Annotated in this window: 111 protein-coding genes (1 of these 111 running past the window's edge); 77 read left to right on the top strand and 34 right to left on the bottom strand. The window is 68.0% G+C overall.

Annotated features, from left to right (window positions below; all coding sequences use genetic code 11):
- Positions 1-154: the 5' portion of a LacI family DNA-binding transcriptional regulator gene (locus tag EV645_RS38895; protein WP_130449801.1), read on the bottom strand. It extends 866 nt beyond the left edge of the window; only the first 154 of its 1,020 coding nucleotides appear in the window; the start codon lies at positions 152-154; the stop codon falls past the left edge of the window.
- 121 nt (positions 155-275) lie between these two features.
- On the opposite strand from EV645_RS38895, the gene EV645_RS38890 reads away from it, so the two are divergent.
- Positions 276-968 (top strand): glycoside hydrolase family 12 protein, encoded by a 693-nt coding sequence (locus EV645_RS38890; RefSeq protein WP_130449799.1) that lies wholly within the window; start codon positions 276-278, stop codon positions 966-968.
- On the opposite strand, the gene EV645_RS38885 is transcribed toward EV645_RS38890, so the two are convergent.
- Positions 934-1,824: a DMT family transporter gene (locus EV645_RS38885; RefSeq protein WP_130449797.1), complete on the bottom strand. Its 891-nt coding sequence runs from the start codon at positions 1,822-1,824 to the stop codon at positions 934-936. The two genes, EV645_RS38890 and EV645_RS38885, sit on opposite strands and share 35 nt — an antisense overlap.
- Positions 1,825-1,864: 40 nt before the next feature.
- Here EV645_RS38885 and EV645_RS38880 point away from each other — a divergent pair, with 40 nt between their 5' ends.
- The 3 genes from EV645_RS38880 to EV645_RS38870 all read left to right on the top strand — a co-directional run bounded on the left by EV645_RS38880 (position 1,865) and on the right by EV645_RS38870 (position 6,054).
- A complete protein-coding gene (locus EV645_RS38880) occupies positions 1,865-2,359 on the top strand; it encodes a MarR family winged helix-turn-helix transcriptional regulator (protein WP_242000939.1) in 495 nt (164 codons plus the stop codon).
- A 215-nt stretch (positions 2,360-2,574) separates the two neighbouring features.
- Positions 2,575-4,503, top strand: a complete 1,929-nt coding sequence (locus tag EV645_RS38875; protein WP_130449793.1) for a glycosyltransferase family 4 protein — start codon at positions 2,575-2,577, stop codon at positions 4,501-4,503.
- Positions 4,504-4,596: 93 nt separating this feature from the next.
- Positions 4,597-6,054 carry a glycosyltransferase family 87 protein gene (locus EV645_RS38870; RefSeq protein ID WP_130450262.1) on the top strand — a complete coding sequence of 486 codons (1,458 nt, stop codon included), beginning with the start codon at positions 4,597-4,599 and terminating at the stop codon, positions 6,052-6,054.
- Here EV645_RS38870 and EV645_RS38865 read toward each other — a convergent pair.
- Positions 6,051-6,980: a threonine ammonia-lyase gene (locus EV645_RS38865; RefSeq protein ID WP_130449791.1), complete on the bottom strand. Its 930-nt coding sequence runs from the start codon at positions 6,978-6,980 to the stop codon at positions 6,051-6,053. The genes EV645_RS38870 and EV645_RS38865 overlap by 4 nt on opposite strands.
- A gap of 84 nt (positions 6,981-7,064) precedes the next feature.
- Between EV645_RS38865 and EV645_RS38860 the strand changes: the two genes are divergently transcribed.
- Positions 7,065-7,325 (top strand): WhiB family transcriptional regulator, encoded by a 261-nt coding sequence (locus EV645_RS38860; RefSeq protein WP_130449789.1) that lies wholly within the window; start codon positions 7,065-7,067, stop codon positions 7,323-7,325.
- Between the two features lie 8 nt (positions 7,326-7,333).
- Here the strand turns inward: EV645_RS38860 and EV645_RS38855 are convergent, their stop codons facing one another.
- The 4 genes from EV645_RS38855 to EV645_RS38840 are packed head-to-tail and all read right to left on the bottom strand — an operon-like array spanning position 7,334 to position 11,634.
- Positions 7,334-8,182 (bottom strand): ATP-grasp domain-containing protein, encoded by an 849-nt coding sequence (locus EV645_RS38855; protein WP_130449787.1) that lies wholly within the window; start codon positions 8,180-8,182, stop codon positions 7,334-7,336.
- A complete protein-coding gene (locus EV645_RS38850) occupies positions 8,139-9,683 on the bottom strand; it encodes an MptA/MptB family glycosyltransferase (RefSeq protein WP_479684506.1) in 1,545 nt (514 codons plus the stop codon). The genes EV645_RS38855 and EV645_RS38850 overlap by 44 nt, the downstream gene beginning before the upstream one ends.
- Positions 9,683-10,987 (bottom strand): DUF2064 domain-containing protein, encoded by a 1,305-nt coding sequence (locus EV645_RS42055; RefSeq protein ID WP_157997257.1) that lies wholly within the window; start codon positions 10,985-10,987, stop codon positions 9,683-9,685. Before EV645_RS42055 ends, EV645_RS38850 begins: the two co-directional genes overlap by 1 nt.
- Positions 10,984-11,634, bottom strand: a complete 651-nt coding sequence (locus EV645_RS38840; RefSeq protein WP_130449783.1) for a glycosyltransferase family 2 protein — start codon at positions 11,632-11,634, stop codon at positions 10,984-10,986. The genes EV645_RS42055 and EV645_RS38840 overlap by 4 nt, the downstream gene beginning before the upstream one ends.
- A 122-nt stretch (positions 11,635-11,756) precedes the next feature.
- On the opposite strand from EV645_RS38840, the gene EV645_RS38835 reads away from it, so the two are divergent.
- Both EV645_RS38835 and EV645_RS38830 read left to right on the top strand, forming a co-directional pair.
- Positions 11,757-12,455 (top strand): response regulator transcription factor, encoded by a 699-nt coding sequence (locus EV645_RS38835; protein WP_130449781.1) that lies wholly within the window; start codon positions 11,757-11,759, stop codon positions 12,453-12,455.
- Positions 12,452-13,612, top strand: a complete 1,161-nt coding sequence (locus EV645_RS38830) for a sensor histidine kinase (protein WP_130449779.1) — start codon at positions 12,452-12,454, stop codon at positions 13,610-13,612. Before EV645_RS38835 ends, EV645_RS38830 begins: the two co-directional genes overlap by 4 nt.
- Here EV645_RS38830 and EV645_RS38825 read toward each other — a convergent pair.
- Both EV645_RS38825 and EV645_RS38820 read right to left on the bottom strand, forming a co-directional pair.
- Positions 13,586-14,623, bottom strand: a complete 1,038-nt coding sequence (locus tag EV645_RS38825) for an NAD-dependent epimerase/dehydratase family protein (protein ID WP_130449777.1) — start codon at positions 14,621-14,623, stop codon at positions 13,586-13,588. The genes EV645_RS38830 and EV645_RS38825 overlap by 27 nt on opposite strands.
- A complete protein-coding gene (locus EV645_RS38820) occupies positions 14,620-15,396 on the bottom strand; it encodes an S-methyl-5'-thioadenosine phosphorylase (RefSeq protein WP_130449775.1) in 777 nt (258 codons plus the stop codon). The genes EV645_RS38825 and EV645_RS38820 overlap by 4 nt, the downstream gene beginning before the upstream one ends.
- Positions 15,397-15,476: 80 nt before the next feature.
- Here EV645_RS38820 and EV645_RS43030 point away from each other — a divergent pair, with 80 nt between their 5' ends.
- Both EV645_RS43030 and EV645_RS38815 read left to right on the top strand, forming a co-directional pair.
- Complete coding sequence (locus EV645_RS43030) at positions 15,477-15,977, top strand: hypothetical protein (RefSeq protein WP_242000938.1); 501 nt, start codon at positions 15,477-15,479, stop codon at positions 15,975-15,977.
- Complete coding sequence (locus EV645_RS38815; RefSeq protein WP_242000937.1) at positions 15,974-16,924, top strand: RNA polymerase subunit sigma-70; 951 nt, start codon at positions 15,974-15,976, stop codon at positions 16,922-16,924. Before EV645_RS43030 ends, EV645_RS38815 begins: the two co-directional genes overlap by 4 nt.
- Here the strand turns inward: EV645_RS38815 and EV645_RS38810 are convergent, their stop codons facing one another.
- Both EV645_RS38810 and EV645_RS38805 read right to left on the bottom strand, forming a co-directional pair.
- Entirely contained in the window at positions 16,925-17,116 is a 192-nt protein-coding gene (locus tag EV645_RS38810) for a hypothetical protein (protein WP_130449770.1), read from the bottom strand. It abuts the gene before it with no gap.
- An 82-nt stretch (positions 17,117-17,198) separates the two neighbouring features.
- Entirely contained in the window at positions 17,199-18,854 is a 1,656-nt protein-coding gene (locus EV645_RS38805; RefSeq protein ID WP_130449768.1) for a bifunctional 3'-5' exonuclease/DNA polymerase, read from the bottom strand.
- A 66-nt stretch (positions 18,855-18,920) separates the two neighbouring features.
- On the opposite strand from EV645_RS38805, the gene EV645_RS38800 reads away from it, so the two are divergent.
- The 9 genes from EV645_RS38800 to EV645_RS38760 all read left to right on the top strand — a co-directional run bounded on the left by EV645_RS38800 (position 18,921) and on the right by EV645_RS38760 (position 29,483).
- Complete coding sequence (locus EV645_RS38800) at positions 18,921-20,276, top strand: aminotransferase-like domain-containing protein (protein ID WP_130449766.1); 1,356 nt, start codon at positions 18,921-18,923, stop codon at positions 20,274-20,276.
- Positions 20,277-20,348: 72 nt separating this feature from the next.
- Complete coding sequence (gene pdxS, locus EV645_RS38795; protein WP_198682145.1) at positions 20,349-21,242, top strand: pyridoxal 5'-phosphate synthase lyase subunit PdxS; 894 nt, start codon at positions 20,349-20,351, stop codon at positions 21,240-21,242.
- Positions 21,243-21,286: 44 nt separating this feature from the next.
- Positions 21,287-23,812 (top strand): ATP-dependent helicase HrpB, encoded by a 2,526-nt coding sequence (hrpB, locus tag EV645_RS38790; protein ID WP_206751466.1) that lies wholly within the window; start codon positions 21,287-21,289, stop codon positions 23,810-23,812.
- Between the two features lie 403 nt (positions 23,813-24,215).
- Complete coding sequence (gene ngcE / locus EV645_RS38785; protein WP_130449762.1) at positions 24,216-25,628, top strand: N-acetylglucosamine/diacetylchitobiose ABC transporter substrate-binding protein; 1,413 nt, start codon at positions 24,216-24,218, stop codon at positions 25,626-25,628.
- Entirely contained in the window at positions 25,625-26,620 is a 996-nt protein-coding gene (locus tag EV645_RS38780; protein WP_242000936.1) for a carbohydrate ABC transporter permease, read from the top strand. Before ngcE ends, EV645_RS38780 begins: the two co-directional genes overlap by 4 nt.
- On the top strand, positions 26,617-27,510 hold the full coding sequence (locus EV645_RS38775) for a carbohydrate ABC transporter permease (protein WP_130449760.1): 894 nt from the start codon (positions 26,617-26,619) through the stop codon (positions 27,508-27,510). The genes EV645_RS38780 and EV645_RS38775 overlap by 4 nt, the downstream gene beginning before the upstream one ends.
- Positions 27,511-27,531: 21 nt before the next feature.
- Complete coding sequence (locus tag EV645_RS38770) at positions 27,532-28,098, top strand: DUF6891 domain-containing protein (RefSeq protein WP_242000935.1); 567 nt, start codon at positions 27,532-27,534, stop codon at positions 28,096-28,098.
- A complete protein-coding gene (gene pdxT / locus EV645_RS38765) occupies positions 28,095-28,688 on the top strand; it encodes a pyridoxal 5'-phosphate synthase glutaminase subunit PdxT (protein ID WP_130449758.1) in 594 nt (197 codons plus the stop codon). Before EV645_RS38770 ends, pdxT begins: the two co-directional genes overlap by 4 nt.
- Positions 28,689-28,721: 33 nt before the next feature.
- Positions 28,722-29,483, top strand: a complete 762-nt coding sequence (locus EV645_RS38760) for a YebC/PmpR family DNA-binding transcriptional regulator (protein ID WP_130449756.1) — start codon at positions 28,722-28,724, stop codon at positions 29,481-29,483.
- 16 nt (positions 29,484-29,499) lie between these two features.
- On the opposite strand, the gene EV645_RS38755 is transcribed toward EV645_RS38760, so the two are convergent.
- Positions 29,500-30,309 carry a hypothetical protein gene (locus tag EV645_RS38755; RefSeq protein WP_130449754.1) on the bottom strand — a complete coding sequence of 270 codons (810 nt, stop codon included), beginning with the start codon at positions 30,307-30,309 and terminating at the stop codon, positions 29,500-29,502.
- A gap of 65 nt (positions 30,310-30,374) precedes the next feature.
- The gene (locus tag EV645_RS38750) at positions 30,375-32,918 is read right to left on the bottom strand and encodes an exo-rhamnogalacturonan lyase family protein (protein WP_130449752.1); all 2,544 of its coding nucleotides are present in this window, start codon (positions 32,916-32,918) and stop codon (positions 30,375-30,377) included.
- Between the two features lie 101 nt (positions 32,919-33,019).
- On the opposite strand from EV645_RS38750, the gene EV645_RS38745 reads away from it, so the two are divergent.
- Positions 33,020-34,228 (top strand): RNA-guided endonuclease InsQ/TnpB family protein, encoded by a 1,209-nt coding sequence (locus EV645_RS38745; protein WP_130449750.1) that lies wholly within the window; start codon positions 33,020-33,022, stop codon positions 34,226-34,228.
- A gap of 33 nt (positions 34,229-34,261) precedes the next feature.
- Here EV645_RS38745 and EV645_RS38740 read toward each other — a convergent pair whose 3' ends face one another.
- The 6 genes from EV645_RS38740 to EV645_RS38715 all read right to left on the bottom strand — a co-directional run bounded on the left by EV645_RS38740 (position 34,262) and on the right by EV645_RS38715 (position 40,217).
- Positions 34,262-35,149 carry a carbohydrate ABC transporter permease gene (locus EV645_RS38740; protein WP_130449748.1) on the bottom strand — a complete coding sequence of 296 codons (888 nt, stop codon included), beginning with the start codon at positions 35,147-35,149 and terminating at the stop codon, positions 34,262-34,264.
- Positions 35,150-35,175: 26 nt separating this feature from the next.
- Positions 35,176-36,174, bottom strand: coding sequence for an ABC transporter permease (locus EV645_RS38735; protein WP_130449746.1), 999 nt, complete (start codon positions 36,172-36,174; stop codon positions 35,176-35,178).
- Between the two features lie 16 nt (positions 36,175-36,190).
- Entirely contained in the window at positions 36,191-37,747 is a 1,557-nt protein-coding gene (locus EV645_RS38730; RefSeq protein WP_130449744.1) for an extracellular solute-binding protein, read from the bottom strand.
- Positions 37,744-38,361 (bottom strand): YesL family protein, encoded by a 618-nt coding sequence (locus EV645_RS38725; RefSeq protein ID WP_130449742.1) that lies wholly within the window; start codon positions 38,359-38,361, stop codon positions 37,744-37,746. Before EV645_RS38725 ends, EV645_RS38730 begins: the two co-directional genes overlap by 4 nt.
- A gap of 201 nt (positions 38,362-38,562) precedes the next feature.
- Positions 38,563-39,198 carry a DUF1961 family protein gene (locus tag EV645_RS38720; RefSeq protein WP_130449740.1) on the bottom strand — a complete coding sequence of 212 codons (636 nt, stop codon included), beginning with the start codon at positions 39,196-39,198 and terminating at the stop codon, positions 38,563-38,565.
- Positions 39,198-40,217, bottom strand: coding sequence for a LacI family DNA-binding transcriptional regulator (locus EV645_RS38715; RefSeq protein WP_242000934.1), 1,020 nt, complete (start codon positions 40,215-40,217; stop codon positions 39,198-39,200). The genes EV645_RS38720 and EV645_RS38715 overlap by 1 nt, the downstream gene beginning before the upstream one ends.
- Before the next feature lie 232 nt (positions 40,218-40,449).
- Here EV645_RS38715 and EV645_RS38710 point away from each other — a divergent pair, with 232 nt between their 5' ends.
- From EV645_RS38710 to EV645_RS38655, 12 genes are all read left to right on the top strand, one after another.
- Positions 40,450-41,052 (top strand): mycothiol transferase, encoded by a 603-nt coding sequence (locus EV645_RS38710; protein ID WP_242000933.1) that lies wholly within the window; start codon positions 40,450-40,452, stop codon positions 41,050-41,052.
- A gap of 331 nt (positions 41,053-41,383) precedes the next feature.
- A complete protein-coding gene (locus tag EV645_RS38705) occupies positions 41,384-41,875 on the top strand; it encodes a hotdog fold domain-containing protein (protein ID WP_130449738.1) in 492 nt (163 codons plus the stop codon).
- A gap of 69 nt (positions 41,876-41,944) precedes the next feature.
- On the top strand, positions 41,945-43,102 hold the full coding sequence (locus EV645_RS38700) for a GNAT family N-acetyltransferase (RefSeq protein ID WP_130449736.1): 1,158 nt from the start codon (positions 41,945-41,947) through the stop codon (positions 43,100-43,102).
- 72 nt (positions 43,103-43,174) lie between these two features.
- A complete protein-coding gene (gene ruvC, locus EV645_RS38695) occupies positions 43,175-43,771 on the top strand; it encodes a crossover junction endodeoxyribonuclease RuvC (RefSeq protein WP_130449734.1) in 597 nt (198 codons plus the stop codon).
- 22 nt (positions 43,772-43,793) lie between these two features.
- Positions 43,794-44,396 (top strand): Holliday junction branch migration protein RuvA, encoded by a 603-nt coding sequence (gene ruvA, locus EV645_RS38690; protein ID WP_130449732.1) that lies wholly within the window; start codon positions 43,794-43,796, stop codon positions 44,394-44,396.
- Positions 44,397-44,399: 3 nt separating this feature from the next.
- The gene (ruvB, locus tag EV645_RS38685; RefSeq protein ID WP_130449730.1) at positions 44,400-45,452 is read left to right on the top strand and encodes a Holliday junction branch migration DNA helicase RuvB; all 1,053 of its coding nucleotides are present in this window, start codon (positions 44,400-44,402) and stop codon (positions 45,450-45,452) included.
- Positions 45,453-45,687: 235 nt separating this feature from the next.
- Positions 45,688-46,152, top strand: a complete 465-nt coding sequence (yajC, locus tag EV645_RS38680) for a preprotein translocase subunit YajC (protein ID WP_130449728.1) — start codon at positions 45,688-45,690, stop codon at positions 46,150-46,152.
- 84 nt (positions 46,153-46,236) lie between these two features.
- Positions 46,237-47,997 (top strand): protein translocase subunit SecD, encoded by a 1,761-nt coding sequence (secD, locus tag EV645_RS38675; protein ID WP_422386671.1) that lies wholly within the window; start codon positions 46,237-46,239, stop codon positions 47,995-47,997.
- Positions 47,997-49,181, top strand: coding sequence for a protein translocase subunit SecF (gene secF, locus EV645_RS38670; RefSeq protein WP_130449726.1), 1,185 nt, complete (start codon positions 47,997-47,999; stop codon positions 49,179-49,181). Before secD ends, secF begins: the two co-directional genes overlap by 1 nt.
- A complete protein-coding gene (locus tag EV645_RS38665) occupies positions 49,181-49,720 on the top strand; it encodes an adenine phosphoribosyltransferase (protein WP_130449724.1) in 540 nt (179 codons plus the stop codon). Before secF ends, EV645_RS38665 begins: the two co-directional genes overlap by 1 nt.
- A 333-nt stretch (positions 49,721-50,053) precedes the next feature.
- Positions 50,054-52,243 (top strand): RelA/SpoT family protein, encoded by a 2,190-nt coding sequence (locus EV645_RS38660; RefSeq protein ID WP_130450248.1) that lies wholly within the window; start codon positions 50,054-50,056, stop codon positions 52,241-52,243.
- Between the two features lie 45 nt (positions 52,244-52,288).
- Positions 52,289-53,203: a hypothetical protein gene (locus tag EV645_RS38655; protein ID WP_242000932.1), complete on the top strand. Its 915-nt coding sequence runs from the start codon at positions 52,289-52,291 to the stop codon at positions 53,201-53,203.
- Between the two features lie 23 nt (positions 53,204-53,226).
- On the opposite strand, the gene EV645_RS38650 is transcribed toward EV645_RS38655, so the two are convergent.
- Positions 53,227-54,132 carry a hypothetical protein gene (locus EV645_RS38650; RefSeq protein ID WP_130449722.1) on the bottom strand — a complete coding sequence of 302 codons (906 nt, stop codon included), beginning with the start codon at positions 54,130-54,132 and terminating at the stop codon, positions 53,227-53,229.
- Between the two features lie 180 nt (positions 54,133-54,312).
- On the opposite strand from EV645_RS38650, the gene EV645_RS38645 reads away from it, so the two are divergent.
- Both EV645_RS38645 and EV645_RS38640 read left to right on the top strand, forming a co-directional pair.
- The gene (locus EV645_RS38645; protein ID WP_130449720.1) at positions 54,313-54,894 is read left to right on the top strand and encodes a papain-like cysteine protease family protein; all 582 of its coding nucleotides are present in this window, start codon (positions 54,313-54,315) and stop codon (positions 54,892-54,894) included.
- A gap of 1 nt (position 54,895) precedes the next feature.
- Positions 54,896-55,642, top strand: a complete 747-nt coding sequence (locus tag EV645_RS38640) for a hypothetical protein (RefSeq protein WP_130449718.1) — start codon at positions 54,896-54,898, stop codon at positions 55,640-55,642.
- A 112-nt stretch (positions 55,643-55,754) separates the two neighbouring features.
- Here the strand turns inward: EV645_RS38640 and EV645_RS38635 are convergent, their stop codons facing one another.
- Together EV645_RS38635 and EV645_RS38630 are read right to left on the bottom strand one after the other, a co-directional pair.
- Positions 55,755-56,624, bottom strand: a complete 870-nt coding sequence (locus tag EV645_RS38635) for a hypothetical protein (RefSeq protein WP_130449716.1) — start codon at positions 56,622-56,624, stop codon at positions 55,755-55,757.
- Between the two features lie 235 nt (positions 56,625-56,859).
- Positions 56,860-58,086, bottom strand: a complete 1,227-nt coding sequence (locus EV645_RS38630) for a DUF349 domain-containing protein (RefSeq protein WP_130449714.1) — start codon at positions 58,084-58,086, stop codon at positions 56,860-56,862.
- 237 nt (positions 58,087-58,323) lie between these two features.
- Between EV645_RS38630 and EV645_RS38625 the strand changes: the two genes are divergently transcribed.
- From EV645_RS38625 to EV645_RS38610, 4 genes are all read left to right on the top strand, one after another.
- Positions 58,324-59,013: an MBL fold metallo-hydrolase gene (locus EV645_RS38625; protein WP_130449712.1), complete on the top strand. Its 690-nt coding sequence runs from the start codon at positions 58,324-58,326 to the stop codon at positions 59,011-59,013.
- Positions 59,010-60,356, top strand: coding sequence for a histidine--tRNA ligase (hisS, locus tag EV645_RS38620; protein ID WP_130449710.1), 1,347 nt, complete (start codon positions 59,010-59,012; stop codon positions 60,354-60,356). The genes EV645_RS38625 and hisS overlap by 4 nt, the downstream gene beginning before the upstream one ends.
- Positions 60,353-62,131 carry an aspartate--tRNA ligase gene (gene aspS / locus EV645_RS38615; protein WP_130449708.1) on the top strand — a complete coding sequence of 593 codons (1,779 nt, stop codon included), beginning with the start codon at positions 60,353-60,355 and terminating at the stop codon, positions 62,129-62,131. The genes hisS and aspS overlap by 4 nt, the downstream gene beginning before the upstream one ends.
- Before the next feature lie 426 nt (positions 62,132-62,557).
- A complete protein-coding gene (locus EV645_RS38610) occupies positions 62,558-63,505 on the top strand; it encodes a glycoside hydrolase family 19 protein (RefSeq protein ID WP_130449706.1) in 948 nt (315 codons plus the stop codon).
- Positions 63,506-63,544: 39 nt separating this feature from the next.
- Here EV645_RS38610 and EV645_RS38605 read toward each other — a convergent pair whose 3' ends face one another.
- The 3 genes from EV645_RS38605 to EV645_RS38595 are packed head-to-tail and all read right to left on the bottom strand — an operon-like array spanning position 63,545 to position 65,650.
- A complete protein-coding gene (locus EV645_RS38605; protein WP_130449704.1) occupies positions 63,545-64,348 on the bottom strand; it encodes a hypothetical protein in 804 nt (267 codons plus the stop codon).
- Positions 64,345-64,938 carry an RNA polymerase sigma factor gene (locus EV645_RS38600; protein WP_242000931.1) on the bottom strand — a complete coding sequence of 198 codons (594 nt, stop codon included), beginning with the start codon at positions 64,936-64,938 and terminating at the stop codon, positions 64,345-64,347. Before EV645_RS38600 ends, EV645_RS38605 begins: the two co-directional genes overlap by 4 nt.
- 40 nt (positions 64,939-64,978) lie before the next feature.
- Positions 64,979-65,650 (bottom strand): class I SAM-dependent methyltransferase, encoded by a 672-nt coding sequence (locus tag EV645_RS38595; protein ID WP_157997256.1) that lies wholly within the window; start codon positions 65,648-65,650, stop codon positions 64,979-64,981.
- A gap of 94 nt (positions 65,651-65,744) precedes the next feature.
- On the opposite strand from EV645_RS38595, the gene EV645_RS38590 reads away from it, so the two are divergent.
- From EV645_RS38590 to EV645_RS38520, 14 genes are all read left to right on the top strand, one after another.
- Entirely contained in the window at positions 65,745-66,437 is a 693-nt protein-coding gene (locus EV645_RS38590; RefSeq protein WP_198682144.1) for a GntR family transcriptional regulator, read from the top strand.
- 129 nt (positions 66,438-66,566) lie between these two features.
- Complete coding sequence (locus EV645_RS38585) at positions 66,567-68,213, top strand: ABC transporter substrate-binding protein (RefSeq protein WP_130449698.1); 1,647 nt, start codon at positions 66,567-66,569, stop codon at positions 68,211-68,213.
- The gene (locus EV645_RS38580) at positions 68,213-69,145 is read left to right on the top strand and encodes an ABC transporter permease (protein ID WP_130449696.1); all 933 of its coding nucleotides are present in this window, start codon (positions 68,213-68,215) and stop codon (positions 69,143-69,145) included. The genes EV645_RS38585 and EV645_RS38580 overlap by 1 nt, the downstream gene beginning before the upstream one ends.
- A complete protein-coding gene (locus tag EV645_RS38575; protein WP_130449694.1) occupies positions 69,142-70,020 on the top strand; it encodes an ABC transporter permease in 879 nt (292 codons plus the stop codon). Before EV645_RS38580 ends, EV645_RS38575 begins: the two co-directional genes overlap by 4 nt.
- Positions 70,007-72,028, top strand: coding sequence for a dipeptide ABC transporter ATP-binding protein (locus tag EV645_RS38570; RefSeq protein ID WP_130449692.1), 2,022 nt, complete (start codon positions 70,007-70,009; stop codon positions 72,026-72,028). Before EV645_RS38575 ends, EV645_RS38570 begins: the two co-directional genes overlap by 14 nt.
- A 3-nt stretch (positions 72,029-72,031) precedes the next feature.
- Positions 72,032-72,952 carry an acetamidase/formamidase family protein gene (locus EV645_RS38565; RefSeq protein ID WP_130449690.1) on the top strand — a complete coding sequence of 307 codons (921 nt, stop codon included), beginning with the start codon at positions 72,032-72,034 and terminating at the stop codon, positions 72,950-72,952.
- Positions 72,949-73,944 (top strand): alpha/beta fold hydrolase, encoded by a 996-nt coding sequence (locus EV645_RS38560; protein WP_130449688.1) that lies wholly within the window; start codon positions 72,949-72,951, stop codon positions 73,942-73,944. The genes EV645_RS38565 and EV645_RS38560 overlap by 4 nt, the downstream gene beginning before the upstream one ends.
- A gap of 12 nt (positions 73,945-73,956) precedes the next feature.
- A complete protein-coding gene (locus EV645_RS38555; protein ID WP_130449686.1) occupies positions 73,957-74,871 on the top strand; it encodes a proline iminopeptidase-family hydrolase in 915 nt (304 codons plus the stop codon).
- 9 nt (positions 74,872-74,880) lie between these two features.
- Positions 74,881-75,309, top strand: a complete 429-nt coding sequence (locus EV645_RS38550) for a helix-turn-helix transcriptional regulator (RefSeq protein WP_130449684.1) — start codon at positions 74,881-74,883, stop codon at positions 75,307-75,309.
- Between the two features lie 30 nt (positions 75,310-75,339).
- The gene (locus EV645_RS38545) at positions 75,340-75,768 is read left to right on the top strand and encodes a VOC family protein (protein ID WP_130449683.1); all 429 of its coding nucleotides are present in this window, start codon (positions 75,340-75,342) and stop codon (positions 75,766-75,768) included.
- Positions 75,769-75,838: 70 nt separating this feature from the next.
- Positions 75,839-76,717: a hypothetical protein gene (locus EV645_RS38540; protein WP_130449681.1), complete on the top strand. Its 879-nt coding sequence runs from the start codon at positions 75,839-75,841 to the stop codon at positions 76,715-76,717.
- Entirely contained in the window at positions 76,714-77,067 is a 354-nt protein-coding gene (locus tag EV645_RS38535) for a GntR family transcriptional regulator (protein WP_130449679.1), read from the top strand. The genes EV645_RS38540 and EV645_RS38535 overlap by 4 nt, the downstream gene beginning before the upstream one ends.
- Before the next feature lie 244 nt (positions 77,068-77,311).
- The gene (locus EV645_RS38530) at positions 77,312-78,160 is read left to right on the top strand and encodes a S8 family peptidase (protein ID WP_157997255.1); all 849 of its coding nucleotides are present in this window, start codon (positions 77,312-77,314) and stop codon (positions 78,158-78,160) included.
- Between the two features lie 230 nt (positions 78,161-78,390).
- On the top strand, positions 78,391-79,290 hold the full coding sequence (locus EV645_RS38520; RefSeq protein WP_157997254.1) for a cyanobactin maturation protease PatG family protein: 900 nt from the start codon (positions 78,391-78,393) through the stop codon (positions 79,288-79,290).
- A gap of 300 nt (positions 79,291-79,590) precedes the next feature.
- On the opposite strand, the gene EV645_RS38515 is transcribed toward EV645_RS38520, so the two are convergent.
- The 5 genes from EV645_RS38515 to EV645_RS38495 form a co-directional block, all read right to left on the bottom strand.
- On the bottom strand, positions 79,591-80,745 hold the full coding sequence (locus EV645_RS38515; RefSeq protein WP_130449673.1) for a PrsW family intramembrane metalloprotease: 1,155 nt from the start codon (positions 80,743-80,745) through the stop codon (positions 79,591-79,593).
- Positions 80,742-81,359: a hypothetical protein gene (locus tag EV645_RS38510; RefSeq protein ID WP_198682143.1), complete on the bottom strand. Its 618-nt coding sequence runs from the start codon at positions 81,357-81,359 to the stop codon at positions 80,742-80,744. The genes EV645_RS38515 and EV645_RS38510 overlap by 4 nt, the downstream gene beginning before the upstream one ends.
- A 56-nt stretch (positions 81,360-81,415) precedes the next feature.
- On the bottom strand, positions 81,416-81,568 hold the full coding sequence (locus tag EV645_RS43490; protein ID WP_422386673.1) for an ATP-binding protein: 153 nt from the start codon (positions 81,566-81,568) through the stop codon (positions 81,416-81,418).
- A gap of 17 nt (positions 81,569-81,585) precedes the next feature.
- Positions 81,586-81,807 carry an ATP-binding protein gene (locus EV645_RS42050; RefSeq protein WP_157997253.1) on the bottom strand — a complete coding sequence of 74 codons (222 nt, stop codon included), beginning with the start codon at positions 81,805-81,807 and terminating at the stop codon, positions 81,586-81,588.
- 97 nt (positions 81,808-81,904) lie between these two features.
- Positions 81,905-82,618 carry a class I SAM-dependent methyltransferase gene (locus tag EV645_RS38495; RefSeq protein WP_157997252.1) on the bottom strand — a complete coding sequence of 238 codons (714 nt, stop codon included), beginning with the start codon at positions 82,616-82,618 and terminating at the stop codon, positions 81,905-81,907.
- Between the two features lie 97 nt (positions 82,619-82,715).
- On the opposite strand from EV645_RS38495, the gene EV645_RS38490 reads away from it, so the two are divergent.
- From EV645_RS38490 to EV645_RS38480, 3 genes are all read left to right on the top strand, one after another.
- Positions 82,716-83,213, top strand: coding sequence for a hypothetical protein (locus tag EV645_RS38490; protein ID WP_157997251.1), 498 nt, complete (start codon positions 82,716-82,718; stop codon positions 83,211-83,213).
- A gap of 112 nt (positions 83,214-83,325) precedes the next feature.
- Entirely contained in the window at positions 83,326-84,273 is a 948-nt protein-coding gene (locus EV645_RS38485; RefSeq protein WP_157997250.1) for an NAD-dependent epimerase/dehydratase family protein, read from the top strand.
- A 464-nt stretch (positions 84,274-84,737) separates the two neighbouring features.
- Complete coding sequence (locus tag EV645_RS38480; protein WP_338419179.1) at positions 84,738-86,357, top strand: SIR2 family protein; 1,620 nt, start codon at positions 84,738-84,740, stop codon at positions 86,355-86,357.
- Between the two features lie 34 nt (positions 86,358-86,391).
- Here EV645_RS38480 and EV645_RS42045 read toward each other — a convergent pair whose 3' ends face one another.
- The gene (locus tag EV645_RS42045; protein ID WP_130449661.1) at positions 86,392-87,210 is read right to left on the bottom strand and encodes a prolyl oligopeptidase family serine peptidase; all 819 of its coding nucleotides are present in this window, start codon (positions 87,208-87,210) and stop codon (positions 86,392-86,394) included.
- Between the two features lie 180 nt (positions 87,211-87,390).
- On the opposite strand from EV645_RS42045, the gene EV645_RS38470 reads away from it, so the two are divergent.
- Complete coding sequence (locus EV645_RS38470; protein WP_130449659.1) at positions 87,391-89,409, top strand: GxGYxYP domain-containing protein; 2,019 nt, start codon at positions 87,391-87,393, stop codon at positions 89,407-89,409.
- Between the two features lie 52 nt (positions 89,410-89,461).
- Here the strand turns inward: EV645_RS38470 and EV645_RS38465 are convergent, their stop codons facing one another.
- A complete protein-coding gene (locus EV645_RS38465; RefSeq protein WP_130449657.1) occupies positions 89,462-90,064 on the bottom strand; it encodes an AMIN-like domain-containing (lipo)protein in 603 nt (200 codons plus the stop codon).
- Positions 90,065-90,170: 106 nt separating this feature from the next.
- Here EV645_RS38465 and EV645_RS38460 point away from each other — a divergent pair, with 106 nt between their 5' ends.
- The 16 genes from EV645_RS38460 to EV645_RS38385 all read left to right on the top strand — a co-directional run bounded on the left by EV645_RS38460 (position 90,171) and on the right by EV645_RS38385 (position 106,687).
- Complete coding sequence (locus EV645_RS38460; protein ID WP_130449655.1) at positions 90,171-90,962, top strand: GNAT family N-acetyltransferase; 792 nt, start codon at positions 90,171-90,173, stop codon at positions 90,960-90,962.
- A gap of 45 nt (positions 90,963-91,007) precedes the next feature.
- Complete coding sequence (locus EV645_RS38455; protein WP_130449653.1) at positions 91,008-93,644, top strand: preprotein translocase subunit SecA; 2,637 nt, start codon at positions 91,008-91,010, stop codon at positions 93,642-93,644.
- A gap of 70 nt (positions 93,645-93,714) precedes the next feature.
- On the top strand, positions 93,715-94,350 hold the full coding sequence (locus EV645_RS38450; protein WP_130449651.1) for a VC0807 family protein: 636 nt from the start codon (positions 93,715-93,717) through the stop codon (positions 94,348-94,350).
- Positions 94,347-94,598: a hypothetical protein gene (locus tag EV645_RS38445; protein ID WP_130449649.1), complete on the top strand. Its 252-nt coding sequence runs from the start codon at positions 94,347-94,349 to the stop codon at positions 94,596-94,598. The genes EV645_RS38450 and EV645_RS38445 overlap by 4 nt, the downstream gene beginning before the upstream one ends.
- Positions 94,595-95,530, top strand: coding sequence for a hypothetical protein (locus EV645_RS38440; protein ID WP_130449647.1), 936 nt, complete (start codon positions 94,595-94,597; stop codon positions 95,528-95,530). Before EV645_RS38445 ends, EV645_RS38440 begins: the two co-directional genes overlap by 4 nt.
- A gap of 190 nt (positions 95,531-95,720) precedes the next feature.
- Positions 95,721-97,145, top strand: a complete 1,425-nt coding sequence (locus EV645_RS38435; RefSeq protein WP_198682142.1) for a replication-associated recombination protein A — start codon at positions 95,721-95,723, stop codon at positions 97,143-97,145.
- A complete protein-coding gene (locus EV645_RS38430; RefSeq protein ID WP_130449645.1) occupies positions 97,142-97,450 on the top strand; it encodes a nuclear transport factor 2 family protein in 309 nt (102 codons plus the stop codon). Before EV645_RS38435 ends, EV645_RS38430 begins: the two co-directional genes overlap by 4 nt.
- A 340-nt stretch (positions 97,451-97,790) precedes the next feature.
- Positions 97,791-98,141 carry a hypothetical protein gene (locus EV645_RS38425; RefSeq protein WP_130449643.1) on the top strand — a complete coding sequence of 117 codons (351 nt, stop codon included), beginning with the start codon at positions 97,791-97,793 and terminating at the stop codon, positions 98,139-98,141.
- Between the two features lie 129 nt (positions 98,142-98,270).
- Complete coding sequence (locus EV645_RS38420) at positions 98,271-98,681, top strand: DUF948 domain-containing protein (RefSeq protein ID WP_130449641.1); 411 nt, start codon at positions 98,271-98,273, stop codon at positions 98,679-98,681.
- Positions 98,678-98,914, top strand: a complete 237-nt coding sequence (locus EV645_RS38415) for a DUF6167 family protein (RefSeq protein ID WP_130449639.1) — start codon at positions 98,678-98,680, stop codon at positions 98,912-98,914. The genes EV645_RS38420 and EV645_RS38415 overlap by 4 nt, the downstream gene beginning before the upstream one ends.
- A 5-nt stretch (positions 98,915-98,919) precedes the next feature.
- Positions 98,920-101,589, top strand: coding sequence for an alanine--tRNA ligase (gene alaS / locus EV645_RS38410; protein WP_130449637.1), 2,670 nt, complete (start codon positions 98,920-98,922; stop codon positions 101,587-101,589).
- A gap of 28 nt (positions 101,590-101,617) precedes the next feature.
- On the top strand, positions 101,618-102,055 hold the full coding sequence (gene ruvX / locus EV645_RS38405) for a Holliday junction resolvase RuvX (RefSeq protein WP_479684505.1): 438 nt from the start codon (positions 101,618-101,620) through the stop codon (positions 102,053-102,055).
- Positions 102,056-102,066: 11 nt separating this feature from the next.
- Positions 102,067-103,254, top strand: a complete 1,188-nt coding sequence (mltG, locus tag EV645_RS38400; RefSeq protein WP_242000929.1) for an endolytic transglycosylase MltG — start codon at positions 102,067-102,069, stop codon at positions 103,252-103,254.
- 1 nt (position 103,255) lies between these two features.
- Positions 103,256-104,080, top strand: coding sequence for a shikimate dehydrogenase (locus tag EV645_RS38395; RefSeq protein WP_130449633.1), 825 nt, complete (start codon positions 103,256-103,258; stop codon positions 104,078-104,080).
- A complete protein-coding gene (locus EV645_RS38390; RefSeq protein WP_242000928.1) occupies positions 104,067-105,635 on the top strand; it encodes an FAD-binding oxidoreductase in 1,569 nt (522 codons plus the stop codon). The genes EV645_RS38395 and EV645_RS38390 overlap by 14 nt, the downstream gene beginning before the upstream one ends.
- Before the next feature lie 14 nt (positions 105,636-105,649).
- Entirely contained in the window at positions 105,650-106,687 is a 1,038-nt protein-coding gene (locus tag EV645_RS38385; RefSeq protein ID WP_157997247.1) for a DUF2330 domain-containing protein, read from the top strand.
- Here EV645_RS38385 and EV645_RS43025 read toward each other — a convergent pair.
- Positions 106,680-107,132 (bottom strand): hypothetical protein, encoded by a 453-nt coding sequence (locus EV645_RS43025; RefSeq protein WP_242000927.1) that lies wholly within the window; start codon positions 107,130-107,132, stop codon positions 106,680-106,682. The two genes, EV645_RS38385 and EV645_RS43025, sit on opposite strands and share 8 nt — an antisense overlap.
- Before the next feature lie 109 nt (positions 107,133-107,241).
- Here EV645_RS43025 and EV645_RS38380 point away from each other — a divergent pair, with 109 nt between their 5' ends.
- Positions 107,242-107,949, top strand: a complete 708-nt coding sequence (locus tag EV645_RS38380) for a prepilin peptidase (RefSeq protein WP_242000926.1) — start codon at positions 107,242-107,244, stop codon at positions 107,947-107,949.
- Between the two features lie 88 nt (positions 107,950-108,037).
- Positions 108,038-109,615 (top strand): FAD-binding protein, encoded by a 1,578-nt coding sequence (locus tag EV645_RS38375; RefSeq protein WP_130449629.1) that lies wholly within the window; start codon positions 108,038-108,040, stop codon positions 109,613-109,615.
- Here the strand turns inward: EV645_RS38375 and EV645_RS38370 are convergent, their stop codons facing one another.
- Positions 109,616-110,731, bottom strand: a complete 1,116-nt coding sequence (locus EV645_RS38370) for an ADP-ribosylglycohydrolase family protein (protein WP_130449627.1) — start codon at positions 110,729-110,731, stop codon at positions 109,616-109,618.
- A 141-nt stretch (positions 110,732-110,872) separates the two neighbouring features.
- Here EV645_RS38370 and EV645_RS38365 point away from each other — a divergent pair, with 141 nt between their 5' ends.
- From EV645_RS38365 to aroB, 4 genes are read left to right on the top strand one after another with little or no spacing between them, the layout of a single operon-like run.
- Positions 110,873-111,073, top strand: coding sequence for a hypothetical protein (locus tag EV645_RS38365; RefSeq protein WP_130449625.1), 201 nt, complete (start codon positions 110,873-110,875; stop codon positions 111,071-111,073).
- 60 nt (positions 111,074-111,133) lie between these two features.
- Positions 111,134-112,333, top strand: coding sequence for a chorismate synthase (aroC, locus tag EV645_RS38360; protein WP_130449623.1), 1,200 nt, complete (start codon positions 111,134-111,136; stop codon positions 112,331-112,333).
- A complete protein-coding gene (locus EV645_RS38355; protein ID WP_130449621.1) occupies positions 112,330-112,830 on the top strand; it encodes a shikimate kinase in 501 nt (166 codons plus the stop codon). The genes aroC and EV645_RS38355 overlap by 4 nt, the downstream gene beginning before the upstream one ends.
- Entirely contained in the window at positions 112,827-113,927 is a 1,101-nt protein-coding gene (gene aroB, locus EV645_RS38350) for a 3-dehydroquinate synthase (protein ID WP_130449619.1), read from the top strand. The genes EV645_RS38355 and aroB overlap by 4 nt, the downstream gene beginning before the upstream one ends.
- Positions 113,928-114,405: the final 478 nt, after the last annotated feature.

Raw genomic sequence — 114,405 nt, 5'->3', positions numbered from 1 at the left:
GGGCGCTCGCGTTCGGCCGGTAGCCGAGCGCGTGGACGCTGCGCTGCACACGCTCCCGGGTGTCGGTCGAGATCGTCCGCTTCCCGCTGAGCACATAGGACACCGTGCTGGCCGCGACCCCGGCATGCCGGGCAACGTCCGCGATCGTGACCATCGCACTCCCTTTCGTCAACCTGCCCCAGTTCTACCCCAGTCGAAGCGCTTCGACACCCCTTTATACCCCTGCACTCGCCCACGGTTCTTCCCCTGCGTTCGCCCCAACGAGAGGAAACGAAATGCCGAGATGGTGGAAAGCAGCAACAGCAGTGCTGACAGTACTGGCCGCGGGCTTGGTGACCGCGGCACCGGCCGACGCGGCGGCGTGGTCGTCGTCGGACAAGTTCGGTACCTGGTCCAACGGCGGGTACACCATCCGCAATGACGTCTGGGGCAGTGGTGCCGGCGCTCAGACGATCTGGGCCAACTCCTACAGCAACTGGGGAGTCTGGGCCGACCACCCGAACACCGGCGGCGTGAAGGCATACCCCCACTCCGCCCGCAACGTCGGAAAGCGGGTCAGTGCCCTTGGTTCTCTGACCAGCAGTTTCAACGTGTCCCGGCCCGGCAGCGGCGCCTACGCGACGACGTACGACATCTGGGCCGACAACAACGCCTACGAGATCATGCTGTGGATGAACAAGCAGGGGGCGGTCGGTGCGATCGGGTCGAAGCAGACCACGGTCTCCGTCGGCGGTCACACCTGGGACGTCTACCGCGGCAGCAACGGCGCCAACGCGGTGTTCTCGTTCCTCCGCACGTCCAACACGAACTCGGGATCGGTCGACGTGAAGGCCGTCCTGAACTGGATCCGCGGTCAGGGCTGGATGGGTGACGCCACAGTCGGCGAGGTCCAGTTCGGCTTCGAGATCACGTCGTCGTCCGGCGGCCAGAACTTCACCAGCAACTCCTACTCCGTGTCGTCCACCTGACCCACCCGGAAGATCCGCGCCGACGGCTCAGTGTGATGCCGAAGAGGACGAGGGCTAGGCCGAGCACCTGGCGAAGCGTGAGTACGTCGCCCGAGACCAGGACGCCGAGCAGTACGCCGGTCACCGGGTTGAGGAGCCCGATCAGCCCGACGGTTGCCGCGCTGAGATGACGTAGGCCCGCGAACCAGGCTGTGAATGCCAGGGCGGTCGCGATCAGGCCGACGTACGCGAAACCGGCGATGGCGGGTAGGTCGAGGTGGGGTGGTGCGCCCTCGAAGATGAGTGCGAACGGGATCAGGACCAGGCCGCCCGCGATCAGTTGCCACGAGGTGGTTGCGATCGGGCCGTCGGCGCGGCCCCATTTCTTGGCGAGGATGTAGCCGAAGGACGACATGGTGAGGGCGGCGACCGAGGCGGCGACACCGTGCAGGTTCACGGCGGTCGTTCCGGTGCCGAGGAGCAGGCAGACGCCGGCGATCCCGGCCGCGGCGCCGGTGAGGACCGGAACGGTCGGTCGTTCGGCGAGTAGCGCCCAGGCGAAGAGCGCCATCGTGAGCGGCGAGGCGGACATGATCGTCGACGCGAGGCTGACCGGAAGCAGTTGGGACGCGAGGTAGATCAGCGCGAAGAACGCGCCCATATTGCAGACACCGAGAAGCAGCGATCGCCACCACCAGACGCCGCGGGGGAGACGCCGGGCCACGCAGAGCAGGAGGAGTCCGGCGGGCAGGGCGCGGAACACTGCGCCGTACAAGGGGTGTCCGGTCGGCAGGTACTCGTGCGTGACGAAGTAGTTCGTGCCCCAGGCGATGGGTGCGATCGCGGTGACCAGGGTCCAGCGGAAGGTATCTTCCATGGAAGACACTATATCTTCCCGGGAAGATATAGTGGAACGCGTGACCGATCACGTGGCCAGGATCCAGGCGGAGTGGCAGGCGGAGCGGCCGGATGTCGACACCGGCCCGCAGGGCGTGATCGGCCGACTGCACCGGATCGCGAATCAGCTCACCGGTGAGCTGACGCTGCTGTACGCGAAGTACGGGCTGTCGGAGGGGGAGTTCGACGTACTCGCGGCGCTCCGGCGCGCGGGTTCGCCGTACGAGCGGGCGCCGGGGGAGATCGCGCTGCACACGATGGTGACGACCGGCGCGGTGACCAAACGCGTCGATCGGCTCGAGGCGGCCGGCCTGGTCCGGCGCCGGCGCAGCGACGACGACGGGCGCGGTCGCGTGGTCCGCCTGACCCCGGCCGGACGCCGGCTGATCGACAAGGCCTTCGCCGCCCACATGGCGAACGAGAAGCGATTGCTCGAACCGCTCAGCGCAACCCAGCAGGCTCAACTCGAGACCATCCTCACAGCCTGGCTGGCGCATCTGGAGCCGCCGGATTGAATTGAACGCTTGACAGTGGCGAGGCGGAGGTCTGTACCGTTATTTTGCTGCCGTTGCAACTTCCTTGAAGCTTTTTGGCATCATGAAAGTCGCTAGGGACTGCGCGAAAGTCCCCGCGGTGCTAACGACTCGCCGTCCCCGTCGTTGAACCGTGCAATCACCGCTGTGAGCTCCCGCACCTCCCCGCCTGCGCTCACGAAGGCTCAGGAGAGTGTGTGCACGTCCCTCGCATCGTGATGATCGTCGCGAACGACATCACCAACGACACCCGGGTCCTCAAAGAGGCCGTCGCCCTGGGCAAGGCCGGCTACCAGGTCACGTTGCTCGGAGTCTCCGCATCCGGCCGGCTCGCTATCGACACCATCCCGTCCGGTCAGTCCGGCCAGTCCGATGTGGTGATGATCCGGGTGCCCGGCCACTTCGTCCTGCGGGACGAGCGCAACCGCCGGCACCGGCTCCGCCGCGGCCGCCGGTTGTTCGACATCCGGCCCGAGGGCACCGAGGAGGCCCGCGTCGCCGCCCGGCTCGCCGACCTGAAGGCGGAGCGCGGACGAGCCACCGCGAGGCGCGAGGCGGGGCAGGTCGGCGGTGCCGCCCATCTCGGCGGAGCAGTGAGCCGTTCGCTCAGGCACCGGCGACTGCGCCTGTCCCAGGCGGCCGTCTCGGTCCGCACCTGGTTCGGCGAGACCGAGGCCGGGATAGCCACGAGCTTCTGGCAGTGGTGGGACACCTGGCTGCCGGGCCGGAGTGCGCTGGTCCGGTGGCGCTCGACCATTCCCGAGGCTGACGACTACGAGGCGATCTTCGCCGACTTGATCGACCAGCTGCGCCCAGATGCTCTGCACGCCCATGACATGCACGTCATCGCGGTCGGCTCGCGCGCCGCGGGCCGGGCGGACCTCCGCGGCCGCAGCCTGAAGGTCGTGTACGACGCCCACGAGTACGTCCCCGGCCTGTCGCAGTACGGCGGCCGTACGCCGCGGATGATCGCGGCCTGGGCGCAGCACGAGGCCGAGTACATCCGGACCGTCGACCGCGTCGTCACGGTCAGCCCGGCGATCGCCCGGACGCTGCACAAGCGGCACAAGCTGGACCGCGAGCCGACCGTGGTGATCAACAGCCCGGAGCTGTGCGAGCGCGACAGCGGGATCACCGACATCCGCGCCACGATCGGGCTCGCTGCCGACGTGCCGCTGCTGGTCTACAGCGGTGGGGTCACCCGGGCGCGTGGCGTCGAGACCGCGATGGAGGCTTTGCCGCTGCTGCCCGGCGTACACCTGGCGGTCGTGTGCGTGCCGCACGCGCGGACGCGACCCGTGGACGAGCTGCGGGCGCTCGGCAAGTCCCTGCAGATCGAGGACCGCGTGCACTACCTCGACCCGGTCGCGCCGAACGACGTGATCCACTTCCTCCGGACCGCGGACGTCGGGCTGATCCCGATCCTGCGGTACCCGAGCCACGAGATGGCCCTGCCGAACAAGGTCTTCGAGTACACCTTCGCCGGCCTGCCGGTGGTGACCAGCGACATGCCGACGCTCGAGGAGTTCGTCGGCAAGACCGGTATCGGCGAGGTCTTCGAGGCCGAGAACCCGGACGCGCTGGCGGTCGCCGTGAAGACCGTCCTGAAGGACCCGGAGCTGTACCGCGAGCGCGCTGCGGACCCGGGGTTGCGGGCCGAGATGTCCTGGGAGGCCCAGGCCGGTCACCTGCGAGACCTGTACGCCGAGCTGGTCGGCGCACCGCCCGCCCACGAGGACGTCGTACCCCGACTGGTTCTGGGGCCGATCGGCTCGAAGGCCGCGAAGGCGTGGTTCCAGGACCTCGACGGTGCCGAGATCCCCCGGCGTCCGTTGACCTTGCCGGAGCTGGACAGCGTCACGCATGTCCTGATGGAGGACTGGCAGTCGGTTCTGGGCGGCGAGGACCTGATCGCCGACCTGCCGCTGCTCACCGCGGCCCGGATCAAGCACGCCGTCGTGGTCTACGGCCGGGTCGACCGCCAGGACGTACGGCGCCGGATGCGCGCGTACAACGGCACGGTCTTCGTCACCGACCGCGTGATCGCGGACGCCGTCGAGGGCACCATCTGGCTACCGCCGGCCGACGAAGGCGCGAAGGTCCTCCGCGACTTCATGACCGAGTAGCGCCCGCGGCAGACGGCACGCGGGGACCCTGCGCGCCCCGCTGGAGACGGGTGGGTAACCTCTGGTGGTCGCAAGGTGAGCCGATAGGAGATGATGCCCACCGTGACCGGACCACAACGCGAGCTCGCGCAGGCGCCGTCGGAGAATGATCCGGCCGTCGCCGGCCTGACCGTTGGGCTCGGTGGGCCGTCCGGACGGTTCGCCCGGCTCGGTTCCTCGTGGTGGACGCCGCTGCGGATCGCGCTCGCGGTGTGCACGATCACCTTCGGGCTCGGCGTACTGCAGAAGGCGCCGTGTATGGAGGCCGGCTGGGACCGGCAGAGCTGGCGGCCGTTCAAGGCGCTGTGCTACTCCGACATCGGCTTCCTGTACCAGGAGCGCGGTTTCGCCGAGGGCAACCGGCCGTTCCTGGATACCGGCAACTACCCGGTGCTCGAGTACCCGGTGCTGACCGGTGGGTTCATGGAGGTCGCGGCCCGGATCACCTGGCTGTTCACCGGCGACCCGAAGAAGGACATCACCGCCGAGCAGAAGCGCGACACGGCCGGCGTGTTCTTCGTGGTCAACCTGGTGATGCTGTTCCTCTGCGCGCTGGTCATGGTCGGCTGCACGGTCGCGACGGCCCGCGGGGTCGAAACCCGCCCCGGTGCGGCGCGAGGCCAGCCACTGGACGCCCTGTACGTCGCTGCGGCGCCCGTGCTCGCGTTGACGTCGACGATCAACTGGGACTTGTTCGCGGTCGCGCTGACAGCGGGCGCGATGCTCGCCTGGTCGCGCGGCAAACCGGTGTGGTTCGGGATCTTGCTCGGGCTCGGGACGGCGGCGAAGTTCTATCCGTTCCTGCTGCTCGGGCCGCTGCTGATCGTCTGCCTCCGCGGCCGCAAGCTGTGGCCGTGGTTCCAGGCGGCGATCGCGGCAGGTGTCGCGTGGGGTCTGGTGAACGCGCCGATCTACCTGCTCGCGAAGAACGAATGGCTGTCGTTCTGGCAGTTCAACGATCAGCGCGAGAGCGACTACGGCTCGATCTGGTACGTCCTCAAGCTCGCCAACCACGAGGTCGCGGACGTCAACCAGCTGAACATCGTGATCTTCGCCGGCCTGTGTCTGTCGATCGCGATCCTCGGATTGATGGCGCCGAGGCCGCCCCGGTTCGCGCAGTTGGCGTTCCTGGTCGTCGCGGCGTTCCTGCTGATCAACAAGGTCTACTCTCCGCAGTACGTCCTGTGGCTGCTGCCGCTGGTCGCGCTGGCCCGTCCGCGCCTGCGGGACTGGTTGATCTGGCAGGCCTGTGAGTGCTTCTACTGGATGCTGGTGTGGATGCACCTCGCCCAGTTCCTGGCGCCCGGGGATCCGCAGGTGCCGGACCGGATCTACTGGTTCTCCGTGATCCTGCGGATGGCTGGAACGCTGTGGCTGATGCTGGTGGTCGCCCGCGACATCCTGCTGCCGGAGAAGGACCCGGTACGCCGGGGCGACCTGGTCGACGATCCGAGCGACGGCGTACGGTCGCGTGCTCAAACCCGACTGGCTGCCGCGCTGGATCCGGCCTAGAGCATCAGTTTCGAGACGTCGAGGTTGCCGCCGCTGACGACAGTGGCGGTCACCTCGTCGAGCTGGATGCTGCCTTCCAGCAACGCCGCGAACGGTGCGGCCGCCGCCGGCTCGAGGGCGAGCTTGGTGCGTGACATCACCAGCCGGGTCGCCTCGAGAAGGGCGTCCTCGCTCACGCGGACGACCTGGTCGACGTACTGCTGGATGAGCGGGAAGTTGCGGGTGCCGCAGACGGGCGCGGCGAGGCCGTCGGCGATCGATCGGGCCGTGGCGAGCTTCTGCGGCTCGCCGGCCTCGAGGCTGCGGCTGACCACGTCGGCCTGCTGAGGCTCGATCCCGATCACGCGGATCTCCGGCTTCACCAGCTTGAGCGCCGTCGCGACGCCCGAGATCAGCCCGCCGCCACCCACCGGCACCAGGACGGTGCCGAGGTCGGGCCGGTCCGCCAGCAGCTCCAGCCCGAGGCTTCCGTGTCCGGTGATCACGTCCTCGTCGTCGAACGGATGGACGCCGGTCAGCTGCCGCTCGTCCTTGATCCGCTCGTACTGCGCCATCAGGTCACCCTCGACAAGCTCGACGGTCGCGCCGTACCCGCGGGCCGCGTCGATCTTCGCCTGTACGGCGGTCTTGGCCATGACGACTGTGGCCGGTACGCCGGCGTCCCGGGCGGCCCAGGCGAGCGCACCCGCGGCGTTCCCGGCCGAGACGGTGATCACGCCGCGCTCGCGCTCTGCGGCGCTGAGCCGGAGCAGCTTGGTCAGCAGGCCGCGGACCTTGAAGCTGCCGGTCTTCTGGAACAGCTCGGCCTTGAGTACCAGGTCGGCGCCGAAGCGCTCGTTCAGCGCCGAGGAGGTCAGCATCGGCGTGCGGTGGATCCGTCCCTCGAGCTCCTGGGCGGCCTGGCGGATGTCATCGAGTGTCGGCATACCTCAGACCTTAAAAGTCCAGTAACCCGATCATATTTCGAGACATAGGCTCACGGCGGTCGCGGGCGCTCTACGGTCGGAGTCATGAGGCCGACGCTGACCGTGATCGTGGATCCCGCCGACCGCTGGATGAGCCGGGCCGCGTGTATCGGGCAGGCGCCGGCGTACGACGAGAGCGCGTCCCGCTGGGAGCAGCGCAAGGCCCGTGAGCTGTGCCTGAAGTCGTGCCCGGTGCTGGAGGAGTGCCGCGACTGGGCCCGGCGGACGAAGTACACCGGAACTGCCGCGGGCGAGACCCTGCTGTACGGGCGTCGCCGCGGCCATCCGGAGTCGGCTGCGAGCTAGGGCATGCCCTAGAGCCGCCCGGCGACTGCTGCGGCGAGCTTCTCCGCGGTCTCCGGGTGCTGCGGGAAGAACAGCTCCGGCTCGATCAGCTCGAGTTCCATCAGCAGGAAGCGGCCGTTGACGACGACGCCGTCGACCCGGGCGTACGCCGGTGTGCGTCCGGCAGCCTCCAGGGCGGCCAGGGCGCCGTCGAGTACGACGGAAGTCGGCTCGGTCGGCGTCACGGTGCCGCCGAAGTCGTCCTGGACCCGGAAATCACCCGCGGCGGCGCGCTTGATCACCGCGTGGGTGAACTCGCCGTCGACGAAGATCAGCGACCACTCGCCGTCGGCGACGATCTCGGGCTGGAACGGCTGCACGAGGTACACGAGCTCAGGCAGCTCGGTCAGCACCTGGTCGAACTCGTCGGAGCCGGCGACACCGCGGACGGTGTGCAGGGCGGTCGCGCCGACGGTCGGCTTGACCACGATCTCCTGCCCGTCGAGCCCGCTCACGACCTCGCGCAGGCAGGCGCCGGCCGCGATCTGGGACGGCACGATCGCGACACCGCGCTCGCGGAGCTCGAGCAGGTAGCGCTTGTCGCCGTTCCAGCGGACCAGACCGGAGTCGTTGAGCAGCGGTACGCCGGCCTTGTCGAGCCGCGCGAGCCATTCGGTGAACTCGTCGTACCGCAGGTGGTAGTCCCAGACGGAGCGGAGCAGGACCCCGTCGTACGCCGACCAGTCCACGGACGGGTCGGTCCAGACCTCGGCCGCCGGATCGAGGCCCGCGGTGCGGAGGGCTTCGACGAGCGGGAGGTCGTTCGGGTGCAACTCAGCGTGCTCGGCCGAGGTCGCGAGGGCGATGCGTTTCGTCACGCTCGCCAGTGTTGGCAGGCGACAGGGCCGCAGTCAAACGTGATTCCGCAACGAATCGACGACGGATCGTGATCGCGCTGACAACGATGACAGCGGCCGCGAGGTAGATCAGGCCCTGCCGGGTGTCGTGCCCGAAGCTCGCGTAGGCGAGGTACGACGCGATCGGTACGGCGATCCACTCGGGGCGGCGGGCGAGGGCGGCGAGCGCGATCAGCGGCAGGCCGTACCACGGGTACGTCGGAGTGGCGATCAGCAGCGCTGCGCCGTAAAGCCAGCAGCAGGTGAGGGCCAGCGGATCTCGTTTGGTCCGGTAGAAGGCGAGTACGGCGAGGGCGAGCGCAAGGAGCGCGGCGACGAGCTGGCGGGCCTCAGGAGGCAGCAGGAGCGCGAGAATCGCCGATCTGGAGCTCCCGTCGTCGAACCCTTCCTGGTTGAGGTAACCGGGCAGGAAGCCGAGCACCAAGGTGCCGACGGCAAACAGGTGCGGGACGTACGAGGCCATAAAGGTGCCGAGGGCAACTATCGGTCGCCGGGTGCGGAAGGCCGGCAGCAGGAGAAGAGGGAGAAGCTTGACGCTTCCGGCCGCCCCGAGGAAGACCGCGGCCAGCTTCGGACGTTTGACGGCCGTGATGACCGCGGCGGTGATGAGCAGGGCCGCGAGTACGTCGACGTGTGCGGCATTGCTCGCCTCCAGGGCGACGATCGGTGACCAACCCCACAAGGCCGCCCAGCGTGGGTTCTGTACGGCGAGTAGCCAGGTGAGTGCAATCGCGAGTAATGCGGCCGCTATCTGCAGTCCGAGCGTGCCGGCCGACCATGGAGTGAACAGCGCGACCACCGTGAAGTAGGCCTGCGCCACGGGCGGATAGATCGTCGGCACCAGCGGCCGATTGATCCGCGTGCGCGGGTCGTCGACGGGATTCTGCGGGGTCTCTGATGTCACTCCTGATTTCTCGGTCGATGACAGCCCCGGAAACAGGATCGGATCCCGCAATTGCGCCAGCGAATCGTCCAACGGCACCCGCGCGTACGGCGAATGCCCCGACAACTGCACCCGCCCGTCCCACACGTACCGATAGGCATCCGTACTCGTGATCGGCGCGTGCAGCAGCCCCGGCACCTGGCACAACCCCGCCACGATGACGACGGCGGCAACACTCAACCCCCGCCCGAACCGCCACACCGCAGCAGCAACCACCACGGTCCCCACCGCCAGCACCACGTTCGGCCACCACCCAACCCGAGCCGCAGCGACCACCCCGACCACAACCCCCACCGCTCCCACCCTCACCACAACCCCGACAACCCCCACTGTTCCCGCCCCCGTCACCCAGCCACGCCACCATCCCGCGCGGTCCGTCCGGCTGCGTGACGTCTGAGGGGTCAACCCCTGGGGCTGCCGGTTCTCCCCTCGCACACAGGGGGTAGAACCGTCCGTTCGAGGGGTTGACCCCTCAGACGGACCTGGGTGCGCCCGAGCGTGCCCGGGCGGTGTGGGCATCAGGCTGTCCGGGCCGGCTGGGCCGGCTGGGTTGAGGGGGTGGGGTGGGGGACCGGGGTTCGGCGGAGGGCCAGGAAGGCTCGGTGGCCGGCGCGCCAGTCCTCCGTCGGGTGGAGGTCGGCGCGGCGGGCGTAGCGGAGTACTGCGCGGGTGCCGACTCTTGCCCAGGGCAACGGGGTGGAGCGGCGGCCGGTGGAGCTGCGGAGCACGATCGGGGCGGTGTCGTCGAGGTCGTCGTTCGGGTCGACCTCGACCAGGACGAGGCCGTCGGGGCGGACGAGTTCGGCGCAGCGGCGGAGCAGGTCGACGGGGTCGCCGCCGATCCCGATGTTCCCGTCCATCAGCAGCACGCTGCCCCAACGGCCCTCACCCGGCAGTCGGTCCTGCACCGGACGATGAAGCGCAGCCGCCCCGCGCGAAGTCGTGAGTGACACCGCCCGTGGCGAGACATCGACACCCAGCGCGGGGATCCCGCGTTCGGCGAGCGCCGTCACGATCCGTCCGGGTCCGCAGCCGATGTCGAGCACAGGACCTTCGCAGCGACTCAAAGCGAGCCGGTCGACCTCATCGGCGGGCGCAGTCCAGCGATCGAGCTCCGACAGCGCGGGCACGGTCCGTCCATCGATGCCAGTAGCAACAACACGCGCAGTACCGCCGAGGGCTTGCTCGAACAGCAATCCCGGATGCGCCGCATGTTGCAGCCGTCGATACAGCCGCGACACCCGCAACGACGGGAACTCGGCCGCGAGGTACGCCGCGTCGCGTGGCGTGTCCATGTCCCGCAAGGTCGGCAGCATCAGCACCCGCAGGCCGAGATCCTGCAACCGCTGCAGTTGATCGCGTCCGGTGTGATCGGTCGACATCGGTACACCGACCAGCGCGCGGCGGTCCGGCGTTCGTAGCCCGAGGCACCAATACCCGCCGTCCTCGGTCAGCCCGAGCACAGCGTCGTACCCGGACCATTGGAACCCGAGCAGCTCGGGCCGGAGCTGCGGCGTATCCATCCCGACGAGCAGCATCGGCGAGCCGTCGTACGCATCCTCGAAGGCCGCCGCGATCCGCTCGTCCAGCCCGTCGCCACGCTGCCCGGCAACCGTGAACCCGGCCGGCAACCACGGCCCCGGATCGCCCTCCAGCGCGAGAACCCGCCGCGACGCACGAGCTGCCAGTACTGCCCCGAGCGTGTCCACGAGCGATGCCCGAGCCAACGCCGCCGCCTCCTGCGCGGTGAACTCGCTCTGCAGCCGCGTCTTCACCCGTCCTGGCACCGGCTCCTTCGCGATGACGATCAGCGTCCCCTTCACCGGGCAAGGACCTTCGACATGTCGAGCACGGCGCGGGCCGCACCCAGCGGAGTCCCCGTCACCTTCGAACGGCCGGAGCGAGGCAGGTAGTCCACGTCCACCTCGGCGATCCGCCAGCCCGCATCGGCCGCCCGCACCACCGTCTCCAGCGGGTACCCGGACCGTCGATCCGTCAGCCCGAGCTCGAGCAGCGCCGTACGACGACCCGCCCGCATCGGACCGAGATCGTGCAGAGCGACGCCCGTACGGCGCCTGATCCGGCGGGAAAGCTCGAAGTTGGCCAGCCGGAGATGCCATGCCCAGGTGCCCCGTGTCACCGGGCGCCGGCGACCGATGACGAGGTCGACGCGATCGGCAAGGACGGGCGCAGTCACCCGGCTCAGCTGTTGTGGATCGAGCGACGCGTCGGCGTCCATCACGGCGACGACGTCGGACTCGGCCGCTTCCAGACCGGCGTGGCATGCAGCGCCGTACCCCTTGATCTCGCAGTGCACGACGGTGGCACCGAGCCGGGCGGCGATCTCGGGTGAACCGTCGGTGGAGCCGTTGTCGACGACGATGGCGCGGACGCCGGCCGGGAGACGTTCGAGGATCCATGGCAGGGCGGCCGCCTCGTTCAGGCACGGCAGGACGAGATCGACGGGCATTCTTCGACGGTAGGGACGAACACGTGCCTGCGGTGGCAGAACGCGGCTACGGATCGCTTACGTCGTACTGCGTTCCGGCACTGATGCGGCGTCGCGCCGACCGGACGATCTACGCTCTGAGCGTGGCTACTCGTGTTCTCGTGGTCGACGACGACCCGACCGTGTCCAACGTCGTCTCCGCTTACCTGACCAAGGCGGGGTACGACGCCCGCGTGGTCGCGGACGGCGTGTCGGCGGTCGAGGTCTGGCAGCAGTGGAAACCGTCCGTCGTCGTACTGGACGTGATGCTGCCCGGATTGTCCGGTCTCGAGGTGCTGCGCCGGATGCGCGCTGCCGACGACGGCGCCGCGGTGATCATGCTGTCGGCGCGCGGCGAGGAGGAGGACCGGCTGGTCGGGCTCGAGGTCGGCGCGGACGACTACGTGGTCAAGCCGTTCAGCCCGCGTGAGCTGACGCTGCGGGTGCAGGCGATGGTGCGGCGCGAGGAGCGGCTGGCCGGGCTCGACCTGACGCCGACCAAGCTGAGCGCCGGGCCGGTCATGGTCGACACCGCGGCACGACGTGCGTACCTGAACGACGAGGAGCTGTCGCTGACCCACCGCGAGTTCGACCTCCTCGCGTATCTCGTCTCGCATGCAGGCAAGGCGTACACGAAGGCCGAGCTGCTGCGGCGGGTGTGGGGCTGGGACTTCGGCGACTCGTCGACCGTCACCGTGCACGTACGGCGGTTGCGCGAGAAGATCGAGGCCGATCCGTCGGATCCGAAGCTCGTGCTGACCGTGCCGCGGACCGGGTACCTGTTTGCGGGCGACGCGGCATGAACAAGGACATGTTCACGATCCTCGCGCTCACCACGTTGTGGACGCTGGTGGTCGCGGCGGTCGGTGCAGCGATCCTGTGGCAGTTCCGCCGGCGGTCGTTGCGGGTGACGATGATCGTCGCGGGTCTCGCGCCGATGGCGGCCGCGCTGGCCGCAGTACTGCAGAGCGTGCGGGCCATGTTCATCTCCGAGCACGACTCGTGGGTGGTGCTGTGGACGTTGGCGTTCGCGGCGCTGCTCGGGCTGGCGATGACGGTCCTGCTCGGGCACTGGATCAGCACTGGGTCGCGGGACGTCGGGCGGCGGTTGCGGCAGCTGGGTACGTCGTACGAGCCGGCTGAGGATCTTGCCGGCGCAGTGCCTGCTGAGCTGGCCGACCTGACGAACGAGCTGGAGATGACGCGGAAGAAGCTGGCCGCGTCGCATGAGCGGGAGCGGGCGTTGGAGGCGAGCCGGCGGGAGCTGGTGGCGTTCATGTCGCACGACCTGCGGACCCCGCTGGCCGGGCTGCGGGCAGTGTCGGAGGGGCTCGAGGACGGCGTGATCGACGACGTACCGGGTGCTTTGCGGCAGATGCGGTCGACCGTCGATCGGATGACCGGACTCGTGGACGACCTGTTCGAGCTGTCGCGGTTGTCGGCGGCGCCGTTGCCGCGGCGGCGGTCGGCGGTCAGTTTGCGAGAGCTGGCCGAGGATGTCGCGGGGGAGAACAACGAGCATGCGCGGGCGGAGGGCGTTCGGCTGGCGTTGTCGACCCCTGACGGCGACGATCGCCTCGCCGTGCAAGGGGATCCGGACGAGCTGACGCGCGCGGTGACGAACCTGGTCGGCAACGCGATCCGGCACACGGCTCCCGGTGGCACTGTGACCGTTTCGGTGGACCGCGAGACGGACGGTCGCGTGCGGCTGGCCGTGACCGATGCGTGTGGCGGGATCCCGGCCGACGACCTGGAACGAGTCTTCGACATCGGCTGGCGTGGCGACGAGCAGCGGACGCCCGAGCCCGCCGACGACGCCACTCATGCCAGTGGCGGCGGGCTCGGTCTCGCGATCGCTCGCGGTGTCGTCGAATCGCATGACGGCAAGATTGGTGTGACCAACGTCGACGGCGGGTGCGCGTTCCAGATCGACCTACCGCCGGTTGCCGCTCACAACTAGATCCCTGAGACCCGCGGCCAGATCGTAGGCGGGCTTCCATCCGAGGTCGTGCTTCAGGCGGTCCGATGACGCGGTGATGTGGCGGACGTCGCCCAGGCGGTACTGGCCGGTGACGACCGGGCTCGGACCGTCGTAGAGGTGGGCGAGCTCCGTCGCCAGGTCGCCGATCGTGCGGATTGTGCCGCTGCCGACGTTGTACGCCGTGAACGCCGGCTGCTGGGGGAGTACGGCGGCTGACATGGTGACGGCAGTTGCGATGTCGCGGACCTGCACGAAGTCACGGCGCTGTCTGCCGTCCTCGAACACCCGCGGTGCTTCACCTCGCTCGAGCGCCGAACGGAAGATCGCGGCGACTCCGGCGTACGGCGTATTGCGAGGCATGCCGGGGCCGTAGACGTTGTGGAAGCGGAGCGCGGTGACGCGGCCATCCGTTTCGCGGGCCCAGGTGGCGGCGAGGTGTTCGCCGCTGAGCTTGCTCGTCGCGTAGGCATTGCGCGGATCGAGTACAGCGTCCTCGGTGACGAGACCGGGGTGGAGCTGCGCGCCGCAGTACGGGCAGGGCGGCTCGAAGCGGCCGGCCTCCAAGTCCTCGGTACGTCGTGGTCCGGGCGCGACCTGACCGTGCTCGGCGCAGTCGTAGCGGCCTTCGCCGTACACGACCATCGAGCTGGCGTAGACGAGATGGCGGACCTCGGCGTGGGCGAGGGCCTTGAGGAGGACCGCCGTACCGAGGCTGTTGGTGGAGACGTAGTCGTCGATGTCGTCGAGGTGGACGCCGAGGCCGACCTTGGCGGCGAGGTGGATGACGGTGTCGATGCCCTCGAGAGCCTGGGTGACGCAGCCGGCGTCGCGGATGTCGCCGACGACCAGGCCGGGGCGGGGCGTGGGTTTGTGGGCGTGGACGTCCGGGCGGAACGAGTCCAGCACCGTTACCTCGTGGCCCTCGGCAACGAGTTGGTGGTGGACGTGCTGACCGATGAAGCCGGCGCCGCCGGTGAGCAGGACTCTCATCGGGCCGCTGCCGTACCGTCGAGGGCGTGCCGGCAGCTGCAGTCCGCGTCGGGTTTCGGGAGCTGGCTGATCACGTCCTTGAGCAGGTCCTGCAGGCGTTCGATGCTGTGCTTGAACGCCTCGAAGACCTCGGCCTGCGTGACACCGCCACCGGTCGCAACGCCGGCATCGTGGTCGGTGACGACGGCGATCGACGTGTAGCAGAGGGCCAGCTCTCGCGCGATCGCGGCCTCCGGCGCGCCGGTCATGCCGACGACTGACCAGCCTTGCGCCGCATGCCATTGCGATTCGGCCCGGGTCGAGAACCGCGGGCCGTTGATCACGACCATCGTGCCGTCGGGTACGACGTTGCCAGCGGCAATCACCGTGGCGCGGCCGACCGGGCAGTACGGGTCGGCGGCGGCGGTGTGGACGACCGGCGCTTCGTCGTACACGGTGTGGTCCCGACCCCAGGTGCGGTCGACGTACTGGTCGGGGACGACGAAGGTGCCGGGGGTGAGCTCGGGCTTCAACGAGCCGACCGCGCAGGGTCCGAGGACCTGGCGGACGCCGAGTTCGCGCAGGGCCCAGAGGTTCGCGCGGTAGTTGACGCGATGCGGCGGGAACCGGTGATCGGCGCCGTGCCGGGGGATGAACGCGACCTGACGGCCGTCGAGGTCCCCGACCACCGGCGGCTCACTGGGCGCGCCGAACGGGGTGTCGAGCTCGATGGTTTCCGCGTCGGTCAGGAACGAGTAGAACCCGGACCCGCCGATCACGCCGATATCAGCCATGGCTCCGACGCTAATGGCGGCTACGGCGGCGACTACCGGATCCGGCCGGACCGTCAGCGCTCCGTAATCGATGATCGAATATGCGCGTGGAGATCTCCTGGGTGCTGCTCGCGGTCGGCGCGCTGCTGCTCCTGTTCGGCGCGTACGCGAGCTGGACGGCCGGACGGCTCGACCGGCTGCACCATCGCGTGGATCTCGCGCGGGCGTCGCTGGAGACCGAGCTCGCGCGCCGGTCCGCGCTGGTCGCGGAGCTGGCCGGCAGCGACATCCTCGATCCCGCTTCCGCGTTGTTGTTGCTCGACGCAGCGCATCGGGCTCGCGCCGCGTCACTCGATCTGTTGGAGGTGCGCGAGCAGGCCGAGTCCGCGCTGACCCGCGCGATCCATGCCACCGGCACCGATATCGAGCCGTGGGCGGGGGAGCTGACCCTCGCGATGCGCCGGGTGCAGTTGGCCCGCCGGTTCCACAACGACGTCGTAGTGTCGACGCGGGACCTGCGGCAGCGGCGGTTGGTGACGTGGTTCCGGCTGGCCGGTCGTGCGCCGATGCCGACCACGATCGAGCTCGAGGACGGGAAATGAGTAGCTTCGAGGAGGACGTCGAGCGCTATCGGCACGAGCTGCGCGTGCACTGCTACCGGATGCTCGGGTCGTACGACGAGGCCGAGGACCTGGTGCAGGAGACGTTCCTGCGAGCGTGGCGCGGGCTCGGTGATTTCGAGGGCCGGTCGTCGGTACGGGCGTGGCTGTACCGGATCGCGACCAACGCGTGCATCGACGTACGGCGGCCGCGCCGCGTTCTCCCGTACCAGCTCGAGCCGGCGTCGTTTCCGTCGACAGCCCTTCCGGCGCGGGAGGACGTGCCGTGGCTGCAGCCGTTTCCCGACGTACTGCTGGATCGTGCGGAGGAGCCGGACGCGGTCGCGATCCGGCGGGAGACGATCGAGTTGGCGTTCCTGATCGCGATCCAGCAGCTGCCTGCACGGCAGCGGGCCGTACTGATCTTCCGTGATGTGCTCGGGTGGCCCGCTCGTGAGACGGCCGAGGCAGTCGAGTTGTCGGTTGCCGCGGTCAACTCGGCGCTGCAACGGGCTCGGCCGGTTCTGCGCGAGCAGCTGCCGCCACACCGATCGGAGTGGTCGGCTCCGGAGGCGTCGGCGGAGGAGCGAGAACTGCTCCGGAAGTACCTGACAGCCTGGGAGGCTGCCGACCCCGACGCGCTCGCAGCTCTCATGCACGAAGACATCCGGATCACGATGCCGCCGTACCCGTTCTGGTTCGAAGGCCGCGAGGATGCGGTGCGTTCATTGATTCCGAACCTCACGCCGCAGTATCGCGGTCATTGGCGTTTCCTGCCGACCACGATCAACCGCCAACCCACCCTCGCGGCCTATCTCTTACCCCCGCGGATGACGTCCTATCAGCTGTTCGCACTCGACATCTTCCGCATCGAGGACCGCCGGATAGCCGAAATTACCGCCTTCGAAACCACGAACCACAAACTTTACGGTTTACCCGCGACGGTGTGATCAGCCGCCGTGCTGGTTGGGCTGCCTGCGGGTGCGGTTCGAGAAGTCGCCGACGACCTTGCCGCGGTGGTAGACCCGGTTGTCGTCGCCGAGATGCCCGGCCTGGGTCGCCTTCTTGGCCTGCTTGCCGCTGGTCTTGCCGCCGTTGGCGACGGCGTCGCGGGCCGCATCCTTCTTCTTGCTGAATGGCACGACGTTCTCCCTCTGTGAGTCGGACAACGAATTGCGCAGACGTTATCGGTCCGGGGGAGTAATAGGTCGTTTGAATTGGTTGCTATTTGGCAGCGGCGTAGATCTCGACCGTGGCGGTCGTGAACGCGAAGTTGGTCGGCGTCGGGCCGAACGTCAGAGTGCCGGCCAGGTTGCTCGCCTGCTGGATTGCGTCGGCGACCTGGTCGGCCTCGTCGGCGGGGCAATGGACGATGACCTCGTCGTGCTGGAAGAACACAAGCTCGGCCTTCAGCGGCGTCAGGGCCTGGCGGAGCGCGGCGAGGAGCAGGAGAGCCCAATCGGCCGCACTGCCTTGTACGACGAAGTTTCGGGTGAAGCGACCGCGCGCCCTGGCGTGGCGTGGATCGGTCGCGGGGACGTCGGCGGGCGGGCCTTCGAGGAGGGCGTCGTCGAGCGGGTGGCCGGTGGGCGGGCAGGTGCGGCCCAGGTACGTTCGGACCAGGCGGCCCTCTTCGCCGGCGCGGGCGGCGTCGTCGACGTACGCAACGGCTTGCGGGAATCGCTTGCGGAGCATGGCGAGGTTCTTCAGGCCGTCCCCCGAGGTCTGGCCGTAGATGGCGCCGAGCACGGCGAGCTTCGCCTGCCCCCGATCGCCCGAGAACGCCTGATCCGACACGGCTTTGTAGAGGTCGCCGGAATCGCTGGAGACCTCCATCAGCGCGCGATCGCGGGAGATGGCGGCGAGGACGCGCGGTTCGAGTTGGGAGGCGTCGGCAACGACGAGGCGCCAGCCCGGATCGGCGACAACCGCGCGGCGGATCACCTTCGGGATCTGCAGACCGCCGCCCCCGTTGGTGATCCAGCGACCGGAGACCGTGCCGCCGGGCACGAAGCCGGGACGGAAGCGGCCGTCGTGGACCCAGTCGTTCAACCAGGACCACCCGTTGGCGGTGTAGATCCGATAGAGCTTCTTGTACTCGACGAGTGGCGCCACGGCCGGATGGTCGATCGTCTCGAGCTCCCACCGCCGGGTCGACTTCAGCTGGTGCCCGGCCTGCTTGAACGCCTTCAGTACGTCGGCCGGCAGCTCGGGCCGGACCCGATGACCGAACGCGGCCGAGATGTCCTCCGCGAGCTCGGTCAGCCGGCGTGGCTCGCCCGTGCCGCCGAAGCGCTCGCCGAGCAGCTCGCTCAGGACGTCGCGATGTGCTTGCGCACTCCACGGAAGACCGGCGCGATCCATCTCGGCGGCGATCAGCATCGCGGACGATTCCGATGCCGTGAGCAACCGCATCCGGTCCGGGTGCTCCGCGAGGTCGTGCCGCCGGAGCTGGTCGGCGTACACCCTGAGTAGGGCGTGGAAGGCAAGCGGCTCGGTGGGGATCTCGAACAGCGACGACTGCTCACCCGGCACGACCGCGCGCATCGGCGGATCCGGTGGGACCGGCGCGCCGCTCAGTCGCGCCCAGGCCGCGGCCGCGGATCGTGGCTCGCCGAGGCGGCCCTCGTGGCCCAGCAGCAGGCCTTCGGTGTTCTCGACGTCGTAGCACCGCTCGACCCGAACCCCGGCGGCGAGCAGGCGTGGATAGATCTCGGCCGAGGATCGCCACACCCAGCGAGTGACCTGCGGCCGCGACGCAACGGCTGCGACGAGGTCGGGCTCGTGCTGGATCTCGCCGGCGGGCTGCCCGTCCGGATGCAGCGCGACAAGCGTCGCCCCGCCGCCGTCCTCAGGCGCGATCGCCCACCGTTCGTCCATAGGCAAATACAAGCACCTGGGACGGACAGTCCGAGCCCATCAGGCCAGTGGTGGGATAGTGGACTTATGTGGCGGACGGGGGATCTGGAAGCGGCCGACGGGACGAAGACCGAGCAGGTCGAGGGACTGGTACTGCGGCGGATCGAGCGCGGCGACCTGTCCATCGGCTCGCGACTGCCGTCGGAGCGGGTCCTCGCGGAGCGGCTCGGCGTGAGCCGGGTGACCGTCGTACGCGCATTGGAGAACCTGCGGCGGGACGGCGTACTGGAGACCAAGCGTGGGTCCGGGACCGTGGTGCGGCCACTGGATCGGCTGCTGGACCCGGTGGCGCCGGCGTCGACGGTGACGGCGGGGGACCAGCCCGTACTGGACCTGCGGTTCGCGACCACTGCCGCGCCCCACGATGTGGCGGAGGCAGCTGCCCAGATCGTCGAGGACGGGTTGCCGCAGGCGATGGGTGGCGATGGACCGCCGCCAGGTGGATCGATTGAGCTCAGAGCAGCGTTGGCGGAGCGGCTGACGATCGAGGGCGTGCCGACGGAGCCGGAGCAGTTGACGCTCACGGTGGGCGCAGCGGCCGGATTGAACGCCGCATTGGCCGGACTGGACCTGGGGCCGGGTGTGGCGATCACCGAGACTCCGACGTACCCGGCTGCGTTCGATCTGCTCCGCAAACACCGTCTGGACGTAGCTGGCTGGCCTGCTGGCGTCTGGGACACCGATCAGCTCGCCCACCTCTGCCGACGCCACCGCCCGAAGGTCATCTACCTGCAGGCCGACAACCACAACCCGACCGGGCTGAGCCTCCCGGCGGACCGGCGTCAGGCAGTCGTTGAGATAGCACGCCGGTACGGCGCTGCGCTGATCAGTGACGAGACCATGCGGCCGCTGTGGTTGGCCAATGGGCAACAGGCCGAGCCGCTGAGCCGCTATCCCCGGACTGTGAGTGTGGGGTCGCTCTCGAAGACCGTGTGGGGTGGACTGCGGGTCGGGTGGGTCCGGACCGGGAAGCAGTTGCGACGGCGCATCAACACAGCCGCACAGCTCAGCGTGGCCTCGCCGAGTGCGCTGGACGACCTCCTGGCCCGGGCGATCGTCCCGAAGCTCGACAAGGTGATCGGCCGCCGCCGTACCCGTCTCCGCGCCAACCTGGCCGCCCTGGAAACTGGACTGAAGACGCTGGACGGTGTGGCCTGGCCCACGCCGACCGGCGGTATGACGCTGTGGCTGGAGCTGACCGAGACCAGGGCACGCAGAGTGCTCGACGCGGCACGTGAACAGAACCTCCTGCTCGGATCAGGCGACCTGTTCACGCCGGAAGGCACCGACCGGCGCCACATCCGGATCCCGTTCACGGCTCCGCCGGCGACGCTGAGGCTGGTGGTCGCCCGGCTCGGCGATGCGCTGGCTCAGTCCACTTGATCTGAGGTGGACTGAGGATAGCTGCCCGACGCCTCCTAATCTGGAGTGGAGCCCCACGACCAGGAGGAAGCAGTGACCCAGGAGAACCAGACCGGTACCGCCAAGGTGAAGCGCGGTATGGCAGAGATGCTCAAGGGCGGCGTGATCATGGACGTCGTCACCGCCGAGCAGGCCAAGATCGCCGAGGACGCCGGTGCGGTCGCGGTGATGGCGCTCGAGCGGGTCCCGGCCGACATCCGCGCGCAGGGCGGCGTGTCCCGGATGAGCGACCCGGACATGATCGACTCGATCATCGGCGCGGTCTCGATCCCGGTGATGGCCAAGGCCCGGATCGGTCACTTCGTCGAGGCGCAGGTGCTGCAGAGCCTCGGTGTCGACTACATCGACGAGTCCGAGGTGCTCACCCCGGCCGACTACGCGAACCACATCGACAAGTGGAACTTCACCGTTCCCTTCGTCTGCGGTGCGACCAACCTGGGCGAGGCGCTGCGCCGGATCACCGAGGGCGCGGCGATGATCCGCTCCAAGGGCGAGGCCGGCACCGGTGACGTGTCCAACGCGACCACCCACATGCGCCAGATCCGCCAGGAGATCCGCAAGCTGCAGAACCTCCCCGAGGACGAGCTGTACGTCGCGGCGAAGGAACTGCAGGCGCCGTACGAGCTGGTCAAGGAGGTCGCCGCGCTCGGCAAGCTCCCCGTCGTGCTGTTCACCGCCGGCGGTATCGCCACCCCGGCCGACGCCGCGATGATGATGCAGCTCGGCGCCGAGGGCGTGTTCGTCGGCTCCGGCATCTTCAAGTCCGGCAACCCGGCCCAGCGCGCCGAGGCGATCGTCAAGGCCACCACGTTCCACGACGACCCCGACGTTATCGCCAAGGTCTCCCGCGGCCTGGGCGAGGCCATGGTCGGCATCAACGTCGACGAGATCCCCCAGCCCCACCGCCTCGCCGAGCGCGGTTGGTAGCAGGTCTGGCCCGGCGCCGGCCGCTGGTCGGCTAGCGTCGGGGTGTGTTGTTGCCTGAACCGTCCGTACCCGGAGCGGATCTGCCGGTGCGGGCGGTTCTGACTGCCGTGGTCGATGCGGCGCGTTCGCGCGGTACGGCGGTGCTGGTCGCGCCGCCGGGATCGGGGAAGACGTCGCTGTTACCGCTTGCGCTGGCCGATGCGCTCGAGGGCACGATCATCGTCGCCGAGCCGCGCCGGATGGCGACCCGCGCGGCCGCGGCCCGGCTGGCGATGCTGGTCGGCGAACCGCTCGGTCAGCGGATCGGCTACGCGATGCGTGGTGAACGCAGCGGCGGCAAGGGACTCCGCGTCGAGGTCGTGACGACAGGGCTCCTGGTACGGCGTCTGCAGCAGAACCCCGAGCTGCCCGGTGTGGCCGCGATCGTGATCGACGAGTGCCACGAGCGGCACCTCGATGCCGATCTGCTGCTGGCGTTCTGCGTCGACATCCGGGCGAATCTTCGGGAGGACCTGGCGATCGTCGCGACCTCGGCCACGCCTGACACGACCAGGCTTGGCCGGGCCTTGGGCACCGACGGTCCAGCTCCCGTGATCACCGCGTCCGCTGCTCTGTACGACGTGGCGGTCGAGTGGGTCCCGCCGCCGGTCGCCGTACCGCTGCTTCCCGGCGGCCGGGTCGACCCGCGATTGCTGGATCACGTCGCGGACGTCGTACGGCGTGCGCTGACCGAGAACGACGGCGACATCCTCGTGTTCGTGCCGGGGGAGGCCGAGATCAACGGTGTGACTCGCCGGTTGGTTGGCGAGAATGTCCTGCCGTTGTTCGGTCGCCAGTCGAGGGCTGAACAGGACCGTGCGTTGGCGGCGGCCGACATTCGGCGGATCGTGGTCACGACGTCGGTCGCGGAGAGTTCGCTGACGGTGCCCGGCGTCAGGGTCGTGGTCGACTCGGGTCTTGCCCGGGAGCCGCGGACCGATCAGTCCCGTGGCCTCGGCGCGTTGGTCACCTGCCGGGTTTCGAAATCGTCGGCCGACCAGCGAGCGGGTCGCGCCGGGCGGGAGGCGCCCGGCCGGGTCTATCGGTGCTGGTCTGCCACCGACCACTCGCATCTCGACGACCATCCGGCGCCGGAGATCGCGATCGCCGATCTGGCCTCCTTCGCCCTCGACCTCGCGGCCTGGGGTGCACCCGCCGGCGACGGGCTGACCTTGCTCGATGCGCCGCCCGCACCGGCGATGACTGCCGCGACCGAGTTGCTGCGCCGCCTCGATGCCGTTGACGACGGCGGCCGGATCACCGCGCGGGGACGGCGGATGGAGGCGATCGGGGCGCATCCCCGACTGGCTCGCGCGCTGCTGGACGGTACGCCGAGGGTCGGCGCCGACCGGGCACGTGAGGTCGTCGCGATGCTCTCCGACGACTCCGGCCGCGACTTCGGCGATGATCTGCCGGCCCGCTGGCGAGCCCTCCGCCGCGGCCAGGACCGCGGCGCCACGGCCCGCTGGCGAGAAGAGACGAAGCGCCTCGGGCGGGACGCGATGGCCGGCGCAGGGACGGGCGCCGGGACAGGCGCACGGACAGGCGCAGTACCGGATGATCTTGCGGTCGGGATCGTGGTGGGACTGGCTTATCCAGATCGGATTGCGCGGGTCCGGGGTGCCGACTCCGCGACGTACCAGATGTCCGGTGGTACGGGTGCTGCTCTGGATCCGCAATCGCCGTTGCGGACGACTCCCTGGCTGGCGATCGCGGTCGCCGACCGGGCACCCGGTCGCGCCGACGCCAGGATTCGCTCCGCGGCGCCGATCGACGAGCAGACCGCGCGAGACATCGCCGGCGACCTCGTCTCGACCACCGACCAGATCCGCTGGGACGACGGCCGGATCGTGACGCGACGCGTCGAGGCGTTCGGTGCGATCGTGCTCAACGACGTACCGCTGGCAAAACCCGACCCGCTGCTCGTCCAAGCGGCCGTCCGCGACGGCATCCGGCGCAGCGGTCTGTCCGTACTGCGCTGGTCGGAGCCCGCACTCGCCTTGCGGGAACGGCTCGCGTTCTGCCACGCCCACCTCGGCGCTCCGTGGCCCGCGGTCGACGATGCGGCACTGCTGGCCGATCTCGACGAATGGCTCGGTTCCGAGCTCGCCTCGGTGCGCGGTTCGCGCGATCTTGCCCACATCGACGTGGCCTCGGCGCTCCGGCGACTGCTGCCATGGCCCGCAGCAACCCGGTTCGGCGAACTCGCGCCGGAACGGCTCCAGGTCCCGTCAGGCTCCGAGGTGCGACTCACGTACGACGGGGCCGAGCCGCCGGTCCTCGCGGTGAAGCTGCAGGAGGTATTCGGCTGGACCGCCACGCCGGCCGTCGCGGACGGTCGGGTCCCGGTCGTCCTGCACCTCCTGTCGCCCGCACGACGTCCGGTCGCTATCACCAGCGATCTCGCGTCCTTCTGGAAACAGGGATATCCGCAGGTCCGAGCCGACTTGCGAGCCCGCTACCCCCGCCATCCGTGGCCGGAAGATCCCCTCACCGCCATCCCCACCAAGCGTGTGAAACCTCGCCGGTGAAGCGGATAACCGCGGTGTTCAGTTGCCCGCGGCCCACAATGTAAGGACAAGTTGTGAGGTCACGAAATGGGATCGGATCCGGCGCGTCGGTCGCGGTCCCGGTGAAGGACGGCAAGCGTGGGGACGTGTGCTGCACAAGGGGTTCTGGGGTGGCCGGCCGTCATTTGCCGGGTCTGGGACCCGCCGTCGTGAGGCTTGACGCCGAACGACTTTGGCAAAGACAATGCGTAATCACTTCGGGCGGTAGCACGTCGGAGTGCGCCCTGCCGCCATTATCGTGCGGCTGGACCGTGGGCAGTCAGCAGCGACGAGCGCTGACCGGCCACGGGCCGGGGGGATGTTCACCACAAGGGGCAGGTGTGATCAGCACCGTCGGGAATCTAGCGAGAAGAGGCAGGACCAAATGAGCGAGACCAGCAAGATCGGGCGACGGAGTCTCCTGCGGGGGAGCCTGGCGGCCGCCGCGGTGCTTCCCCTCAGTGGCGTGCTCGCCAGCTGCGCCGGTAGTGGCAGCGACAACAACAGCTCGCAGCAGGGCGGGGCCAAGAGCTCGGACAACCCGTTCGGTATGGCGGACAAGTCCAGTGTCGACGCGGTGATCTTCAACGGCGGGTACGGCTACGACTACGTGCAGTTCGCGGCCGACATCGCGCAGAAGAAGCAGGCGGGCTCGACGTTCAAGGTCTCCCCGTCCACCCAGATCGCCCAGCAGCTGCAGCCGCGCTTCGTCGGCGGCAACCCGCCGGACCTGATCGACAACTCCGGCGCGAACCAGATCGGCTTCAACACGATCCTGGACCAGCTGGCGACGCTCGACGATGTCTTCGAGGCCAACAACTACGAGGGCACGAAGATCGCCGACACCCTGTACCCGGGCGCCAAGAACCCCGGTACCTTCGACGGCAAGTTCGTCGCGATGAACTACGTGCTGACGTTGTACGGCATCTGGTACTCCGACAGCCTGTTCAAGGCGAACGGCTGGGAGCCGCCGAAGACGTACGACGGCCTGCTCGACCTCGGCGCCAAGGCCAAGGCCAAGGGCAAGTACCTGTTCGTCTGGGGCAAGGAAGCCGCCACCTACTACCACACGATGGCCGTCGACGGCGCCATCAAGGAGGGTGGCGACGAGGTCCGGCTGGCGCTGGAGAACCTCAAGGAGAACTGCTGGTCGATGCCGCAGTTCCAGGGCATCTTCAAGGCCATGGAGACCATGGTCAAGAACGGGTACTTCGTGCCCGGCGGCGCCGGTACGCAGTTCACCGCCGCGCAGGCGAAGTGGAGCAACGACCAGCAGGCCATCCTCTACCCCTCGGGCTCGTGGATCGAGAACGAGATGAAGAAGGCCACCAAGTCGGGCTTCGACATGAAGGGCGTCCCGGAGCCGACCCTGACCGAGAGCCCGAAGCTCCCGTACGAGTCGCTGCGCTCGGCGGCCGGTGAGCCGTTCATCGTCCCGGCCAAGGGCAAGAACGCCGCCGGCGGCAAGGAGTTGCTGCGGGCCATGCTGTCCAAGGACGCGGCGACCAACTTCGCCAAGACCCGGCTCGCGCCGACGATCGTCAAGGGCCTGGTGCCCGCCGACGGTTTCGGTTCGACCGCGCTGCAGTCGCAGACCGCGATGCTGGACGCCGCCGGCACGAACGTCTTCGACTACCAGGTGTTCGGCCTGTACGGCATGAACACCGACCAGCTGGTGGTCTGGAACTCGTTCCTGTCCGGCCAGCTGGACGCGGCGGGCCTGACCAAGGGCCTGCAGCAGATCACCGACAAGGTGCGCAACGACAGCTCCGTCAAGAAGATCCCGGTCACCAAGTGACCACGACGCAAGAGGCTGTGCCGGGAGGCGGACCCAAGCGGTCCGCCACCCGGCGCCGCCGGCCGCTGACTTTCGACCGCATCAGCTTCATGGTCGTGTTCCTCGGCCTGCCGCTGGCGGTGTTCGTGGTCTTCGTGGTCTCGCCGTTCGTGCAGGCGCTGTACTACTCGCTGACCGACTGGTCCGGTTTCAGCGCGGGGCAGAACTTCATCGGCTTCGACAACTACGTCAAGCTGTTCCACGACGACATCTTCCTGAAGGCCGTCCGCAACAACATCGAGCTCGCGATCGTCGTGCCGATCGTGACGATCGTGCTGGCGCTGACACTGGCCACGCTGGTGACGATCGGCGGTTCGGGCACCGGGACCGTTCGCGGGCTGCGCAATTCCGGCTACTACCGGATCGTCTCGTTCTTCCCGTACGTGATCCCCGCGATCGTGATCGGCCTGATCTGGGCCCAGGTGTTCACGCCGGGCTCGGGCATCCTGGACGCCGTACTGTCGAAGATCGGGCTGCACCAGTTCGAGAACTATGCCTGGCTCGGTGACGCGCGGACCGCGATGCCTGCCTCGATGTTCGTGATGATCTGGGGCTTCGTCGGCTTCTACATGGTGCTGTTCATCGCCGCCATCCGGGGGATCGACCCCGAGGTGTTCGAGGCGGCCCGCATCGACGGCGCCGGCCGGTTCCGTACGGCGCTGTCCATCACGGTGCCGCTGATCCGGGACAACGTGCAGACGGCCTACATCTACCTCGGTATCGCCGCTCTCGACGCCTTCGTCTACATGCAGGCGCTGAACCCCGGCGGCGGGCCGCAGAACTCGACCCTGGTCATGCCCCAGCAGTTGTTCACCACTGCCTTCACCAAGGGGCAGTTCGGTTACTCGACCGCGATGGGCGTGGTCCTGGCCGCGGTGACGATGCTGTTCGCGCTCCTGGTCTTCGTCGTGAACGCCCTGACCGGCGGACGTGAGCGGAAGGTACGACGATGACAACCACTACCGCCGACCGGGCCGACCTGGTCGCCGATTCCCGCGCACCCCACCCTGGGTCCCGTGAGGGCAGGGGCGTCGCCACGACCGCCCACATCGCGCTGATCCTGTGGTCGCTGCTGGTGATCGTGCCGTTGCTGTGGACGCTGCTGTCCTCGTTCAAGTCGACGCAGGAGGTCCTGGGCAACCCGCTGACGCTGCCGCACAAGCTGCGGTTCGAGAACTACGCCAACGCCTGGACGACGGCCGGCATCGGTCGCTACTTCGCGAACACCGTGATCGTCGTGGGCTGCGCTCTGGTGCTGGTGATGATCCTCGGCGCCATGTGTGCGTACGTGCTGGCCAGGTTCACGTTCCCCGGCAACCGGCTGATCTACTACTCGATGCTGGCCGGACTGACGTTCCCGGTCTTCCTGGCGATCGTGCCGCTGTTCTTCACGCTGAAGAACTTCGGCCTACTCAACACCCTGCCTGGGCTGATCGTCACCTACGTCGCGTTCGCGCTGCCGTTCACCGTCTTCTTCCTGCACTCCTTCTTCAAGGCGCTGCCGGGCGAGATCTACGAGGCGGCGCAGATCGACGGGGCCGGCGAGTGGCGCACGTTCTTCTCGGTGATGCTGCCGATGGCAAGGCCGGGGATGGCGTCGGTCGCCATCTTCAACTTCCTCGGGTTGTGGAACCAGTTCCTGCTCCCCGTCGCGCTGAACACCGACTCGAAGAACTACGTGCTCTCGCAGGGCATGGCGTCGTTCGCGTCGCAGGCCGGCTATGCGGTCGACTTCGGTGCACTGTTCGCGGCCGTGGTGATCACGGTGGCGCCGGTGCTGGTCGTTTACATCATCTTCCAGCGTCAGCTGCAGGTCTCGGTCACCGCCGGAGGCGTGAAGTAGCGCCTGAACTACCCTTGAGCAGTGACAAGCAACTTGCAGTCGGTGGACGAACGGACCGCCCGGGAGCTGCGTGGCCTCGCCCGCGTCCTGGTGCGGTCCGGGTACGCCGACCACGCCGCCATCACGGCTGCCCTGACGGAGGCGGTCCGCGAGGACGCACCGTCGATGGATCCGGCCGCCTTGGTCCCGCTGCTGATCGGTGAGGCGGTGATGGACCTCAACGCCGACGCCGCGACCTGGCCGGAGAGCACCGACACGGACAGGCTCGACGGCGTACTCGCGGAGCTCGAAGCGCTGGGCGTGGTGGTGGTCCGGTACACGTCGGACCACCACGAAGCCCGGGCGGTGCTGGAGGCCGCAGAAGGTCCGCAGGGCCTGGTGTTCTTCACCGACACCGACGTGTGGCACGCGGTCGACTTCGGCATGCTCGAGCTCAAGCTCTGGCACCCCGACACCGCCAACGTGGCTCCCGGGGAGCCGCTGCTGGAGGACGTGCTGGAGCTCCTGCACCGCAACGACCTCCCCGCCGTCTTCGACGAGGGCCGGATCGAGGTCACTCTCAACTGGCAACGGAGGGTGACGCTATGACAGTCATCGGCGTCTTCGCCCTCCAGGGCAATGTCCGTGAGCACCTGGCAATGCTGACCGAGGTCGGCGTCGAGGCGCGGCCAGTACGGCGTCCGTCCGAGCTGGAGCAGGTCGACGCGCTGGTGCTGCCCGGCGGCGAGTCGACCACCATGTACAAGCTGGCGCGGACGTTCGAGCTGTTCGAGCCGCTGCAGAAGCGGATCGCGGACGGGATGCCGGTGTTCGGCACCTGCGCCGGGATGATCATGCTGGCCGACCAGATCACCGGCGGGACCGCCGACCAGGAGACCCTCGGCGGACTCGACGTGACGGTACGCCGGAACGCGTTCGGCCGGCAGGTCGACTCGTTCGAGGCTGATCTCGAGTTCACCGCTTTTGACGCGCCGTACCACGCCGTGTTCATCCGGGCACCGTGGGTGGAGCGGGTCGGACCGGACGTAGAGGTACTCTCGACGGTGAGGTCGGGCCCTGCCACAGGTAGGATCGTCGCGGTCCGCCACGACCGGCTGCTCGCCACGTCGTTCCATCCGGAGATGACCGGGGACGCGCGGCTGCACGGCTACTTCGCCGAGCTGGTCCGGGCCCACTGAGTCGTTGTTGTAGGTAGAAGGGTTGGTTTCGCCATGTCAGGCCACTCCAAGTGGGCCACCACGAAGCACAAGAAGGCCGTCATCGACGCGAGGCGCGGCAAGCTCTTCGCGAAGCTGATCAAGAACATCGAGGTGGCCGCCCGGATGGGCGGCGGTGACCCCGGCGGGAACCCGACCCTGTACGACGCCATCCAGAAGGCGAAGAAGACCTCGGTCCCGAACGACAACATCGACCGCGCGGTCAAGCGCGGATCCGGTGCGGAAGCGGGCGGCGCGGAGTACCAGACGATCATGTACGAGGGCTACGGCCCGAACGGCGTGGCGATGCTGGTCGAGTGTCTGACCGATAACCGGAACCGGGCCGCCGCGGACGTCCGGACGGCGATGACGCGCAACGGCGGCTCGCTCGCCGACCCGAACTCGGTCGCGTACCTGTTCAACCGCAAGGGCGTCATCGTCGTCGCCAAGGAGCAGGACGGGAAGTCGCTGTCCGAGGACGACGTGATGGAGGCCGTGCTCGAGGCCGGCGCCGACGAGGTCAACGACCTCGGCGAGTCCTGGGAGGTCGTCACCGAGGCGACGGACCTGGTCGCGGCCCGGACGGCGCTGCAGGACGCGGGGATCGACTACGACTCCGCCGACGTCCAGTTCGTCCCGTCGATGACGGTCGAGCTCGACGCCGACGGCGCCGCCAAGATCTTCCGCCTGATCGACGCGCTCGAGGACAGCGACGACGTACAGAACGTCTACGCGAACTTCGACGTGTCCGACGAGATCATGGCCGAGGTCGGCTGACCCGCGCAGGCAGAGCTCACATTCCGAGGGCCTTTCCGTCGATCACCTGATTCGCCGGAGGGGCCTTCGGCGTTGTGACCTTGTTGTACTCGCTGAAGCTCAGCGCGTCGGCGCCGGACTCGAGCCGGACCGGGCGCGCGGTGGCGGTGTCGACCCACAGCGTGCCGTCGCCGTCCCCGAGGCCGACCGACGGGACACCGTCGACGGTCCTGGGTGCGGTCTTCTTGAGCGAGCCGCTGGGCTCGAACAGCGTGTCGAAGAACTCGGCCTTGCTGGCGAACAGCGCGAAGTTGCCGAGGTCCTTGTCGCTCATCGTCGTCCGGATCCACCGGCCGTCGATCAGCCCGACGATGGCGTCCGCCTCGGCCTTGGACTTGGTCTGCGTCTGCCAGAACTTGTTGCTCATCTTCAGGTACGCCGTCTTGCCGATCACCATCACCGACATACCACCGTCGCTCGTGGTGATCGACCCCTGGCCACCGTTCTTGGTGACCCGCACGTCGAGGACCATCCGCTCCTTGCCGTCGGACACGGCACCCTTCATCCGGACGCTGGTGGCAGCCTTCGCGGCAGCCTGCGTCTTGGTGAGGATCGTGGCCGCCGAGAGGCCGGCAATACTGCTCGCCGGCGGCGTCGAGGGAACGGGGATGGTCGGCTTTTCCAGCACTGCTGACGGTGTGGTTGTTGGAGTGGTTGTTGGAGTGGCTGCCGGCGCAGGTGTCGGTGTGCTCTCCACCGCGTCATCACTCGCAGCCTTGGGCCCGCCGCATCCTGCGACGAAGGCCATCAGCGCGATCGCACCCACAGCTGACCGATTCCCGAGCATCCTGCTCTCCCCCCAACGACGAAACAGATATCAGAGAGATGCACGCCAGACCGGAAAAGTTGCGGCTAGGTCCGGTGTTCCGGGATCAGCGCGAGGTTCTGCATGGCTGCGAGCGCGTACTGCGCCGCGCCGTTCGTACTGACGAATGCCGCCTCCTCGACCGGCATCAGCGCCCCGTGGACCGTAGTCGTCTTCCACTCCGTCTCACGCTGCATCGCGTTGCGGTTGAGCTGATCGCCCTCGTCCACGAAGAACTTCCGCCACGCCAGCCGGGCCAGCTCGGTGTCGCCGGTGCGCGCCGCGGCGTACGCCGCCAGCCTGCTGTGAGCCTGCACGAGTGAGATGCCCTGCAGGGGCTGTCCGACCTCCGCGGTCTGCTCCCCGGGCGTCAGCAGGTACAGCCGGCAATAGTCGAGCCACGCCTTCTCGAACCCGGGTACGTCGAGGTCCAGATCGATCAGCTCCGAACAGATCTCGGGCAGCCCGAACAGCGAGGACAGGTGTGAGACCGCGATTGCTCGCCGGCTGGTGTCGAAACGCCCAGTGGACAGGTCGAGCCGTGCATTGCCGGTCAGGAACCCGTAGTGCAGCGTCGCGATATCAGTCATTGTCCCGACCAGCCGCGCCCGGGCTCGCTCATCGCCGTGACGTTCCCACCGCGTCAGCCACGCTGCAGCGAGCGCGCCCCAGTCCACGCCCAGTTCGATCGAGAGCGCATGCGGGTCGGGGGAGTAGACGTCCGGCCGCACCTTGCGCTGCGGATCGATTCTGAGGAAGGCGTCGTCGATGGTGGCCAGCTCGTCCAACAGGTCACCGGTCCGCTCGTCTGCGGTCAGGTAGTAGTAGAAGCGCCGGTAGATCGCGCTGGAGATCCGCACCTGCTTGCAGCTGCAGCCCCAGTGCTGGACGTTGTGCCGTGACCCGAGCCCCTTCCAGCGGCCCAGATGATGTACGTCGACCTCGCCGGTGTGCCGCGTCATCGCCTCCGCGAACCGAAACACGTCCGCGCGTCCGGTGCGCAGGTACTGGTACCAGAGCCAGAGATCCGGCGACAGCTCTGAGTTGTCCCACGCGTACCCGCCCACGTCGTACCGCCACGTGTGCCGGTCGCGGTCGTAGGTGTGCATGACGTCGCCGTAGTCCCAGAACCCGTACCAGCGGCGCTGCTCGCGCTGACCGACGTAGTACTGGAAGAGGAAGTTCAGCCGGGCTTCGATGTCCTGGTGGTCGGCGGTGGGCAGACTCCAGGTGCCGAAGACACCTGCCTCCAGCATCCTTGCCGGTGAGACGGTCAGTAGGCCGGGGGAGTTCAGCAGCGCCACGTGTTCCGCTAGCTCGTCTGCCGAGGGTGTGGCGTCGTGGACGCGCAGATTGAGCTCATGGGTGCGGGCGATGCCTTGAGCGTTGCCGAAGCCCGGTTCGTAGTCCTCGTAGGTGACCTCGAGCCCTTCGAGCTGTTCGGCGTACGTGTCCTGGTCCATGCCGTCGTGCCAGTACCGCACGTCCATCGCCGGCGCGCTGGGCGACCACATCCACACCGTGGCCGTGGCGAGGTCGGTGGCCGCGTTGCGGATGTCGAGCCGTGTCGGGTGCAGCTTCCAGAAGTCGCGCAGTCCGAATCCCAGTCCGCCGCTGACACCGCCGAGGTACCCGTAGCCGGGCGATCTGGTCCCGGACGGGATCGTGACCCAGCCCTGTCCCGGACCAGTGCGTTTGCGCAGGGTGAAGCCGTCGGCGCTGCTCTGGTCGAGGGTGTAGTCGTTCCACTGCGGGATGAGGTGCAGGCGGTCGGCCACCTCCGGGTTGGGAATCTCCTCGATGGCGCGACCGGCCACTTGGGCTTGCTTGACCTCTCCACCTGGGTCACGGCGCAGACCGGTCAGACCGCGGACCGCCTCGGTCAGGAAGCCCGACGGACCGGCTAGTCGGATGTGCCGGTTGTGCGGGTCGTCGCGCATCACCACGTCCGCGGCGAGCCCGAGACCGGCCAGGAAGTCGCGGTCCGGATCGCCGTCCCAGATGAAGCTGTGCACGATCCGTACGTCTTTGGCGCCCGCGTAGAAGTACAGCCGCACGGAGAACGGCAGCCAATCGCCGTGCTTGCCGGTTACCTTGATGACGGCCCGCACTGGACCGTCCTGCTCGACAACAAGAGTGTCGACGATCGCCGTGGTCTGCTCCCGCGCGGTCGTACCGGAGTCGTTGTTCGGCTCGTCCTGGCGAAGACTGACGAGCCGAACGTCGCGGATGACTTCCTGATCCCCGGAGGAGATCGAGGTGATCAGGTGCGGTGCGCGCAGGATCCAGCTGATGTCGCCGGACTTCACCCGCACTTCGCCGTCGGCGCGTTCGACCTCGACCGGATTGGCAGGCGTCGCGGGCTCACCGGCGACCAGCTCGTACGACGATTCGGGCCGTCCCGACGGACCGATCGCGTGCGCGGACCACTTGATCGATCCATCCGGCCACGCAGCAGTCGTCCAGCTCTGCACCGGCGTACCGTCGGCAATCGTGAATCGGGTGCCCTGGGCAACCGTCCCCCGCGGCCACGGAATGCCCCAGGAAACGCCTTGCCTACATGGAGTTTCCAGCCACTGGAGCGTCGTCATTGGACTTGTTGCGGAGAATCCCCGTCCTTCAGGGCGGAGAGGGACCGCAACTGCCTCCCTTCAAATGAAAACTGTCGGTAGCGTGTGATCGGATATGTGTTGTGTCCCGCTACCGCCTCGCACCCACTCCGGCCCAGGCGACTGGGTTGTTGGAGCACTGCAGGCATGCGCGGTACGTGTGGAACCTGGGTTTGGAGCAGCGGTTGATGTGGCGGCGCGGCCGTCCCGCTGCCCCGGGGTATGTGGCGCAATCCGCGCAACTCACCGAAGCCCGAGCGGCAGAGTCGTGGCTGCGGGCTGGGTCGCAGACCGTGCAGCAGCAGGCGTTGCGGGATCTTGACCAGGCATGGCGGAACTTCTACGCGGGGACGCACGGCCGCCCGACGTGGCGCCGTGAAGGTGTGCACGAGGGGTTCCGGATCGTCGGGCCGGCGGCTCAGCGGGTGGACAAGCTGAACCGGAAGTGGGGCCGGGTGTTGGTGCCGAAGGTCGGATGGATGAAGTTCCGGCTCACCCGGAAACTGCCGGACGCGAAGTCTTACCGAGTAACCCGCGACCGGGCCGGGCGTTGGCACATCGCGTTCGCTGCCATCCCATCCCCGATACCTGCACCGGGCACCGGCGATACTGTCGGGGTGGACCGAGGCGTCACCGTCTCGGCGGCCCTGTCGACCGGGGAACTGCTGTCGTGTCCGGGGTTGTCGGGACGGGAACGGACGCGACTCAAGCAGCTGCAGCGCCGCCTCGCCCGGTCGAAACGCGGCAGTAACCGGGGTGCCAAAATCAGGGCTGCCGTTGCACGATGGAAAGCCCGCGAGGCGGATCGCCGTAAGAACTGGGTCGAGCGGACCACCACCGACCTCGCGCGCCGGTTCGATCTGATCCGGGTCGAGGGCCTCAAGATCCGTGACATGACGAGGTCGGCGCGGGGCACGGTCGAACGGCCGGGGCGGAAAGTCCGGCAGAAGGCCGGGCTCAATCGCGGCATCCTGGCCAATGCGTGGGGGCAGTTGGTGGCCCGGCTGGAGCACAAGGCACCAGGACGGGTCGAGAAAGTCAACCCTGCGTACACGTCGCAGACCTGTAATGTCTGTGGGCATTGCGCGCCGGAAAACCGCGAGAGCCAAGCGGTGTTCCGATGCGTTGCCTGCCGGTTTGAGGCCAACGCAGACGTGAACGCGGCCATCAACATCGCACGCAAGATCGTACGCAACGTCGCGGCCGGACGGGCCGTGAACGCACGCGGAGAGAGCGCCGTACTGGTCTCTGAGAAGCGTGAACCTCAACACGCACCTCCATCGGTCGCGTAGTTGGAATCCCCCGCCTTCAGGCGAGGGAGGACGTCAATCCTTCACCGATCCGATCAGGACGCCTTTGGCGAAATGCTTTTGCAGGAAGGGGTAGAAGAACAGGATCGGCAGCGTCGCGACCACCACGACCGCGAACTTCAGACCCTGCTCCGGAAACGTCACCGTCTCCAATTGCTGCAGCACGTTTGCCGAGTCCGCGTTGGCCGCGGTGAGTTGGCGGACGATCATCTGCAGCGTCCACTTCTTGTTGTCGTCGATGTAGAGCAATGGTGACATGTAGTCGTTCCAGATCCCGACCGCGTAGAACAGCGAGAACGTCGCGATGATCGGTTTCGACAGCGGCAGCACGATCCGCAGGAACACGTTCAGCTCGTTGCACCCGTCGATCCGCGCCGCCTCCTCGAGCACCTCCGGTAGTTCCTGGAAGAAGCTCTTCACGACGATCAGGTAGAACGGGTTGATCGCCAGCGGCAGGATCAGCGCCCAGTAGCTGTCGAGCAGCCCGAGATCACGCACCACGAGGTACGTCGGGATCATGCCGCCGCTGAACACCAGCGTGAAGATCACCAGGTTCAGCACGAGCGCCCGCCCGGGCAGGAACCGCTTCGCCAACGGATACGCCATCGTCAGCGTGAGCAGGAGTTGTACGACGGTGCCGACCGCGGTCACGCCGATCGTGGTCAGCAACGCCCGGACGAAGGTGTCGGTCGAGAAGATGTACTGGTACGTGTCGGTCACGAATCGCTTCGGCCACAGGAAGAACGGCCGCGAACTGATCTCCGACTCGGTTGCGAACGACCCGGCAAGCACGTACACCAGCGGGAGCACCGTGACGATCGCCAAACCGCTGAGGAAAAGCACATTCAGCACATCGAAGACGCGGCTGCCGACCGAGTCGTAGTACCGGACTCTTTGTTTCATCGCTTGCCCTTCCCGGAACGATTCGCTCAGAACAATCCGCGCTGGCCGAGACGCTTGGCCAGGAAGTTCGAGCCGAAGATCAGGATCACGCCGACCACGCCCTTGAACAGGCCGACCGCCGTCGCGTAGCTGAATGCGCCCTGGGTGATGCCGATGTAGTACACGAACGTGTCGAACACGTCCGCGACATCACGGTTCAGCGAGGTGGTCATCAGCCAGATCTGCTCGAACCCGGAGTCCATCAGATGCCCGGACGTCAGGATCGCCATCACCACGATCGTCGGCCGGATCGCCGGCAGGGTGATGTGCCAGAACTGACGCCACCGGCCGGCGCCGTCCACCCTCGCCGCCTCGTACAGCTGTGAGTCGACCCCGGCCAGAGCGGCCAGATAGATGATCGTGCCCCAGCCGGTCTGCTTCCACAGCAACTGCAGCACGATCAGCGGCCGGAACCACTCCGCTTGCGCGACGTAGTCGGTCTTCTGCCCGCCGACGATGCTGTGGATCCAGTTCGCGATCACGCCGAAGTCCACCGAGAACAGTAGGTAGGTCAGCGAAGCGACGATTGTCCACGATAGGAAGTGTGGAATGTAGACAAGCGACTGCACGGACCGCTTCAGCACGTTGACCCGCAGCTCGTTCAGCAGCAGGGCGACGATGATCGGCGCCGGGAAGACGAAGAGGATTGTCAACAATGCGAGCAGCAGAGTGTTGAACATCAACCGGCCGAAGTCCGGCCCGGTGAACAGCTCGTGGAAGTGCTTCAGTCCGACCCACTCGCTCCCGGAGTACCCGAGGAAGGGCACGTAATCCTTGAACGCGATCGTCAGGCCGTACATCGGCAGGTACTTGAACACGACGAAGTACGCCAGACCCGGCAGCAGCAACAGGTACAGCCAGCGGTAGCGGAGCAGGTCCCGCCACAACGGCTGGGCCCGGGTACGGCGTTTGCGCTTCGGGGCGGGCGCCTGCCGCGAGGTTCCCGCGGCAGGCTGCACCACCTCCGGCACCAGATCGGTCGCCATTTCCATCCCCCCGGTATCAGCCGCCGGCCTTGGCGAGGTCGTTGACCTCCTTGGCGATCTGCGTGCCGCCGCCGTCGTACCAGCGCTGGATCTGCGCCTTCAGCTGGTCCTCGGTGATCGCGCCGGACAGGTACTTGATCCGGGCGTCCGGAATGATCGTGTCGAGCGTCTGGCCCTTCGCGACCGAGGTCGGCGCGATGATGCTGAGCGACGGGTTGAAGACGGCGGTCTTCAGGTCCTCGTTCATCAGTACGTCGAACTTCTCCCGCATCTTCCGGCTGGCCTCGTCGTCCGGCCGGAGTGCGTAGGCGCCGAGCCCGACCGACGCGCGCGTGCCGAGCTGGATGAAGCCCTTGTCGACGTCGTTCTGGATCGCCTTGACCTTCGGGTCGTCCTGGTTGATCGGTACGGCGTACTGCCCGTCGGCCTTGAAGTTGCGGCCCTCGATGCCGTTGGTCAGCAGGATCGAGCCTTCCTTGGACTCGAGCTTGTCGAGCGTCTTCAGCACGTCGTCGAGCTGGTCCTCGGTGCGGACGTGCTGCTTGGAGATCGCGATCACCATGTTGTAGCCGGTGAACGGGTACGAGTGTTTCTCGCCGTCCGGGCCCTTCAGGTTGCCGACCAGCGTGACCTTGTCGAAGTCCTTCGGGTTCTTCTCCTTGAACAGATCGAGCAGCTGGGTCGCCCGCACGTTGACGTCGATGATCATGCCGCCCTTGCCCTGCACGAACGGGTCGTTCCAGTTCGCGCTGTCCAGGGTGGCGAAGTCCGGGTTGATCAGGCCTTCCTTGACCCACTTGCGCAGCCATTCGTTGGCGGCGAGGAACTCCGGGGTGTCGAAGCCGGGGACCAGTTTGCCGTCGCGTTCACCCCATCCGTTCGGGGCGCCGAACCAGGTCTCGACCACGTCGTACGGGCTGGCGCTCGCGTAGTTGCCGGGCCACTTCGGGATGATCAAGCCGTACGTGTCCTTCTTGCCGTCGCCGTCGGGGTCGCGCTCGGTGAACGCCTTCGCGACGTTGTAGAGGTCCTCGACGGTCTGCGGCTCCTTGAGACCGAGCTTCGCGAGCCAGTCCTTGCGGATCACGATGCCGGAACGCAGCAGCGGCCGGACCCGGTAGATGCCGTACGTCTTGCCGTTGGTCTGCGAGTTCTTAGCGGTCTGCTCGTCGGCCGGCTTCAGGTTCGGGTACTTGTCGAGCTTGCCGGTCAGGTCCCAGAACGCGCCGGCCTCGGCGGCCTTCACGAACGACGGGCTCTTCTCGTTCGCCACCATCACGTCCGGGATCTTGTCCGACGCGAGCGTGACGTTCGACTTGTCGCCGTACTCCGCGTTCGGCACCCAGGTGATCTTGAGCTTCTTGCCGATCAGTTTCTCGACCGCCTGCTGGAGCTCGCCGTTCGCGTCCGGCGCCGTACCGAACAGCGGCGCCATCACCGTCAGTTCGTTGCTCGAGGCCTGGCCTTCGCTGTCGTCGCCACCGCCGGAACAGGCCGCGGAGGCGAGCAGTGCCGTGGACGTTGCCATCGACAACATGGCTACGGCGATGCGCCGTTTGGAGAAGATGTTCATCGGTTCCCTTTCAGATGCAGACGCGCTTCGTTCTCGGCGAAGAAGCGCAGGCAGAGCCAGGTGTCGAGCTGGATCCACGCGCCGCCGGCCAGCACGATCCCGAGCACCGGGAACTTGGCCGACAGGTAGGCGATGGAGAGCGCGACGAACAGCAGGACCAGCGACGACGCCGGCCGCGCGAGCGCGACCAACGATGCCTTGGGCAACAACGTGCGGATGCCGAGGTCGTAGTGCACGGCCATCGGCAGCGCGTAGGCGGCGATCAGCCCGAGCGCGACGAGCGCCGCGAGACTCGCCAGCCGGGGGAGTGCGGTGCCGAGCGCGGCGAAGTACAGGTAGTTGCCGATCAGTACGACGCCGAGCGCGACGAGTGGGAGTACGACGAGGGTGCCGCGGCGGAACTCCTGGCGGAACGCGGTACGGAAAGCAGGCAAGGCGTGAAACGATTCACCAGAAGACCTGCGTCTAGCCAGGGAATATGCCGCGAGCGTGGCCGGGCCGATACCCAGCGCGATACCGCCGAGCAGGGTGAAGAGGATCCACAGGGCGTTCAGTTTGATCGCCCAGACGACTTCGTCTGTTGCGTTGTAGAGCTTGATGGACCAGCCGCTCATGGTGCCTGCCTAGATGCTTCGGGCTGCTTCGGGCGAAAAGTGATGTGACCATATAGTTGAATCGTCTCAACGTCAACGCTTCGGAAAGCGTTTGTCAGAGACTGGTCACGGCAGTGATCCTGAGACAGGATCCGGCGAGGAGAGACCCGCAGCAGTAACCTGAGACCTGCTATTACAGGTCCCAAGTTGCTGGTGCGGGTCTCAGCTCCGGGGCGAGAGGCCGGTGACGCCCAGGTTCGCGTATTCGCCGATCATCGGGGCCATCTGACGGAAGCCGAGCTTGCCGCCTGGCAGGGGACGGTCGTCGTACCAGCCGAAGCTGATCAGGTCGTTGACCGCGAACGTGATCTCGCCGCCGCGCAGGTCGAGACGCAGATGGTACGGGCCGTCGGCGTCGTCGACGCCCGGGATCGGGTCCGCGCCCTGTGCGACCAGGTGGAAGCCGTAGCTCTTGCGCAGATTGCAGGTGTGGAAGGCGCGCTCGGCCGGCCAGCGGCGACGGAAGTACGAGACGTGGTACGTGTCGAGGTCGCCGTGGTGGTACTGGTCGTACGGACCGGTGCGCGGCTGGAGGTCGAACAGGTCCTCGCCGTGGCGACCCCTCGCGTGGAAGAACAGGATGCACAGGCCGGGCTCGCGGATAGGCCAGAAGTCCCACTCCACGGTGATGTTCGGCGGAAAGTCCTCCGGACACCAGAGCACGATGTTCGCGTCGTCCTGCGTGCTCTCCAACCGAAGTCGCCCGAGCGGGAAGGACATCGCGCCGGCGCCCTCGAGCTTGAACCCTTCAAGATCGGCTGGTGACGCTAGCGGATTCGCGTAGTTTCTGGCCGACATCAGCGACGGCGTTTGAAGTCGCTGGACTCGCGGACGATCAGGTCCGGCTGGAAGATCACCTGGCGGTGACGATGGCGGTCCGATGATTGGACCTCCTCCTGCAGCAGCTCCATTGCGGACCGGCCGAGCAGCTCGGCCGGCTGGCGCACCGACGATAGCGGTACGGCGGCGGCGCGCGCGAAATCGATGTCGTCGTACCCGACGATCGCCATGTCGCGCGGCACCCGCAGTCCGGCAACGGCCATCGCCTGGAGGAATCCCAGTGCGAGCAGGTCGTTCGCGAGGAACGCCGCGGTGGGGCGGGAGCGGACGGGCATCGCGGCGATGCGTTCGCCGATCGCGCGTCCCTCGACCACGCCCATCACGTCGACCTCGTAGTACTGCAGGTCGACATCGTTGGACTCGGCAACGATCGCGGTGATGCCGGCCTTCCGGTCGGACACCTGCTGCATCGTGAAAGGCCCACCGATAAAGGCGATCCGGCGATGTCCGGCCTCGATCAGATGGTTGCCGGCAAGACGCCCGCCGAGGTGATCGTCGACCGACACCGAACACAGTCCGCGGTCGGCGGCGCGGTCGACGAGAACCACCGGCGTACCGCGTTCAACCAGCGCCGTCAGCTGCGGATCGCTGCTGTCGAAGGGCGTGATGAGGATCCCCATCACCCGCTGCTGCTCGAGCTGATCGAGGTGGTGGCCTTCGCGCACCGGGTCGGTCTTGCTGTTGCAGAGCATGACCAGGGTGTCGTGCTCGTACGCCAATGCCTCGGCGCCCTCGGCCAGATCGGTGAAGAACGGGTTCGCAACATCAAGCACCACAAGCCCGACGGTGCGACTCTTCCCGGCCCGCAGATGCCGCGCCGCCTCGTTGCGCACGAACCCCAGCGCGTCGATGCTCTCCTGCACCCGCTGCCGAGTATCCGGAGCCACAATCCCCGGCCGATTCAAGAAGTTGCTGACAGTCCCCACCGAAACGCCGGCCCGCCGCGCAACCTCCTTGATGCTGGGCGTCCCCATCATCCCCCATCCACCCGCAGCCACCGTCCCACGCAGTCTAGCCACCCCCGATTGAATCGTCTAAATCCCCCATCACACCGTCCAACGGACACCGCTTCGCGGCTGTCTTGCTGGCCGACGGCGCGACCGTCGACGATCCGACTCGTATGCGGCCAAGCACGCCACCTGTTGGCATCGAAGTGGTTGGTGGGGATTCCGGAAGGGGATCGTCCGGATGCGGTCCTACGCTGCCTGCATGGACACGAATACTGCTCGGCCCTCGGCGTTGACGCGCGCACCTGGGTTCACGCCCGGGCGTCCTCCGGAATGGGACATCGACATCTTCATGCGCGGCGATGAGCTCCAGACAGCACTCCTCACTCTCGAGCGCAATCGTCGTACGTTCGCCTGGAAGTGCTGGGGCGTGGACTCGGACGGCCTTCAATTGCGCCTCGGCCGGTCTGCGATCACGCTCGGCGGACTTCTCAAGCACTTGGCGCTCTGTGAGGAGATGAAGTTCCAGAGCGACTTGGCCGGCATGGAGCTGCTGCTCGAGTTCCGCGACGTCGGCCACGACTCCACCTGGGAGACCTGGGCTTGGGAGTCGGCCAAGGATGACGATCCCGACGCGCTCCGCGACCTGTGGGTGCGGGCGGTACACCGCTCCCGCGACACGCTCGCCGGCCTCCTCGCCCAGTCAGGTCTCGACTACGCCCCCGAAGGCGGCATGAGTCTGCGGCGGCTGATCAGCGATCTCATCGAGGAGTACGCCCGCCACACCGGGCACGCCGACCTACTGCGCGAAGCATTCGACGGCTCCACCGGCGAGGGCCCACCACACGAGTTCCCCGTCCCCTAGCGCCCAGACCAGCATGAGACCTTGACGGCCGCCCTGCTGAACCGACCGGCTGGACGGCCGAGGAGAACTCACCAGAAGTGACGCCGAGGACATCTGCTCTCCAGGATGGCGGACGGCGCTGGCCGCGCGTCAGAGGCAACGCATGAGTCGGCGGGAGGTGCCGCGGGGCGCCGGATCGGGTTGCCGGGCTGGCGCATCACAGTGGTTGGTACAGCGGGGCCTCCAAGCGGATACGTACGCCGCCGGAGGTGGCCGAAGGGCAGTCGCTGCGGAGCGGTGTCCTTCAGTGCGGCTCTTCACGGGATATGTGACTCGTGGGTAACATGCGGGTATGGCCAGTCAGGTGTTGGGGTTGTGGGAGCGGTTGCGTGGGGTCCCGGGTGGGGAGCGAGTGTTCTCTTGGGGGTTTACCTGGAAGGCGCCTTACTTCCGGTCGGTGCGGCCGCGGTTTGTGCAGGTGAGTCCTAACTTTGCGGCGTTGACGTTGCCGAAGCGGCGGGCGGTTCTGAACCACATCGGGACCGTGCATGCGATTGCTGTGTGCAACGGGTTGGAGGCGGCGATGGGGGCGCTGGCGGAGGCGACGGTGCCGGCGGGGAAGCGGTGGTTGCCAAAGGGGATGGAGGTTTCGTACCTCGCCAAGTCGACGTCCGATCTGGTCTGTTCGGCTGAGACTGATCCGGACACTTGGACCTCGGGGCCTGAGGTGCCGGTGCGGGTGAAGGCGACTCGGGACGACGGCACGGTGGTCGTCGAGGGAGTTATCCACCTCTGGGTCACCGACAAGAAGACGTCGGCCGAGCGGGTGGCGAGCAAGAAGTAGGTCTGAACACCTCGGCAACAGGTGGAAATGGGGCCGCGTCGGTCGGCTCGTGGGACGTAGGGTCGGCGCGTGACTGACTTGCGGGTGGTGGACGTTGTCGAGGAACAGCTCGATGCGGTGTGGGAGGTGCGGATTCGATCGTTCGGGCCTGGTGGGGACCGGGACGAGTGGAAGAAGAATGCGCTCACCTTCATGGACGGGCGGTTCCTCGGCGTCGTCGACGGGGACCAGCTTGTTGCCGCGGCGCGGATCTGGCCGTTTGAGCAGTGGTGGGGTGGACGGCGGGTCCCGATGGGCGGAGTGGCCGGCGTAGTCGTCGCACCGGAGTACCGCGGTCGCGGTGTGGGCAGTCTGATGATGCGTGCGGTGCTGCAGCGGTGCGTCGACAAGGGGTACCCGCTGACGGCTCTGTATCCCGCGACGACTGTTCTCTACCGGCACCTGGGCTACGAGTTCGCGGGTAATAGGTACAAGTTCTCCTTCCAGGCCGCTGATCTGCGGACGCTGGGCGGCAAGGGTACGGCGGTCCGGAAGGCGAGCCGCGCTGATGCGGACCTGCTCCTGGAGCTCGCCGGGAAGAACCATGAGGCGAGGCGTTCGAGCGGTCCGCTGATCTGGCCGCGTACTGAGGTCGAGTCCTGGCTGGAGGACGAGGACAACTTCGCGTACGTCGCCGACGACGGCTTCGTGGTCTACAACTGGTCCGACGGTGACCTGGCTGTAGACGAGCTCATGGCAGGCTCCGAGGAGACTGCTCGCGCTCTCTGGGCGACCGTTGGCTCGGGCGCGTCGATCGCGAAATCGGTCAAGGCGTACTGCCCGCCGTTCGACCCGATCCATCTGCTCGCCGAGCACGAGGCGGACGGCGATACGCGGATCAACCGCTGGATGCTCCGGCTCACCGACGCTCCGGCCGCCATCGCGACGCGAGGCTTCCCGGAAGGCGTCGTACTCGAGGCTGACCTGCGGATCGACGATCCCGACCTGCCCGCGAACACGGGCGACTGGCACCTGTCGGTCGCCGACGGATCCGGCAGCCTCACGCCCACGGGCAGCCCGAACGACGCCCTCCGCTGCGGCCCACGTGGACTAGCTGCGCTGTACGCCGGTACGCCACTTGCGGCCCTTCGCGGAGCCGGACTGGTCACCGGGGGAGCGCCCACCACGGACGCCGGACTGGATGCGGTCTTCAGCGGACCGACGCCGTACATGCTCGACTACTTCTGAGTTCGGCGCGTCGATTTCGTCAGTCGCGAGACCGCCGTCTAGGGTTATCGAACAAACGTTCGGAGGTGGTCCATGCGGGTGCTCGGCGTCGACCCGGGACTCACCCGGTGCGGCCTCGGCGTCGTCGAGGGTACGCCGGGGAAGCCTCCTGCACTGGTCGCGGTCGGAGTGATCCGGACGCCGGCCGATCTGGATGTGTCCAAGCGACTCGTCCAGATCGAGGCGGAGCTGGACGAGTGGATCGCCAAGTACCAGCCGGACGCGGTCGCGGTCGAGCGAGTGTTCGCCCAGCACAACGTCCGGACCGTGATGGGGACTGCTCAGGCCTCCGGGGTGGCGATGGTCGTCGCGGCTCGTCGCGGGCTGCCGGTCGCGTTGCACACACCGAGTGAGGTGAAGGCTGCGGTCACCGGATCGGGCCGGGCGGACAAGGAGCAGGTGACCACGATGGTCACCCGGATCCTCAAGCTGAGCGAGCGTCCGACGCCGGCCGACGCCGCGGATGCGCTGGCGTTGGCGATCTGTCAGGTGTGGCGTGGTGGCGTGGCCAGCAAGCTGCAGGAGGCGGCGTCCAGCCGGTCAAACCTCGAGGCTTTGGCGCAGGCGCAGTCCCGTCTGCAGATGGCAAGATTGCGGGCCGCGGTGGCGGCCCAGCAGGGCAAGCGGTGAGCACGGAAACGGGAGGTTGGCGATGATCGCCTTTGTGCGTGGACCGGTGGCGGCGATCGGCGTGGACAGCGCCGTGGTCGAGGTCGGGGGAGTGGGCCTGCAGGTGTACTGCGACCCGGGCACCCTGGCTGGCTTGCGACCGGGACAAGAAGCCCGGATCTCCACGTCGATGGTGGTCCGCGAGGACTCCCTGACCCTGTACGGGTTCGCCGACGACGACGCGAAGGACCTGTTCGAGCTGCTCCTGACCGCGTCCGGTGTCGGTCCGAAGCTGGCGCAGGCGGCGCTCGCGGTGCTCAGCCCGGACCAGTTGCGCCACGCGGTAGCGACCGAGGACCTCGTCGTACTGGTGAAGGTGCCGGGCATCGGGAAGAAGGGCGCGCAGCGGATCGTGCTGGAGCTGAAGGACAAGATCGGTGCGCCGTCGAAGACGGTGACGGGGCGGCCCCTGCAGACGCAGGAGGCGTGGCGGGAGCAGGTGGCGGCCGGTCTGGTTGGCCTTGGCTACTCGGCTCGCGACGCCGAGGACGCGGTCACCGCAGTGTCACCACTGGCTGCGGACAGCTCGACTCCGGCAGTCCCCGACCTGCTGCGTGCCGCGCTGCGCGTGCTCTCGAAGGCGTAAGCGATGGAAGACAACGTCCGGCCGCTGGTGTCAGCCGACGCCGTGGATCTCGAGGAGCGCAAGATCGAGTCCGCGCTCCGGCCGCGCACGCTGGCCGAGTTCGGCGGTCAGCGCCGGGTCAGCGAGCAGCTCGAGCTGGTGCTGCACGCCGCCCGCGGGCGCAATCGGGCGCCCGACCACGTGCTGCTGTCCGGCCCGCCCGGCCTCGGCAAGACCACGCTGGCGATGATCATCGCGAGTGAGCTGTCCGCGCCGCTGCGTGTGACGAGCGGCCCGGCGATCCAGCACGCCGGCGACCTCGCCGCGATCCTCTCCGGGTTGAGCGAGGGCGAAGTGCTGTTCCTCGACGAGATCCACCGGATGTCGCGCCCGGCCGAAGAGCTGCTGTACATGGCGATGGAGGACTTCCGTGTCGACGTGATCGTCGGCAAGGGGCCCGGCGCGACCGCGATCCCGCTCGAGATCCCGCCGTTCACGCTGGTCGGGGCGACGACCCGGGCCGGTCTGCTGCCGGGGCCGCTGCGTGACCGGTTCGGGTTCACCGGTCACCTGGAGTTCTACGAGTCCGCCGAGCTGGAGAAGATCGTCAACCGCTCGGCCGCCCTCCTCGAGGTCGACATCACCCCGGAGGGCGCGGCGGAGATTGCCTCGCGCTCCCGCGGTACGCCGCGTATCGCGAACCGGCTGCTCCGCCGCGTCCGCGACTACGCAGAGGTGCGGGCGGACGGCATCGTCACCCTGGCGCTCGCCAAGTCGGCCCTAGAGCTGTACGAGGTGGACAAAATGGGCCTCGACCGGCTCGACAGATCCGTTCTGGACGCCTTGTGCCGCCGTTTCGGGGGCGGACCGGTGGGTCTTTCCACGCTGGCGGTTGCGGTCGGCGAAGAACGTGAGACCGTGGAGGAAGTGGCCGAACCATTCCTGGTCCGGTCGGGCTATCTGGCCCGTACGCCGCGCGGTCGCGTCGCCACGCCCGCGGCGTGGCGGCACATCGGGCTGAAGGTCCCGAAGGGCGCGACGTTCGCCGACACGCTCTTCGACACCGATGAGGACTAAGGAGACCGACCCCAACTGAACAGCGGACGTCGGGGAACGTCCGCGGGCGCCGGAGCGTAGTTACTGCAGTAGCGAGTAACTCAAACGTGACCCGGTGTCATGAGGTACTTGTTGCCGCTCAGGGTTAGACTCCCCGGTGGCCTGACCTCCAGGTTATTCCGCTGCGACCTGCGCGCTTTCGAGCAGAGCGTGCCGGACGCCCGTATTTCCGATCGACAAAGGATTCTGAGACCCGATGCAACTCCTCGCCGTACCGATGGCCTCCTCCGGGGGCGGCGGCATCACGCTGCTGCTACCGCTGATCCTGATCGTCGGAATGATCTGGTTCATGAGCCGCACGCAGAAGAAGCAGCGCCAGCGTCAGGCTGACACCGTCGCCGCGCTCGCCCCGGGTAGCAAGGTGATCACCACCAGCGGCCTGGTCGGCATCGTCGAGGAGACCGACGACGAGTACGTGACGCTCGAGATCTCCGAGGGCGTGCTGGTTCAGGTCGTGAAGGCCGCGATCGGCCGGGTCGTCCCGGAAGAGGACGCCGCCGAAGCCACCGACACCGCGGACGAGGCGACCGACTCGACCGACTCCACCGAACTGGACTCGACCGACGAGTCGAAGGTCGACGTTCCGGACACGGGCCGCGACAAGGCCGACGGCAAGGTGCAGGACGCCCCGAAGCTGCCGCCGACGCACACCGAGAACTGAATTCCGTCCCACCAGCCTGCGGCGCGGCGTTCGGCGTCCACCTGACGGTGCGGCGCGCCCAGAAGTACGAAGGTTGAATCTGACGTGGCAACGAGTTCGTCGACATCCCGCCCCGGGCGGAACCTGATCGCCTTGCTGGTGGTCGTGGTCCTGCTGTTCGGCATCATGGCGCTGACCAAGACCTGGAAGCCCAAGCTCGGACTGGACCTGCGCGGTGGCACCACCATCACGCTGACCGCCAGCACGTTCGACGGTAAGGGCAAGGTGACCGCCGACCAGTTGAACGAGGCGAAGAACATCATCGGCCAGCGCGTCAACGGCGCCGGTGTGGCCGAGGCCGACATCACCACCTCCGGGGCGAACCACATCAACGTGGCCGTCCCGGGCGCCACGAAGGAATCCTTGGTGTCGCAGGTCGGCCAGACCGCCCTGCTGTACTTCCGGATCGTGCTGGGTGCGCAGGCGACCGCGCCGGCTCCCGCGCCGACGCCGACTCCGGGCGCCAGCACCACGCCGAAGCCGACGACAACGCCGAAGGCCGGCACGACCGTGAAGCCGAGCACCACGGTCAAGCCGACGACGAGCAGTACTCCGAAGGGCCGGGCCTGGACCAGCGCGCTGGCGGACGCGACGCCGACGCCCACGCCGACCCCGAAGGCCAGCACGACGCCGAAGCCGAGCACGCCGGCCGCGACCCCGTCGACGCCGGCCACCGCGGCGGGCGACCCGCTGAACTACACGCCGGACGCGGCCACGCAGGCGGCGTTCGCGACGTTCAAGTGCGGTGACAAGCAGCTCGACGACCCGAAGACGGCGATCTTCTCCTGCGACCAGAACGGGCAGTACAAGTACCTGCTCGGCCCGGCGATCCTGGCGGGTACCGACCTGTCGGATGCCAGCGCCGGCATCCCGCAGAACGGTCTGCAGTGGCAGGTCAACCTGAAGTTCACCTCTGCCGGCGGCGACAAGTTCCTGAAGGCCACGCAGAACATCTCCCAGCGCGGCCAGGGCCAGAACCTGTTCGCGATCGTCCTGGACGGCAAGACCATCTCGACCCCGAGCGTGGACAACCCGATCCCGGGCGGCCAGGCGCAGATCACCGGTACCTTCACCGAGGCCGAGGCGCGTGACCTGGCCAACGTGCTGAAGTACGGCTCGCTGCCGGTCAAGTTCGACATCTCCTCGGTCGAGACCGTGTCGCCGCAGCTCGGTGGCGACCAGCTCTCCGCGGGTATCTGGGCCGGCCTCATCGGCCTCGCCCTGGTCGTGCTCTTCTGCTTCCTGTACTACCGCGGACTCGGCATCGTGGTGGTGTCGTCGCTCGCCGTCGCCGGCATCCTGACCGGGTCACTGGTGATCCTGCTCGGCAAGGCGATCGGCTTCACGCTGACGCTGGCCGGTATCGCCGGTCTGATCGTGGCGGTCGGTATCACCGCGGACTCGTTCATCATCTACTTCGAACGACTCCGGGACGAAGTGCGTGAAGGCCGCAGCCTGCGCTCCTCGGTGGAGACCGGCTGGGCCCGTGCCAAGCACACGATCATCGCGGCCGACTCGATCTCGCTGCTCGCCGCCATCGTGCTGTACGTGCTGGCGATCGGCAGCGTCCGCGGGTTCGCGTTCACGCTCGGCCTGACCACGCTGATCGACCTGGTCGTGGTCTTCCTGTTCACCAAGCCGGTGGTCACGCTGCTGGCCCGGACCGACTTCTTCGGCCACGGGCACAAGCTGTCCGGCCTGGATCCCGAGCATCTCGGCGTCGAACGACTACCCGGACAGACGAAACCGACAGCCCGGCCGCGGAAGACGCCGTCGACGCGCAAGCCGCTCGGAGGCGAGGTCTGATGTCGAAGCTCGGACAGATCGGTGCCAAGCTGCACCGCGGTGAGGTCTCGTACGACTTCATCGGCCACCGCAAGTTCTGGTTCAGCCTCTCGGCCGTCCTGGTCATCATCTCGCTGGCCGGCCTGTTCACCCGCGGCCTGGCGCTCGGCATCGAGTTCCGCGGCGGTGTCGAGTACGACGCCGCCGTCAAGGTCACCGACAGCACGGTGGACGACTTCACCAACGCCGTGAAGGCGACCAACGCCAAGGGACTCGGCGACCCGGTCGTCACGACGATCAACAACAACAAGGTCCGCGTCCAGACCAAGCCGCTCGCGCAGGCCGACGTCGGCAACGTGCGGGCAGCGATCGCCAAGGAAGCCGGCATCCCGGCCGAGCAGGTGACGTCGCAGCAGATCGGCGCATCCTGGGGTAAGCAGATCGCCGACAAGGCGATCCTCGCGTTGATCGTGTTCCTGGTCGCAGTGTTCGCGGTGATCTGGCTGTACTTCCGAGAAGCCAAGGCCTCCATGGCCGCAATCATCGCCCTGATCCACGACGTCACGATCACCGTCGGTGTGTACGCACTGGTCGGCTTCGACGTGACGCCGGCGACCGTGATCGGCGTACTGACGATCCTCGGATACTCGCTGTACGACACCGTCGTGGTGTTCGACAAGGTCCGGGAGAACACCCGGGGCATCACCGGGTCGAACCGGTACACGTACTCCGACGCGACCAACCTCGCGGTCAACCAGACCGTGGTCCGGTCGATCAACACCACGGTCACCGCCCTGCTCCCGGTCGGCGCCATCCTGGTCGTCGGCACGGTCGTGCTCGGCACCGGCCCGCTGAAGGACCTGTCGCTCGCGCTGTTCGTCGGTATCGCCGTCGGTGCGTACTCGTCGATCTTCATCGCCCCGTCGCTGCTCGCGGTCTTCAAGGAGCGCGAGCCGGGCATGAAGGCGCTGAACAAGCGCGTCTCGGCGAAGAAGGCCCAGACGGCCGCTGCGGCGACGGCGGCTCCGGTCGCGGTGGCCACGGCGGGTGCCGGCGCCGCCGCACGGTCCGCTGTACAAGACACGCCGCGGAAGGCGGATCGGGCCACCGGTACGGCGCCGACGCCGTCGACCCGGCCGATGAAGGCGACGGCGGCCGGGCGTCCGCAGCCGACGCGCAAGCCGCGGTCGAAGCGCGGTAAGTGATGCGGTCGCTCGAGCAGGTCCTCGCCGACGGCATTCGCGATATTCCGGACTACCCGCAGCAGGGGGTGGTGTTCAAGGACATCACCCCGCTGCTGGCCGACCACACCGGCTTCGCGCAGGTGGTGGAGGCGCTGGCTGCGGCCGGGACGGACGACGACGGGAACCCGGTGGTCGACAAGGTGGTCGGGATCGAGGCGCGCGGGTTCATCCTGGCCGCCCCGGTCGCGCTCGCCCTCGGCGCCGGGTTCGTGCCGGTGCGTAAGAAGGGGAAGTTGCCGGCGGCGACGTACGAGGAGTCGTACGCGCTGGAGTACGGCGAGGCGACCATCGAGGTGCACCAGGACGCGTTCACTCCGGGTGACCGGGTCCTGGTCATCGACGACGTCCTCGCCACCGGCGGCACCGTCGAGGCCTGTCTGCGCCTGATCCGCCGCTGCGAGGCCGAGGTCGCCGGTACTGCGGTCCTGCTCGAGCTCTCGTTCCTTCCGGGCCGCAAGCGCCTCGAAGGCGAGCAGTTGAGCTCCTTGCTGACGGTCTGATTTCGGGCAAACTCTCCGCAGTCGAGAGCTGACCCGGCGTGTTGTCCACAGGCGGGTCAGCCTCGTTGGTCAACGGCCTCTAGACTGGGGGTCTGTCGGCGGAGGGACACAAACGTGGGCGAAGACCCGGCGATGACATCTGCGGTGCCGAACGCCGTACCGCAGGAGCCTCCGCGCGCGCCGTCACCGGTGCGCCCGGTCTCGCCGACGCCTGCGTCCCAACCGCCTGCCCAAGCTGCTCAGCCGCCGGCACAGCCGCCGCGGATCGCGCCGGCCCGGGTCCGTGCCCGGCTGGCCCGCCTCGGCGGCACCCGGCACCCGAACCGGGCGCCGATGCTCGAGCCGCTGTTCCGGGTCGTCCGCGCGACGCACCCCAAGGCTGACCTCGCGCTGATCGAGCGCGCCTACCGGACCGCGGAGAAGTACCACACCGGTCAGTTGCGCAAGAGCGGCGACGCGTACATCACGCATCCGCTCGCTGTCGCCACGATCCTGGCCGAGCTCGGTATGACGGCGCCGACGCTGTGCGCCGCCGTACTGCACGACACGGTCGAGGACACGCCGTACACGGTCGAGGACCTGACCCGCGACTTCGGCGAAGAGATCGCGATGCTCGTCGACGGCGTGACGAAGCTGGACAAGGTCAAGTACGGCGAGTCCGCGCAGGCCGAGACGATCCGCAAGATGGTCGTCGCGATGTCGAAGGACATCCGGGTCCTGGTCATCAAGCTCGCCGACCGGCTGCACAACATGCGCACGCTCGGGTTCCTGCGACAGGAGAAGCAGGAGCGGATCGCCCGCGAGACGCTGGAGATCTACGCCCCGCTGGCCCACCGGCTCGGTATGAACACGATCAAGTGGGAGCTCGAGGACCTCGCGTTCTCGACCCTGCACCCGAAGGTGTACGACGAGATCGTGCGGCTGGTCGCCGAGCGCGCGCCGTCCCGCGACGAGTACCTGGCCTCCGTGATCGACCAGGTCCACGAGGACCTGCGTGCCGCGAAGGTGAAGGCGACCGTCACCGGCCGGCCGAAGCACTACTACTCGATCTACCAGAAGATGATCGTCCGCGGCCGCGAGTTCGGCGACATCTACGACCTGGTCGGCATCCGGGTCCTGGTCGAGTCGGTTCGCGACTGTTACGCGGCCCTCGGCATACTGCACGCGCGGTGGAACCCGGTCCCCGGCCGGTTCAAGGACTACATCGCGATGCCGAAGTTCAACATGTACCAGTCGCTGCACACCACGGTGATCGGCCCGCAGGGCAAGCCGGTGGAGCTGCAGATCCGGTCGTTCTCGATGCACCGTCGCGCGGAGTACGGCATCGCTGCGCACTGGAAGTACAAGGAAGACCCGGGCTCGGTCGCGCCGGCCACGCCGACCACCGACGTCGGCGGTCCGAACGACATGCCCTGGGTGCGGCAGCTCGTCGACTGGCAGCGGGAGACCTCCGACCCGTCGGAGTTCCTCGACTCGCTGCGGTTCGAGATCAACAACTCCGAGGTCTACGTCTTCACCCCGCGCGGCGACGTGATGTCGCTGCCGACGGGGTCGTCGCCGGTCGACTTCGCGTACGCGATCCACACCGAGGTCGGCCACCGCTGTATCGGCGCCCGCGTCAACGGCCGACTGGTGCCGCTGGAGAGCACGCTCGAGAACGGCGACGTCGTCGAGGTCTTCACCTCGAAGGCGCAGGGCGCGGGTCCGTCGCGCGACTGGCTCACGTTCGTCAAGAGCCCCCGCGCGCGGAACAAGATCAAGCACTGGTTCTCCAAGGAGCGCCGCGACGAGGCGATCGAGCACGGCAAGGACGCGATCGCGAAGCAGCTCCGCAAGGAGGGCCTGCCGCTCCAGCGCCTGCTGTCGCACGAGACCCTGACCGCGGTCGCGAACTCGCTGCGGTATCCGGATGTCACCGGTCTGTACGCCGCTGTCGGCGAGCAGCACGTCAGCGCGCAGGCCGTCGTACGGCGTCTGATCGAGACGTACGGCGGCGAGGAGGGCGCGGCCGAGGATCTGGCCGAGGGCGTCCACCTGCCGGCTACGCGTGAGCGCCGCAAGCGCACTGCTCGCGGCGACGCCGGCGTCATCGTCAAGGGTGCGACGGACGTGCTGTCGAAGCTGGCTCGGTGCTGTACGCCGGTGCCGGGCGACGAGATCATCGGGTGGGTCACGCGCGGGGCGGGCGTCTCGGTGCACCGAGCCGACTGCGCCAACGTGGAGAACCTGAAGACTCAGCCTGAGCGCATCGTCGAGGTCGAGTGGGCCCCGACCGCCCAGTCCGTCTTCCTGGTCGCCATCCAGGTCGAGGCGCTGGACCGGGCGCGGTTGCTGTCAGACATCACCCGCGTGCTGTCGGACTACCACGTGAACATCCTGTCCGCAGCGCTGACGACGACCCGCGACCGCATCGCCAAGTCGCGCTTCACCTTCGAGATGGGCGATCCGACGCACCTCGGCCATGTGCTGAAGGCGGTTCGCTCGGTCGAGGGCGTCTTCGACGTGTATCGGGTGACGCAGTAGCTCGGTTTTGTCAGCTCGGTTTGTGGGCCCGGGGACACTGCGTCTATGAGTGGTCTCGGGCGGCGGGCGTTCTTGGTTGCGGGTGTTGGGTTGCTGGCGGGGTGCAGTGATTCGTCGGCGCAGAGTCCGTCGTCCAGCTCGACTCCGAGTGCCGGTCCGAGCGCCAGCCCGAGCCCGAGCGCTGGTCCGACGCCGTCCGCCACGACGACGCCGACGCCTACGCCTACGGTCGTGCTGCCTTCTGTGCAGGCTTGGGTGCCGGGGCCGGGGGAGATCCAGCCGCAGGTGAAGCGACTCGCGGTGGCGGCGGTGATGACGCTGCTGCAGCCGACCGATACGCCGGCGGCGATCGACGTGATCGACGCGCAGTACGGCGGGATCCTGAGCTCCTCGGCCAGCGTGCTGGTGCCGTGCCGGGTGTACTCGATCCGCGAGAACCGGGTGATCAGTGGCGGTACGACGGTCGACGTACGGCTGAGCAGGTCGTCGCAGGGCACCTGGCGCGTCACGGCGACCCATCCGGCTCAGCCCGGTGCGCCAGCTGCGACCCTGTCCGCCGCCGCGCGGAAGGTGCTGGCGAGCGAGCAGATCTTGTTGCCGCCGGCATCCGCCGCGGACATCAAGTCGGGCCAGGTCCATGACAGCGTGCTGAATGCGATGCTGGAGCTCGCGAAGACCTACCGGATCGGCGTCAGCGTCATCCGCTCCGGCCACCCGCTCGATGTCTTCGGCACCGATCGCCCCAGCGACCACCCCCGCGGCCGCGCGTTCGACACCTGGCAGATCAACGGCCACGCGGTGGTGTCGCCGACCACGTCACGGTCACTGATCACGTCGTACATGCACGCCGCCGAGTCGGCCGGCTCGTACAACGTCGGCGGCCCCTACCAACTCTCCGGAGCCGCGTACTTCTCCGACGCAACCCACCACGACCACGTCCACGCCGGCTTCGACACCTAGCAACCCATCCCAGGGGCGCGGGGCTAGTCCCACTCCCACGCGATGCCGACTGTGCCGGCGTCTGCGGAGGGCTCGATCACGTGTACGCGGCCGTCGGGTGTGAGCATCAGCTCGCGGTGAACCAGGTTCGGCCCGGAGGTGTGCCGGCGGCGCAGCTCGTAGACGCGGACGGGGAGGGCCGCACGGTCGAACTGGACCTCGAGCACGTAGTGCATCCCGCCCCACTCGCTGAAGCGCTGATAGTCCGTCGTCGGCAACCCGCTCGGGTCGTCGATCTCGTAGTGGACGACGGCGGTCTCCCCGACAGCGAGCACGCGGTCGAGCAACAACTCGCCGAGCAGCGCGCCGGCTTCTGGCGAGCGCGCAATCCGGCCGGTCCGGCAGCCGCTGAGCGCCCGTAGCGCGAGCTGCTCCGCGTCGCAGCCCATCTCGCCCTGGTGCGCGATGATCAACCGATCCACCGGCTGTACGGCGACCACGCTCTGGATCACGCTCCGGCGCTGAGCGCTCCGATCGGCCCCGATCCGGACCTCCTCGAGCACGGTCACATTACGCAACCGCCCGTGGGCGTCCCGGCGGAGACGATCGAGCAACCGGCTGAGCGCCTCGGCGTAGTCGACAACGGCGTACGGCTGGGGCGACGTGCCCGGCTCGCGCGCCGGCGGGATGCGGACGGTCAACCACCCGGTCGGCACCTGCAGGAGCTCCTCCAGCGCAGTGATGACGGCCAGCGAGTCCTCCCGCGGGATCCGCCGGCCGCTCTGCCACGTGCTGAGTGTCGCGACGCCGACGTTCAGCCCGCGGTCGGCGAGGTGGGTCCTGATCCGGTTGAGGGCCAGCCCGCGGCGCGAGATGGCCTGCCGCAACGCGTCCGCGAAGGACGCCTCCGGAGTCACCGCAGGGACCGACGCTTCGACCGATTTGACCATGGGCCCACGCTCCTTTGGGGCAGTGTAAACATTCACAGCACGGTCCGACAGGAGTTCGTCACCCGCTGTTCACGGCGCAGGCGCGTTCACAACCCGTCGTACGGCGAGATCCGAGACCTTGTCGCGCCGTACCGGGGTCCCGACGATGGTCACCGCCCAACTCCGTTCGAAGGAGGACCCATGCGCAGGCTCCGCCCCAGCCGCTCCTGGTCGTTGCTCTTGGCCACGATCCTCGGGTTCGCGACGCTGGCCCCGCTCGCGCCGCCCGCCTCGGCCGCGCCCACCAGCTACTACCTGAACGTCACCGGCCAGGCCCAGCAGAAGTCGAACTGGTGCTGGGCCGCGAGCGGCAACAGCATCGCCGCGTTCTACGGCCGCTCGTACTCGCAGAACCAGTTCTGCAACCTGGCCTTCGGCAACAATGCGAATGCGACCTGTCCCAACAACCAGGCGAGCCTGGCCAACGACCAGCAGGCGTTCCGCACGATCGGGATCAGCGCCGGCAGCTACATCTCCGGCACCCTCAGCTTCAACACGCTCGTCACCGAGATCGCCGCCGGTCGCCCGGTGATGACGCGGATCGGCTGGACCTCGGGCGGCGGCCACATGATGGACATCATCGGGTACGACGCCTCCGACTCGACCCTCGAGTACTACAACCCGTGGCCGGACGACCCGCGCTACAACTACTCGACGTACAGCTGGTACCGGTCCAACTCGCAGTTCACCTGGACGCACTCCCTGTACCGGATCGGAGCCTGACATGCGTCGCCTGCTTCGCTGTGCCGCCGTCCTCGCTGCCGGTCTCGGTTTCGGACTCGCCTTCGCCGCCCCGGCCGGTGCCGCCGCACCCCAGCCGATCGCCCCGAGCGAGTTGTCCAAGGCAACTAGCGCTGCTCACTCGTCTTCCGCTGTCCAGCTGCTCGCGAAGGTCCCGGGTGCTGCTGGCAAGGCTGCGGCGATTATCGGCTCGGACAGCCACGCTGTTTACGCGCTCAACCCAGCCTTCGTTCGCGACGCGTCCGCGCCGGTTGCCACCTTCTGGTACGCCGCGACCGCTGCCAGCAAGGGCGGTCAGGCGCTGACCGTCTTCACCGCTCCGGATTCGAGCGGCGTCTGGCAGCCGGTCAATGTGGCCTCCGGCAACACTGAGGCCCGCATGGCTGGGGCGGCCGATGGCGCCTTGCTGTTCACCGAACCTCAGCTCGGTGCCTGGTACGCCCTGTCCGCCGGCCAGGTCCGGCCGCTCAACCCGTCCGCCGTGAAGTCGATCGGCACCAAGCCGATCGCGGTCACGGCGTACCAGAAGCTCGTCTCCCAGCGCTACTCCGACAAGCTTCCCGGCAGCACCTACAACGAGTCCGGTATGGCAGGAGGCTACGACACAGCAGCAGCAGTGAAGGCGCCACGTTCCCGCTCCGAGTACCTCGTCCCGGTCGTCGCGGCGTCCGGCGTACTAGCCCTCGCCCTCCTCCTAGTAGTAAGGCGCAAAATGACCTACAACGACTGACGTCCCCCGTCCGCCCGGTTCGCCGTACCAGCCCCTCGGTACGGCGAACCGGGCGCTTGCGCGAACGTCGCCGAACGCTGGGCAGCAGACAACCAACTGACAGTCCCGTGACTCACCACCGTCGCGGCAGGCGAGGCTCCTGGCAAAGGAACCCGCCAACGGCAAGCTCGAGTGCCGGATAAGACCCCCACAAATCAGTCCGCCGTACAGAAATGATGTGCCACCCAAGGGAATCCAACTCGGTACGCCGGGTCTCGTCGCGTGACTGTTGTCTGGGCGACGAGTGCCACGCGTCGCTGTCGTACTCCAGGCCGAGCTTGCGGCCGTCGATCGGACGATCCGGGTAGCCCACGTCGAGCCGGTAGACCCGGCTCGGACCGTCGACGCGGACCTGTAGATCAGGCCGGCCAAAGCCCGCGTCGAGCAGTCGGAGGCGGAGCCAGGATTCAGCGGGGGATTCGGCACGCCGGTCCGCGTGGCGGAGGATGTCTTGGCTCTGGCTGTACCCGCGGCGGCCTTCGTAGGCAGCCGATGCTGCGCGGAGCGCCCACAGATCTGCCTTGCCCGAGCGCAGGATCGCGTCGACGGCGGAGAGCGCGAACGGCCGCGGCAATGCCATCGCGAGCGCGAGCGCCGTGGACGCGGGGCTGGTGACCCGCAAGCCGTCGAGCTCGACCACGTCTGCATCGGGAACGTCGCGAGTCCACTGGGCTTTCAATAGGTCCTCGGGTCCGAGGGCGGTTGTTCCGATGCCGTGGAGCCAGGCGGCCGTCCGCCCGCACACCACGGCATCCGCCGGCACGACCAGGCGCAGCGCGTCAGCTCGTAGTGCGGGTGAGTCGGACATCCGGACGTCGACATAGACACCCTTGAGAAACTGACGAATCTCGCCCCGCGCCAACAACCACGCAAGCTTGCGCGGCACCTGCCGAGCCGTGAACGGCAGGCCGGCAAAGTAATACGGCTGGTCGTACTCAAACATCCCAGCAGAATGCTGGATTAATCGCCCACCTGCTCAAAGTTGTCCACAGGCCCCTACCTGGTCTGCCGGACAACACCGCAGCCTCGGCACCACAGAGCAGTTGCCCGGATCGCCAGGCCATCACAATGTGCCGAGCGTGACCACTCACCGCGCGCGGTCAACAGGTCTCCGTGATTGTGATGGCCTGGACATCCGCACTTCACACGAAGTATCCGCGTAGCACCGCGTGGGGAGATCAGCTGAAGTCGGTGAGGGCGTTTTGGGCTTGGGTCAGCCATTCTCGGCGGGCGGCGATGGCTTCTCGGGCCTCGGTGGCTTTGCGGGTGTTGCCTTGGGACTCGAACTTGGCGGCTTGTTTTTCGAGGTCGGCGATCAAGGACTGGAGTTGCTTGACCGTGGCCTCGGCGCGGGCTCGGGCCTCGGGGTTGCTGCGGTTCCAGACTTCGTCCTCGGCCGACTTCACGGCTTGCTCGACCGCTCGCAGGCGGCCGTCGATCGTGCGCATGGAGTCGCGGGGGATCTTGCCGATCTGGTCCCAGCGGTCCAGGTACTCGCGGAGCTGGTCGCGGGCAGTTCGCGCGTCCGAGACGGGCACGATCGTCTCGATCTCGACGAGCAGTGCTTCTTTGGCCGCGAGGTTCTCGACCTGCTCGGCGTTCTCTTCAGCTTGTACGGCGTCCCGCGCGCCGAAGAACAGGTCCTGCGCGGCGCGGAAGCGTGCCCACAGCTTGTCGTCGACCTCGCGCGGCGCGGGGCCGGCGGCCTTCCACTGCCGCATCAGGTCGCGGAACCGGCCGGACGTCGGACCCCAGTCGGTCGACGAGGAGAGCGACTCCGCCTCCGCAGCCAGCCGCTCCTTGACGACGGCGGCCTCTTCACGCTTGGAGGACAGCTCGGCGAAGTGCTGCTTGCGATGCCGCGTGTACGTCGTACGCGCGGAAGAGAAGCGGTGCCACAACTCGTCGTCCGACGACTTGTCGAGCCGGGGGAGTGCCTTCCACTCGTCGAGCAGTTCGCGCAGGCGGGTGACGCCGTGGCGCCAGTCGGTGCCGGCGGCGATCGTCTCGGCCTCGGTGGCGATCTTGGTCTTGGCGGACCTCGCTTCCTCGACCTTCGCGGCGCGTTCGGCCTTGCGGCGTTCACGCTGCTGCGCGACGAGCGGGCTGAGCGCATCGAGCCGGGCCCGCAGGCCGTCGAGGTCGCCGACCGCCTGGGCCTCCTCGATCGAGCCGGTGACCTTCTTCACCGCGGCCCGGGCGTCGTCCGGTGACACTGTGCCCGCCTGGACCCGCTGCTCCAGCAGTTCGACCTCGAACGCGAGCGCGTCGTACCGGCGGGTGTAGAAGGCGAGCGCTTCCTCAGGGTTGGCGTCCGGCCACTGGCCGACTGCCCGTTCACCGTCCTTCGTCCGTACGAAGACCGTTCCGTCCTCGGCTACCCGGCCCCAGTTCTCTCCGGCCACAACTCGCCCCTTCCGGCGGTATGCACTGCGCTCGTGCCCATTCTGGTCAGTTCCCGGTCCAACCGCGCGAACAGGGCCCCGCCTGGGCGCGTCGAGCTGCCTTCTCGACGCTTATCCCTGAACAATCACAAACTCCCAGCTCACGCGCAACGGTGTTGCGTCACAATCCGGTGCGAAGTACGGCGATCCGCCCGGGTAACCTTGGTGAGTCCGGAAACCGTTTCAGGAAGGTGCGTCGTGCTCATCGCCGGGTTCCCCGCGGGTGCGTGGGGTACGAATTGCTACGTCGTCGCCACCGGCCAGGGCGCGGAATGCATCGTTGTCGACCCGGGCATGGACGCGACCGACGGCGTCGAACAGGTCGTTCGGGAGAACAAACTCAAGCCTGTGGCCGTGCTGCTTACGCACGGTCACATCGACCACATGTTCTCCGTACTCCCGGTCTGCGGGACGTACGACGCGACCGCCTGGATCCACCCGGACGACCGGCACCTGCTCGCTGATCCGATGGCCGGGCTCAGCCCGGAGGCGGCCCGGATGCTGCTCGGCGGCAATCACGAGTTCGCCGAGCCGGACGACGTCGCCGAGCTGAAGGACGGGCTGTCCCTGGAGCTCGCGGGCCTGAAGTTCACCGTCGACCACACCCCGGGCCACACCCGCGGGTCGGTCACGTTCACCACGCCGTACGACGGGCCGGAAGACGTGCCCGCGGTGCTGTTCTCCGGTGACGTGTTGTTCGCCGGGTCGATCGGCCGGACGGATCTGCCTGGCGGCGATCATCCGGCGATGCTGCATACGTTGGCCACCAAGATCCTGCCGATGCACGACGAGATCGTCGTCCTGCCGGGTCATGGTGGCCAGACCACGATCGGCCGGGAGAAGGCGACCAACCCCTACTTGCAGGACCTGGAGATACAGAACTTATGAGCAAGGTGACCCCACTCAGCGGGTTCCCGGAATTCCTGCCGTCAGATCGCATCGTCGAATTGCAGTTCCTCGACACGATCCGGGAGACGTTCGAGCTGCACGGTTTCGCATCGATCGAGACCCGTGCGGTCGAGCCGGTCGAGCGCCTGTCCAACCAGGGCGAGGACGCCGACAAGGAGATCTACGGCGTACGACGGCTTGCCGCCGGGTCCGACGAGGACGCGGCCCTCGGACTGCACTTCGATCTCACCGTCCCGTTCGCCCGGTACGTGCTGGAGAACAGCGGCAAGCTGACCTTCCCGTTCCGGCGCTACCAGATCCAGAAGGTGTGGCGCGGCGAGCGTCCGCAGGAGGGCCGGTACCGCGAGTTCACGCAGGCGGATATCGACATCATCGACAGCGGTGAGCTGCCGTTCCACTACGAGGTCGAGCTGCCGCTGGTGATCGCGGACGCGTTCCGCAAGCTGCCGATCCCGGCGTTCCGGATCCAGGTGAACACCCGCCAGATCCCGGAGGGTTTCTACCGCGGCCTCGGCATCGAGGACATCACCGGCGCGCTCCGGATCGTCGACAAGCTGGACAAGATCGGCCCGGACAAGGTCACGGACCTGCTGACCGCTGCCGGCCTGTCCGCGGAGACGGCCAAGCAGGTACTGCGGCTCGCGGAGATCTCGTCGACCGATGCGTCGTTCGCGGATCAGGTGCGGGCGCTCGGCGTACAGCACGAGATCCTCGACGAAGGGCTCGAGCGGCTGTCGCAGATCATGACCGCTGCGAACGAGCACGCTCCCGGTCTGCTGGTCGCGGATCTGAAGATCGCGCGCGGGCTGGATTACTACACCGGCACGGTCTACGAGACGCAGTTGATCGGCGACGAGGGGTACGGATCGATCTGCTCCGGCGGGCGGTACGACTCGCTCGCGTCGGACGGCAAGACGACGTACCCAGGCGTCGGGATCTCGATCGGTGTGTCGCGGCTGGTGCACCGGCTGATCAGCAAGGGATTGCTGAAGGCGAGCCGCAGTACGCCGTCTGCCGTGGTGATCGCGCTGAACTCCGAAGATGACAGGGCCGACGCCATGCGTACTGCGATCCAGTTGCGGAGCCGCGGGATTCCGGTCGAGGTCGCGCCGGCGGCGGCGAAGTTCGGCAAGCAGATCCGGTTCGCGGATCGGCGGGGGATCCCGTTCATCTGGTTCAGCACCGAGAACGGGCCCGAGGTGAAGGACATCCGCAGCGGCGAGCAGGTGCCCGCGGATGCTGGCACCTGGGCCCCGCCGGTCGAAGACTTACGTCCAAGTATCGAAACGCACAGTATTGAATCGCACAGGGAGAACTCGTGATCCGTAACCGTTCCGCAGGTTCGCTGCGCGCATCCGACGCCGGCGAGACCGTGATCCTGGCGGGCTGGGTGGCGCGGCGGCGCGATCACGGCGGCGTGGCGTTCATCGACCTGCGCGACTCGTCCGGCACCGTCCAGGTCGTCATCCGGGACGAGGACGCCGCGCACGGCCTGCGTTCGGAGTACTGCCTGAAGATCGTCGGCGAGGTCTCGCCGCGCCCCGAGGGCAATGCGAACCCGAACCTGCCGACCGGCGAGATCGAGATCATCGCCACCGAGGTCGAGGTGCTCAACGAGGCCGCTCCGCTGCCGTTCCCGGTCGAGGAGCACCACGCGACCCCGGTGAACGAGGAGATCCGCCTCAAGTACCGCTACCTCGACCTGCGTCGTCAGGGTCCTGGTGCGGCGATCCGCCTGCGTAGCAAGGTGAACCAGGCGGCGCGTGAGGTCCTCGCTCAGCATGATTTCGTCGAGATCGAGACGCCGACGCTGACCAAGTCGACGCCGGAAGGCGCCCGTGACTTCCTGGTGCCGGCTCGTCTGCAGCCGGGCAGCTGGTACGCGTTGCCGCAGTCGCCGCAGCTGTTCAAGCAGCTGCTGATGGTGGCCGGCATGGAGCGGTACTTCCAGATCGCGCGCTGCTACCGCGACGAGGACTTCCGCGCCGACCGGCAGCCAGAGTTCACCCAGCTCGACATCGAGATGAGCTTCGTCGACCAGGACGACATCATCGCGCTGTCCGAACAGATCCTGACCGCGCTCTGGAAGCTCGTCGGGTACGACGTGCAGACGCCGATCCCGCGGATGACGTACGGCGAGGCGATGGCGCGCTTCGGCTCCGACAAGCCGGACCTGCGGATGGGCCTCGAGCTGGTGGAGTGCACCGAGTACTTCAAGAACACGCCGTTCCGGGTCTTCCAGGCGCCGTACGTCGGTGCCGTCGTGATGCCCGGTGGCGCCGACCAGCCGCGCAAGCAGCTGGACGCGTGGCAGGAGTGGGCCAAGCAGCGCGGCGCTCGCGGGCTGGCCTATGTCCTCGTGGGCCAGGACGGCGAGCTGGCCGGGCCGGTCGCGAAGAACCTGTCCGAGGAGGAGCGCGCGGGTATCGCCGATCACGTCGGCGCGAAGCCGGGCGACTGCATCTTCTTCGCAGCGGGTCCGGTCAAGTCGTCGCGGGCGCTGCTCGGTGCGGCCCGGCTGGAGATCGGCCGTCGTGGCGGGCTGATCGACGAGTCGACCTGGTCGTTCGTGTGGGTCGTCGACGCGCCGCTGTTCGAGCCGGCCGACGACGCGACGGCCGCCGGTGATGTCGCGGTCGGGTCCGGCGCATGGACCGCCGTACACCACGCTTTCACGTCGCCGAAGCCGGACTCGATGGACACGTTCGACACCGATCCGGGATCGGCGCTGGCGTACGCGTACGACATCGTTTGCAACGGCAACGAGATCGGTGGTGGCTCGATCCGTATCCACCGCGAGGACGTGCAGAAGCGCGTGTTCAAGGTGATGGGGCTGAGCGACGAGGAGGCCTCGGAGAAGTTCGGGTTCCTCCTGGATGCGTTCAAGTTCGGCGCGCCGCCGCACGGCGGGATCGCCTTCGGCTGGGACCGCATCACGGCGCTGCTGGCCGGCACCGAGTCGATCCGAGACGTGATCGCGTTCCCGAAGTCCGGCGGCGGGTTCGACCCGCTGACCGCCGCGCCGGCGCCGATCACGCCGGAGCAGCGTAAGGAGGCCGGCGTCGACGCCAAGCCCGAGGAGAAGAAGGCGGAATAGGCCGCGGCGACTCTCCACAGCGCTGACTGTCCGATGCCACCTGGGGCGGGGCGATGCCACGGCGTCCCGCCCTCCGGGAGCTCTGACACCACCGCGAACGGCATCACACGCCGCGGGTAGCCGTGCCGCGTGCGGAGAGAGCCAGCGTTCGCCATCGTGAGACTGCCCGGTCAGGGTGGTCGCCGGCTCTCCGGCCGCCCGCTTGCCTGACTCATCGGCTGCAACCTCCTGCGACGATCGCTCCCCTCGAACCGCCATGCGCGCTACGGACAACACCCGACAACCCCGCGAAGTCGGCTATCACCAAGGCGGAGCCATCGACCAGCCGGGGTTGAGCACTCCGGCACTTTGGAGGAAACTGGCGGCGTCGCGAGAATGCTTGTTAGGTTTTCACGACTCCCGCCCCTCCTCGCCCCAGGAGTGCTCATGCGTCGTCTTCTGACCGTTGTTCTCATCTGCCTCGGGATCACCGCGGGCGCTCTGGTCGCCGCCTCCCCGGCGTACGCGACCGTCTTCCAGACCTACGGCAGCGGTGTGAACGTCCGCGCCGACGCCTACCTCTCGTCCGCTGTCGTCGGCACGCTCAGCGGTCCGACGTCGATCGACGTCGACTGCCAGAAGCAGGGCGACCTCGTCAGCAACTCCGACGGGACCAGTTCGTGGTGGGCGCATGTGCCCGCGCTCGGCGGCTATGTGACCGTCGTGTACGTCGCGATCCCCGAGGACCAGCTGCCCGGCGTACCGGTGTGTGGCGACGGGCCGCCGCCGGAGACCAGCGACATCACGCTTGCCGACGTACAGGCGATGTTCGGCAGCCGGATCGCGAACCCGTCGATCGTGCAGACCGGTCTCCCGTCGCTCAATCAGGCAATGCGGGACGCGAACATCAACACGCCGTACCGCAAGGCCGCGTTCCTGGCCACGCTGGTGCACGAGTCGCGGCTGGAGTACAACATCCGCGAGATCGGCGACACCCGGGTGTACGGCGGTCGCGGGTACATCCAGCTGACCGGTGACTTCAACTACGGGCCGGCCGGTCAGTACCTCGGCATCGACCTGCTCGGCAACCCGGACCTCGCGCTGTCGCTGCAGTGGAGCGCCCCGATCGCCCGCTGGTACTGGACCGTTGCCCGCAACATCAATCCGTACGCCGACAACCTCGACATGGGCCGGGTCAACGCAGCCATCGGTTATCCGGCCGGCGCCGAGGACCAGCGTCGGTGCGACTCCTTCAAGAGCGCCTTGCAGTACCTGACCGGCTCGGTCCCGGCGGGCGTCATCTGCACCCGCCCGTCCAAGCTGAAGGGCGACACGAGCCAGCTGACCCGCACCCAGTTCGACACCCTCGCCAAGAACGGCGGCGGCCTGGGCTGACTCGCCGATGGCTGGACCCCGGCGCCGGGGTCCAGCCATTCAGCCGACGGTCTTCTCGAACAGCACCTTCCCGGTCTTGTCGAGCCCGCGGATGTCGACCTTCGCCGAGCCGTGCCGAGCCTGTGCGTCGGGCAGGACCGCCGTCACGTACCCGCCCCGATCGGCAACCGAGACCACGGACCAGGGAGAGGCCCCTTCGGTGCCCCGGATCCGCAGCTCGACCCGGGTCACGATCGCCAGCGAACGAAAGGCGAACGTCGCCCGCAGCACGCTCGGTGAGCCGACATTCGACCAGGACCACGATCCGACGACGTCATCTGTGGCTCCGTCGCCAACACCTTGGTACGGCTCGGCCTTACCGTCGACGCACAGGAACCAGACGTAGTTCGCGGTCATGAACGACTGCACCAACTGCCGCTCGCGACCGGGCAACCCGAGAGCCTTGATCCAGCGAGCGGACTTGAGCTGGATCGTGGCCGGATCCAGCGACCCTCCGGGGTACTGGTTCGGCTTCGCGGCGGCGGCTTCCTTGGCCAGGCAGGCCACGGCCGCCACGCTCGCTTCGTTGCCCGAGGCCGGGCCGAGGTCGAGCGACTGTGTCGGCGACGTGCCGGCCGGCACCTGGACGATCGTCGGCCGGCCCGCCGGGGATGGCTCGTTGTTGCTGCGGGAGATGAAGACGCCGCCGGCGACGATGACAGCGATTCCGCAGGCGGCTGCGAGGACGGGGGTCCAGGCGGGGACGCGGCGCTTCTTGCGGACGCGGCGTACGAGATCGTGCTGTACGTCGGTGGCGTAGTCCGGGTCGAGGGGCTCGACCGGAGGGGGCGTAGTGAGGTTCATCGGTGCTCCTCCAGCAGGGCCGGTAGCCGGCGGCGGGCGCGGGACAGGCGGGCTTTGACGGTGCCTTCCGCGACACCGAGTACGACGGCGGCGTCGGCGATCGACAACTCGGCCCAGTAGACGAGCTCGACGGTCTCGCGCTCGTGGGCGGGCAGAGCGGACAGCGCGGCTCGCACCGCCTGGATGTGCTTCTCCGAGTCGACGCGAGCGGCAACCGACTCCGCGTGATCGGGATGGGAGAGCGGCGCCGGTTGACGAAGCAGGAACTGCGTCAGGCGTCGGCGCGCTCTCGCCGTATTGCGCAGCTCGTTGCGGGCGATCGCGAGCAGCCAGGGCAGGGCAGTGTCGTACTTCAGTGGACCAGGATCCGAGCGCCCGAAGTGCCTCCAGGCGGTGACGAAGGCCGCCTGCACGGCGTCATCGGCGTACGCATAGGAGCCCGTGTGGCGCACGGCGTACGCGTGCACGGCGGCGGCATACCGGCTGAAGAGCTCGCCGAGCGCCTCGGGTTCCTGGCGGCGCAAGGCGTCCCACAGGTCCCCGTCGCGCGCGGTCGGAGGCTTCTCCGGCCGGCTCGAAGTCATGGTCATACCTTGCAGGGTCCGCAGGGCCGTGCGAGGTTGCCGCGCGTCAGACGGGTTGTGCGCGCACCCAGGTCTTGTCCGGAGTGAGGTAGCCGGCGCGCTGCAAGCCGACTTCGGCGAGCTGGGCCGCCAGGTCGTCCTCGGAGAGGTTCTGGGTAAGGATTCGCTGCGACCAGGTCTTGCCGTCGATGGTGTAGGTCAGCGTCGCTGCCTGGCGGTTGCCGGGGAGTTCCTCGACGTCGGAGATCTCCATCCTGCGTTGCTCGTTCACCATCACGGCCGGACCGCGGAGCATCCTCGGAGTCTGCTGCTGGAGGATCACGGCGCCGCCTGGGCGGACGTGGTGCGCGCAGGTCTGCAGCAGGCGCAGGCGTTCGGCGTCGTCGGCGACGTTGATCAGGAACGACATCATCAGGACGAGGTCGAACTGCCGATGCAGCCGAAGGTCGCCGATCGTCGAGCAGACCGTCTCGGTTTCGGTGACTCTGGCGACCATGTCCGCCGACTCGTCGACGGCGAGCACCTGGTGCCCGAGCGCGAGCAGCGGCCGGGTGATCCGCCCGGTCCCGCAGCCGAGCTCGAGAATGCTGCTGCCTGGGTCGATCGCGGCGTTGATCAGTTCGTCCTCGCCGTGCACCTGCGTGATTTCGTAGAGTTCGACCGCGCTCCCGTCCGGTGTGAGCGGTCCCGGTCCGTTACCACCTTGTCCGACTCTCATGGAGTGAGCCTGACCTGATCCGTCGACGGTCGCGAAACCTTCGGTCCAGACCGAAAGACCGGTCCGGACACCCCGTTCGTATACGATGAACCGGGTGACTACGACCCCGATTCTGGTCGGCGACGGCCATCGACCGCTCCGCGACGTGGTCGCCGCCGAGCTGCGGCGCCTCATTCTGGCCGGCTCGCTGCCGCCCGGCGAGCGTCTGGTCGAGGACCGGCTCGCCCAGCAGTTGGGGGTGTCCCGCAACCCGATCCGGGAGGCCATGCGGGTCCTCGAGGCCGAGGGATTCCTCGACGTGACCGCGCGGCGCGGCGCCTTCGTGGCCAAGCTGTCGGCCCAGCAGGCCGAGGACCTGTTCCAGGTCCGGCTCGCCCTCGAGCCGCTCGGCGCCCGGCTGGCGGCATCCGCCCAGAATCCCGAAACCGCCTTGATCACAAGGGCTTGGGCCATTCTCGACCTGGTCGGCGAGTCCGGGCCGGACCAGGACCTCGATGCGCTGTCCACCCTGCACACCGAACTGCACTCACTGATCTTCGAACTGACCAGGAACGACTACCTGATTGCCCTGGCGATCCCGATGGTCAAGCGTGGTCAGTGGCTGCTGCGGCAGAGCGCCCCGCTGCAGAACCCGGCCGCCTGGGCCGAGCACCACGGCCTGATCGCGGCGATCGCCGCGGGTGATCCCGACCTGGCCGAGGCCGCCGCCCGGCATCACGTGCTCAGCGTCCGCAACGCGCTGCGTCCCCACCTGGAGCCGGTCCGGCCGCACGACGCCACAGGGTGAGCTGACGGTTCTGTATACGAACCGGCACTTTTGAAACCCTCACGTCCTCCCTTGGAAACATGCGCGTAGCAGAAGCCGTATACAACATACGGAATAGCACCCCTCCTGCCTGCCCAAGGAGTACGTCGCATGAACCTCTCGCATCCAGGTCAGTTCTCCCGCCGCAGGCTGCTCGGCCTCGGCGGCGGGCTGGCCGCCGGGATCGGCCTCGCCCCGATGCTCACCGCCTGTGGTGACAGCACCTCGTCCGCGGCCACGCCCGCCGGTGGCGGCACGTTGACCATGGGGATCAACGCCACCCCCGACACCCTCGACCCAGGCGCCACCGGACTCGCGCTCACGCTGCTGATCTCGTTCGCGCTGTTCGACCCGCTGGTCTACTGGCTGCCGGACGGTAAGGGCGGCAGTGCCTTCCACCCGGGCCTGGCAGAGTCGTGGACGATCTCGCCCGACGCCTCGGTCTACACCTTCAAGCTGCGCAAGGGCGTGACGTTCCACGACGGGACGACGTTCGACGCGAAGGCGGTCAAGGCGACGTACGACCACGTGGTCGACCCGAAGACCAAGTCCAAGAGCGGTCTCGGCGCGCTGGGGCCGTACAAGGAGACCAAGATCCTCGACGACTACACCGTGCAGATCGTCTTCACGGCGCCGAACGCGTCGTTCCTGCACCAGCAGGCGGCCGGCAACTTCGGCATCTCGTCGCCGGCCGCGCTGGCGAAGTACGGGCCGACGGCGTACGGGAACAATCCGGTCGGGACCGGACCGTTCACGTTCCAGAGCTACCAGGCCGGCAGCCAGTTGACGCTGCTGAAGAATCCGAAGTACACCTGGGGTCCGAAGGCGCTGGGCGAGGGCCCGGCCAAGCTGGACAAGCTGGTGTTCCGGATCGTCACCGACGACAGCGGCCGCTACAACGCCCTGCAGAGCGGGCAGTTGCAGATCGCGATGAACCTGCCGCCCAACAACATCTCCGCCGCGCAGAAGTCCGGCAAGTTCCAGCAGTTGCTGGTGCCCTCCATCGGTACGCCGCTGGGGATGCCGATCAACGTGACCAAACCGCCGACCGACGACCCGCTGGTGCGGCAGGCGATCATGTACGCCGTCGACCAGGACGCGCTCGTGAAGGACGTCCTGTACGACGTCTACAAGCCCGCGCACAACGTGCTCACCCCGATCACGCCGGGGTACAGCGCGGCGGCGAGCAAGACCTACTCCTACGACCCGGACAAGGCCGGCCAGCTGCTCGACCAGGCCGGCTGGACGGTCGGCGACGGCGGGATCCGGACCAAGAACGGCAAGAAGCTCAGCCTCGAGATCATCCTGTTCAGCGGCGGCGGGCTGGAGTTGCCGACGCAGTTCGCCGTCTCGGAGCTGCAGAAGGCCGGGTTCAGCGCGAACACCGCCGTACAGCCGTTCGCGACGGCGCAGGCGAGCTTCAACTCCGGCGCGCACAACCTGGGTTCCTTCGGCTACTACGGCGCGGACCCCTACCTGCTCAACATCTGGGTCAACTCCAACGCGATCCAGTCCGGCTTCAACTGGTCGCACTACGCCAACCCCGCGGTGGACAAGCTGATCGCCAAGGCGAACGCGACCGCCGCCGACGCCACCCGCAACGGGCTGTACGAGCAGGTCGGCGCGAAGCTGATGCAGGACTCGATGTACCTGCCGCTGTGGGACGTGGCCGGCGCGTTCACGCTGTCGCCGAAGGTGCAGAACCTGCACCAGACCCTGAACGGCTACCTGGCGTTCCACAGCGCCACGGTCGGCTGATGCTGCTGTTCGTGGTGCGACGGCTGGGCGCGGCGATCCCGGTCGTCATCGGCATCACCCTGATCGCATTCGTCCTGGTGCACGTCGTACCGGGCGATCCGGCCAAAGTGATCCTGTACGGCGCGAACGCGTCACCGGAGCAGATCGCGACGCTGCGGCAGCAACTCGGACTCGACGATCCGTTGTGGCGGCAGTACGCCGATTTCGCTGTCAACCTCGTGCACGGCAACCTCGGTACGTCGTTCCTGACCCAGACCCCGGTCAGCCACGAATTGTTGTCCAGGGCACCGAGCACGCTGATCCTGACGGCGACCTCGATGCTGGTCGCGGTGCTGGTCGGCGTACCGCTCGGACTGGTTGCGGGCATGCGTCCGGGTTCGGTCCTGGACACCGTGGCGCGGTGGATCTCGTTCGCTGGTGTCGCGGTGCCGTACTTCTTCCTGGCTCTGCTGCTCGTGCTGCTGTTCAGTGTCAAGCTGCACCTGCTGTCCGCGATTGACGACGGTACGGCCAAGAGCCTGGTGCTGCCGGCGGTCTCGCTGGGCTGGGGCTACGCGGCGATCCTGACCCGACTCGTCCGCGGCCGGGTGATCGACGAGCTGCGCAGCGACTACGTGAAGTCCGCCCGGGCGCGCGGCAGCGGTGAGCTGCGGGTGCTGCTGCGGCAGGTACTGCGGAACTCCTCGGTGCCGGCGGTCACCACGATCGGCCTGCAGTTCGGCAACATCCTGACCGGTGCCGCGATCACCGAGGTGATCTTCGGCCGCGCCGGGCTGGGGAGCTTCCTGGCCACCTCGATCACCAGCAAGAACATCCCGGTGGTGCAGGGTGCGGTGGTCGTGATCGGGATCGCCTACGTGGTGATCAATCTCGGCGTGGACCTGATCGTCGGCGCCATCGACCCACGCACCAGACAGGAGGCTGCCGCATGAGCCGGCTCAAGTGGGTTGTCCTGAGCCTCGCGGTCCTCCTGGTGCTGCTACTGCTGCTCGCACCCGGCGTGCTGGCCCACGTCGACCCGGTAGCGACGAGTGACGCGCACCTGGAGGGCCCGAGCGGCAGCCATCTGTTCGGTACGGACCTGCTCGGCCGCGATGTCTACAGCCGCACCGTGTACGGCGCACGCCCGGTCCTCGTGGCGAGCTTCCTGGGCGTCCTTCTCGCCAGCGCCGCGGGTGTCGCGATCGGCGTACTGGGTGGTGTCGCGCCGCGCTGGATCAACGCCGTGGTGATGCGCCTGGTGGACGTGTTCCTCGCGCTGCCGGTGCTGCTGATCGCGTTGATCCTGATCGCCACCGCCGGCTCGGGTGTCCGCAGCATCGTCCTGGCGATCGGGATCGCGTTCACCCCGGGCTTCGCGCGGGTGGTCGAGTCTTCGGTCCGCCGGCTTCGCAAGGCCGAGTACGTCGAGGCCGCCCGGGTGTTCGGCTCCACCACGCTGCGCACCTCGTGGCGGCACCTGCTGCCCAACCTGCTGACCGAGGTGGTCGTGCTCGGTAGCAGTGCCATCGGCTGGGGCATCCTGACCGCCACCACCCTGAGCTTCCTGGGTCTGGGCGTCCGGCTGCCGGCGCCGGACTGGGGGAGTGACCTGGCCGCCGGTGCGACCAATCTGGCCGACGCCTGGTGGCTGTCGACCTTTCCCGGGCTCGCGATCATGGCGACCATCCTGCTCGCGAACTTCTCCGGCGATCACCTGATGCGGGTGCTGGATCCACGGGCCGGGATCAGGTTCGGCCGAAGCTTCCGCCGGCTCGCGATCCGGCTGTCCCGTCACGGAGGTGACATCGCACATGAGTCTGCTTGAGGTGACCGGGCTGCGGACCGAGATCGACACCGCACAAGGCCGGATCCGTCCTGTCGACGGGGTGAGCTTCGCCGTCCGAGCCGGGGAAACCCTTGGTGTGGTGGGGGAATCCGGATCCGGCAAGACGATGACCGGGATGTCGATCATGCGGCTGCTGCCGCCCGGTGGATCGATCACCGGCGGCTCGATCCGGCTGGACGGCCGCGAGCTGACCGAGCTGGACGAGCCGGCCATGCGCAAGGTGCGCGGCAGCGAGCTGGCGATGATCTTCCAGGACCCGATGACCTCGCTGAACCCGGTCCGGACGATCGGCAGTCAGTTGCGGGAGGCGTACCGGATTCACGTCGACAGCAGCCGCGCCGCGGCGACGGCCCGGGCGACCGAGGTGCTCGGACTGGTGGGCATGCCACGACCGCGCGAGCGGCTCGACGACTACCCGCACCAGCTGTCCGGCGGGATGCGGCAGCGGGTGATGATCGCGCTCGGTCTGATGTGCGATCCGAAGCTGCTGATCGCCGACGAGCCGACGACGGCGCTGGACGTCTCGATCCAGGCGCAGATCCTGACCCTGATCGACGACCTCAAGTCGCAACTGTCGATGGGCGTGCTGCTGATCACCCACGACATGGGCGTGATCTCCGAGTACGCCGACCGGGTCGCCGTCATGTACGGCGGACAGGTGGTCGAGCAGAGCGGCGTCCACGAATTGTTCGAGAGGCCGCGGCATCGGTACACCGAGGCGTTGCTCGCCGCGATGCCGACACTGGAACTCGACCGGAACGCTGAGCTGGCCACGATTCCAGGCAGTCCGCCGAAGCTGCTCGACCTGGCGCCGGGGTGCCGGTTCGCTCCACGGTGTGCGTTCGCGCAGGACGACTGCCGCAGCGCTGATCCGTCGTTGATCGGTGGGGATCACCTGCACGCGTGCTTCCATCCGGCCGACGGGCGTACCCGAACCACGGCCGCGGACGTCGGCGTGCGGGAGGCGGCCGAGCCGCGCGGATCTGACTCGCTGGTGCAGCTCTTCGACGTACACAAGCGGTTCGGCGTGCGATCGAGGCGGCCCTTCGCTCCGTCGCGGGCGGTGCAAGCGGTGTCGGGAGTGACGCTGACCATCGCGGCCGGGGAGACGCTGGGAATCGTCGGGGAGTCGGGCTGCGGCAAGACCACGCTCGGCCGCATGCTGGTGGGGCTGGAGCGGCCGACCAGCGGATCTGTCAGCTTCGACGGCCGGGATCTGTCGGTGCAGAGCCGGTCCGGATTCCGGAAGCGCCGGCGTGATCTTCAGATGATGTTCCAGGATTCGGCCGCCGCGCTCGATCCACGGATGACCGTCGCCGCGCTGATCGCGGAACCGCTGGTGGCTCAAGGAGTCGGTACCCGGCGCGAACGACGCCGTACCGTGGCCGAGCTGCTGGCGGCAGTCGGGTTGCCACCTGAGGCGGCGGAGCGGTACCCGCACGAGTTCTCGGGTGGCCAGCGGCAGCGGATCGCGATGGCCCGGGCATTGGCGCTCCGACCGAAGGTGATCGTCGCGGACGAGCCGGTGTCCGCGCTGGATGTCTCGGTCCAGGCGCAGATCCTCAACCTGATGCGGTCGCTGCAGGAGCGGTACGGCCAGACGTACGTCGTGATCTCGCACGACCTGTCGCTGCTCAAGTACCTGGCCGACCGGATCGGCGTGATGTACCTCGGCCGGCTCGTCGAACTCGGAGCCGGTGAGGACGTCTACAGCGCACCACGGCACCCGTACACGGCCGGGCTGATCAAGGCGATCCCGCTCCCGGAGTCGGCGAAGAACCGGGAGGCCGCGGCCCGGTCGACCGGCCTCGGCGGCGAGTTGCCGTCGGCCATCGATCCGCCGAGCGGCTGCCACTTCCGGACCCGGTGCCCGCTCGCAACCGAGCGGTGTGCCACGGAGGTCCCGGTACTGAAACCCTCCGACGGCCTGCACGCGGTCGCGTGCCACCATCCCCTGACCACCCACGTCCTGACGCCCGTGAGGTAGACGATGATGCACAAGCTGGACGCAACCCCCGAGACCACCGTCGACGTGTTCAGCGCCGAGCAGCCTCCGGTGCTGACGATTGACCCAGGCGACACGTTGACAGTCCATTCACTGGATGCTTCGGGCTACCTGTCACCGCAGACCACACCAGGTGAGCAGCAGCCGAGGATGTTCGATCAGGCTCGCGGCCACTGCCTGACCGGGCCGATCGCCGTCCGTGGTGCACAGCCAGGTGACGTGCTCGCGATCCGGTTGGTCTCCCTCACCCCCGACCCTTGGGGCTGGACCGTCGCCGGCGCGCTGAAGTCGCCGATCACCGAGCGGCTGGGCGTCACCGATCAACCCGCCTGGCTGCTCTGGGATCTCGATCCCGACGCTGGAACCGGTCGCTGCAACGGTGGCTTCACCCGTGACCTCGCACCGTTCCTCGGCGTCATCGGCGTGGCCCCCGAGAGCGGCGGCGAGCACTCGACGATCCCGCCCCGAGCAGTTGGTGGCGGCAACATCGACTGCAAGTCGTTGGTCGCGGGGTCGACGCTCTACCTGCCGGTCGCGGTCGCGGACGCGATGCTGAGCCTCGGCGACGGTCACGCCGCCCAGGGCGACGGTGAGGTGGGCGGTACGGCGATCGAGTGCCCGATGACCACGACACTGACCGTGGACCTGGTCCGCGAACCGCGCCCGATCGAGACGATCCACGCGGAGACCCCGGACGGGCTGATCACCTTCGGATTCGACGCCGACCTGAACGTCGCGACCGGCGACGCGCTGGACGCGATGGTGCGCTGGATGCAGGCGCTCCTCGACGTCGGCAAGAGCACCGCCCTGGCACTTGCCAGCACCGCCGTCGATCTCCGCGTCACCCAGGTCGCGAACCAGACCTGGGGCGTCCACGCCCTGCTCCCGGCCGGCGTGCTCGCGTGACGACCGGCAGCTTCGAACTCGGCGACCTGAAGCTCGAGAACGGCGGTGTCATCCGGAACGCCAAGCTCTCCTGGAAGTCCTACGGCACGCTGTCCCCGGCGCGCGACAACGTGATCGTCTACCCGTGCAGTTACGGCGCGACGCACGAGACGCAGGAGTGGCTGATCGGGCCCGACGGCGTACTGGACCCCGAGCGGTGGTTCATCGTCATCCCGGACATGTTCACCAACGGGCTCTCGTCGAGCGCGTCGACGGACCCGGAGTTTCCGTCGCTCGTCACGATGGCGGACAACGTGCATGCGCAGTACCGGCTGATCACCGAGCATTTCGGGATCGATCGGCTCGCCGCGGCGTACGGGTTCTCGATGGGCGCCGGTCAGGCTTACCACTGGGCGGCGCTCTACCCCGAGTTCGTCGAGCGCGCGATCGTCGTCTGTGGGAGTGCGCGGACGTCGCTCCACAACCGGGTCTTCCTGTCCGGCTTGTTGCGGATCCTCGAGGCAGCTCCTGAGTACGCCGGCAACGGGCACTTCACGGCCGAGCCCGTTGCCGCCAAGCGTGCTTTCGCGCACGTCTACGCCGGGTGGGGGCTGAGCCAGGACTTCTACCGGGCGCGGTTGTTCGAGTCCGTACTGGGAGCGCCGGATCTCGACTCGTTCCTGCAGACCGACTGGGTGGATCGCTTCGCCGAGGGCGCCGCCGCCGACCAGTACGCGCAGGCGCTCACCTGGCAGGAGGCCGACATCAGTACGCCGTACGACGGCGACCTGGACGCAGCACTAGGGGCGATCACGGCCCGCGTGCTGTTGATGCCGTCGGCCACCGACCTCTACTTCCGGACCGCGGACAACGAGTTGGAGCTGACCTCGCTGCGGAAGGCGGAGCTGGTGGAGATCCCCAGCATCTGGGGACATCGAGCCGGCTCACCTCGCGACATCCCCGCCGACCTCGACTTCCTGCGCCGGCACGTGCGGGGCTGGCTCGATGCCTGAAAGGACACTGTGATGAGTAGCACCGCGTCGTACGAGATCCTGCCCCCGACCCGTGAAGGCCGGGTGCCGTTCTCCGACGGCGAGACTTGGTACCGGATGACTGGGGACCTGGGCAGTGGAGTCACGCCGTTGGTGATCGCCCACGGTGGGCCAGGGGCGACGCATCAGTACCTGCTGTCGTTGACTGCGCTCGCCGCAGGCAGGCCCGTGATTCATTACGACCAGTTGGGATGTGGGAACTCGACTCATCTGCCGGACGCGGATCCGTCGTACTGGACTGTTGAGCTGTTCCTGGACGAGCTGGACAATCTGCTGGATCACTTGGGGATTGCGGACGACTACCACCTGCTGGGGCAGTCGTGGGGCGGGATGTTGTCGGCGGAGCACGCCGTACGGCGTCCAGCGGGGTTGAGACGACTGGTGATCTCCAACTCGCCGGCGTCGATGCCGCTGTGGCTCGAAGCGGCGGCGTTGTTGCGTGCGGGGCTGCCGGCCGAGGTGGAGGAGACGCTGCGCGAACACGAGGAGGCGGAGACGACGAACTCTCCGGAGTACGCGGCCGCGATGAAGGTGTTCTACGACCGGCACGTCTGCCGCGTAGTGCCCAATCCGCCGGAGGTCGCGGCGGCGTTCGCGTCCATCGAGGAGGATCCGACCGTCTATCACACGATGAACGGGCCGAGTGAGTTCCACGTCGTCGGGAGCCTGCTGGACTGGACGGTCGTCGACCGGCTGCCGCGGATCGCCGTACCGACGCTGGTTGTCTCCGGTGCGTACGACGAGGCGCAGCCCGTGTGCGTATCGCCGTACGCGGAGTTGATCCCGGATGCGCGCTGGGAGGTGTTCGCGGAGTCCAGTCACCTGCCGAACGTCGAGGAGCCGGAACGGTACGCCGCGGTCGTGGAGTCGTTCCTCCGCGGAGGCTAGGCTCGAGCCGTGCCGATCGTCGTGCCGGTGGAGCTGTTGCCGCACCTGCGGCGGGCGCGGGATGTTGCCGATCGCAACTATGCCGAGCCGCTCGATCTCGCGGCGCTGGCGACCGCGGCGGGCGTCTCGAAGTACCACTTCCTGCGGTGCTTCGCGGCGGAGTACGGCGAGACGCCGATGCAGTACGTGACCCGGCGGCGGATCGAGCGGGCGACCGATCTGCTGCGGGCGACGAACCTGACAGTGACCGAGGTGTGCGGGCTGGTCGGGTACAGCAGTCTGGGGTCGTTCTCGCAGCGGTTCACCGAGCTCGTCGGGATGACGCCGACGGCGTACCAGCGGACGCAGACCGGGGCGCGGATCCCTGGGTGCTTCGTGTTCATGCTCGGATTGAATTCCGCAATTCCGGAGAAGCCGCCGGGGGAGCCCGGGGCTTAGCGTCGTACTCACGACCTTTGAGGAGGAACTGTGATCACGAACGTGAGCCTGGTGACGGTCTACGTCAACGACATCGACGAGGCGAAGGCGTTCTACACCGAGAAGCTTGGATTCGAACTCGGTGAGGACATCACGCTCAGCGAGGACTTTCGCTGGTGCACCGTGCATCAGGCCGACCATCCCGAGCTCGAGCTGGCGCTGATGCTTCCCGGGCCGCCGATGGACGAGGAATCTGCGGGGTGGATCCGGCGGATCATGGCCAAGGGCTCGATGCATGGGGTCGGGCTGGCGACGGACGACTGCCGGAAGACGTTCGCCGAGCTGACGGGGCGCGGCGTTGAGTACATCCAGGAGCCGGCGGATCGGCCGTACGGCGTGGAGGCGGTACTGCGGGACAACTCGGGCAACTGGCTCGTGCTGGTCGAGCAGAAGGCGTATACGGCGGCCGACTTCGCATGACCCTCGATTGACTTACGCTCTTTGTATCAATACATTTGGTACAAAGAACTCGAGGGGAGCGTGGTCGGCGGTGGACGTGCTGTGGCTGGTCGGGGTGATGGTGGTGGCGTCGGGGATCCTGTGGACGCAGCGCCGGAAAGCGGCACAGCGGGAGGTCGATCGGCGCGTCGAGCGTGGCGGGCTGCCGGGGGAGCGTGACCTCGTCGAGGCGGCGCTCGAGTGGTACCGGCGCCGTCAGGAGATCCTGATCCTCGGCGTACTGGCGGGGGTGCTGGTTGCCGGTGCGGCCGTCGTACTGGTGCATCTCGGGATGGATCTCGGCTTCGTGCCCGGGGCTGTGCTGGACTTCCGGCTGCTCACTTGGTTGCTGGCGGCGACGGCTGCGTTCGGCGGGTTCGCGACGCTGATCAACGGCTATCGGTCCGTTCGGGCGTCGCGCGCTGACGGGCCGCGGCTCGCGGCACTGCGGCCGCGGAAGTTGAGCGACTACCTGAGTCCGATCGAGATCGCGATCTACGACGGCTGCGTCGTACTGCCGTTGGCCGGCGCCGCGCTCGGCGTCGTGGTGCTTGGTACGAACGACCATCCGGCGCGGGGCTGGATCCTGATCGGCAGCGGTTTGGCTGCTGTGGCGGTGTGGGCGATCGGGCTGCTGCTGACGCGTACGACGTTGCGCGTGAACCAGCCGTCCGGACGCGAGGCCGAGCTGCGCTGGCAGGAGGCGCTACGGGCGACAACGCTGCGGGACATCGGGTCGGCGGTGCTGACTGTCGCGTGGCTGCTCGGTGCGGCGATGCCGATGTCGTTCGAGTGGCCGTCCGACGTGCCGGGGTACGTCGAGCCGCTCGCGACTGTGCTGTTCCTCGTGTCGGTGGCGCTGTGGTGTACTGCGCTCATGGTCGCCGCCAGCCGCCGCGGGCTACAGCGGGTGCAGCGAGTCGCCGGATGATCATCTCGGTCGACCCGGCGGCAGCGAAACCGCCGTACGAGCAGGTGAAGGATCAGATCTCCGGGCTGATCCGGACCGGCGAGCTGGCGCAGGGGACTCGGTTGCCTACGGTGCGGCAGTTGGCGGGGGATCTTGGGCTTGCGGTCAACACTGTCGCTCGCGCTTATAAGGAGCTGGAGGCTGAGCGGCTGGTTGAGACGCGGGGGCGGAACGGGACGTTCGTCCTCGCGTCGCGCAGTCGGGTGGACGACGAGGAGACTCGCGCCGCGGCGACCGTCTTCGCACGGGCTGCGCGGCGGGCAAACCTGTCCCTCCCCGAAGCTACCGAGCTGCTGCACCGAGCCTGGTAACAGCGCGCCGCGCTAGCTGCTGAGGCGATCGCCCCGCGCAGGCAGCAGGCCAAAGTAACTCCGGGTGACCGGCACTTGTCGGACGTGCGGCTCGGTGTTCTACTGAGTTTCGGGCACATTTGTGTGCGAGGGGACGGACATGCGTCTTGGCGTGGATCCGATGACAGCTGATGCGGGGCGTCCAGTTGACGTGCCTCCTGCGCATCGATCCACTTCGTTGAATCTGGTCGGTCTTCCTTTTCTGATGGACCAGACTGTCGGCCGGGCCGAGATAGTAGTGGCCCTCCTGGACGGTCCAGTTGTGACTGATCACCCGGCTTTCGTCCACAGCATGATTCGTACTGTCGGCGGCTCGGACGGAAAGTGTGCCCGGCCTGATGAAGCGGCATGCCGGCATGGCACGGCTGTGGCGGGGATACTGTGCGCGACCAGGGGAGTGTCAGAAGCACCTGGAATTGCGCCAGGATGCGTTGTCCTCAATCGGCCCGTCATTCCGGAATCAGGACCTGGTGGGCACCTTGAGGCGGGCCCCGATGAACTTGCCGAGGCACTCGTCGAGGTCACGCGTGCCGGCGCGAAGGTCATCAATGTGAGCTTGGCGATGTCGCCGTCGCCGATGACCCAGCACTCCGTGATCAGCCGGGCGCTGGACTATGCGCTTTTGCGTGGCGCACTTGTGGTGGCCGCTGCAGGGAACGATGGCGAGCTGTCGAGCACGACGATAACTCGGCATCCGGCGGTAGTTCCGGTGGTCTCGTACGACGAAGACGGGCGCCCGATCGGACATTCGAATTTCTCTGCGTCCACAGCGCGCAGAGGCGTCGGTGCACCCGGCGCGGGTGTTCGAAGCATCACGCCTGCAGGAGGCAGTGTCGAGTTGAGAGGCACGAGCTTCGCGACGGCGCTCATCTCCGGAACTGCTGCTCTGCTCTGGTCGCTCTTCCCGCGTTGTGGCGCGGCCGATATCAGGGCTGCGCTGACCCTCGGGCGGAATCGGCGCGCGCTTTCGCTGATTCCACCGCTGGCAGATGCGAAGGCGGCGCACGAGTACCTGACCGCCAAGGATGCGAGAACCGTGGACAGGTTGACGTGATGGAGGTTGGCGATGAGTGCCGAGAAGGATGAGGGTAAACGATCGCCGAAGCGTATTCGGCTGCCTGGATTCATTGTTACCGAAGAGACCGGACTGGGAGATGCGATCGGGCGGGCGACGTCGTACGTCGGCATCAAGCAGTGTGGAGGTTGCGCCCGGCGTGCCGCCAAGGCGAATCAATGGGTCCGGTTGTACAGCAGGTAATCGAGGTAGGTCACGGAGGGGGCTTGATGAACTCAACAGAAGATGGTGCAGAAAACGAAGCGAACGTGGGTGCCGCGAGCCTGCTGACGGCGTCGCCGGGAGTTGCACCGCTCGGTCGGACACCGCAACCCGCCGTCACCCGGAAGCCTTCGTTCGTCTACGCACTCGGACGCGTCGAACCGCGATTTGCCAGTCTGGCGATCGAGAAAGAATTCGCCCAGACCATGGGCCGTGCCGAGACGGCCGGCCTGACGGATCGGCAAGCGCTGCTGTCGCTTCTCGAAACACCCAGCAACCGCCACCTGATCCGGCAACTGTGCTGGGTGTTCACGGTCGAGGGGATCGAGACCTACATCCTCGTGCCAGGGCATCCCAGTGATTTCGATTTGCTGGTGGATACGGTCAGACCGGAGCGGAGCGGCGACGACGTCGACGTAGTTGTCGGAGTGCGTGGAGCGCTTGCTGCTCCGGAGAAGTGCAACGGGCTCGTCGTACCGGTCGTTGCGTTCACACAGATCTACTCCTTCGATCGCGACGGTCTGGTGGCCGCGATTCCGCGGCCGGACGAGTTGGATGCTGAGCGCGACGAAGATTTTCGATCCAGCGCCGCCGAGATGTTCGACCGCATCATGCAGATCGCCGACAATGCGGGCGCGACGGACGAGCATCGGGCCGTCAACTATCTCGCTCTCCGCTATCCCGCCATCTACGCCAAGGCCACGGAGGCGCACGCCTCAGAACTCTCGCTCTCCGGCATCGAAGCTCGTCCGTCAAGGCTGTCCGGCACCACACGCGACGTCGTCGATGTCATATTCACGTTCACGAGCCGGCGCACCGACGTCGCGGACAAGTACTTCGTCAGAGTGGACGTGACCGAGGAGTTTCCATTCCTCGTGACGAAACTATCTTCTTACTACGATCGGTAACTTTGACAGGAGGGTGACGATGTTAGCCAATTTCACCGCCGAGGCATCGCTCTACAAGTCGGCAAGAATGTATCGCCGTGGCACGCGAGGATCCGCTACCGGCGGACAAGCGGTCGTCAGGACTGCCCAGGAAGAGGTGCTTGAATTCACGTGTTCATCTGGGGCGTGCGCCTGTCAGGGGCTCCCGGACTGCAGCGACATGTTCGACACCAACGTGTGTGGGCCGGTGGCGTTCTGTGACTCGACGGGAGGAGATCTTAGCTGCGCTTGTCTCAGGCCGTGACGTCACGCGTCCTTCCGTCAGGGCTTGTTGTGTAGGCGCAGGAGTTCTGCGCGGGTGTGGACCACGCCCGGCGACTCTGCGCCGTTGGCTCGGGCGATTTCTTGGGCCAGGTCGCTGGCGGCCTCGAGGCGGTGGTTGGCTGTGCGGCGGCTGTGAAGGTGTTTGCGGTACTTCTTGCGATCGCGTCTCAGGCCGCTGACGGCGTCCAGGAGAGGTGGGTCGACGGCGCCGGTGGCCAGTTCGGGGGTGAGGAGTTCTCGGATCCAGGTGCGTTCGTGTTTCGCGGCGTGGCGGAGTACGTAGAAAAGGGCGGTCAGCTCCACAGCGGCGATCAGGAACGGGAGGATGGCGGCCCACACGCCGCCGTTGCTGAGGCCGCCCATGTCGTCCCAGGCGAAGTGGAAGAACATTGCCATCAGCATCGTCAGGACGCCGCGTACGACGTTGCGTTCGCCGCGGGTGCGGCCGAGGACCCACATCAGACCGGCGCAGAAGATCGCGCTGAACAGGGCATGCGAGACGATTCCGGCGGCGCCGCGGACGATGAAGACGCGGAGGGACGAACCGAGCTGGTCGACGCCGTACTGCTGGGTTGCGCCGTTGTACACGTACAGGATGTCCTCGAAGACCTGGAAGCCCAGGCCGATGAACGCGCCGATGATGAAGCCGTCGTACGCGCTGCGGACGAGTCGCGGAGCCAGGCCGATGAGCAGGATGAGGCCGATCGCCTTGCCGAATTCCTCGTTGATCGGGGCGGTCAGGCCGGCGCCCCAGTCCTGCGCGAACGACGTACCGCCGATCTTGGCCCAGATCGCCAGCAGCGCCGCGTTGGCCGGCAGTGCGATCCAGAAGGTCGCGGCGACGCCGCCCCAGACGAAGCCTGTCGCCAGCAGCGACGCGGGCTGCGCCGTGAAGCGGTTGTGGTGGCGCAGGAGGAGCAGCCAGGGGATGAGGTAGAGGCCGAACAGTACGACGCCTCCCGCGAGCGCCGGTGTGTAGAACTGTGCACCAGGACCGAAGACCCGCAGCATGGTGATCGCACCGGCACCGACACCGACCACATAGACCCAGAACGCGACGTTGTGCGGCTGCAGGAACCGGTACGGCTGGCCCCAGCCGGACTCCTCGATCGCGTCGAGCTGCGCGACTTTCTCCTGCGGTACGGCGGTCATCGCGCCGCTCCCGGGGTGATGCTGCGCAACATCGCGCCGACCTGGTCCTCATAGTGCTCGAACTGCCCGGACGCCGTACGGACTCGGACGAGAAGCGCCGGGGCGGTGTCAACGGCATCGCCCGTACCCATCTTGAACGCCACGTCGACTCCGTCGCCGCTCGGGCCGCTCCCGCTCTCGACCACGCCGACCAGCCCCGAGTCGGTGGTGAGCGAGCCGCGCGCTGCCGTCACGCCTGGCGGACTGCCTTGCGAACGGTGCACCTGGTCGAGGAAGGCGGCTGCGCTGCCGTCGTACGCCGCACCGATCAGCTCGATCGTCGCGCCGCCCTGTGCGAGCAGCACCTGCAGGCTGGTCGCGCTCGCCCCCGCGCCGCCAACGAGCGTCCCCTGCTCGAGCTGCCAGCCGACCGGCGGCACCGCCGTCGCACCGTCGCCGAGGTCGAGCACCTGCCCGGCCCGAATCTCGTTGTGCCACGGAATCGCCGCGTTCAGCCCCTGCCACCCGTAGATCAGCAGCAGCGCGATCGCGAGCGCCGAGAACCCGGCCTTGAACGTCCGCCGATCCAGCCCGAACCACCGCTGCTCAACCGGCACCCATTCCCGCGTACTCACGACCAGCCCCTCTCTCGCCGTTCCAATCACTGTAGAGCGTGGGTCTCCGAACGAGCCTAGACCTCGCTCGGGAAGTCGACGGTGATGTGGAGGCCGCCGGTGAGGTTGGGGGTGATGGATAGAGGAGCTTGGTGGGCTTGGGCGATGGCTGAGACGATCGCCAGGCCTAGGCCGTGGCCTTCGGTGTGGGTTGTGCGGTTGGGGTTCAGCCGTTGGAAGGGTTGGATTAGGCGGGGGAGCTCGGTGGGGGAATCGGGGGGCCGGTGTTGGTGATGATGAGGCGGCCGGACGGGGTCGTGGTGATGTCGACTGTGCCGTGGGGGCGGTTGTGGCGGATGGCGTTGGTGATCAGGTTTGTCAGCAGGGCGGCGGTTAACGACGGGTCGCCGGTGACCGCGGACTGCTGTACCTGCCGCCGATCCTGGCCCAACTGGTTGCCAACCCACATCTGCGCCGACTGCTCGAGCAGAGTGCGCCGATGAGCGCCAGCCTGTGGGTGCTCGCGGCGTGGTCGCTCGGGGCGATGCTTGTGGGCACTCTGCTGCTCAGGTTTCGTGATACCTGACGCAGATGACGTCGCCGCCAGCTTGGGAGAGGACGCTGAGGCCGGCGGTTTCCAGCTCGGCTCGTAGGGCGGCGGGCCGTAGGTGACGGCGGTGTGGGAGGTACCAGGTGCCGTCGAGCTGGATCGCGTCGGCCGCTGGAGCAGCGGCCTCGTAGCAGATACCGCTGCTGGCGTCGTACCGGAAGTTGCCTTCGTAGACGCGGTCCGGGTCGTACATCGCGGTGGAGAGGACGTAGTACCCGGTGGTCTTGAGGCGGTCGCGTACGGCGCCGAGCAGGTTGGCGCGGTCGGTGTCCGTGACGATGGACTGGAGACAGTAGCTGTCGAGGACGACGTCGTACTGCTTGCTGCCGGCCCCCATTGCGCAGACGTCCTGCACGCTGAAGTCGACGTCGACGCCGCGCTGCCGGGCGAATCCCCGGGCCAGCGTGATCGCCTCCGGGATGAGGTCGATCGCGTCGACGCGGAAACCTCGCGCCGCAAGGAAGCACGCCGCCGGTCCGGTGCCGCAGCCGTACTCCAGTACGTCGGGCTCGGGCGGAAGGTCCAGCTGGGTCAGCGCGTGTTCGAGGAACGGCCGGTTCGGGAAGACGTCGTACTCGTCGGTCTCCCCGAAGAGGTCGCTCCACTGCGTCAGACCCTGCTGCACGAGCCGCTGGTACGCCGCCTGGTGCTCGGCGTGGTAGTACCTCACGCGGACCTCCACCGTCGTCGAGCGCTTACTATGTCTCGCTGTCGTCCGCCTGACCACCCAATTCCGACGACGGCAGCGACCCACGGGAGGATGGCCGATGGACGAGGCGGAGAACCATCGCGCGGACGCCGAGGCTGAGGCCGAACGCATCCAGCAGGAAGTCGAAGAGGCCGCAGCCGACCCGGCCGCCCAAGAGGAGTGGATCCGCCAGTCCAACCTCATCTACGGCGGACTCGCCGCTGCTGGCCTGGTCGTGGTGCAGCCCTTCCTGACCTCGTCCCCCCTCAACCTCTCAGCGAAGATCTGCGTCATCGCCTTCGCCGTCTCGATCCCGCTGTTAGCCGCACTCCTCGTCCTCAACCGCCAAGAGGCATTCCGCCACCGAGTAACCAGATCCCGGCTCGTCGCCGTCGCGAAGGCAATCGCCCAAGGCTCGGCCTTCGTCGGCATCGCAGCCGCCTTCTGGCACATCTCCCTCGCCGCCGGCATCACCTTCATCCTCGTCGCCATCTTCGCCGTCGGCGTCCACTCCTCCGGCTACGTCCAACTCGAATACGACGGCAAATTCCGCTCCAGATTCCGCCGCCGCACCTGACCTGCGACGATTCCCGCACAGTGGGGTAGGTCGCGTTACGACCCTTGTCCTCGGTCGCTGTCGAAGCGATGATGAGGACCTTCGTCTGCGTTCAGAGAAAGAGGCAGCCAGTTTGTCGGCCATCCTTGTCCACGGCGCCGCCGGCTTCGTCGGGTCCAGCCTGATTCCGATGCTCGTGGCGAACACCACCTCACCACTGATCCTGACGGACAAGCACCCCATCGACACGTCCCAGGTCGAAGCCTCGCAGGCGCGGATCGAGACCTTGCAGACGGACAGCCTTGCGACTCTCCCTGAAGGCGCTGACGACATCGGTGTGGCCATCGTTCTGGCCGGCGAAACCAACGTCGACGAGGCTCTTGTCGATCCGAGGCGCGCCTTCGAGACCAACATCGCCATCTCGATCGACGCGGCCGAATGGCTGAGACGGAACCCGCAATCGAGGCTCGTCTACATGTCCTCCGACGAGGTCCTCGGTGAGTCGTTTGCACCCCTGAGCGAGAGCGAGCCGGCACGCCCCACGCAGCCGTACGCAGCGTCCAAGGCGTGCGCAGAGACGATCCTCACGTGCTACCGGGACACCTACGGTCTCGATCTTGTGATCCTGCGTTCGTGCAACCTGGTCGGAGGTCGCCAGCGAGCGCAGAAACTCATCCCGGTGGCCGTGACGAGCCTCTTGAACGCAGAGCCCGTGCCAGTCTTCGGATCGGGCGAACAGCTCCGCGAGTGGATGGCGGTCGAGGACCTCTGTGCAGCGTTGCTGCTCGCTGCCCGAGGTGACCTCCCAGGCGGTGTCTATCAGGCCACCTCGGGTGCCCAGCTCTCCGTTCTGCAGGTGATCGATCTGGTCGCTTCAGTTCTCGGTCTCCCGCCGAAACTCGTCTACGTCGCCGACCGGATCGTTGAAGACAGGTCCTACGCAATGGACTCGTCGACGCTGCAGAGGTACGGCTGGAAACCGGAGAGCGACGTGACGGCGGCGATAGAGGCGGCAGCGGTTGCATTGTCTGATGCCTTCCGCTGCGGAGAGCGGCTCGCCCCGAATGCTGGGGCGCACTGATGCCAGGAGTACCGGCCTGGCAGGTAACACCGCATGGTCGACGCTCACTGAGCGAGGTCGCTACGGCCGCCGAGACGGATTCGCAGGCAGCTCGACTAGTGCTTCTGGTCGGGGCCGGGGTCGACCAATCGCTCAACCGTCGACCCGGCTGGACCGATCTGCTCGGAGACGTCGCAAAAGCCGGCAACCTGCAGTTCAACAAATCACAGCTGAACGCAGTCTCCATCCGGTGGCCGATGGAATCGGCGGAGGCGCTGCGGATCACATTGGGGCCGACCGGCTATACCGACGGGATCCGGAAGGCCGTTCCCTTCATCCCGGGTGAAGAAGCGGCGGCGACCCCGCTCGCCAAGGCGATCACGCGGCTCGTCTCCGGCGGCGTCAGCCTGATCGTCTCGCTGAACTACACGGATGATCTCATCGACGTTCTGCGGACCAACCTGCCGGCCGATTTCGCCGTACGGGTGATCGAGCGGACCGAACTCTCGGCGTGGCCGCTCGGCCAGCTGTTCCAGCCGCCCAAGAACCAGGTCAACGTCCTCCGGCTCCACGGGGCGATCCCGTTCGACGGCGTCGTCGGCGAACCGGTCGTCCTCTCCAGGTCGACCTACGATGCAGCGCTCAGCGCGGAATCGCCGTACCGGGCCATCCTGTCGAGACTGTTCGAGGACTACGTGGTCCTGTCCGTCGGTGTGTCGTGGAACGATGTCGCGCTGCGCGATGCGGCAGCGACCGTGCGACGTAAGCTGCCGATCGCCCGACCGATGCACTACGCGACACTCCAACAAGTCGGTACGACGCGTGACTGGTGGGAACAACGCGCCTTGACGGCGTCGTACGGCGTTCGCCCGCTGTATTTCAAGGAGTACGACGAGGTCGCCCAGATCCTCGATTCGATCGCTGATCTGGCGGTCGGGCTTCGAACACCGACAGCGGACTCACCGCTCGAAGACATCGCGTCCTGGCTGGACCATGTTGGCGACTACGAGTCCCGGCAGCAGTCAAGTTGGTTCGCACAGGTGAGTGGTGCCGGTACGCCGAACTGGAAAGCAATGGTGAATGCCATCCGCCGAGCCTGCAGTGGCGACACCATGGACCCAGATCTGTGGCTGGCCTGTGCTCGGATCGAGAGCCACCTTCGGCACTTTCTGTGGTTCTGGCTCCCCATATCGGAAAGATCTGCGACCCGTAAGACATTGTGGACCGGCATCGCCAAGAGTTGGTCATCCTTCGGGGCCACTGCGCAAAATGAGCTGTGGAACAGCGATCAACTGCAGGCGGCGCTGTCCTGGCGGAGCCAGTCACCTGCACCGACCAGTCGGGCGTTGCTCCAGTTCGCCATCGGTGCCCATGAGGTAATGGGGCCCGGTAAACAGGTTCCTGTTGTCGACGAGTGGCGGAGTCGCCTGTCCAACCTCGCCCGCACCGGCGGGAACAGCATTACAGCGAAGCGATCGCGACTGGCGAAACAGGTGTGGACCGGCCCGGCGTCACCCAAGTTGCTGGCTGACGTGCAGAAGGCCTATTGGGAAGGCATCGAGGCGAAAGTCGCACTCGACCTGGTCGAGACGCGCATCAAGGAGGAGGCCGCCGCTCGAACCACTGTTGTTCATGGACGTTCACCGACGATGAGAGATTGGCCTGACAGTCTCCGCGCGGAGCTTTTCGGTCAGTGCGATCACGTCCGGGAACTCGCTCGGGTCGTCGGTTCGACCCGGCGGGAGGTCGGTGCGATCGTGCTCGCATCCTTCTTCATTCCGGCGGATCAGGCGGAGGGCTATCTGATCGCCGCGTATCGCCGAATGACCGAGATGAGCGCTGGACGTCCCGAGCCGACGGCGACCTGGGCGGTCATTATCGGCTTGATCGCGGCATACTCCGACCAGGCCTCAGGCGTGGAGGACGCGCGACTGGTACCGGTTTTGTGTGAATGGTTGCAGGACAAATGCGGACGCATCCCCTTGGACGAGCCGATTGCGGATGCAGTTGAGCAGGTCTACCTAGTCTTCTGGAGCAGATTCCACCGTCGCGCTGCTGAACTCGCAGTCAGCGTCGCGAAAAGCCTTCTCCCTACGGCGGGCTGATTGCGTGGTCAGGGGCCCGACGACGCATCTGCCGTTATGCATGCAGCGTCGGGCGGCCCAGGTGACGGCGGAAGAACCGCGCGGCCTCGGCTGCGACGTCGTGCCAGATCTGGGCGTCGTACGGCGCTTCCGGGTCTTCGAGGAGGTTGTGGTGGGCGCCGGGGATCGGGATCAGGCGACTGTCTGCGCCTGCGGCAAGCAGGGCCCGATGAAGCAGCTCGGCTTGCTCGTAGGGGACTGTCTCGTCTGAAGTCCCGTGAATGATCAGGTACGCCGGCCCGCCGGCCCGCACGTGCGCAACAGGGCTTGCCGCCCACAGTTGGCTCGTGTCGCCGCCGACCAACGCGGTAACCGGGGACGGCCGGTCGATGCGCATCTCGCCACCTCCGCGCGTGAGATCGCTTGGTCCGCTGATCGTCACAACAGCCTGTACGTCGGCCTCCACTGAGCCGAGGAGTCCGGCCATAGCCGCCAGGTGCCCACCGGCTGACTGCCCCCACACCCCAATGTGATCGACATCGACCGGCAGCCCGAGCGGGTTGCGCCGAAGCCAGCTCACCGCCGCCTGAACGTCCTCCAACTGTGCCGGAAACACCGCCTGCCCGCTGTGCCGCACCGAAATCCCAACAGCCAGAAACCCAGCCCGAGCCATAGCCGGCCCCACAAACGGCAACATCGCCGCCCCTCGATCCCCAGACCCCCATCCCGGACAACCATCAACCCGTACGACTACGGGCACCGGACTCGCAGGCATCGGCGCACGCGCGACCACATCCAGGCAGAGGTCGACACCATCGGGGCACGCGTACCGAATGTCCAGCAGGCAAACGAGGTCCGGAGCTGCATCCGTCATTTCGATCCCCCTCCCGCGCACCGGACCGTCCCACCTCCTGCTGACAGGGTCCAGAGCGAAATCTCGGAAACGATTCCAGTTTCTTTGGCCAACGTTGTAACGAGCTATGTACACAGTGTCTCGGCGTTGCTACTGTCCGGCCTGATTTGACATCGATGTCAACCTCAGGGAGTGGTCACGATGGTTTCGAGACGAGCGTTCCTGGCGGGCAGCGGTGCGGTGACGGTGGGGGGTCTCGGGTTCGTTCCGGGGCTCGCTTCTACGGCGCAGGCTGCAGTTTCATCGACGTCCGGCAGCCCCGCCCGGCTGCTGCCGGTGTTCAACCGCCCGAAACACCTGGATTACGGCGACGTCAGCAAACTCAGCGGGGGAGACCAGACCCTGCTGACAACGTTGCAAGGCATCGTCAACCGTACCGAGCCGGAGTTGTACTTCATCTACGACACCGGGACGCAGAGCGTGCCGGATGCCAAATGGCTGGCCGACCTGCACCTGCCGACCAAGTTGTACAAGAACCCGCTGGACCTGGTCGCGAAGTACCGCAATCGCATCCGGGGTGCGATCGTGCACGACCCCGCCGTACCGGACTCGCTCAACGTGGCGACGACCTTGGCCGGCCTGGAGGGCGCGGTCGTCGCGGACGCCGATCAGGCGAAGGCATACGGCCTGAAGATCGTGAAGGACCTGCGCGGGGTGTTCGACGACGACCGCGTGAAGACCTACCGGTGGCAGCTGGACAACCTGTTCCCGCGGGTGACCAAGCAGCTCCTGGCGGGTCTGCCGCCGACCCAGGTGGTCGACGTCGAAGGCGTGGTCTGGCAGGAGATCGCCCGCGAGACGCAGCAGATCCGCGACTCGTCGAACCGCGGTACGTACAACCTGGACGTCTCCGCGAAGCTCGGCAAGGAGGCTGTGTTCGTCCGGTTCGCGGACTCGTTCAGCGACGACGGCTGGGGTGCTTCGGTCCGGCATGTGGTGGTGACGGCGAACGGCACCGAGTTCGCCCGGTTCGAACCGAACACGCCGGAGGAAGCGCCGTACCTGTTCGACGGCTCGCACTCCTCGATCGGTGGTGAGGCCAACAGATTCGCAGACGGCGGCAACTACTGGATCTACCGTTTCGAACCACCGGCGGGTACGACGTCCCTCGTCGTCACGGTGGAGATGTGGAACCAGTACCTCGTCAGCGCGACCGACACGTCGCCGACCCGCGTCGAGCCGTTCCCGTACTTCCGTGACTACGTGGTTGCCACCAAGGCCCTGGTGAGCTGGCTACCGCCGGGCGGCGACACGGGCGACCTGCTCATCGAGCACTACGCCAAGTGGCCGACGCTCGCGCCGTACATGGGCTGGTTCGCGAACGACGTCTCCGGTGAGTGGGACGGCGTCGACCTCGCGAGCCAGGGCGGTTCGCCGGTGGTCGCGGCCGACTTCTACATGAACGGCACGGTGCACGCCGGCACTGCCGCGCCGATCTCGAGCAAGCCCCGGCCGGTACGGCGGATCAGTAAGGCGAAGAACAAGGTCTACCTGACGCTGACCTTCGGCGAAGGCGACAACATCCAGTACTGCCAACGCCGGCTGCGCGACATCTGGGACGACCCGAAGCGCGGCGAAGTGCCGACCAACTGGACCATCAGCCCGCTGCTCGCCGAGGCCGGTCCGAACATCTACAGCCACTATCAGCGCACCGCGACCGCCAACGACTTCCTGGTCTGCGGCCCGTCCGGTGGCGGGTACACGTATCCGGCGTCGTGGAACCCCGCCGACCTCACGAAGTACCTCAAGATGACCGGCGACTTCATGCGCCGCACCGCGCTCGACGTGGTGTACGCGTACAGCGGCCGGCAGGACGGCACGTGGGTGCAGCTCTCCGAGGAGATCGCGAAGGGGTACGCCGACTACACGCCGACGAAGGGGATCATGCAGACCTGGGACGGCGACACGTTGACCGTCCGTCACGGTGGCATCCCGATCACCGGCGGCTGGGGCGCACCGGGCAAGGCCGCCGAGTTCAAGGCCGCGCTGGATCAGCGGATCGCGAGCTGGGACGGAGCGAGCCCGCTGTTCATCTCGGGCCTGATCGGCGCCTGGTCCTGGACGCCGTCCGACATGGCCGAACTCGGCCCGCTGCTGACCGATCCGTACGAACTCCTGCTGGGCAATACCTTCTACGACCTGCTCAACCGCTCGCTGTAGAACGCGGAAGCGGTCGCCCGGTGTGGGAACCGGGCGACCGCGGGGAGGGGGCTTACCAGTGGTGCGCGACGTCGATCACCAAGCGGGTGTTCGATCCCGGCCCCGCCAGCGTGTAGACCTTGAACGGCAGCCGGGCGCGGACGCCGAGCCCGATCGTCGTCTGTCCCTCGAAGGTGCCGGCGTAGGCGACCTGGCGGAACGTGCTGTACCCGGTCACGTTCGTCAGCTCCTTCGCGTTCTTCGGTGTGTACGTCGCCGCGCCGGTCGAGCTGTACGCCGGAGCACGGACGACGACCTGTAGCTTCGCCCCACCGCGGAGCGGGACGAGGTGGCCGGCGCCGTCGGTATAGACGTTCGTCACGTACCGGACGTCGTACCCCGGTGCGCGACCGCGGATGTCGACGACGATCCGGTCGAAGCAGGCATGCCGTCCGGTGCGGACAGCGGTCACCGGCGCCTGCGTCATCCGGCTATTTGCCTCAGGCAACGATCCCCAGCCGCCCGGGCAGGTCGCGATGGCGGCAGCGGTGGTCGACGTGGCTCGTGGGGCGGTAGCGGATCCGGTCAGTGCCGGTGCGGCGAACGCGGCCGCGGGGACTGCCATCACCGCCAGTGCGGCGAAGATCGTCTTCGGTGTGATGTGGTGGATGTTCATGATGTGTTCCCCCCTTGGGATGACACTTACTTGGACGACACCAGTTGCCAACTGGTTTACTTTTTGTCCCGGTGATTTCAGGTAGTCGTTCAGGCACGATGTGCAGATGACCCCCGATGAGCTGCTCGACGTGTTCCACCGCCGGATCCGGTTGCCGGATGCGGACGCGATCCCCGGATGGAAGCAGGAGCACGAGGGTCTGGTGCACCGCTCGTACATCGGAGGTCCTGAGGGAGCCGGTTTCGTCGAGACGCCGCGCGGGCTGGGGGATGACCCGGACGCCGTGATCGAGCAGGAGCTGATGTTCTTCCGGGAGCGCGGGCTGCCGTTCGAGTGGAAGACCTATGCGTACGACGAGCCGGCCGATCTGGGGGAGCGGCTGGTCAGAGCGGGCTTCAGCAAGCAGGACCCGGAGACGCTGATCCTCGGCGAGGTGGATCGGATCCTCGAGCGGCCGTCGGCGCTGCCGTCGAAGGTGCGCTTGCGGGAGGCCGACGGATCAGACGACTTCCAGCGGATCGCCGTACTGACCGACACGCTCTGGGGCAGCGGGCTCGCACGCATCGTGGAGCAGTTGCAGGGCGAGGCGCGGATGTTCCCGGACCGGTTGTCTGTGTTCCTCGTCGAGGACGTGCTGACGCAGGGGCCGGCGGTGTCGGCGGCGTGGATCCGGTTCCATCCCGGCACCGGGTTCGCCAGCCTCTGGGGCGGCGGAACGCTCCCGGAATGGCGGCGCCAGGGGCTCTACAGCGCGCTGCTCGTCCACCGCGCCCGGCTGGCGAAAGACCGCGGGTACGAGTTCCTCCGCGTCGACGCCTCCGAGGACTCCCGCCCGATCCTCCAGAAGCTCGGTCTCCACGCCGTAACAACCACGACACCGTACGAGTGGACACCCTGACCTGACGAGCGGAACGACACGCCGACGCTGTACGTTGCCTGCATCATGGCCCTGAAAATCGCTTCTCGCTTCCGCCGGCTGCTGCAGCGCCCCGGCTCGATCGATCTCGGCCCGTACGAACGGCTCACCCAGCTGGTCGGCGAGGCGGAGGAATCGGTCCAGTCCCTGACCGACGAAGAGCTCACCGAGGCGGCCACGGAGCTGCGGACGACCGGTGGCCTGCACGAGGACGAGCAGATCGAGTTCCTCGCGCTGGCCCGGGAGGCGGGCCAGCGGGCGCTCGGCGAGCGGGCGTTCGACGGCCAGGTCGTCGGCGCGCTGGCGATGCTGCAGGGCCGGGTCGTAGAGATGGCGACCGGTGAGGGTAAGACGCTGGCCGGTGCCATCGCCGCCGCCGGGTACGCGATCGGCGGCCGCAAGGTGCACGTGCTGGCCGTGAACGACTACCTGGCCAAGCGCGACGCCGAGTGGATGGGCCCGGTGTACGAGCTGCTCGGTGTGACCGTGTCGCACGTCGGCCAGGTGTCTACGCCGGAGGAGCGCCGCGAGGCGTACCAGGCGGAGGTCTGCTACGTCCCGGTCAACGAGATCGGGTTCGACGTACTGCGGGATCGGCTCGTCACGAATGTCGACGACCGGGTCACGGCCGAGGCGGACGTGGCGCTCGTCGACGAGGCCGACTCGGTGCTGATCGACGAGGCCCGCGTGCCGATGGTGCTCGCCGGGGCGACCCGGTCCGAGGCGCTGGACGACGACGTGGTCCAGCTGGTCCGGACGTTGCGCGCGGGCGTGGACTACGAGATCGACGGCGACGGCCGGACCGTCGCGCTGACCGACCGCGGCACCGACAAGGTCGAGAAGGCCCTCGGCGCGGCAGCCGAGGCGGCGGCAGCCGAGGCAGCCGATGAGCCGGCGGCCGACGACTCGGTGACTGACGAGCCGGCGACCGACGACGCAGCGACCGGTGGCTCGGAGACCGATGAGGTGGCTGATGAGGTGGCCGAGGAGTCGGAGACTGAGGAAGCGGAGCCCGCGCCGGAGTTCAACCTCTACGCGGACGAGAACCTGGACCGGCTGACCCAGATCAACGTCGCGCTGCATGCCGAGGTACTGCTGCGCCGCGACGTCGACTACCTGGTTCGCGACGGCAAAGTCAGCCTGATCAACAACAACCGCGGCCGAGTCGCGAAGCTGCAGCGCTGGCCCGACGGTCTGCAGGCTGCCGTCGAGGCCAAAGAGGCGGTGCCGGTCAGCGACTCCGGTGAGGTGCTGGACAGCATCACCGTGCAGGCGCTGGTCAAGCGGTACAAGACGCTGTGCGGCATGACCGGTACGGCGGTGGTCGTCGGGGAGTCGCTGCAGGAGTTCTACGAGGTCGACGTCGCCGTCGTACCGCCGAACACGCCGAACGTCCGCAAGGACGACCCCGACCGGTTGTACCTGACGGTCGAGCAGAAGAACGAGGCGCTGGTCAAGCACATCGGCGTCGTCCATGAGTCCGGCCGGCCGATCCTGATCGGCACGCACAGCGTCGAGGAGTCCGAGCAGCTCAGCGACAAGCTCGAGGCGGCCGAGATCGAGCACGTCGTACTGAACGCGAAGAACGACGCCGAAGAGGCGGCGATCATCGCCGAGGCCGGTGTGCCGGGGACCGTGACGGTGTCGACGCAGATGGCCGGTCGCGGTACGGACATCCGGCTGGGCGGACGCGACGAGACGCACGACAAGGAGAAGGCCATCGAGCTCGGTGGCCTGTACGTGATCGGCACCGGTCTGCACGCGTCACGACGGCTCGACGACCAGCTGCGTGGTCGCGCCGGCCGTCAGGGCGACCCAGGCGGAACGCTGTTCTTCGCGTCGCTCGCGGACGAGCTGGTCACGCGGTACTCCGTTTCGTCGGGCCTGCGCCCGCACCCGGACGACACCGGGCGGCTGACCGACCGCAAGTCGATCGGCGTCCTCGAGCACGCGCAGCGCGTCGCCGACGGTGCGAACGCCGAGCTGCACCGGACCACCTGGCAGTACAACCGGCTCACCGGGCAGCAGCGGGCGATCCTGCTCGAGACCCGCGAGAAGGTGCTGACCGACGACCTGGCCGCGACCGAGCTCGCCGAGCGGGCCAAGGAGCGGTACGACGAACTGGTCGACGAGGTCGGCGAGGACGTGGTGAAGGCCGCGGCGCGCCGGATCGCGCTCGGCCATCTGGACCGGCGGTGGACCGACCACCTGGCGTACCTGGCCGACCTGCGCGAAGGCATCCACCTGCGGTCGCTGGCCGGCGGCATCGTGCACCTGAAGCCGATCGACGAGTTCAACAAGTCGGCGATCGCGTCGTTCGACACGCTGATCGAGGACGCCTGGAAGGACACGGCCGAGACGTTCGGTACGGCGGAGATCACGGCCGACGGGCTCGACGAGGAGGCCAGCGGGATCCCGCGGCCGACCGCGACCTGGACGTACCTGGTCAACGACAACCCGTTCGGCACCGAGGCGGACCGGATCCTCGGCCGGCTCCGCAACGCGATCAAGCCCGAATCGGCCGCCGAGCCCGAGGAGATCCTCCACGAGGGGTTCGACGAGGAAGACCTCCCGGAGGAACTCCGCGACGCGGACGACGACCAGGACGCGGACGAGGACCTGCCCGAGGCAGCCGACGACGAGAAGTCGGACAAGAAGGACTAAGACTTTGGTCTAGGCGCGCACAGCCGTCGGCTCGATGCCGGCCGACGGCTGCGTGCCTGATTCTCGGGTCATGCCCCGTACGCGCAAAGGCCGTTGGCTCCTCGTCGTCGACATCGCCATCCCGCTCGCCCTGTATTACGGCCTCAAGGCGCTCGGTGTGAGCGACCTGATCGCGCTGCTCGCCGGCGTCATCCCCGGACTGATCAGTTCCGCCGTCTCGCTGGTGCGCGAGCGCCGTACGGACCTGGTCGGGATGGCCGTCGTGGTGAGCATGGTGGCAAGCACAGTCGTCGCAGTGATCGGTGGCGACGCACGCCTCCTGCTCGTCCGCAACGCCTGGATCAGCCTGCCGTTCGCCGGTATCACCTTGTGGTCGCTGCGCCACCCGAAGCCGCTCACCTATATCGTCACCCGCGCGATGTTCGCCCGGCGGGCCGCGCTGATGGACGAGCTCTGGGAGACCAACGCGCGGTTCCGGGACGCCTGGAAGTGGATCACCGTGTTCTGGGGCATCGCGTCGATCGTCGACGCGGTCGTCCGGGTCATCCTCTCGTACACGCTGCCGATCTCCGTCGTCCCGGCGACCGACCCGGTGATCACGGTGCTCACCATCGTCGCGCTGCAGGTCCCGACCATCGTGCTGCTCCGGCGGAGCGGCACGTACCAACTCGTGTTCGCCCCTCGGCGTCCTACAGTCGTCGGATGACGGACGAGAACCTTTCGCAGGAGCGCATGAGTGAGTTGCTCGACTCCGGGGAGGCGACGCCGATGCTCGCCGGGACGGAGGTCGGTCCGACCTGGTACGCGGGCCGCTGGTGGTACGTCCCGGTCGAGGCGGCGGAGGACGCCGACTACCAGCCGGCCGACCCGGAGAAGGCCGAAAGGTTCGACAGTCTCCGGCGCCGGGCGGAGGCCGTCGAGCGAGTGCAGGCGGAGCTGGACGGCCGGCAATGACTCCGCGGGCCGAGCTCCGTGAGCCGAGCCGCGACGAGCTCGCCGCCGCGCAACAGGTGGTGGACCTGTTCGCCGCCGAGGCCCTGCTGGCCCTCGACCGGTACGAGCGGTCGTTCCCGGCAGCTGCGACGGACAAGCCCCGGCGTACGGCGGATCGGCTCGCGCACTGGTGGCGCAGGCTGGAGGTGGACGACGTACGCCTGGATCCGCACGGAACGGACGCCGAGCAGATCCTCGCGAAGGCGGTCGAGATGTCTGTCGACCCGGACAACGAGTGGGGCGTGAGCCTCGAGGAGGCCTCCGCGCAGGCGGTCAACCAGGCCGCGATCGAGGGCCGGACGCTTCCGGTCAGCAGCATGGCGGATCTCCGGAAACAGTTCGACGACGCGTACGGCGGACGCGCGGACGTCCCGGCCCGCGACGACGAATGGCTGGCCCGGTCGCTGACCCGGTTCGCCCGCGCGAGCGTCCTGCGGGACGTGGTCGCCGAAGGGGCGCACGTCCGGGTGAGCGGACCGCTTCGGGAGGCTGCCGACGACCTCGTCCGGCAGGGGCAGCAGTTGATGGACGACCGGACGAACCTCGCCCGGCGTCAGGAAGCGCCGATCAGCCGTCGCGAGGTGCTCCTCCGGCAGGCGCGGATGACCTCGGCGTTCTTCGCCTACACCATGGGAGTCGGTCTCACCGGCGCTCCGATGTGGGCGGAGCTGGCGATGAAAGTGCCCGCGTTGGCGGTGTACGTGAAGGGCACCAACGATGCCTGGATGGACCACAGCAACGCCGTCGCCACCCGACTCGATCCCGCGCAGGCGCAGCTCCGCTCCGTCCGCAAGGGCCTCGCCGACGGCCTCGACACCCCGACTCCGGCTACCCGCCGCGACACCCGGGCCCTCCGCAACTCCCCAACCCACCGCCCCACCCAAGGCCGCTAACCCCACCGCTAACCCCACCACCCACCTCCCGCCGCGGCCGGCTGGGCGCGCTGGACGTTTCGGGGGTCAACCCCTCGGCTGGTCGGTTGGCCCCTGGGGTTCTGGAGGCCGAACCGACCAGCGCAGGGGTTGACCCCCGAGACGTCCGAGCGGCAGGCGGGGTGTCGGTGGGGGTGGATAGGCTTCTGGGGTGAGCGAAGGTTTGTTCGATCTTCCGGGAGCGCCGGCGCCGGCCCGTGGGGGCGGCAGTTTGGCGGATGCGGATCACACGGCGGCTCCGTTGGCGGTGCGAATGCGGCCGCGGAGTCTGGACGAGTTGGTGGGGCAGCAGCATCTGCTCGCGCCGGGCTCGCCGCTGCGCCGGCTGGTGGAGGGTGACCAGCCGATGTCGCTGTTGCTGTGGGGCCCTCCGGGGACGGGCAAGACCACGATCGCGGCAGTGGTGTCGCACCAGACCAACCGGAAGTTCGTCGAGCTGTCTGCCGTCACGGCCGGGGTGAAGGACGTGCGGCAGGTGATCGACGGCGCTCGCCGCGACCTGTCCCGCGCGACCGGCACGGTCGAGACCGTCTTGTTCATCGACGAGGTGCACCGCTTCACGAAGGCACAGCAGGACGCGCTGCTGCCCGGCGTTGAGAACCGCTGGGTGACGCTGGTCGCGGCGACGACCGAGAACCCGTTCTTCTCCGTAATCTCTCCGCTGCTGTCGCGCAGTCTCCTGCTCACGCTGGAGTCCTTGACCGACGACGACATCTCGCTGCTCTTGGATCGGGCTCTGTCCGACGAGCGTGGGCTGAACGGCGACTTCGAGCTGGCGCAGGACGCGCGGGACCACCTGCTCCGGATGGCCGGCGGAGATGCCCGCCGCGCACTCACGTACTTGGAAGCCGCAGCCGGCGGAGCTCGCGCCAAACACGACCAAGCCGTCAAATACGAGCAAGCCGGCGACGGTACTTCGGATGAGGCGCCGGCTCGGGCGTTGATCGATCTCGTGACGCTGGAGACCGCGGTCGACCGAGCCGCGGTGCGGTACGACCGGGCCGGGGACCAGCACTACGACGTCGCGTCGGCGTTGATCAAGTCGATCCGGGGTTCGGACGTCGACGCCTCCATGCACTACCTGGCCCGGATGATCGAGGCGGGGGAGGACCCCCGCTTCATCGCCCGACGCTTGGTGATCTCCGCGAGCGAGGACATCGGCATGGGCGACCCGACCGCGCTCGGCGTCGCGGTCGCCGCGGCCGAGGCGGTGCAGTTGATCGGTATGCCGGAGGCGCGGATCAACCTCGCGCAGGCAGTCGTCGCACTCGCGCTCGCGCCGAAGTCCAACGCCGTGATCGTCGCCGTCGACGCGGCGATCGCGGACGTCAAGGCGGGCAAGGTCGGCCCGGTCCCGCCGCACCTGCGCGACGCGCACTACGCCGGCGCCAAGAAGATCGGCCACGGCTCGTCGTACGAGTATTCGCACAACGATCCGCGCGGCGTCGTACCGCAGCAGTACGCCCCGGACGTGATCGACGGCACTGACTACTACACCCCCACCCGCCGCGGCGGCGAAGCGGCGTACGCCGATCGGGTAGCCGCCATCCGCAAGATCCTGAGGGACCGCAAATGAGCCGGGCAGGCGACCACGTCGACGCGTTCAACCAGGCGGTCACGACCGGGGACTGGGACGCTTTCGCCGAGCGATTCGCCGCGGACGCGGTCATGAGTTTCGTACAGGTTCCGGTCGGGCCGTTCGAAGGTCGGACGGCGATTGCTGCGGCGTACCGGGAAAATCCGCCGGCGGAGACCATGACGCTGATCGACGACGGCGGCGAATTGGCGCGTTTCCGCTGGTCGGGCGGTGGGACCGGGTCGATGGAGCTGCGATGGGCACCGGACGGGGCCGTTCAGGCACTCACGGTGAGCTTCGATTGAAGCGTTCGAATCGGTAGGCTGCCTTTCGGCCTGGGGGCGAAAGGTTTTACGTTGTGAGGCAGTCCAGTCCGCGGCACGTCCGTCGGCGTACCCCGCTCCTGAAGTTGGGTGTCGGGGCAGCAGCTCTGGTTCTGGTGGCCGGCGCTCTGTTCCTGACGCCGTTCCGGTCGCACGAGACGGCGACCACCCAGGCGGCGCCCTCGTCCACCCCGAGCGTCTCCGCTCCGGGCGTCGAACGCTCGCAAGGTACGTCGAGGTCCACTCCGAGACCGAAGCTCCCTGTCGGCAAGCCGTTGATGCCGTTGAGCCCGTCGGCAACCCCCAGCGAGCCCGCACCGCCTTGGGTAGCACCGGAACCGACGCGATCCGCCACCCAGGAACCGACGACTACAACGGCGACCATCACCCGGCCGACGTCACCACCGACCAAGCCGACCAGGCCGACCACCCCGATCCCGACCAGCCCGACCAGCCCGACCGCAACGACGCCGTCAACGTCGGCAAGCCCGACGACACCGACGACACCGACGACACCGACGACACCGACCAGCCCGACGCCGACCGCAAGCCCAACGACACCGAGTCAAACGCCCTCAGCGACCCCCTCGACCACGGCGACGCCGACCCCGGCAGAAACAACCCCCACGGAGACGTCACCGACCCCGTGAGCCGGTTTGGTGGGCGACTGTGATGTGAGGGATGGTGTCCTGGAGCGGAGTGCGGTATGGCCGCGCGATAGGGTCGTGCCTCCATAAGGGCACACAGTCATACGGGCATGACAGCTCACAACGGGCTCGCTACGGGAAGGTGGATCGTTTCCATGAGCGTCGGTGAAGTCGCGGGGCTGATAGCTGCCTGCGCGCTGCTCATCCTGGTAGGCCTGCTGGCTTATCCGATCCTGAAGCTGGGCAAGGTGTTCGACGAGACCCGGATCATGGTCAAGGGCGTCTCCGATTCCAGCATCCCGCTGCTCGGTGAGGTGACCACGACGGTGGCGACCACGAACGCCCAACTGGCGAAGGTGGACACGATCACCGACAACGCCACCACGGTGACCACCAACGCGGCCGCGTTGATGTCGCTGTTCTCGGCCACGGCCGGCGGCCCGCTGGTGAAGGCGGCCGCCTTCACGTACGGCGTCCGCCGCGCGCTCGGCGACCAGCAGCGCAAGGACGTGAGCCGCCGGGTCAAGGAAGAGATGAAGGCCGAGCGGAAGGCGCGGAAACGGTGAAGCGGATCATCTGGCTGATCGTCGGGATCGCCGTCGGCGTGTACGCCGTCACCCGGCTGAAGAAACGTGCACAGCTCCTCGCTCCGGACAGTGTCCAGGAGTCCGCGGCGAAGCTGTCCGCCGCGGTCCGGCACTTCGGCGACCAGGTCCGCGAGGGCATGGCCGAGCGGGAGACCGAGCTGCGTGACGCGCTGGGCATCGAGACCACAAACGATCGTGAGGACTACCGGTAACACCCATGGAAACCAGTGAGATCAGGCGACGGTTCCTGCAGTACTTCGAGGACCGGGGCCACACGGTGGTGCCGAGTGCCCCGCTCCCGTCGCCGGACCCGAACCTGTTGTTCAACGTCGCCGGCATGGCGCAGTTCGTTCCGTACTTCGTCGGCCAGCAGACCCCGCCGTACGACCGGGCGACCAGCGTGCAGAAGTGTGTCCGGACCCTCGACATCGAGGAAGTCGGCAAGACCACGCGGCACGGCACGTTCTTCCAGATGAACGGCAACTTCTCCTTCGGCGACTACTTCAAGGAGAAGGCCATCGAGTACGCCTGGGAGCTGGTCACCAAGCCCCAGAACGAAGGCGGCTACGGCTTCGACGAGTCCGTTCTCTACGCCTCGGTGTACTACGACGACGACGAGGCGATCGACCTCTGGAAGCGGATCGCCGGCCTGCCCGACGACCGGATCGTCCGGCTGGGGATGAAGGACAACTTCTGGTCGATGGGTATCCCGGGTCCGTGCGGCCCGTGCTCGGAGATCCTGATCGACCGCGGCCCGGAGTTCGGCGCCGACCGGGACTGGGAGGCGGGCGACCGCTACCTGGAGTTCTGGAACCTGGTCTTCATGCAGAACATCCGCGGCGAGGGCGGCGGCAAGGACGGCTACGAGATCCTCGGCGAGCTGCCGAAGAAGAACATCGACACCGGTCTCGGCCTGGAGCGGGTCGCGTACCTGCTGCAGGGCGTCGACAACATGTACGAGATCGACGAGATCTTCCCGGTGATCGAGAAGGCGTCCGAGCTCAGCGGCCGCAAGTACGGCGTCGAGCACGTCGACGACGTCTGGTTCCGCGTGGTCGCCGACCATGTCCGTAGCGCGCTGATGCTGATCGGCGACGGCGTCACTCCGGGCAACGAGCAGGGCGGTTACGTACTGCGCCGCCTGCTCCGCCGGGCGATCCGCTCGATGCGGCTGCTGGGCTACGAGGACCCGAGCCTGGTCGAGCTGCTGCCGACGAGCCTCGAGCAGATGAAGAAGTCGTACCCGGAGCTCGAGGCCGACTTCGGCCGGATCAGCCAGGTCGCGTACGCCGAGGAGGAGGCGTTCCGCCGTACTCTCACGGCCGGTACGACGATCTTCGACGTCGCGGTGAAGGACACCAAGGCGAGCGGTGCGCACCAGCTCGAGGGCGCGAAGGCGTTCCAGCTGCACGACACGTACGGCTTCCCGATCGACCTGACCGTCGAGATGGCCGCCGAGCAGGGCCTGAACGTCGACACCGAGGGCTTCCGCTCCTTGATGAAGGAGCAGCGCGAGCGCGCCAAGGCGGATGCTCGTGCGAAGAAGGCCGGTCACGCCGACACCTCCGGCTACCGCGAGCTGCGGGAGAAGGGTGCCACCGAGTTCACGGGGTACCAGGAGCTCTCGAGCGACTCGCAGGTGCGCGGTCTGCTCCGTGAGGGCGCGGTCGCGCCGTTCGCCGAGCAGGGCGAGACTGTCGAGGTCGTGCTGGAGAAGACCCCGTTCTACGCGGAGTCCGGCGGGCAGATCGCCGACGAGGGCCTGATCCTCGGCGACGGCCTGAAGCTGAAGGTTCTCGACGTCCAGCGCCCGGTCAAGGGCCTGATCGTGCACCGCGTCGAGGTCCTAGAGGGTGTACTGCGTCCCGGCGAGAACGTGCACGCGGCGGTCGACCACGAGTGGCGGGTCTCGGCCTGCCAGGCGCACTCCGGCACGCACGTCGTGCACGCCGCGCTGCGCCAGGTGCTCGGCCCGAACGCGTTGCAGAGCGGTTCGTACAACAAGCCCGGTTACCTGCGGCTCGACTTCGCCTGGTCGTCGGCGCTGGACCCGGCGACCCGTTCGGAGATCGAAGAGGTCGCGAACCTCGCCGTCCGGCAGGACCTCCCGGTGTCGGCGCAGTACATGACGCTGCCGGAGGCGCGGGAGTGGGGCGCGCTGGCACTGTTCGGCGAGACGTACGACGAGCAGGTCCGAGTGGTCGAGATCGGCGGCCCCTGGTCGCGTGAGCTCTGCGGCGGCACGCACGTGAAGCACTCCTCGCAGGTCGGCGCGGTGACCGTCACGGGTGAGTCGTCGGTGGGCGCCGGCGTACGGCGGATCGAGGCGTTCGTCGGCATGGAGGCGCTGCACTACCTCGGCCGCGAGCGTGCGCTGGTCCGCCTGCTCAGCGAGAACCTGAAGACCCGGCCGGAGGAGCTGCCCGCCAAGGTCGCCGACCTGGCCGAGCGGCTGCGCACGGCAGAGAAGGAGCTCGAGCGCGTCCGCGCCGCCCAGGTCCTCGAAGCCGCGGGCGAGCTGGCCAAGGACCCGAAGGACGTCTTCGGCGTCCAGTACGTCGGACACCGTGCGCCCGACGGCGTGAACGGCGGCGATCTGCGCAAGCTGGCGCTGGACATCCGCGGCCGGATGGCGAACGACAAGCCGGCCGTGATCGCCGTACTGAGTGTGAACGACGGTAAGCCCGGTGTGGTCATCGCGCTCAACGAGCTCGCCCGCGAGTGGCGGCTCAAGGCCGGTGACCTGGTCCGGGTCGCGGCCGAGAAGCTCGGCGGTCGCGGCGGCGGCAAGGACGATGTCGCGCAGGGTGGCGGCACCGACCCGGCCGGCGCCGACGAGGCGCTGGCGGCGGTCGAGCACACCGTCGGCCACCTCGTCACAGGCTGATCGGGGACCGTCACAGATGAGAAGAGGCGTGCGGATCGCGCTCGATATCGGGGATGCCCGGATCGGCGTCGCGAGCAGCGATCCGCACGGAATCCTGGCCACGCCTGTGGAAACCGTCCGCCGTGGGCCCGGGGATCTGGATAGGATCGCCGCACTCGCCGCCGAACTGGAGGCGTTCGAGATCGTGGTCGGGCTGCCGCGCTCCCTGTCCGGGGGCGAGGGACCGGCCGCGGTGAAGATCCGGGAGACGGCGGCGCAGGTGCTGGACAAGATGCGTGAGGGGACGACGATGCGGCTGGTGGACGAGCGGTTCACCACCGTCACCGCCGAACGGATGCTGCGGGAGCGGGGAAAGAAGGGCTCCAAGCGTCGCGCCGTGGTCGATCAGGCCGCGGCGGTCGTGATTCTGCAACATGCGCTCGACCTCGAGCGCGAGACCGGTAACCCGCCCGGGAGGCCCCTGTGAACGGACCATCGGTGGAACAAGAGCTGAACGAGGGCGAGGAGCAGGCCGACGATCTCGGTAGCGGCCTCGGCCTGCGGGCCGAGACCCGCGTCGAGCGTCGCGCGAATCGCCGCCGGGCCCGCAGCCGCCGGGCGTTCGGCTGCTTCGCCGGTCTGGTCTCGCTGATCGTCGTCGGTGCGATCGTGGCCGGAGCCGTGGTCGGCTTCGGCAAGGGCAAGGACGCGCTGGAGGGCGTGTTCTCGGCGCCGGACTACACCGGCCAGGGCACCGGGACCGTGCAGGTCGAGATCTCCAAGGGGCAGTCGACCTCTTCGATCGCCGACACGCTGGAGAAGAAGGAGGTCGTCAAGAGTGCCCGCGCCTTCGAGCGCGCGGCCCGCGACGACGCGCGGTCGCTGCAGATCCAGGCCGCGACCTACACCTTGCACAAACACATGTCGGCCAAGGCCGCCCTGGCGCTGATGCTGAACACGGCCGAGTCGATCAAGGTGATGCGGGTCAGCGTCCCGTCCGGTGAGACCAAGGGCGACGTCGCGGTCATCCTGCAGAACAAGCTCAAGCTGCCGGCCGGCTCGGCTGCGACCGCGATCAACCACCCGGCGGCGCTCGGCCTGCCGGCGTACGCGCAGGGCAATCCCGAGGGCTTCCTGTACCCGGCGACGTACGACGTGCCGAAGAACGCGAACGCGACCGTCATGCTCAAGCTGATGACCGCGAAGTACGCGTCGATCGCCAAAGAGCTGAACCTGGTGCAGACCGCACAGCGCAAGAAGCTGGACCCGTACCAGGCGGTGATCGTGGCCAGCATCATCGGCGCGGAGACCAACAAACAGGCCGACTACGGCAAGGTCGCGCGGGTGATCTACAACCGGCTGGCGGCCGACATGTACCTGGGCATGGACTCGACGGTCCACTACGTCGTCGGTAAGGACGGCGGCGTCTACACGACGCCCGAGCAGCGCAAGAACCCCTCGAAGTACAACACCTACAACCACAAGGGCCTGCCGCCGTCGCCGATCAACTCGCCGACCAAGGCGGAGCTCAGCGCCGCGCTGAACCCGACGCCCGGCAACTGGAAGTACTTCACGCTGGTCAACCTGGACACCGGCGAGACCGCCTTCGCCGACACGTTCGCGGAACACCAGGTCAACGTGAAGAAGCTCCAGACCTGGTGTCAGGCGCACACGGGGAAGTGCTGAGTTGACCCGATGCGCTGTGCTCGGTTCGCCGATCGCGCATTCGCTGTCACCGGCGATGCATCGGGCCGCCTACGCCGAGCTCGGACTGGACTGGCGGTACGACGCGTTCGAGGTGCTCGAGGACGAGCTTCCCGCGTTCGTGGCCTCGCTCGGTGAGGACGTCCGTGGGCTGTCGCTGACGATGCCGTTGAAGCGCATCGCACTCGACCTCGTCGACACGGTCGATCCGGTCGCGGAGCTGATCGGCGCGGCGAACACGATGCTGTTCGAGCCCGACGGATCGCGGTCGGCCCACAACACCGACGTGCCCGGACTGGTCAACGCGTTCGCCGAGCAGGGCATTACGGCTGCCGAGACCGCCGTCGTGGTCGGTGGCGGTGCGACGGCCGCGTCCACCCTGGCGGCCTTGCGCGGCATGAAGGTCACCGAGGTGACCGTCGTCGTCCGGGAGATTGCGAAGGCCGAGCGGTTGCTGGATCTTGCCGCGGAGCTCGGACTCCGGACGTCGGTGGCGGACTTCTCGCAGGTGGAGCAGATCGGCGGCTTCGACCTGTGCGTGTCGACCCTGCCGGGCGGCGCGGTCGATCCGTGGGCCGAGCACTTCGCCGCGGTGGCGCCGGTGGTGTTCGACGTGGCGTACCACCCCTGGCCGACCAAGCTCGCGATCGCGGCGCACCGGATCGGTACCGAGCTGTTGAACGGACTTGATCTACTCGTGCATCAGGCGACCCTCCAGGTGGAGATGATGACGGGTAGGTCGCCGGCTCCTCTGGCGGCCATGAGGTCGGCCGCGCGTGAGGAGTTGGGGGATCGTGAGCCTGCTTGACCGCCGTACCGTACTGAAGGCCGGCAGCGCCGCAGCCGTCGTCGGACTGACCGGATGCGGGGACTCCAAGGACAACGCGGGCGGTACGACGAGCCCGTCCGACACACCCACGGCGTCCGCACCCAGCACCTCTGCTCCGACCACCACAGCTCCGAGCAGCACGGCCGTGCCGACCACCACGACGCCGAGCAGCAACCCCAGTACGTCGGCCCCGACGCTGACCTCGACCGCGCCGAACTGGAACACCTTCTCCCGATCGCTGACGGGCAAGCTCTACCTGTCCTCGACCGCCGGGTACGCCGCCGCGCACCAGCTGTTCAACCCGCGCTGGGACAGCGTCCACCCGACCGCCGTCGTCAAGGCCGCGAACGCCGCCGACGTACAGAAGGCGATCAACTTCGCGCGCGGCAACAAGCTCGTGCTCGTGCCGAAGAGCGGCGGTCACTCGTACGTCGGCGCGTCCACGATCGCCAACGGCCTGCAGCTCGACGTCGGCGCGATCCGGGGCATGAGCTACTCGAACGGCATCCTCACCGTCGGCGCCGGAGCCCGGCTGTACGACGTCCACGCGTTCCTCGACCGGTACGGGCGCTCGCTGCCGACCGGCACCTGCCCGACCGTCGGCGTCGCCGGCCTCACGCTCGGCGGCGGGATGGGGATCCACACCCGTACGTACGGGCTGACCTGTGACCGGGTCGTGTCGATGGGCGTGTTCACCGCGGACGGGAAGTCGCACAACGTCAGCGCGACCGTCGAGCCGGACCTGTTCTGGGCATTGCGCGGCAGCGGCGGCGGCAACCTCGGCGTGGTGACGTCGTTCCGGTTCTCGACGATTCCGGCGCCCACCCTCGGGTTCTTCCGGCTGACCTGGCCCGAGTCGCAGGCGGCGGCAGTCGTCCGTGGCTGGCAGAAGTTCGCCCAGACCGCGCCGACGACTGCGTGGGGCAATCTGCATATCGATGCCCAGAGCAACGGAACGCTGTCGATCCACGTGCTCGGCGTCTCCACCACCGGCAACGCGAACGCGGCGGCCGCGCAACTGGAGTCGTTCGTCGGCGCGAAGGCCTCGGCGCGGACCATCAGCGTCAAGTCGCATATGGAGGCGGTGAAGTACCTCGGCGGCGGGACGACGAGTCCGCGGCAGGGCTTCCTCGCGGGTTCCGACGTACTGAAGGGTGCGATGGACGCGGCGACGATCACCGCGCTGCTCGGTGCTGTGAAGGCGGCCGCGCGGGCCAAGACGCCGGCGTCGGCGATCCTGGACCCGCTCGGTGGACAGGCCTCGAAGCAGCCGGCCGGCGGGGCGTCGTGGCCGTGGCGCAGCGCGCTGGGCGTGATCCAGTGGTACTCCTCCGCGCAGGGCACGACCGCGAAGACCTTCATCGCGAACGGCCATCGCGCCGTCCGGGCGGTCTCGGCCGGTGCCTACGTCAACTACCTCGAGGCCGGCCGCGCAGTGAGTTCGTACTACGGCGGCAGCTCGGCCAAGCTGCAGGCGGCGAAGAAGAAATACGACCCGTCCAACTTCTTCCACACGCCGTACACCCTTGCCTAGCTAATGTTCCGCCGGTGAAGCTTTGGCGGGTTGTGGCAGGTGTGCTGGCAGTCGGGTTCATTGCGGCCGGGGTGACGCCTGCCTGGGCGTGCGCGTGCGGCGGCTACCTGCCGGACGCGCAGTCGCGAGCCCGCGCGTACGGCGAGAACGCCCTGGTCCAGCATGACGGCGGCACCGAGAAGATCACGCTCTCGATGGCGATCAACGGCATCTCGAAGAAGGCTGCCTGGATCATGCCGGTCCCGGCGGCCGCGAAGGTCGAGCTCGGCGACGACCAGCTGTTCTACCGGCTCGACCGGCTGACGCGGCCGAAGATCGTCTACAAGAAGACGTACTGGCCGTTCCGCGACCTCGGGATCATGCGCAACTCCCGTGGTCTGGCCGGCGAGGCGGCGCCCGGTTCGGGGGTCAACGTCCGCCAGCAGATGGTCCTCGGCCCGTTCGCGGTCGCGCGGCTCACCGGCTCGACCGGTACTGCGGTGACGGACTGGCTGCGCACGAACGGGTACGTCGTACCGGCGACGCTGGCCGCCAACCTCACGCCGTACCTGACGGAGAAGTGGGAGATCGTGGCGGTGAAGCTCGCGCCGAAGCGGGACGGCGAGAGCCTGAGCGGGGCGACGCCGCCGCTGCGACTCACGTTCGCATCACAGCGGATCGTCTACCCGATGCGCCTGAGCAAGGGCGCGACGACCTCCCAGACGGTCACGGTGTACGTCGCGGCCGAGCACCGGGTCGACGCGACGAAGCTTCCGGACGCGTCGGTGAAGCCTGAACTGCTGTTCGCCGGCCGGGTCGAGGACGCTGCGCTGACGACGCCGGCCAACTTCTTGACGGCGTACACGGCGACGTACAGCGAGCCGGGCCGGATCACCGACGACTTCACGTTCGCGCCGTCCGCGACGGACGCGGAGTACCAGCGGGTCGAGGTCGTCACGACGAACGACGGGTTCTGGAGCACGGTCGGCGTGCTCTTCGGTGGCCTGCTCCTGATCGGCGTCGGCGCGGCCGTGATCGCCCGCGTGCTGGTACGCCGGTCCCGCCTCAGCTGACGAAGTCGATCCGGTGGTCGTGGCCGGCGAAGCTGAACCTGTCGCCGGCGTGCAGGCCCTCGAGAGCCGCGTAGATCGGGGCGTCGGCCGCGATCCCTTCGTACGTCGCGCCGTCGCATTCGAACGCGGCCGCGACCACGCCGACGACGTACCGGTCGCCGTCGAACCCGATGATCGCGCCCGGCCCGACCTCGCTGCGGGGCCCGAAGTCGAGCTTCTCGATCTGGGCGCGGATGCCCGCCTGCCGCTGCTCCCGGCCCTCGAGCAGCCGACCGAGATCACCGGCCTCGGAGGCTTGCGACTGGTCGTCGACCGAGAACGACGAGTCCTGGTCGAGCATCGCGGCCGAATCCTTCCGGGCCACGTCGCCCCGGGCCGCCTGCAGGTCGGCCTCGACCTGCCGCAGCAGCGCGTCCTTGACCTGGCCCTTGTCCACGGCGTTCATCGTCAGTCCTTCCCGAAATGACCTTTCGATCACAGTCCCACACTCTTGTCCACAGGGCTTGCGAAGTCGGGCCACGGATCGGCCACAGGATCGTCTAGGCTCCTGGATCGTGCCGGCTGACAACGCAGTGCTCGCCGCGGGGATCGGTGTGGTCCTCTGCGGTTCTGCCGCGGCTGTCCTCGGCCCCTGGCTGATGCGCAACATCCCCGAGCCGGTGCTGGAGGAGGGCGAGACCAAGGTTCTGTATGCGTCGGTGGCCGGCCGGCGAGCGGCGTACTGGTGCGGCGGGCTCGCGGCCGTGGCCGGGGGGCTGCTGGGCTGGATGCTCGGGCTGGATGCTGTGCTGCCCGCGTGGCTGGCGCTCGCGGTGGCCGGCGCGGTGCTCGGGTACATCGATGCGCGGACGCGGTTCCTGCCCTCGGTGATCATCTGGCCGACGTACGTCGTCGTCGCGGCCGGTTTGCTGGCGGCCGCGGTCGCGACGGGGGAGTGGGGATCGTTGCGCCGGGCAGTGATCGCCGGGGCGATCGGGTTCGCGGTGTTCTATGTGCTCTGGTTCGCGTTCCCGCGCGGCGTCGGGTTCGGCGACGTACGCCTGTCCGGGCTGCTCGGCTTGGCACTCGGCTGGCTGGGCTGGGGGCAGTTCGCGTCCGGTTTGTACGGCGGGTTCTTCCTCGGCGCGCTCGTCGGCATCGTGCTGATCGCCGCGCGGGTGATGACGCGCAAGCAGATGGTTCCGTTCGGGCCGTTCATGCTGGTCGGCGCATTGGCCGGCGTACTGCTCGGCGCGCCGTTGGAGCGGTTGTACGCCGGATAGGGGATCCCTGCACTCCACCAGATGGTTGATGTGCGGGCACTGCCCGCCTTCCTAGGGTCGACGTATTCGAACTCTCGGGAGGGAATCAATGCCAGTCAGTCGTCGTGGTCTTCTGGCCGGGACTGCAGTTGCGGGTGCGGCTCTCGCCGTTCCAGGTACTGCGTCTGCCGCCCCGTCGGCGCCCATCGGTGTCAAGATCGGTCCGGGTGACGCCCGCTATCAGGATCTTGTCTCCCGCGGGCAGAACCGGCGTTTCGTCGGCACACCCGACTACATCCGGGTGATCCGGTCTCCGCAGGACGCAGTCGCCGCCGTACAGGAGGCCGTCCGCAGCGGCAAGCGGATCGCGGTTCGCGGTGGTGGGCACTGCTTCGAGGACTTCGTGGACAGCAGCGACATCGAGGTCGTGCTGGACATGTCGACGAACAACGACATCACCTGGGATCCGCAGTACCGGGCCTTCTCGGTCGGCTCCGGCGCGATCCTGGAGAACCTCTACAAGGAGCTGTTCTTCGGCTGGGGCCTGACCGTGCCGGCCGGCGGCTGCCTCGGCGTCGGCGTCGGCGGCCACTTCGCCGGTGGCAGGTACGGTCCGCTCTCGCGCAAGTACGGCTCGGTCGTCGACCACCTGTACGGCATGGAGGTCGTGGTCGTCGACGCCCGCGGCCGGGCCCGCACCGTGGTCGCGACCCGTGACAACGAGCACCGCGACCTGTGGTGGGCGCACACCGGTGGCGGCGGAAACTTCGGCGTCGTGGTCCGGTACCTGCTCCGCAGCAGCGGCTCGACCGGCCGGACGCCGGAGGAATCGTTGCCCAAGGCACCGGCTGCGCTGCGCTCCACGGTGCTGGTGTACGACTGGTCGAAGACCACCCAGGCCGACTTCGTCCGCACGATGCGGAACTGGTTCACGTTCTTCGAACAGCACAACACGCCGGACTCGCCGTACGCGACGCTCTACGCGCCGTTCGTGATCACCCAGAAGAAGGCGGGACAGTTCCTGCTCTCGACCCAGATCGACGCCGCCGCGCCGAACTCCGAACAGCTGATGAACGCGTTCAACGCCGCGATCACGACCGGCGTACAGGCCGAGCCGCAGACGATCGACATGGGTGCCGGCCCGTTCCTGCACCTGACGATGGAGCGCTCGATCGGCGAGACGGCGACGCCGAGCCGCGGCAAGTACAAGGCGGCGTACCTGAAGAAGGGTTACACCGACGAGCAGATCGTCGCGATGTACAACGGGCTCACCGACCCGGACTACAACGGGCCGGAGTCGTCGATTCTGCTCGTCCCGTACGGCGGCAAGGTCAACACCGTCCCTTCGAACGCCACCGCCGCAGCGCAGCGGGACGTGGTCTGCAAGATGGTGCTCACCGCGTCCTGGGAGTCCGCCGCCGACGACGCGATGCACCTCGCCTGGGCGCGCAAGGTGTACGGCGACATCTACCGCGCCACGGGCGGCGCGCCGGTGCCGAACGCGACGAACGCCGGCTCGTACATCAACTACCCGGACACCGACCTGGCCGATCCGGCGTACAACAAGTCCGGCGTGCCGTGGCACGACCTGTACTACCTGGGCAACTACCCGCGGCTGCAGCAGATCAAGTCGAAGTGGGACCCGCGCAACGTGTTCCACCACAAGCTCTCGATCGAGCCTGCCTAGTCACCAGCCCGGGTAGCGCGTGGTCCAGGAGGTGTGCGGGCCGTAGTCGCCGTGCAGACGCTTGCCCTGGGTGAACTCCAGGGCGAAGTCGTCCGCGAGTTGGAGGATGACCGGGCGACCCTCGACGGTGAAGACGAGCTCTGCGGGGAGAGCCGTCTCGCCGTGGAGGGCACCCAGGATGTTGCCGCAGATCGCGCCGGTGGAGTCGCTGTCGCCGGAATGGGTGACGGCGAGCGCGAGCGCGTCGAGGAACTGGTCCGGCTCCGGGTAGGCCAGTGCTGCGAAGACCGCGATGGCGAGTGCCTCCTCGGCGACCCACCCGCCGCCAAGTCGCTCGACCGTGACGGGTCCCGCGGGAGCTGTCGCAGCCAGGTGTCGCGCGAACGTGAGCGCAGTACTGGTCTCCTCGTGGCCCCCGTGCTGTTCGAGGAGCTCGGTCGCGCGGGAGATCGCGTCGTCCAGGCTGGCGCCGTTGCACAGCTCGTGGATGATCGCGGCTAGCGCGCCCGACGCGAGCTTCCCGGTCGGGTGACCGTGCGTGTACCCGGCGGCCGTCGCGGCCGAGTCGAAGATCCAGCCTGTCGGGTAGTACTCCGGCAGCAGCCCGAACGGCGCGACCCGCATCACCCCGCCGCACCCCTTCGAGTCGTTCACCGCCTCGTCGCCGTACTGCGCGATCCGCGGCTCGCCCTTACGCGCTTCCGTCAGCGCGCCCAGGCAGGTGTTGCCTGGCGCGCGACGTGCGTACAGCCACTGCTCGCCCTGCAGCCAGCCGTCGCGCTCGCCGCTCGGTCCGGGCAGGTTCTGCGTATCCAGCCACCGGTCGTACGCGTGCTGGACAACGGCGACGGTGAAGCCCAGCCCCCTGTCGGTCCGCACGCTCGCCCGGATCAGGCCTTCCATCGTGAACAGCGTCATCTGGGTGTCGTCGGTGATCGTCCCCGCCGGCCAGTTGTCACCACCCGCGACGAACGTCCGTAGGCCGTCCGGGTGCTTCGCGACGATCGACCGGCCGTCCTCGAACTCCACCGGTCCGCCCAGCGCGTCCCCGATCGCCCCGCCCAGCAAGCATCCGCGCACCCGCGCCCGCCACGTCTCCTCAGCCGCCCGACTCATGCCAGGACCTTAGGGCATGCCTGACCCATCCGGGGTGGTGCCAGCGCTACCCCCAAGACGGGTTCCAGGGCCAGTTCACCCGGCGTTCCGAACTTCTACCGTCGTTGGTATAAGGAACCGAGACGTTCAAGGGAGCGCATCATGACCACCGCATTCCGTCGTACCGCCGGGCGCCTGGCCGTGGCGGCGCTCGCCACCACCGCCCTGACCGGTGCCGCGATCGCCGGCGGTCAGGCAGCCAGTGCCAGCACCAGTTGCGACGAGTCCCCGATCATCAAGACCTTCGACGTCGTCCTGTCCGTCCGCGACGGCATGACCCAGGACAGCCAGACCTGCCGCTGAGCTGCTGCTGACTCTGAGACCGGCGTCCGGGTGGTGAGCGGGGCGTGAAAGAATCCAGGCATGCTGCGCTGGCTCACCGCCGGCGAGTCGCACGGACAAGCGCTCGTCGCCGTACTCGAAGGTCTCCCCGCCGGGGTCGAAGTCACCACTGATGACGTGGCCGACGCCCTGGCCCGTCGGCGGCTCGGCTACGGCCGAGGTGCCCGGATGAAGTTCGAGCGGGACGAGGTGACGTTCCTCGGCGGTTTCCGGCACGGGCTGACGCTCGGGAGCCCGTGCGCCATCCAGGTCGGCAACACCGAGTGGCCGAAGTGGGAGCAGGTGATGAGCGCGGATCCGGTCGACGCGGAGACGCTCGCCGGCCTCGCGCGGAACGCCCCGCTGACCCGCCCGCGGCCCGGTCACGCCGACCTGGCCGGCATGCAGAAGTACGGGTTCGACGAGGCCCGCCCGGTGCTCGAACGCGCCAGCGCCCGCGAGACCGCCGCCCGGGTCGCCCTGGGCGAGGTCGCGGCACGGTTCCTCCGCCAGTCGTACGGCGTGACGATCGTCAGCCACGTCGCCGAGCTCGGCACGGTCAAGGCGCCGTACGGCGTGATCCCGGCGTACGGCGATGTCGCGAAGCTGGACGCGGATCCGGTCCGCTGCCTGGACCCGGACGCGAGCAAGCAGATGGTCGCGGAGATCGACGCCGCGCAGAAGGCCGGTGACACGCTCGGTGGTGTGGTCGAGGTTGTCGTCGACGGACTTCCGCCGGGCCTCGGCAGCTACGTGCACTGGGACCGGCGGCTCGACTCCAAGCTTGCCGGTGCGCTGATGGGCATCCAGGCGATCAAGGGCGTCGAGCTCGGTGACGGGTTCGAGCTCGCGCGGACGCCGGGTTCGAAGGCGCACGACGAGATCGTCGCCTCCGATGGTGCGATCCGGCGGACGAGTGGTCGCTCGGGTGGCACCGAGGGCGGGATGAGCACGGGCGAGACGCTCCGGGTCCGCGCCGCGATGAAGCCGATCGCGACCGTGCCGCGGGCACTGCGGACGATCGACACGTCGACCGGCGAGGCTGCGTCCGCGCACCACCAGCGGTCGGACGTCTGCGCCGTACCGGCGGCGGGGATCGTCGCCGAGGCGATGGTCGCGCTGGTGCTGGCCGAGGTCGCGCTGGAGAAGTTCGGCGGCGACTCGGTGGCGGAGACCGCGCGGAACCACCAGTCGTACCTGGCGAACCAGCCGACGACGATCACCCCGCGGGAGTGGGAGTGAGCCCGGTCGTCGTCTTGGTCGGGGCGCCGGGATCGGGGAAGTCCACGATCGCGGCGCTGCTGGCCGAGCGGTTGAAGGCCACGCACCGCGACACCGACGCCGACATCGAGGCCCGCGCGGGCAAGCCGATCTCCGAGATCTTCGTCGACGAGGGCGAACCGCATTTCCGCGAGCTGGAGCGGGCCGCGATCGTCGAGGCGCTGAAGGACGACGGCGAGGTGCTGTCGCTCGGCGGCGGCGCGATCCTGGATCCGGCGACCCGCGCCGACCTGGCCGGCCACACGGTCGTCTTCCTCGATGTCAGCCTCGGTGAGGCATCCAAGCGCGTCGGCCTGAGCGTCGCCCGACCGCTGCTGCTCGGCAACGTCCGCACCCAGCTCCGCAACCTGATGGAAGCCCGTCGCCCTCTCTACACCGAGGTCGCCAAGCTGACCGTCCTGACGGACAGCAAAACCCCCGACGAGATCGCCGACGAAATCCTGGAGCACCTGGCATGACCGACGCCCCGACGCGGATCCGCGTTGCTGCGGCGGCTCCGTATGACGTTGTCATCGGCAACAATCTGCTGGCCGAGTTGCCTGGGTTGCTGGGGGAGGGCGTGCAGCGGGTTGCTGTCGTCCACCCGCGGGCGCTCCGCGAGACCGGCGACGCGATTCGCGACGACCTCACGGCCTCCGGGTTCACCGCGCACGCGATCGAGATCCCGGACGCCGAGGAGGCCAAGACCGCCGAGGTGCTGGCGTACTGCTGGTCCGTGCTCGGCCAGGCCGGCTTCACCCGCTCGGACGCGGTCGTCAGCGTCGGCGGCGGTACGACGACCGACCTCGCCGGGTTCGTCGCCGCGACCTGGCTGCGCGGCGTGAAGGTCGTGCACATCCCGACCACCCTGCTCGGCATGGTCGACGCGGCCGTCGGCGGCAAGACCGGCATCAACACCGCCGAAGGCAAGAACCTGGTCGGCGCCTTCTGGGAGCCGGCCGGCGTGCTGTGCGACCTGGCCGCCCTCGAGTCCCTGCCACAGAACGACTACGTCAGCGGCCTCGCCGAGGTCGTGAAGTGCGGGTTCATCGCCGACCCGGTGATCCTCGACCTCGTCGAGAAGGACCCGGCCGCCGCCACGAGTCCGTCGTACGCCGCGGCCGAGGAGCTGATCGCCCGCTCGATCCAGGTGAAGGCCGACACGGTCGGCGCGGATCTGCGCGAGCGGACCACGACCGTCGGCGGCCAGATCGGGCGCGAGGCGCTGAACTACGGGCACACGCTCGGCCACGCGATCGAGCGCGTCGAGCGGTACAAGTGGCGTCACGGCGCCGCGATCAGCATCGGCATGGTGTTCGTCGCCGAGCTGGCCCGCGCCGCCGGCCGCCTCGACGATGCGACCGCCGACCGCCACCGCGCCGTACTCGAGTCCCTCGGCCTCCCGGTCGCGTACCGCGCCGACGCCTGGCCGCACCTGCAGGACGCGATGAAGCTCGACAAGAAGACCCGGGCCGACCGCCTGCGCTTCGTCATCCTCGACGCCCTCGCCAAGCCGACCATCCTCGAGGCGCCCGACCCGGGCCTGCTGATTGCGGCGTACGGCGAAATCAGCTGACCCCGCACCCAGCCGGCTGGCGGGTTGTTTCACCACCGACCCGCAACAACACACCAGCCCCGAAACAACCCGCCATCCGAGCGCCCAAGCTGTAGCCGCCGGCCCAGGCGCCCCGGGCCCGGCCGAGGCAAGCCGGGCCTGGCCGAGGGAAAGCCGGGACTGGCCGAGACGAGCCGGGCCTGGCCGAGGGAAGCGGGGCCTGGCCGAGGGAAGCCGGGGCTGGCCGAGGGAAGCGGGGGCTGGCCGAGGGAAGCCGGGGCTGGCTGAGGTGCGGTGGTGTGCTGCTGCCTGGGCGGGTTGTGGTGTGTGGAGACGCCGTGTGGTGACCGGGGACCTGAAATAGCAGGTCCCCGGTCACGGCTTCGGGTCTCAGGTTGCACTTCTTGCCGCATGCGTGTCGCCCACCAGTTCCTGTGTCGGCCCTCGGTGTGCGTGGGTGCATGGGTGTCCGGATGCGGTCAGATGGTGGGCGGTGGGT

Origin of the sequence: Kribbella rubisoli, assembly GCF_004217145.1 — a bacterium.
GTDB classification, from domain to species: Bacteria; Actinomycetota; Actinomycetes; order Propionibacteriales; family Kribbellaceae; genus Kribbella; species Kribbella rubisoli.
Note: the sequence above shows the minus strand (reverse complement) of the source record. Positions and strands in the feature narration are given on the sequence as shown.

What these genes read in the sequence shown, in the direction of transcription:
- EV645_RS38865 (WP_130449791.1), bottom strand. Translation starts at nt 6,980, where the DNA reads ATGCCGACACTCGATGACATCCGCCAGGCCGCCCAGGAGCTCGAGGGA.
- ruvA (WP_130449732.1), top strand. Translation starts at nt 43,794, where the DNA reads ATGATCGCCTTTGTGCGTGGACCGGTGGCGGCGATCGGCGTGGACAGC.
- EV645_RS38840 (WP_130449783.1), bottom strand. Translation starts at nt 11,634, where the DNA reads ATGCCCGTCGATCTCGTCCTGCCGTGCCTGAACGAGGCGGCCGCCCTG.
- EV645_RS38565 (WP_130449690.1), top strand. Translation starts at nt 72,032, where the DNA reads ATGATGCACAAGCTGGACGCAACCCCCGAGACCACCGTCGACGTGTTC.
- EV645_RS38655 (WP_242000932.1), top strand. Translation starts at nt 52,289, where the DNA reads ATGAGTGGTCTCGGGCGGCGGGCGTTCTTGGTTGCGGGTGTTGGGTTG.
- EV645_RS38760 (WP_130449756.1), top strand. Translation starts at nt 28,722, where the DNA reads ATGTCAGGCCACTCCAAGTGGGCCACCACGAAGCACAAGAAGGCCGTC.
- EV645_RS38440 (WP_130449647.1), top strand. Translation starts at nt 94,595, where the DNA reads ATGACTCCGCGGGCCGAGCTCCGTGAGCCGAGCCGCGACGAGCTCGCC.
- EV645_RS38820 (WP_130449775.1), bottom strand. Translation starts at nt 15,396, where the DNA reads ATGGCTGATATCGGCGTGATCGGCGGGTCCGGGTTCTACTCGTTCCTG.
- EV645_RS38705 (WP_130449738.1), top strand. Translation starts at nt 41,384, where the DNA reads ATGGCCAGTCAGGTGTTGGGGTTGTGGGAGCGGTTGCGTGGGGTCCCG.
- EV645_RS38530 (WP_157997255.1), top strand. Translation starts at nt 77,312, where the DNA reads ATGGACCAGACTGTCGGCCGGGCCGAGATAGTAGTGGCCCTCCTGGAC.
- EV645_RS43025 (WP_242000927.1), bottom strand. Translation starts at nt 107,132, where the DNA reads ATGAACGCCGTGGACAAGGGCCAGGTCAAGGACGCGCTGCTGCGGCAG.
- EV645_RS38515 (WP_130449673.1), bottom strand. Translation starts at nt 80,745, where the DNA reads ATGACCGCCGTACCGCAGGAGAAAGTCGCGCAGCTCGACGCGATCGAG.
- EV645_RS38555 (WP_130449686.1), top strand. Translation starts at nt 73,957, where the DNA reads ATGAGTAGCACCGCGTCGTACGAGATCCTGCCCCCGACCCGTGAAGGC.
- EV645_RS42045 (WP_130449661.1), bottom strand. Translation starts at nt 87,210, where the DNA reads ATGACGGATGCAGCTCCGGACCTCGTTTGCCTGCTGGACATTCGGTAC.
- EV645_RS38805 (WP_130449768.1), bottom strand. Translation starts at nt 18,854, where the DNA reads ATGGACGAACGGTGGGCGATCGCGCCTGAGGACGGCGGCGGGGCGACG.
- EV645_RS42050 (WP_157997253.1), bottom strand. Translation starts at nt 81,807, where the DNA reads ATGTGGGTTGGCAACCAGTTGGGCCAGGATCGGCGGCAGGTACAGCAG.
- pdxT (WP_130449758.1), top strand. Translation starts at nt 28,095, where the DNA reads ATGACAGTCATCGGCGTCTTCGCCCTCCAGGGCAATGTCCGTGAGCAC.
- ruvC (WP_130449734.1), top strand. Translation starts at nt 43,175, where the DNA reads ATGCGGGTGCTCGGCGTCGACCCGGGACTCACCCGGTGCGGCCTCGGC.
- EV645_RS38720 (WP_130449740.1), bottom strand. Translation starts at nt 39,198, where the DNA reads ATGTCGGCCAGAAACTACGCGAATCCGCTAGCGTCACCAGCCGATCTT.
- EV645_RS38730 (WP_130449744.1), bottom strand. Translation starts at nt 37,747, where the DNA reads ATGAACATCTTCTCCAAACGGCGCATCGCCGTAGCCATGTTGTCGATG.
- EV645_RS38860 (WP_130449789.1), top strand. Translation starts at nt 7,065, where the DNA reads ATGAGGCCGACGCTGACCGTGATCGTGGATCCCGCCGACCGCTGGATG.
- EV645_RS38375 (WP_130449629.1), top strand. Translation starts at nt 108,038, where the DNA reads ATGCCAGTCAGTCGTCGTGGTCTTCTGGCCGGGACTGCAGTTGCGGGT.
- EV645_RS38600 (WP_242000931.1), bottom strand. Translation starts at nt 64,938, where the DNA reads ATGACCATGACTTCGAGCCGGCCGGAGAAGCCTCCGACCGCGCGCGAC.
- EV645_RS38665 (WP_130449724.1), top strand. Translation starts at nt 49,181, where the DNA reads ATGCGGTCGCTCGAGCAGGTCCTCGCCGACGGCATTCGCGATATTCCG.
- EV645_RS38470 (WP_130449659.1), top strand. Translation starts at nt 87,391, where the DNA reads ATGGTTTCGAGACGAGCGTTCCTGGCGGGCAGCGGTGCGGTGACGGTG.
- EV645_RS38815 (WP_242000937.1), top strand. Translation starts at nt 15,974, where the DNA reads ATGAGTAGCTTCGAGGAGGACGTCGAGCGCTATCGGCACGAGCTGCGC.
- EV645_RS38850 (WP_479684506.1), bottom strand. Translation starts at nt 9,683, where the DNA reads ATGCCCACACCGCCCGGGCACGCTCGGGCGCACCCAGGTCCGTCTGAG.
- alaS (WP_130449637.1), top strand. Translation starts at nt 98,920, where the DNA reads ATGGAAACCAGTGAGATCAGGCGACGGTTCCTGCAGTACTTCGAGGAC.
- EV645_RS43030 (WP_242000938.1), top strand. Translation starts at nt 15,477, where the DNA reads ATGCGCGTGGAGATCTCCTGGGTGCTGCTCGCGGTCGGCGCGCTGCTG.
- EV645_RS38570 (WP_130449692.1), top strand. Translation starts at nt 70,007, where the DNA reads ATGAGTCTGCTTGAGGTGACCGGGCTGCGGACCGAGATCGACACCGCA.
- secF (WP_130449726.1), top strand. Translation starts at nt 47,997, where the DNA reads ATGTCGAAGCTCGGACAGATCGGTGCCAAGCTGCACCGCGGTGAGGTC.
- EV645_RS38535 (WP_130449679.1), top strand. Translation starts at nt 76,714, where the DNA reads ATGATCATCTCGGTCGACCCGGCGGCAGCGAAACCGCCGTACGAGCAG.
- EV645_RS38430 (WP_130449645.1), top strand. Translation starts at nt 97,142, where the DNA reads ATGAGCCGGGCAGGCGACCACGTCGACGCGTTCAACCAGGCGGTCACG.
- EV645_RS38735 (WP_130449746.1), bottom strand. Translation starts at nt 36,174, where the DNA reads ATGGCGACCGATCTGGTGCCGGAGGTGGTGCAGCCTGCCGCGGGAACC.
- EV645_RS38890 (WP_130449799.1), top strand. Translation starts at nt 276, where the DNA reads ATGCCGAGATGGTGGAAAGCAGCAACAGCAGTGCTGACAGTACTGGCC.
- EV645_RS38885 (WP_130449797.1), bottom strand. Translation starts at nt 1,824, where the DNA reads ATGGAAGATACCTTCCGCTGGACCCTGGTCACCGCGATCGCACCCATC.
- EV645_RS38455 (WP_130449653.1), top strand. Translation starts at nt 91,008, where the DNA reads ATGGCCCTGAAAATCGCTTCTCGCTTCCGCCGGCTGCTGCAGCGCCCC.
- EV645_RS38725 (WP_130449742.1), bottom strand. Translation starts at nt 38,361, where the DNA reads ATGAGCGGCTGGTCCATCAAGCTCTACAACGCAACAGACGAAGTCGTC.
- EV645_RS38645 (WP_130449720.1), top strand. Translation starts at nt 54,313, where the DNA reads ATGCGCAGGCTCCGCCCCAGCCGCTCCTGGTCGTTGCTCTTGGCCACG.
- EV645_RS38825 (WP_130449777.1), bottom strand. Translation starts at nt 14,623, where the DNA reads ATGAGAGTCCTGCTCACCGGCGGCGCCGGCTTCATCGGTCAGCACGTC.
- EV645_RS38460 (WP_130449655.1), top strand. Translation starts at nt 90,171, where the DNA reads ATGACCCCCGATGAGCTGCTCGACGTGTTCCACCGCCGGATCCGGTTG.
- EV645_RS38610 (WP_130449706.1), top strand. Translation starts at nt 62,558, where the DNA reads ATGCGTCGTCTTCTGACCGTTGTTCTCATCTGCCTCGGGATCACCGCG.
- EV645_RS38800 (WP_130449766.1), top strand. Translation starts at nt 18,921, where the DNA reads ATGTGGCGGACGGGGGATCTGGAAGCGGCCGACGGGACGAAGACCGAG.
- EV645_RS38605 (WP_130449704.1), bottom strand. Translation starts at nt 64,348, where the DNA reads ATGAACCTCACTACGCCCCCTCCGGTCGAGCCCCTCGACCCGGACTAC.
- hisS (WP_130449710.1), top strand. Translation starts at nt 59,010, where the DNA reads ATGAGCAAGGTGACCCCACTCAGCGGGTTCCCGGAATTCCTGCCGTCA.
- EV645_RS38520 (WP_157997254.1), top strand. Translation starts at nt 78,391, where the DNA reads ATGAACTCAACAGAAGATGGTGCAGAAAACGAAGCGAACGTGGGTGCC.
- EV645_RS38750 (WP_130449752.1), bottom strand. Translation starts at nt 32,918, where the DNA reads ATGACGACGCTCCAGTGGCTGGAAACTCCATGTAGGCAAGGCGTTTCC.
- EV645_RS38490 (WP_157997251.1), top strand. Translation starts at nt 82,716, where the DNA reads ATGGACGAGGCGGAGAACCATCGCGCGGACGCCGAGGCTGAGGCCGAA.
- EV645_RS38640 (WP_130449718.1), top strand. Translation starts at nt 54,896, where the DNA reads ATGCGTCGCCTGCTTCGCTGTGCCGCCGTCCTCGCTGCCGGTCTCGGT.
- EV645_RS38445 (WP_130449649.1), top strand. Translation starts at nt 94,347, where the DNA reads ATGACGGACGAGAACCTTTCGCAGGAGCGCATGAGTGAGTTGCTCGAC.
- aroB (WP_130449619.1), top strand. Translation starts at nt 112,827, where the DNA reads ATGACCGACGCCCCGACGCGGATCCGCGTTGCTGCGGCGGCTCCGTAT.
- EV645_RS38585 (WP_130449698.1), top strand. Translation starts at nt 66,567, where the DNA reads ATGAACCTCTCGCATCCAGGTCAGTTCTCCCGCCGCAGGCTGCTCGGC.
- EV645_RS38660 (WP_130450248.1), top strand. Translation starts at nt 50,054, where the DNA reads ATGCTCGAGCCGCTGTTCCGGGTCGTCCGCGCGACGCACCCCAAGGCT.
- EV645_RS38650 (WP_130449722.1), bottom strand. Translation starts at nt 54,132, where the DNA reads ATGGTCAAATCGGTCGAAGCGTCGGTCCCTGCGGTGACTCCGGAGGCG.
- EV645_RS38710 (WP_242000933.1), top strand. Translation starts at nt 40,450, where the DNA reads ATGGACACGAATACTGCTCGGCCCTCGGCGTTGACGCGCGCACCTGGG.
- EV645_RS38755 (WP_130449754.1), bottom strand. Translation starts at nt 30,309, where the DNA reads ATGCTCGGGAATCGGTCAGCTGTGGGTGCGATCGCGCTGATGGCCTTC.
- EV645_RS38370 (WP_130449627.1), bottom strand. Translation starts at nt 110,731, where the DNA reads ATGAGTCGGGCGGCTGAGGAGACGTGGCGGGCGCGGGTGCGCGGATGC.
- EV645_RS38870 (WP_130450262.1), top strand. Translation starts at nt 4,597, where the DNA reads ATGCCCACCGTGACCGGACCACAACGCGAGCTCGCGCAGGCGCCGTCG.
- EV645_RS38580 (WP_130449696.1), top strand. Translation starts at nt 68,213, where the DNA reads ATGCTGCTGTTCGTGGTGCGACGGCTGGGCGCGGCGATCCCGGTCGTC.
- aroC (WP_130449623.1), top strand. Translation starts at nt 111,134, where the DNA reads ATGCTGCGCTGGCTCACCGCCGGCGAGTCGCACGGACAAGCGCTCGTC.
- EV645_RS38575 (WP_130449694.1), top strand. Translation starts at nt 69,142, where the DNA reads ATGAGCCGGCTCAAGTGGGTTGTCCTGAGCCTCGCGGTCCTCCTGGTG.
- EV645_RS38635 (WP_130449716.1), bottom strand. Translation starts at nt 56,624, where the DNA reads ATGTTTGAGTACGACCAGCCGTATTACTTTGCCGGCCTGCCGTTCACG.
- EV645_RS38365 (WP_130449625.1), top strand. Translation starts at nt 110,873, where the DNA reads ATGACCACCGCATTCCGTCGTACCGCCGGGCGCCTGGCCGTGGCGGCG.
- EV645_RS38830 (WP_130449779.1), top strand. Translation starts at nt 12,452, where the DNA reads ATGAACAAGGACATGTTCACGATCCTCGCGCTCACCACGTTGTGGACG.
- EV645_RS38420 (WP_130449641.1), top strand. Translation starts at nt 98,271, where the DNA reads ATGAGCGTCGGTGAAGTCGCGGGGCTGATAGCTGCCTGCGCGCTGCTC.
- EV645_RS38740 (WP_130449748.1), bottom strand. Translation starts at nt 35,149, where the DNA reads ATGAAACAAAGAGTCCGGTACTACGACTCGGTCGGCAGCCGCGTCTTC.
- yajC (WP_130449728.1), top strand. Translation starts at nt 45,688, where the DNA reads ATGCAACTCCTCGCCGTACCGATGGCCTCCTCCGGGGGCGGCGGCATC.
- EV645_RS38775 (WP_130449760.1), top strand. Translation starts at nt 26,617, where the DNA reads ATGACAACCACTACCGCCGACCGGGCCGACCTGGTCGCCGATTCCCGC.
- ngcE (WP_130449762.1), top strand. Translation starts at nt 24,216, where the DNA reads ATGAGCGAGACCAGCAAGATCGGGCGACGGAGTCTCCTGCGGGGGAGC.
- EV645_RS38595 (WP_157997256.1), bottom strand. Translation starts at nt 65,650, where the DNA reads ATGAGAGTCGGACAAGGTGGTAACGGACCGGGACCGCTCACACCGGAC.
- EV645_RS38715 (WP_242000934.1), bottom strand. Translation starts at nt 40,217, where the DNA reads ATGATGGGGACGCCCAGCATCAAGGAGGTTGCGCGGCGGGCCGGCGTT.
- ruvB (WP_130449730.1), top strand. Translation starts at nt 44,400, where the DNA reads ATGGAAGACAACGTCCGGCCGCTGGTGTCAGCCGACGCCGTGGATCTC.
- EV645_RS38450 (WP_130449651.1), top strand. Translation starts at nt 93,715, where the DNA reads ATGCCCCGTACGCGCAAAGGCCGTTGGCTCCTCGTCGTCGACATCGCC.
- EV645_RS38465 (WP_130449657.1), bottom strand. Translation starts at nt 90,064, where the DNA reads ATGAACATCCACCACATCACACCGAAGACGATCTTCGCCGCACTGGCG.